At 39.6% G+C, this 115343-nt stretch carries 74 protein-coding genes, 3 tRNA genes, 2 pseudogenes and 1 riboswitch (2 of these 80 running past the window's edge); of the genes and pseudogenes, 28 read left to right on the top strand and 51 right to left on the bottom strand.

The features are described 5' to 3' along the window. Positions 1 to 725, bottom strand: the 5' portion of a protein-coding gene (eno, locus tag HXT57_RS02980; protein ID WP_004111411.1) for a phosphopyruvate hydratase. It extends 571 nt beyond the left edge of the window; 725 of the gene's 1296 nt are visible here — the first part of the coding sequence; it begins with the start codon at positions 723 to 725; its stop codon lies off the left edge, out of view. 210 nt (positions 726 to 935) lie between these two features. Continuing rightward, a riboswitch (TPP riboswitch) is annotated at positions 936 to 1060 on the top strand. On the opposite strand from eno, the gene HXT57_RS02975 reads away from it, so the two are divergent. The 3 genes from HXT57_RS02975 to HXT57_RS02965 all read left to right on the top strand — a co-directional run bounded on the left by HXT57_RS02975 (position 1050) and on the right by HXT57_RS02965 (position 3931). Then, on the top strand, positions 1050 to 1865 hold the full coding sequence (locus tag HXT57_RS02975) for an ABC transporter permease (protein ID WP_004111408.1): 816 nt from the start codon (positions 1050 to 1052) through the stop codon (positions 1863 to 1865). (Overlaps the previous riboswitch by 11 nt.) 179 nt (positions 1866 to 2044) lie before the next feature. Then, positions 2045 to 3043: an ABC transporter substrate-binding protein gene (locus HXT57_RS02970; protein WP_076002796.1), complete on the top strand. Its 999-nt coding sequence runs from the start codon at positions 2045 to 2047 to the stop codon at positions 3041 to 3043. 150 nt (positions 3044 to 3193) lie between these two features. After that, positions 3194 to 3931, top strand: coding sequence for an ABC transporter ATP-binding protein (locus HXT57_RS02965; protein WP_076002795.1), 738 nt, complete (start codon positions 3194 to 3196; stop codon positions 3929 to 3931). Positions 3932 to 3968: 37 nt separating this feature from the next. Here the strand turns inward: HXT57_RS02965 and mfd are convergent, their stop codons facing one another. From mfd to HXT57_RS02950, 3 genes are all read right to left on the bottom strand, one after another. Then, the gene (gene mfd, locus HXT57_RS02960) at positions 3969 to 7577 is read right to left on the bottom strand and encodes a transcription-repair coupling factor (RefSeq protein WP_076002794.1); all 3609 of its coding nucleotides are present in this window, start codon (positions 7575 to 7577) and stop codon (positions 3969 to 3971) included. Beyond that, positions 7567 to 8166: an aminoacyl-tRNA hydrolase gene (gene pth, locus HXT57_RS02955; protein ID WP_004111397.1), complete on the bottom strand. Its 600-nt coding sequence runs from the start codon at positions 8164 to 8166 to the stop codon at positions 7567 to 7569. The genes mfd and pth overlap by 11 nt, the downstream gene beginning before the upstream one ends. 139 nt (positions 8167 to 8305) lie before the next feature. Then, a complete protein-coding gene (locus tag HXT57_RS02950) occupies positions 8306 to 9358 on the bottom strand; it encodes an ABC transporter substrate-binding protein (RefSeq protein ID WP_004111395.1) in 1053 nt (350 codons plus the stop codon). 311 nt (positions 9359 to 9669) lie between these two features. Between HXT57_RS02950 and HXT57_RS02945 the strand changes: the two genes are divergently transcribed. Next, complete coding sequence (locus tag HXT57_RS02945) at positions 9670 to 10461, top strand: ABC transporter permease (protein ID WP_076002793.1); 792 nt, start codon at positions 9670 to 9672, stop codon at positions 10459 to 10461. 100 nt (positions 10462 to 10561) lie between these two features. On the opposite strand, the gene HXT57_RS02940 is transcribed toward HXT57_RS02945, so the two are convergent. The 3 genes from HXT57_RS02940 to HXT57_RS02930 form a co-directional block, all read right to left on the bottom strand. Next, positions 10562 to 13612 carry a UPF0182 family protein gene (locus tag HXT57_RS02940; protein WP_421783707.1) on the bottom strand — a complete coding sequence of 1017 codons (3051 nt, stop codon included), beginning with the start codon at positions 13610 to 13612 and terminating at the stop codon, positions 10562 to 10564. Positions 13613 to 13933: 321 nt separating this feature from the next. Next, a complete protein-coding gene (locus HXT57_RS02935) occupies positions 13934 to 15223 on the bottom strand; it encodes a uracil-xanthine permease family protein (protein WP_004119362.1) in 1290 nt (429 codons plus the stop codon). Between the two features lie 338 nt (positions 15224 to 15561). After that, positions 15562 to 15927 carry a DUF488 domain-containing protein gene (locus HXT57_RS02930; RefSeq protein ID WP_116431753.1) on the bottom strand — a complete coding sequence of 122 codons (366 nt, stop codon included), beginning with the start codon at positions 15925 to 15927 and terminating at the stop codon, positions 15562 to 15564. A 221-nt stretch (positions 15928 to 16148) separates the two neighbouring features. Here HXT57_RS02930 and HXT57_RS02925 point away from each other — a divergent pair, with 221 nt between their 5' ends. Further along, the gene (locus HXT57_RS02925; protein WP_421783705.1) at positions 16149 to 17210 is read left to right on the top strand and encodes a YeiH family protein; all 1062 of its coding nucleotides are present in this window, start codon (positions 16149 to 16151) and stop codon (positions 17208 to 17210) included. A 102-nt stretch (positions 17211 to 17312) separates the two neighbouring features. Here HXT57_RS02925 and HXT57_RS02920 read toward each other — a convergent pair whose 3' ends face one another. The 4 genes from HXT57_RS02920 to HXT57_RS02905 all read right to left on the bottom strand — a co-directional run bounded on the left by HXT57_RS02920 (position 17313) and on the right by HXT57_RS02905 (position 21700). Beyond that, positions 17313 to 18098, bottom strand: coding sequence for a L,D-transpeptidase (locus HXT57_RS02920; protein ID WP_012914084.1), 786 nt, complete (start codon positions 18096 to 18098; stop codon positions 17313 to 17315). Between the two features lie 146 nt (positions 18099 to 18244). Then, positions 18245 to 19333, bottom strand: coding sequence for a redox-regulated ATPase YchF (ychF, locus tag HXT57_RS02915; protein ID WP_012914083.1), 1089 nt, complete (start codon positions 19331 to 19333; stop codon positions 18245 to 18247). 54 nt (positions 19334 to 19387) lie between these two features. Next, a complete protein-coding gene (gene proC, locus HXT57_RS02910) occupies positions 19388 to 20191 on the bottom strand; it encodes a pyrroline-5-carboxylate reductase (protein WP_421783703.1) in 804 nt (267 codons plus the stop codon). Positions 20192 to 20317: 126 nt separating this feature from the next. Beyond that, positions 20318 to 21700: an alpha/beta fold hydrolase gene (locus HXT57_RS02905; protein ID WP_421783701.1), complete on the bottom strand. Its 1383-nt coding sequence runs from the start codon at positions 21698 to 21700 to the stop codon at positions 20318 to 20320. Between the two features lie 117 nt (positions 21701 to 21817). Here HXT57_RS02905 and HXT57_RS02900 point away from each other — a divergent pair, with 117 nt between their 5' ends. Next, a complete protein-coding gene (locus tag HXT57_RS02900) occupies positions 21818 to 24370 on the top strand; it encodes a sensor histidine kinase (RefSeq protein ID WP_421783700.1) in 2553 nt (850 codons plus the stop codon). Between the two features lie 9 nt (positions 24371 to 24379). Continuing rightward, positions 24380 to 25153, top strand: coding sequence for a response regulator (locus HXT57_RS02895; RefSeq protein WP_410310459.1), 774 nt, complete (start codon positions 24380 to 24382; stop codon positions 25151 to 25153). A gap of 83 nt (positions 25154 to 25236) precedes the next feature. Here the strand turns inward: HXT57_RS02895 and HXT57_RS02890 are convergent, their stop codons facing one another. From HXT57_RS02890 to HXT57_RS02875, 4 genes are all read right to left on the bottom strand, one after another. Continuing rightward, on the bottom strand, positions 25237 to 27189 hold the full coding sequence (locus HXT57_RS02890; protein WP_421783698.1) for a chromosome partitioning protein ParA: 1953 nt from the start codon (positions 27187 to 27189) through the stop codon (positions 25237 to 25239). A 381-nt stretch (positions 27190 to 27570) separates the two neighbouring features. After that, positions 27571 to 30264 carry an ABC transporter permease gene (locus HXT57_RS02885; protein ID WP_415697784.1) on the bottom strand — a complete coding sequence of 898 codons (2694 nt, stop codon included), beginning with the start codon at positions 30262 to 30264 and terminating at the stop codon, positions 27571 to 27573. Positions 30265 to 30281: 17 nt separating this feature from the next. Then, positions 30282 to 31121, bottom strand: coding sequence for an ABC transporter ATP-binding protein (locus HXT57_RS02880; RefSeq protein WP_082915503.1), 840 nt, complete (start codon positions 31119 to 31121; stop codon positions 30282 to 30284). Positions 31122 to 31391: 270 nt separating this feature from the next. Continuing rightward, positions 31392 to 32714, bottom strand: a complete 1323-nt coding sequence (locus tag HXT57_RS02875) for an O-acetylhomoserine aminocarboxypropyltransferase/cysteine synthase family protein (protein ID WP_421783695.1) — start codon at positions 32712 to 32714, stop codon at positions 31392 to 31394. 320 nt (positions 32715 to 33034) lie between these two features. Between HXT57_RS02875 and HXT57_RS02870 the strand changes: the two genes are divergently transcribed. From HXT57_RS02870 to HXT57_RS02850, 5 genes are all read left to right on the top strand, one after another. Beyond that, positions 33035 to 33583: a YraN family protein gene (locus tag HXT57_RS02870; protein ID WP_116431760.1), complete on the top strand. Its 549-nt coding sequence runs from the start codon at positions 33035 to 33037 to the stop codon at positions 33581 to 33583. Further along, complete coding sequence (locus tag HXT57_RS02865) at positions 33583 to 35226, top strand: YifB family Mg chelatase-like AAA ATPase (RefSeq protein WP_064621976.1); 1644 nt, start codon at positions 33583 to 33585, stop codon at positions 35224 to 35226. The genes HXT57_RS02870 and HXT57_RS02865 overlap by 1 nt, the downstream gene beginning before the upstream one ends. After that, the gene (dprA, locus tag HXT57_RS02860) at positions 35223 to 36767 is read left to right on the top strand and encodes a DNA-processing protein DprA (protein ID WP_076002789.1); all 1545 of its coding nucleotides are present in this window, start codon (positions 35223 to 35225) and stop codon (positions 36765 to 36767) included. The genes HXT57_RS02865 and dprA overlap by 4 nt, the downstream gene beginning before the upstream one ends. 40 nt (positions 36768 to 36807) lie before the next feature. Then, a complete protein-coding gene (locus HXT57_RS02855) occupies positions 36808 to 38757 on the top strand; it encodes an FAD-binding protein (protein ID WP_102704493.1) in 1950 nt (649 codons plus the stop codon). Between the two features lie 114 nt (positions 38758 to 38871). Then, positions 38872 to 38959 (top strand) — tRNA-Leu (locus HXT57_RS02850). Positions 38960 to 39053: 94 nt separating this feature from the next. On the opposite strand, the gene HXT57_RS02845 is transcribed toward HXT57_RS02850, so the two are convergent. The 3 genes from HXT57_RS02845 to guaA form a co-directional block, all read right to left on the bottom strand. Next, positions 39054 to 39785 (bottom strand): GntR family transcriptional regulator, encoded by a 732-nt coding sequence (locus HXT57_RS02845; protein ID WP_004111363.1) that lies wholly within the window; start codon positions 39783 to 39785, stop codon positions 39054 to 39056. Between the two features lie 215 nt (positions 39786 to 40000). After that, complete coding sequence (locus tag HXT57_RS02840; protein WP_102704494.1) at positions 40001 to 41389, bottom strand: PTS ascorbate transporter subunit IIC; 1389 nt, start codon at positions 41387 to 41389, stop codon at positions 40001 to 40003. Between the two features lie 519 nt (positions 41390 to 41908). Beyond that, a complete protein-coding gene (gene guaA, locus HXT57_RS02835; RefSeq protein ID WP_004111344.1) occupies positions 41909 to 43471 on the bottom strand; it encodes a glutamine-hydrolyzing GMP synthase in 1563 nt (520 codons plus the stop codon). A gap of 401 nt (positions 43472 to 43872) precedes the next feature. On the opposite strand from guaA, the gene HXT57_RS02830 reads away from it, so the two are divergent. The 3 genes from HXT57_RS02830 (at position 43873) to HXT57_RS02820 (ending at position 49700) form a co-directional block, all read left to right on the top strand. After that, on the top strand, positions 43873 to 46350 hold the full coding sequence (locus HXT57_RS02830) for a phosphoketolase (protein ID WP_004111342.1): 2478 nt from the start codon (positions 43873 to 43875) through the stop codon (positions 46348 to 46350). Positions 46351 to 46613: 263 nt separating this feature from the next. Then, positions 46614 to 48320 (top strand): phosphate acetyltransferase, encoded by a 1707-nt coding sequence (gene pta, locus HXT57_RS02825; protein ID WP_102703028.1) that lies wholly within the window; start codon positions 46614 to 46616, stop codon positions 48318 to 48320. 150 nt (positions 48321 to 48470) lie between these two features. Beyond that, positions 48471 to 49700, top strand: a complete 1230-nt coding sequence (locus tag HXT57_RS02820) for an acetate/propionate family kinase (RefSeq protein ID WP_285089452.1) — start codon at positions 48471 to 48473, stop codon at positions 49698 to 49700. A 77-nt stretch (positions 49701 to 49777) separates the two neighbouring features. On the opposite strand, the gene aroA is transcribed toward HXT57_RS02820, so the two are convergent. After that, on the bottom strand, positions 49778 to 51139 hold the full coding sequence (aroA, locus tag HXT57_RS02815) for a 3-phosphoshikimate 1-carboxyvinyltransferase (RefSeq protein ID WP_033888764.1): 1362 nt from the start codon (positions 51137 to 51139) through the stop codon (positions 49778 to 49780). Between the two features lie 81 nt (positions 51140 to 51220). Then, a tRNA-Pro gene (locus tag HXT57_RS02810) sits at positions 51221 to 51294 on the bottom strand. 184 nt (positions 51295 to 51478) lie between these two features. On the opposite strand from HXT57_RS02810, the gene HXT57_RS02805 reads away from it, so the two are divergent. Next, on the top strand, positions 51479 to 52582 hold the full coding sequence (locus HXT57_RS02805; protein WP_004111335.1) for a hypothetical protein: 1104 nt from the start codon (positions 51479 to 51481) through the stop codon (positions 52580 to 52582). A 107-nt stretch (positions 52583 to 52689) separates the two neighbouring features. Here HXT57_RS02805 and glgX read toward each other — a convergent pair whose 3' ends face one another. The 20 genes and pseudogenes from glgX to HXT57_RS02705 form a co-directional block, all read right to left on the bottom strand. Further along, the gene (gene glgX, locus HXT57_RS02800; RefSeq protein ID WP_012914065.1) at positions 52690 to 54819 is read right to left on the bottom strand and encodes a glycogen debranching protein GlgX; all 2130 of its coding nucleotides are present in this window, start codon (positions 54817 to 54819) and stop codon (positions 52690 to 52692) included. 81 nt (positions 54820 to 54900) lie between these two features. Further along, positions 54901 to 55785, bottom strand: a complete 885-nt coding sequence (locus tag HXT57_RS02795) for a Nif3-like dinuclear metal center hexameric protein (RefSeq protein ID WP_004111331.1) — start codon at positions 55783 to 55785, stop codon at positions 54901 to 54903. 21 nt (positions 55786 to 55806) lie between these two features. After that, on the bottom strand, positions 55807 to 58854 hold the full coding sequence (polA, locus tag HXT57_RS02790) for a DNA polymerase I (protein ID WP_004111328.1): 3048 nt from the start codon (positions 58852 to 58854) through the stop codon (positions 55807 to 55809). A 79-nt stretch (positions 58855 to 58933) separates the two neighbouring features. Continuing rightward, positions 58934 to 59722, bottom strand: coding sequence for an ANTAR domain-containing response regulator (locus tag HXT57_RS02785; RefSeq protein ID WP_421783690.1), 789 nt, complete (start codon positions 59720 to 59722; stop codon positions 58934 to 58936). Between the two features lie 232 nt (positions 59723 to 59954). After that, positions 59955 to 61040 (bottom strand): 1,4-dihydroxy-2-naphthoate octaprenyltransferase, encoded by a 1086-nt coding sequence (menA, locus tag HXT57_RS02780; protein ID WP_033888750.1) that lies wholly within the window; start codon positions 61038 to 61040, stop codon positions 59955 to 59957. A 54-nt stretch (positions 61041 to 61094) separates the two neighbouring features. Further along, complete coding sequence (locus HXT57_RS02775; RefSeq protein ID WP_012914060.1) at positions 61095 to 61868, bottom strand: energy-coupling factor transporter transmembrane component T family protein; 774 nt, start codon at positions 61866 to 61868, stop codon at positions 61095 to 61097. A gap of 59 nt (positions 61869 to 61927) precedes the next feature. Continuing rightward, positions 61928 to 63811, bottom strand: a complete 1884-nt coding sequence (locus HXT57_RS02770) for an ABC transporter ATP-binding protein (protein WP_421783688.1) — start codon at positions 63809 to 63811, stop codon at positions 61928 to 61930. Between the two features lie 202 nt (positions 63812 to 64013). After that, positions 64014 to 64595 (bottom strand): tryptophan transporter, encoded by a 582-nt coding sequence (locus tag HXT57_RS02765; protein ID WP_012914058.1) that lies wholly within the window; start codon positions 64593 to 64595, stop codon positions 64014 to 64016. Positions 64596 to 64738: 143 nt separating this feature from the next. Then, positions 64739 to 65365, bottom strand: a complete 627-nt coding sequence (locus HXT57_RS02760; RefSeq protein ID WP_004111317.1) for a hypothetical protein — start codon at positions 65363 to 65365, stop codon at positions 64739 to 64741. 669 nt (positions 65366 to 66034) lie between these two features. Next, entirely contained in the window at positions 66035 to 71719 is a 5685-nt protein-coding gene (pulA, locus tag HXT57_RS02755) for a type I pullulanase (protein WP_421783741.1), read from the bottom strand. 229 nt (positions 71720 to 71948) lie between these two features. After that, on the bottom strand, positions 71949 to 73526 hold the full coding sequence (locus HXT57_RS02750) for an alpha-amylase (protein WP_415691623.1): 1578 nt from the start codon (positions 73524 to 73526) through the stop codon (positions 71949 to 71951). Between the two features lie 224 nt (positions 73527 to 73750). Beyond that, positions 73751 to 73824, bottom strand: a tRNA-Leu gene (locus tag HXT57_RS02745). A 232-nt stretch (positions 73825 to 74056) separates the two neighbouring features. After that, positions 74057 to 75496: a pyruvate kinase gene (pyk, locus tag HXT57_RS02740; protein WP_116431777.1), complete on the bottom strand. Its 1440-nt coding sequence runs from the start codon at positions 75494 to 75496 to the stop codon at positions 74057 to 74059. 235 nt (positions 75497 to 75731) lie between these two features. Next, positions 75732 to 77846, bottom strand: coding sequence for an excinuclease ABC subunit UvrB (uvrB, locus tag HXT57_RS02735; RefSeq protein WP_116431778.1), 2115 nt, complete (start codon positions 77844 to 77846; stop codon positions 75732 to 75734). Positions 77847 to 77866: 20 nt separating this feature from the next. After that, positions 77867 to 78571 carry a dephospho-CoA kinase gene (gene coaE / locus HXT57_RS02730; RefSeq protein WP_116431779.1) on the bottom strand — a complete coding sequence of 235 codons (705 nt, stop codon included), beginning with the start codon at positions 78569 to 78571 and terminating at the stop codon, positions 77867 to 77869. 69 nt (positions 78572 to 78640) lie between these two features. Beyond that, positions 78641 to 79216 carry a TM2 domain-containing protein gene (locus HXT57_RS02725; RefSeq protein ID WP_162863124.1) on the bottom strand — a complete coding sequence of 192 codons (576 nt, stop codon included), beginning with the start codon at positions 79214 to 79216 and terminating at the stop codon, positions 78641 to 78643. Positions 79217 to 79440: 224 nt separating this feature from the next. Then, a pseudogene (locus HXT57_RS02720) lies at positions 79441 to 79557 on the bottom strand (dephospho-CoA kinase); the annotation flags it as partial. Between the two features lie 70 nt (positions 79558 to 79627). Beyond that, a pseudogene (locus HXT57_RS02715) lies at positions 79628 to 79879 on the bottom strand (TM2 domain-containing protein); the annotation flags it as partial. A gap of 328 nt (positions 79880 to 80207) precedes the next feature. Continuing rightward, positions 80208 to 81710: a 30S ribosomal protein S1 gene (gene rpsA, locus HXT57_RS02710; RefSeq protein WP_012914051.1), complete on the bottom strand. Its 1503-nt coding sequence runs from the start codon at positions 81708 to 81710 to the stop codon at positions 80208 to 80210. A 146-nt stretch (positions 81711 to 81856) separates the two neighbouring features. Continuing rightward, on the bottom strand, positions 81857 to 82741 hold the full coding sequence (locus HXT57_RS02705; RefSeq protein WP_012914050.1) for a bifunctional methylenetetrahydrofolate dehydrogenase/methenyltetrahydrofolate cyclohydrolase: 885 nt from the start codon (positions 82739 to 82741) through the stop codon (positions 81857 to 81859). 121 nt (positions 82742 to 82862) lie between these two features. Between HXT57_RS02705 and HXT57_RS02700 the strand changes: the two genes are divergently transcribed. After that, positions 82863 to 83915, top strand: coding sequence for a metal ABC transporter solute-binding protein, Zn/Mn family (locus tag HXT57_RS02700; RefSeq protein ID WP_116431780.1), 1053 nt, complete (start codon positions 82863 to 82865; stop codon positions 83913 to 83915). Positions 83916 to 84136: 221 nt separating this feature from the next. Here the strand turns inward: HXT57_RS02700 and HXT57_RS02695 are convergent, their stop codons facing one another. Further along, positions 84137 to 84733, bottom strand: a complete 597-nt coding sequence (locus HXT57_RS02695) for a CarD family transcriptional regulator (RefSeq protein WP_012914048.1) — start codon at positions 84731 to 84733, stop codon at positions 84137 to 84139. A gap of 134 nt (positions 84734 to 84867) precedes the next feature. Here HXT57_RS02695 and glgB point away from each other — a divergent pair, with 134 nt between their 5' ends. The 3 genes from glgB (at position 84868) to HXT57_RS02680 (ending at position 89147) form a co-directional block, all read left to right on the top strand. Further along, positions 84868 to 87141 (top strand): 1,4-alpha-glucan branching protein GlgB, encoded by a 2274-nt coding sequence (gene glgB / locus HXT57_RS02690; protein ID WP_162863125.1) that lies wholly within the window; start codon positions 84868 to 84870, stop codon positions 87139 to 87141. A 16-nt stretch (positions 87142 to 87157) separates the two neighbouring features. Beyond that, positions 87158 to 87910: a response regulator transcription factor gene (locus HXT57_RS02685; protein WP_004110759.1), complete on the top strand. Its 753-nt coding sequence runs from the start codon at positions 87158 to 87160 to the stop codon at positions 87908 to 87910. Positions 87911 to 87971: 61 nt separating this feature from the next. Continuing rightward, positions 87972 to 89147, top strand: coding sequence for a sensor histidine kinase (locus HXT57_RS02680; protein ID WP_004110763.1), 1176 nt, complete (start codon positions 87972 to 87974; stop codon positions 89145 to 89147). On the opposite strand, the gene HXT57_RS02675 is transcribed toward HXT57_RS02680, so the two are convergent. Next, positions 89144 to 90037 carry a ComF family protein gene (locus HXT57_RS02675; RefSeq protein WP_004110765.1) on the bottom strand — a complete coding sequence of 298 codons (894 nt, stop codon included), beginning with the start codon at positions 90035 to 90037 and terminating at the stop codon, positions 89144 to 89146. The two genes, HXT57_RS02680 and HXT57_RS02675, sit on opposite strands and share 4 nt — an antisense overlap. Before the next feature lie 91 nt (positions 90038 to 90128). Next, positions 90129 to 90950 carry an HAD-IIB family hydrolase gene (locus HXT57_RS02670; protein WP_012914045.1) on the bottom strand — a complete coding sequence of 274 codons (822 nt, stop codon included), beginning with the start codon at positions 90948 to 90950 and terminating at the stop codon, positions 90129 to 90131. A 119-nt stretch (positions 90951 to 91069) separates the two neighbouring features. Between HXT57_RS02670 and HXT57_RS02665 the strand changes: the two genes are divergently transcribed. Continuing rightward, positions 91070 to 91498, top strand: a complete 429-nt coding sequence (locus HXT57_RS02665; protein WP_116431782.1) for a metallopeptidase family protein — start codon at positions 91070 to 91072, stop codon at positions 91496 to 91498. A 76-nt stretch (positions 91499 to 91574) separates the two neighbouring features. Here HXT57_RS02665 and HXT57_RS02660 read toward each other — a convergent pair whose 3' ends face one another. Both HXT57_RS02660 and HXT57_RS02655 read right to left on the bottom strand, forming a co-directional pair. After that, positions 91575 to 93161, bottom strand: a complete 1587-nt coding sequence (locus tag HXT57_RS02660; protein WP_012914043.1) for a DUF5719 family protein — start codon at positions 93159 to 93161, stop codon at positions 91575 to 91577. Next, complete coding sequence (locus tag HXT57_RS02655; RefSeq protein ID WP_421783685.1) at positions 93148 to 96549, bottom strand: glycosyltransferase family 2 protein; 3402 nt, start codon at positions 96547 to 96549, stop codon at positions 93148 to 93150. The genes HXT57_RS02660 and HXT57_RS02655 overlap by 14 nt, the downstream gene beginning before the upstream one ends. Positions 96550 to 96871: 322 nt before the next feature. Between HXT57_RS02655 and HXT57_RS02650 the strand changes: the two genes are divergently transcribed. From HXT57_RS02650 to HXT57_RS02640, 3 genes are all read left to right on the top strand, one after another. Further along, the gene (locus tag HXT57_RS02650) at positions 96872 to 98305 is read left to right on the top strand and encodes an LCP family protein (RefSeq protein WP_033888681.1); all 1434 of its coding nucleotides are present in this window, start codon (positions 96872 to 96874) and stop codon (positions 98303 to 98305) included. Between the two features lie 104 nt (positions 98306 to 98409). Beyond that, positions 98410 to 99708, top strand: a complete 1299-nt coding sequence (locus HXT57_RS02645) for an LCP family protein (RefSeq protein ID WP_012914040.1) — start codon at positions 98410 to 98412, stop codon at positions 99706 to 99708. 187 nt (positions 99709 to 99895) lie between these two features. After that, on the top strand, positions 99896 to 101767 hold the full coding sequence (locus HXT57_RS02640) for an FtsK/SpoIIIE domain-containing protein (RefSeq protein WP_421783738.1): 1872 nt from the start codon (positions 99896 to 99898) through the stop codon (positions 101765 to 101767). A 6-nt stretch (positions 101768 to 101773) separates the two neighbouring features. Here HXT57_RS02640 and HXT57_RS02635 read toward each other — a convergent pair whose 3' ends face one another. The 4 genes from HXT57_RS02635 to hflX all read right to left on the bottom strand — a co-directional run bounded on the left by HXT57_RS02635 (position 101774) and on the right by hflX (position 106403). Continuing rightward, positions 101774 to 102046: a WhiB family transcriptional regulator gene (locus tag HXT57_RS02635; RefSeq protein ID WP_004110789.1), complete on the bottom strand. Its 273-nt coding sequence runs from the start codon at positions 102044 to 102046 to the stop codon at positions 101774 to 101776. A gap of 186 nt (positions 102047 to 102232) precedes the next feature. Then, positions 102233 to 103717, bottom strand: a complete 1485-nt coding sequence (locus HXT57_RS02630; protein WP_004110792.1) for a sensor histidine kinase — start codon at positions 103715 to 103717, stop codon at positions 102233 to 102235. 125 nt (positions 103718 to 103842) lie between these two features. Continuing rightward, complete coding sequence (locus tag HXT57_RS02625; RefSeq protein WP_004107125.1) at positions 103843 to 104805, bottom strand: L-lactate dehydrogenase; 963 nt, start codon at positions 104803 to 104805, stop codon at positions 103843 to 103845. A 143-nt stretch (positions 104806 to 104948) separates the two neighbouring features. After that, positions 104949 to 106403 carry a GTPase HflX gene (gene hflX, locus HXT57_RS02620; RefSeq protein WP_119504550.1) on the bottom strand — a complete coding sequence of 485 codons (1455 nt, stop codon included), beginning with the start codon at positions 106401 to 106403 and terminating at the stop codon, positions 104949 to 104951. 264 nt (positions 106404 to 106667) lie between these two features. Between hflX and HXT57_RS02615 the strand changes: the two genes are divergently transcribed. Together HXT57_RS02615 and hrpA are read left to right on the top strand one after the other, a co-directional pair. Next, entirely contained in the window at positions 106668 to 107366 is a 699-nt protein-coding gene (locus HXT57_RS02615) for a class I SAM-dependent methyltransferase (RefSeq protein ID WP_116994811.1), read from the top strand. 62 nt (positions 107367 to 107428) lie between these two features. Then, positions 107429 to 111514 carry an ATP-dependent RNA helicase HrpA gene (hrpA, locus tag HXT57_RS02610; protein WP_421779736.1) on the top strand — a complete coding sequence of 1362 codons (4086 nt, stop codon included), beginning with the start codon at positions 107429 to 107431 and terminating at the stop codon, positions 111512 to 111514. A gap of 154 nt (positions 111515 to 111668) precedes the next feature. Here hrpA and HXT57_RS02605 read toward each other — a convergent pair whose 3' ends face one another. Further along, positions 111669 to 113111 carry an MFS transporter gene (locus tag HXT57_RS02605; RefSeq protein ID WP_041160485.1) on the bottom strand — a complete coding sequence of 481 codons (1443 nt, stop codon included), beginning with the start codon at positions 113109 to 113111 and terminating at the stop codon, positions 111669 to 111671. Between the two features lie 254 nt (positions 113112 to 113365). Here HXT57_RS02605 and HXT57_RS02600 point away from each other — a divergent pair, with 254 nt between their 5' ends. Together HXT57_RS02600 and HXT57_RS02595 are read left to right on the top strand one after the other, a co-directional pair. Further along, the gene (locus tag HXT57_RS02600) at positions 113366 to 114292 is read left to right on the top strand and encodes a hypothetical protein (protein WP_012914035.1); all 927 of its coding nucleotides are present in this window, start codon (positions 113366 to 113368) and stop codon (positions 114290 to 114292) included. 70 nt (positions 114293 to 114362) lie between these two features. Then, entirely contained in the window at positions 114363 to 114542 is a 180-nt protein-coding gene (locus tag HXT57_RS02595) for a hypothetical protein (protein WP_041160484.1), read from the top strand. A gap of 171 nt (positions 114543 to 114713) precedes the next feature. Here HXT57_RS02595 and HXT57_RS02590 read toward each other — a convergent pair whose 3' ends face one another. Further along, positions 114714 to 115343, bottom strand: the 3' portion of a protein-coding gene (locus HXT57_RS02590) for an MFS transporter (protein ID WP_012914034.1). 774 nt of this gene lie beyond the right edge of the window; 630 of the gene's 1404 nt are visible here — the last part of the coding sequence; the start codon falls outside the window, past its right edge — the gene reads right to left on this strand; the stop codon is at positions 114714 to 114716.

Below are 115343 nucleotides of genomic sequence, written 5' to 3'. Positions count from 1 at the left end.
TCAAGAGAAATACCAATCTGCTTGCCTGGCTCGTAGCCAGCGGCTGCGATTGCATCCATGATGTACTTCAAGGAATCCTCATTGGACTTCATCTTTGGAGCGAAGCCACCTTCGTCGCCAAGACCAGTAGCCAAGCCTTCCTTCTTCAAAACATTCTTCAAGGTGTGATAAACCTCAACACCAGCGCGCAAAGCATCGCTGTAGGTTGCGAAACCGTAAGGAGAAATCATGTACTCCTGAATATCGGTTGCGAAATCAGCGTGAGCACCACCGTTCATGATGTTCATGTTTGGAACTGGAAGAATGTGACCATTGGTGCCGCCAATGTAGCGGTACAACGGAAGCTGAGCAGACTCAGCAGCAGCGTAGAGAGCAGCGAGAGAAACGCCGAGAATTGCGTTAGCACCAAGCTTGCCCTTGTTTGGCGTGCCATCAAGCTCAATCATTGTTTCATCAAGAGCGCGCTGATCGGTGGCATCCATGCCAATAACCTTAGGTGCGATTACCTCGTTGACAGCCTTAACAGCTTCCAACGTGCCCTTGCCTTGATAACGGGACTTGTCGCCATCGCGACGTTCCCAAGCTTCAGCCTCACCAGTAGAAGCACCAGAAGGCACTAAACCAATACCCTGAGCGCCATCTTCGGTCTCCAAATAAACCTGAACAGTAGGATTTCCACGAGAATCCAAAATTTCGCGTGCATATACGCTTTCAATAGCTGCCACAACTACTCCTTTATACCTATGGGTTGTGATGACTCTTTTAAGATTAGTGCATTTTATGGACGTTATATTGAGTACCAGCGTATTTATGCCGTGAACGTTCACAATATTTTGATTTAACTCGAGTCATATGAGCCAATTGTATATTTTTAAGTAATATCGTTTATAAATATCGATTTAAAATATACTTGTCCATACCCTTAAGTGATAATGACCTCAGACACGGGGTGCGCAACTACATCGTGCCAAACAACAATACATATAGTGTTGCGCTGAGAATACACTCGTTGAACCTGATATAGCTAAAACTATCGAAGGGATTGTCGCATGACTTACAGTTCGCCTAATAAAGCGAAGAACATATTGAAGATTGCATTTAAAGCGGTATCTTCATGTAAAGTGTGGATTTCAACTATCCTCATTTTGGTTTTGTGGTTTTTCACAACTCTTTCTCCAACCGAAGACCGTTCTTTGCCATCCCCATATGAAGTAATACAAGCTTTTATTGATTTAAACAACGAAGGCATATTATTAAAATCCTTAGGAATAAGTATTTTACGAGTTCTTTTAGGACTTTTGTTAGGAATTATTTTTGCTGTTCCAGCAGGAATACTTGCAGGAGGCAGTAAGCTTGGCAATATTGTAGTTGATAAACCAAGCCACATGTTGAGGTCAATCCCATTCCCGGCTTTAGCTCCAATATTAATAATTTTCCTCGGAATAGATGAAACGATGAAAATAGCACTTATAGCTGTCGGTGTTTTTGGACCTATGTACGTTAATATTCGCGACGGAGTTCGTAATATTGATTCAAAACTTCTTGAATTAGCGCAGGTTTATCACGTTAAAAAATCTACTATTTTTATATCTATTTTGCTTCGCGGCACACTTCCAAGTTTTATGACAGGTTTGCGATTTGCAATATCTGTAGCATGGGTTGCATTAGTGACTTGCGAAACAGTTAATTCTTCTATTGGAATTGGATACATTCTTTCAAGAGCACAAGAATTCTTTAGACCAGATCAAATGATGGCATGCGTTATTATGTACGCAATTGCAGGTCTTGGATCTGAGCTTACTGCAAACATATTAGAGTATCTTCTTATACCTGAACGCAGATTAAATAAAAAATCACGCCAATAATCTAGTAATATCAACATTTTTCTAAAGTTAACTACTTTTTAAAATGCATTAAATTGCTTTTTAAGAATTAGTCAATATTTAGATTCAACAACCAAATAACAACAACCAAACAAACAACAGATAAACAAAACAACAAACAAAACAACAAACAAAACAACAAACAAAAGGAGCTGTATATCATGGCCAATTTAAAAATGCGATTTTCTAAAAAGAGCATTATTGCATTAATCTGCGCTGCTTGTGCAACTGTATCTCTTGCAGCTTGCGGAAGCTCACAAAAATCATCAAACGCTTCTTCAAAAGAAGATGCTGGAACTATGAGAGTTGCTTATCTTTCTACAGCAAATTATCTAACTACTTTGAAAAATGAGAAATTCCTTCAAGAAGAATTTGGAAAATCTAAAGTAACTTACACTGGTCCTTACACTCCAGTTGACGGTCTTACTGCCGTGATGAGCGGAAATGCAGATGCTACAACTACTGGAACTGGACGCTTCATTGATTTGATTGCTGAAGGACAGCCATGGGTAGCTTTTGCGCTCGAATATTACAATGGTGATTCTCAAGGAATCGTTGCATCCGCAAAAAGCGGAGTGAAAACACTAAAAGACTTATATGGTAAGAAAGTTGCTATTATTCACAACGGTGACACTGGCGATTACATGCTTCACCGCGCATTTGATAAAAGCGGTTTAGACGTTTCTAAAGTTAACAAAGTTGAGATGAACCCTAAGAACTTCCAGGCAGCATTTACTTCTGGACAGATTGACGCAATTTCCTCATTCGATCAGAATCTTGCTGCAGCAATGACAACTCCAGGCGCAAAATTGCTTGTAAATGCTAAAAAGTACGGCAATATGAACGTTACTATTCACATTGTTTCTAAGAGCTTTGCCAAAAAGCATCCAGATCTTGTTAAGAAGATGTACAAGGCTCTTGTTCGCGAAGCAGAAAAGTCTCATAAAGAAAACAATGTTATTGGAAACGCTTACAAGCAGCTCGGAGCAAGCGAAACTATTATTAAGCAAATTGAAAAGTTTGACAATCCAACTATTCGTCCAATCGATGAAAAAGGTTTGAAAATGATGGAAACTCAGGCTAAAGAATACGTGAAATATGGTTTAATTAAGCAAGCTCCAAAGAATTTGAAAGATTCTGTAATGGATTGCACAAAGTAAATTAATTCATTTATCCATAAAACACATATTCATAAAAAACAAAATAAAATATCAAAATAAAATAATATATAACTGATTAATCAAAATTAAAACAAAGTTATATAACAAGATTATATAAACATGATTTAAAGCAACGCAGTAGGAGTAAATATGAACACTCAAATAGAAGAAAACTATGAGACTAAAGATAACTCTTACTGCGTTACTCTAGAACATATTGGCGTGACTTTTAAAAATAACGCTAAAATATTACGAGATATAAATCTAAATATTAAAAAAGGCGAATTCGTATCTCTAATAGGACGCTCAGGATGCGGAAAAACCACTCTTCTTAAAGTTATTTCAGGATTAATCAAACCTGATTCTGGAACAATAAACGTCACACAACATCAAGCAATAGGTTTCCAAGATGCAAGATTAATACCATGGCTAACAGTAAGTAAGAACGTAGTTTTCGGCATGCAAGGAAACAAATCAGAACTAAAATCTATTGCAGAAAAAGCTCTTAACGATATGCAACTTAATAATTATGGTTCGAAATGGCCATCAGAACTTTCAGGTGGTCAAGCCCAACGAGTCTCATTAGCTAGAGCTTTAGTTCATAATCCTGAATTACTACTTTTAGACGAGCCTTTCGGAGCATTAGACGCTTTAACTCGTTTAGACATGCAAGATTTGCTTGATAATCTAAGGCAAAAACATGGCTGGACCACGATAATGGTCACGCACGATATTTCCGAAGCAGTAAGACTTTCTGACAGAATTCTTATGATTAAAAACGGAATCATCGAGAAAAACTGGAATATTGATCGAAGCCAACTTGATGCACAAAAGCGTCCAAATAATCACGTTGAAATAGAAGACGAACTACGCATGGCATTGCAATAAATATTTTTAACACTTATATTGCAACAGATATTACAAATCACCACGCTGAGTCTTCAAGTAATTGCTTAGACCACTTAAGAATATCTGATTCACTCATTGAACTAGCACCGAGTGAAGATTCAAAAGGAGCTGGAACAATAAGCATATGAGTAAGAGGACGATACTGCAATCCTCTATAAATACGCTTCAAACGCATCATCACAGACTCTTTTGGATCGACGCCAACAACTCGCACTGATTTTCCTTGAGAGCTGATTTGCGTAATACCAATCTCGCGTGCTTTAAAACGCAAACGAGCAACATCACACAAAGACTCAAACTCTTCAGGCGGATTACCAAAGCGATCAAGAAGCTCATCGTGAAGTTCTTGCAAATCACTATTATCCTTAGCAGCAGCAAGCTTCCTGTACACCTCCAAACGAAGCTTGTCAGAAGCAATATAATCAACTGGAAGAGAAGCCTCAACAGGAAGATCAATAGTTACACAAACAGGCTCAACTCTTTCAGGTTCCTTATATTTTTCAACAGCTTCAGAAACCATACGAACATACAAATCAAATCCGACACCCTCAATGTGTCCACTTTGCTCATCTCCAAGCAAATTTCCAGTTCCGCGCAATTCCAAATCTTTCATCGCAACATCAAAACCAGAACCAAGCGCAGTATGCTGAGCAATTGTTGAGAGCCTATCGTGAGATTGTTGTGTCATAGGCTTAGACGGATCATACAAAAAGTAAGCGTAAGCACGCTCATGACCTCTACCTACTCGACCACGAAGCTGATGCAACTGGCTCAAACCGAATCTATCTGCGTGATCGACAATAAGTGTATTTGCATTAGAAATATCAAGACCTGTTTCAATAATCGTTGTACAAACAAGCACATCAATATCTCTATGCCAAAAATCACGAATAACAGCATCGAGCTGCTTCTCGCCCATTTTTCCATGAGCAATAGCAACACGAACATCTGGCACAAGCTCCTGAATCTTACTTGCAACAGAACTAATATCTTCAACGCGATTATGGACGTAAAAAACCTGACCGCCACGCAACAATTCACGTTTAATGCACGCAGCAACTTGAGAATTATCATACGCACCAACGTATGTAAGCACTGGAAGCCTATCTTCTGGAGGAGTTGCAAGAGTAGACATTTCACGAATACCAGTTACAGCCATTTCAAGAGTTCTAGGAATTGGCGTTGCCGAAAGACTTAATACGTCAACGTTTGTGCGCAAAGCTTTAAGCGTTTCCTTATGTTCCACACCAAAACGCTGCTCTTCGTCAATAATAACCAAACCTAAATCTTTGAACTTTATACTAGGATTCAAAAGCTTATGCGTTCCAATAACAACGTCAATGCTTCCATCTTGCAATCCAGCTAAAGTTTCTTCAATCTCTTTAGAAGTTTGGAATCTACTCATTGCAGCAACTTTTACAGGGAATCCTTCAAAACGATTTGTAAAAGTCTCGTAATGCTGTTGAACAAGCAAGGTCGTTGGAACTAAAACAACAACTTGCTTAGAATCTTGCACAGCTTTGAAAGCTGCACGTAACGCAATTTCAGTTTTACCAAAACCAACATCTCCACAAATTAAGCGATCCATTGGGATTGGGTTTTCCATATCTGCTTTTACTTCATCAATAGTTGTAAGCTGATCAGCAGTTTCTTGATAAGGAAATGCGTCTTCCAACTCTTTTTGCCAAGGAGTATCTTTACTAAATGCAAATCCGCGAGATTGCTGCCTTGCTGAATAAAGTTTAATAAGATTTTCAGCAATTTCATGAACATGCTTTTTAGCTTTTGCTTTAGTTTGAGCCCAGTCAGAACCTCCGAGCTTGTTAAGCTTTGGTATTTCTGCACCTATATATTTACTCACTAAATCAAGCTGATCAGTTGGAATAAAAAGCTTATCGTTAGGAGCGTTACGTTTGCTAGGAGCATATTCAATGACTAAATATTCGCGAGTTGCACTACCACCCGAAACAGCAATATTACGTTGCTTCATGCCGACAAAACGTCCAATACCATGCTGCTCGTGCACAACGAAATCACCAGGCTTTAGTTCCATTAGGTCGATTGCTTTGCGCCTGCGTTTTGGAGTTTTTAGTTGAGCTGATGCAGAAGATTTACCTGTCAGATCACGCTCTGTAAGAATCGCAATACGCGCAGCATTGTCAATGAAGCCATCCGAAATACTTGAGCGCACTGTAGTAAATTCATGTACACCAGTCGCATATATAGCGCGTCTCAAGCGTGCAAGAGTACCAGAAGCCGCTGCAGTAATAGTTACAGCAAAACCATTGTCGACAAGAGAAGTGATACCACCAGAAACTTTCGATTCATCTCCTCGAAACTCTTGTGGCGCCGATGCTGGCAAAGCAATATTTCCATAAATTTGATTGTCAACACCAAAAGATGTTAATTTCCATACATCATGATTAGACAATTCTAACGATGAAATCGTTTCATCAAAATCCAAGAAATTAGCTTGATCGAATGTTATTGGAGCTCCAGAACCGTGTCCAGAAGCAGCAACATGCCAACTAGCTGCTAAGAATTCGTTAGCTGTAGCAGTTACGTCATCTGCAGCTCTACGGCATTTTTCGGGATCAGATAGAATAATAACAGATTCCTTCGGAAGCATATTTTGCACTGATTCCATGCGATCCACTAGTGCAGGCAACAAGGACTCCATACCTTCTACAGGTATAGAATTTGCGATTGATTCAAGCATATCGTCAGCATTTGGAATTGCGCCAATAAGAGAACGCGCGCGCTTGCAAATTTTTTCTGTAATCTGAAGCTCACGGCAAGGCGTAGCCCAAATGCTTGAAATATTATTGCCATAAGTACGCTGATCAGAAGCATGAAATTGCTTTATAGTATCAATTTCATCACCAAAAAATTCAATTCTCACAGGATGTGTCATCGTTGGCGCAAAAACGTCAATAATTCCACCACGAACAGCAAACTCTCCACGTTCCATCACCAAATCAACACGAGTATATGCGTTTTCTACCAAACGTTTCACAGCATATTCAAGAGTTAATTCTTTTCCGCACTCAAATAACAGAGGATCTATATCACCAATGCCTTCAACTACAGGCTGAATAAGCGATCGCACAGGCATAACCAACACGCGAATCGGACCAAAAAGTGATGTGTTATTTTCAGGATGACAAAGCCTACGAAACACTGCAATCCTGCTAGCAACAGTATCTGCCCTAGGCGAAAGCCTTTCATGAGGTAACGTTTCCCACGCTTCTAATTTAGCAACGTCTTGAGCATCACCATCGTACCAATCACGCACAGACGCAATAAAATCTTCAGCATCTCTACTCGATGGAACAATAACAACAACTGGCTTTTTCTTAGCTAATGCAGCAACAATAGCAGAACGAATTCCAATAGGAGAAGAAATTGTTAAATCTTCACTTATTGAATCTAAATCTTTACGATTTTTATTTGCACTTTCGCAACAATAATCAGATATCGCATCAAGATCATATTCAGATAAAGCTTTAAAAAGTGAATCCTTAGTTGATAAATCATTAAGAATATCTCTCAAGCTTATTACTGAAATATCATCAGTATTATCATTCTTGTTGTTTCTGGTATTAGACCTGCTATCAGCGGCCATTAAACTTCTCCTGCGTTGCTGCTAATCCATGGAAAATAATACTTTCTGCAGCATCAGCACCATCTGCTAAAAAGTTTGGAAGATCGGATTTTTGAGCTGCAGCAAAACCTCCAAGAACCCAATTGACGGTATTATCGTGCGCGTGAGCACCACGCTGCGCATGACCAACACCCATTCTCACTCGAGAATATTGAGGAGTACCAAGAGAGCGATCGATAGAACGAATACCGTTATGTCCTCCAGCAGAGCCTCCTGCTTTTACTTTAATGCGCCCAAAATCTAAATCCATATCATCGTGAATTATCACAATATGATCCGGTTCTATTTGATAATAGGAGCTTATAGAAGATACTGCAGCACCAGAATCGTTCATAAAAGTCAACGGTTTAGCAAGGAAAAACTTTGCTACGCGACCATCAAGATTCATAACACCTTTGCCAAGTTTAGCTAAACCTTTGTGATCCGAAAGAGATACTGACCAACGTTGTGCCAAAACGTCTGCAACCATAAAACCCATGTTGTGTCTAGTACCCTCATATTTTGTACCAGGATTTCCCAAGCCAGCAATAAGCCAAAAATCCGATGCCATGGCAGACCACTCCCCATTCAAATATTTAGCAAAACAACAAAACGGGCGCATCGATTGTAGCTGAACGTAAAATTACAACTACTCGATACGCCCTTATATACTTCAGCCTATTCTATCAAGACTCAAGTCATTATGTTATTTATTTCAAAAATTCGTCAGTAGACAATTCTTTTGCTTGCGGAGTTTTATGAGTTACTTTGCCTTTAGAATCAGTGTAAGCACCTTCCTTACTTAAGAAGTTAAAGTAAGCTTGAGCGCCTTTAACATCAGTGGTTCCGAACACAAATTTTCCGCTCTTAATATCCGCGCGATTGCCCCAATATTGACCGTCAACAATCATCTTCATGCTACGCTGAACAAACTTTATGTCGAGATTAGCATCTTTTGCTTCTTTCACAAGAATTTCAGAAGCCTCATCAGGATGTTCATAAGCATACTCATATCCGCGCTTTGCAGCTTTAACAAATGCTCGAACAAGCTTAGGGTCTTTAGCTACAGTACGCTTATTTGCGATTATTCCAATAGTATCTGGCTGACCTGGTACACCGTAGTCGCCCTCCATGAAGCAGCGAAGCTTTGGTCCAAACATTTCAGACTGTACACCTTCCCAAGTGCCGTAAAAACCACCAAAATCAGCTTTGCCAGATTCAAGAGTTCTAAAAGTTGAAGTTCCAACAGTCACTTTGTCGAACTTACCTTGACCACCATCGTGTTGAATCATCCTACGAATTACAGCATCACCTTCAGCTGAACCAAAAGTTGCAAAAGTACGACCATCAAAATCTTTTGGAGAATGAATTTTATTGTTCGAAGCAAGTGAACACCAAATAGCACTTGGCTTTTGCTGAACTTGCATAACTTGCTCAAGATTTGCTCCCTTTGTTGAAAAATCAGCAGCATTTGTCAAAGTACTAAGAGCAAAATCAGCAACACCACTATCAACTGCGTGTTCCGAACCAGTCTGAGCAACAGCAAGTATATTGACATCTAATCCAGCATCTTTAAACCATCCTTTATGCTTAGCAACATAAATACCAATATGATTAGTATCCGGTGCCCAAAATAGCATAAACGACACTTTACGAAGATTTGCATTCTTACTACTACTTGCAGATCCACATGCCGAGAAAGAAAATACGCAGCACGCAGAAAGAACAAACGCAAGAGTACGCTTTACAATACGCATATTCATGAGTTCCCTACTTTGTTTCTTGTACCGTTCTTCTGGGAAAGTGACACGAACTCGGCAGAAAACGGTAACAAAGGACCTAGCCCGCGCCGTTCAATGCCCCTGCGCAGATTCAACCTGCTACAGTTTGCCACACATTGACTCACGAAACATTTAGATTATGCATGATTAAATAGACAAATAAAAAAAATCTCGTACACTATTAAACTCACAGAAGTTGTGCGTTTCTAATAGAATGTACATGCTATTTGTAGTTTTAAATAATTCGATTGGGGCAGCAATCGAAGTCGTTTAAAGAAAGGAATCGAGTTTTCATGACGCAATCGCGTTTTAAACGTATGCTAATTAAATACCTGCCAACTGTATTTTCTGTAATAGTTTTACTTGTTTTTTGGCAGTATGCATGCGACTATTATAAAATTTCGGAAAATTTGATTCCAACACCATCTTCAATTGCTCAATCAACAGCTGACTCTTTGCCAACTCTATTACCTGCAGCATTAATTACAACACAAGAAACAGTTATCGGTTTTTCTATTGCAATAGTAGTTGGAATTCTTTTAGGTGTTATTTTCCATGTTTGTAAGCTTGTTAAATCTGCTTTATTCCCGCTTTTATGCGCAGCGCAAACTATGCCATTAATTTCTATTGCGCCAATTTTTTTGATTTGGTTTGGTTTTGAAATATCTGGAAAAATTGTAATAGTAATGGTTTTCAGCATGTTCCCTATTGCTGTGCAAACTATACGAGGTCTTGACGCTGTTCCAAGTTTTTATACAGATGTTGCTTTAACTTGTGGAGCAAGTAGAACTTGGACTTTGTGGCATGTTAAATTAAGGGTTGCAGCTCGCCAAATTTTTGGTGGCATACGCATTAGTGCAGCTTATGTTTTTGGAACTGCTTCAACTGCAGAATATTTGGGAGCCAAAGATGGGCTAGGAATTTGGCTTCAATTCGCTTATAACTCATTTAGAACACCACTTATTTTTTCTGCAACAATAGTAATAATAATTCTTACTGCGCTTCTTATGTGCATTGTTAATGCTTGTGAAAGAATTCTGCTTGGCTCAGCAGACGAAGATGAGGATCCAGATAACCAATTGTGAAATGAATTAAAATAGCCCATGTGAGCTACAAAAGTAACGAAAATAACGTAACATTCGCTACTTTTGTAACTCACAAACTGATATATTAACGAAAACCTACTTACTTACCTGATTCTTCTTTCATTGCTTCATTAATAGCATCGCTCAACTCTTTTTGTGCCTTTCCGTAAGCTTCCCAGTTTCCGGATCGCATAGCAGAATCAGAATCTTTTAATGCTTGAGCCGCACGTTTAAGTGCTTCTTTAGCTTTTTGGCTCATAGAATGAGATTTTTCTGAATTCGTAGACTCATTTTCCTTAGAAGTACCTTCTTTAGAATCAGCATCCTTAGATTCATTATTTTCAGCAGCATTGTTTGAAGAAGAATTATTAGAAGCATCTCCAGCCAAAGCGCCCGAGTTTCCGCCAAATACTTGATTAAGTGCTTCATCTAACGTATCTGCAAATCCAACTTGATCTCCAAACGCAACTAACACCTTCTTAAGCAAAGGATAGCTAGTAGAACCGCTAGATTGCACATAAACAGGCTCTACATAAACCAGCCCACCGCCAAGAGGCAATGTAATCAAATTGCCGCGCTTAACTTTAGTAGAACCGGATTCAAGCAAATTCAATTCTTTAGAAACATTTGCATTAGCGTTGAAATTATTCTGAGCTTGACCAGGTCCTGGAACATTAGATATCTTAGGTAATTCTTGCAAACGAATCTTACCGTAATTTGGACCAATCTTTCCAGGAGTATCCCCCGCATCTGAATCAACAGACAAGAAACCAGTTAATATTTCGCGAGTACTTTTACCTGCCGGAATATAAGTAGAAACAAGCGAAAATACTGGTTTCTTTGCGTCTCCAGTTTGCAAAGTCAAATAGTATGGAGGTTGCAAAATATCTTCTTTTTGTGCTTTTTGAGATTCAGTTGGATCAACAGGAATCTGCCAGAAGTCTTCTCCAGAGAAGAATTGGCTTGCTGTATCGACGTGATACTTTGCTAATAAGTGACGTTGAACTTTAAACAAGCTTTCTGGGTAACGCAAATGCTTCATCAAATCGCCAGAAATCTTAGAAATGTCATGATAATGACCTGGGAAAATTGAACGCCATGCTTTAATCACAGGGTCTTTCGTATCCCACACATACAAATCAACAGATCCATCATAAGCATCAACTGTAGCTTTCACAGAATTACGAATGTAGTTTGCGCGCTGATTTGTCAACCCTTTAATAGAATGAGAAGTTGTTGTTGTGGAATCTTGAGTTACCTTACCAAAATCAGTCATTTGAGAATAAGGGTAAGAATCAGAAGTAGTATAGCCATCAACAATCCACTTAACGCGACCATCTACTACTGCAGGATAAACTCGACCATCCAAAGTTAAGTAAGGAGCAACCTTAGACACGCGTGTCTTAGGATCACGATCATACAAAATTTGAGATTCAGAAGTCACACGGTCAGAAAAAAGAATCTGATCAGACTCAAATCTAATTGCATGCAAAAGTTTAGAGAAGAAGTTTCCTAAACTTGGACCACCATTGCCTTTGAAAGTAGTTAAAGCACCTTGAGAGCCAGTCGGATAATCAAATTCCCATGGAGATGTCCCTTTTGGAGAACCAACGATAGAATACTCAGGAGCATTTGGTGAGAAGTAAATACGCGGTTCATACTTTTGTGACTTAGTAAGTTTGCCTTGAGCAGGAATACCATACTCCATAAATTGTGGCTGTCCATCTGTTGTTACTTTATTTCCGTAAGCTGCAACAATTCCATAGCCATGCGTATAAACTGTATGATCATTAACCCAGTTTCGATTATCGTTGCCAGCTAAATCAAGCTCGCGCGCAGCAATAACCGTATCTTGACTTACACCGTCAATATCGTATTTATCAACTGAAAGCGTATCTGCGAAAGTGTAATATTGCTTCGATTGCTGCAATTGACGGAACGTTGGAGACGTAACTTGTGGATCTAACAAACGAATTTGCGCAGTTGACTCTGCTTCTTTTGATAATGCACCTGATTTACCTTTAGAAGTAGCGTTATACGATTCTTTCTTTACGTTATTTAGCCCGTAAGCAAACTTTGTTGCATCGATATTACGCTGAATATAAGTAGCTTCCAATTCCTGAGCATTAGGAGCAACTTTAAATCGCTGCACAAGTGCCGGCCAAGCGAAAGATATAACAATTGAGCAAACAATCATAAAAGCTAAAGCAATAATTGGTGTTTTCCATGCCTTAATTGCTGTTTTAAAACGCACTGAAATTGGTGCTTCTACAGATAAAGCATGAGATTTCATAAACCAAAATGCAATAACAGAACCAACTAACACTGTTATCACTGCCATTGCTATGCTTCCAGGAACACCAGCATTCATGTCAGTGTATGAGCCGCCTGTAATTCGAGATCCATCAAGAGTTACTAAAGCGAACATGTCTAAAATCTGTTGAAGTGCCCATGTCAAAATCACAAGCATAAACCATACAGAAATTTGTCTACGTGCTCGTTTTGTAATAATTAATATGCCTTTACCATCGATAGGCATACTAAAACGAATTGCTCCCATAAGAATGTGCGTAATAATAGAGAAAACAAGAGATATTACCAATAAAAGCACAAATGCGCTTATAAATAACCTTAATCCTGGAAGCACAAATACATAGAAGCCATTGTCAATTCCAAATTGCGGATCTTTAATGCCAAAAGGTTGGGCGTTAAACATTAACAAAATTTGCGCCCAATGATTGTAGAATTTAAATCCAAATACTGCGCCTACAATCAATGAAAAAATTCCTGCAACATGCAAAGCAAGCTTTGAACTAATTCCCTGCTTTAAATCAATAACATTGCCTTTAATTCGAATATAAGTTCCATCTGCATTGCTTGGACGCGCTTTTATTGCCAAAGCTGCAGACAAGTATCCAAAAGCAGACATTAATATTGCATAAAGCACCCAAACGCCCACTTTTGCTGCAAGCTGAATCCAAATAACACTTTCAAATCCAAGCTGCGAATACCACATGCAATCAGTTATGAACCTTGCGAGAGCAAATATTGCAGCTACAGCAAACGCGACAATTAACACTACTATCGCAAGAATCCACCTCCACTTTTTTGCAGTATAAGTAAATTTTGCAAAATTCAGATTAACTTTCATAGAACAATTTCTTTCATTCTTAAGCTTATTGTTGTTATCTTTCTCATCATCATTGAGAATATAGTCTGTACATTTTTGTTACTTTTATTGCTCGCACTGCTCTTACTATTTTTATTATTTTTAGCCATATATGCACCAGCAACAACCCACATAATGCCAATAATTACTTCTATGATGAGCTTCAACATAAGGTTAATGATACTATACTAATTATTCCCAATCTATATATTATGTAATCAAAATTAATTACAAAAAGCGCACCCGCAAGTTAATGCGAACGCGCTTAAAGCGATTAAATTAAATCAAATTGGAGTATTTAAGCTAGGCAACATCAGGATCATCTTTAGCAATCGTACCAGTAAGCTTTCCAATAGCCTTCAGTAAGTGGTATACAACCAACACCACAACGGTTCCGATTGCAATACCGTTGAACTGAATTCCAGAAATAGCAAACTGGAAGTTAGCAATACCAATAATCATAACGATTGCAGCAATCATAATATTCACTGGCTTATCGAAGTTAACTTTGTTTTCTACCCAGATTCTTACGCCAATCATGCCAATCATGCCGTAAAGCAAAGTGGTCACGCCACCAAGAACACCAGCTGGGATTGAATTTACAACAGCGCCAAACTTTGGGCAAAGGCTCAATATAAAAGCAAAAGCTGCAGCACACCAATAAGCTGCAGTAGAATAAACCTTTGTTGCAGCCATAACACCGATATTTTCACCGTATGTGGTGGTACCACAGCCGCCAAATAAACCAGCAATAGCTGTACCAAAACCATCTGCGAATAATGCAGTTCCAATCTTAGAGTCATAGTCGCGACCAGTCATTTGAGCTACAGACTTTACGTGACCAACATTTTCTGCAATGAGAACAAGTACTACCGGCAAGAACATAAGTAGAACAGAGAAATCAACTTGTGGCGTGTGGAATTTAGGAAAACCAATCCAAGAAGCTTCTTCAATCTTTTTAAAATCGACTTGACCTTGGAAGCATGCATAAGCGTAACCAACGAGAACACCTAAAAGAATATTTAAACGACCAAGAAGACCGCGAAATACTACAGCAATAAGCATTACAGCAACTAATGTCACAAGAGCTGTATCTGGAGCTTTCTGGAAGTTAGTCCAAACTGCAGGTCCTAAATTAAAACCAATAATTGCAACGATTGCACCGTTTACAACAGGTGGCATAATAATGTCAATCCACTTAGCTCCTGCAAAATGTACAAGCACACCTATAAGAGCAAGAAGCAAACCTGTGCACATAATGCCAAAGCTTGCAACTGCAATACCTTTATGAGCTGTTGTTACAGCCATAACAGGTGCTATAAGACCAAAAGAGCTTCCCAGATAACTAGGAAGCTTATTTGCGTTAATAAGTAAGAACAGTGCTGTAGAAATAGCAGTGAACATCAATGTTGTTGATGGATCAAAGCCCGTAAGAATAGGCACCAAGAACGTAGCACCAAACATTGCAATAACATGCTGAGCACCAATTCCAGCAGTACGAGTCCAAGTCAAACGCTCGTCTGGCTCTACAACTTCACCAGGCTTTAACGTTTTGCCATTACCGTGAAGCTGCCACGTGAATAATGAATTCATTTCTTCTCCTTGCAAAAACAAGCTATGCAAAATGTTGTGTAAAACAAGTGTCGCTAAAAAACAAGCACTCATTGAGCGCTGGGATGGCAGCTTCTGGGAGGTCCATTGCACCACCGACCCATATGCCAAAGGGACATTCTAATGTCGCAAAACGAAAGTGTCGAGCATAAGAAAAAAATTACAGTTTTGTTTTTTATTTTTGTTGGAATATCAAGCAAGGTCGGCGTGTTGAAAAGAATGCAATGAACACCAACTAAAGTTGATACTTACTAACTTATGTTTATAAAATAATTAAAGTTAGGCAAAGTTAAATAATCGCAAAATTAGTAAACACATACTCAAGCAAGTAATTTTTGTAAATATTCTTGCAAAACTAATGCGTGATTTACTTTTGGATTTTTTGCAGCATACAACAAAGTTATAGTTTGATACTTATTAAACAAATCCATAATCACACCAACAGCTTCATGATTTGAATCAAGTTCTTCAACATAACGATGTGAAAATTCTTCAAAATGCTCCGGGTCATGATTAAACCACTTGCGTAACTGCGAAGTAGGAGCAATATCTTTAAGCCATTTATCAATATGAGCATATTCTTTGCTTATACCACGCGGCCAAAGTCTATCAACCAAGACTCTCACACCATCATCTTTACTAATCGTTTCATACACACGCTTAATCTTCACAGTGCACTTGTTCATAAAATCTCCTTTATACGTTTACCATAATCGCAGCTTTATTTATTTTTTCAAGGAATTATTTACTAGCAAAAGATATCTGCGATATAAATTGAGTTATTATGTTCGATTATGTGATTTTATGTCGGCGTGTCGCGTTTATTTGCAGCAAAATTATATAAAATTTGCTTAATTTTTTTAATTTATGTTCGTTTTTGTCCGATTATGGGAGAATACTTGGCTAAATGGTTAATTTCTTTGATACATGGAAAAAGAAAATCTGCACCATCGATATGGCTCTTATTGCTGTATTGACACTTCTAGCTTCCTTTATTGGCAGCTGGCTTAAGCAGTACCCAGGTTTCCAATTACTTGGTGCTCTTATTATTGCGTTGCTTGTTGGCATGGCTCTGCAGCTGCCATTGCACGTGTACAAAATGAATAATGATTCAAGGCGAGCAGGCGTTAAAAGCGCTGCTGGTTTGATTGCAAACAAACTTCTTCGCCTAGGTATTATTCTCCTCGGATTTAAGCTGAATTTGCATGATTTGTTTACCAAGGGCATTAAATGCTTGCCTATTGCAGCTGTGTTAGTTGCAATAATGGTTTGCGTAACTTATAACATTGCTAAACTCTTGAAAGTAAATCCTCAGCTTGCAATGCTTACAGCAGGAGGCACAAGTATTTGTGGAGCTGCTGCAGTTATGGGTCTTTCTGGCTCAATGCCAGTTCTTCCAGAAGAGGAAGATGAGAAAGAACAGAACGAAGTTATGGCTGTTGCAACAGTTGCAATTATGGGCACTATTTACGCTCTTGCTGAAATCTTCATCCTGCCTAACTTTGGCATGACTAAGCAGCAGCTTGCCATTACAGCAGGTGCATCACTTCACGAAATTGCACATGCTGTTGCAGCTGGCGGAGCGTTCAATAGTATCGATGTTGCAACAATCATGAAGCTCTCGCGAGTTCTTATGCTCGTTCCAGCCTCCATCTTTATTGCAATTTGGTGGAATGCTCGTCATAGCAAAGTTGAAAATGGCGGAAAGCATAAGATTAGCTTCCCATGGTTTATGCTTGGCTTTATTGCAGCATCTGTTATTGGAACTTACGTTCCTTTCGTAGCGGCACACGCATCAACTCTTGTAGAAGCAGGATACGTTTTCCTTGGCATGGCTATGGCTGCACTTGGAATTAACGTAAACTTCCGAGCTATTTTCAAGCAAGGTCGCGCAGCATTTGCAGCAAGCTTCCTAGCTTCTATTGTTTTAGTTGCTTTGGCTTATGCAGCTGCAGTACTGTTCTTCTAAATAAAACATTACAGAATAGTTTTGCTTAACAAATGAGGGTCTTCGTTTGAAGATCCTCATTTTATATTCTCGATAATTTATTTTCGCGTATTCTTGAAAAATCTATCTAATATGCACAGCCGTTCCATCAGGAATATTTTTATAAAACCATTTGGCATCCGCAACACTTAAACGCACACAACCATGCGAAGCAGGCTTACCAAGTTTCATGCCCTCCGACGGAATATATTCACCAAAGTTGTAGCGCGTTGGAACCGAATGGAATAAGTATTCTCCACCAATAAAACCAACCCAATAATCAGCACCAACTTTTTCCTCATGATTAAAGAAATGTTTTCCGCGCATATTAATGTGATAATCACCATGAGGAGTGGAATCATCCATTCCAGAACTCATAATCATTGTATATACAGTTTTACCATTGGCAAGAATATGCACTCGTTGCTTTTTTAAGTCCACATTAACTTTTAAGTCAGAAACTTTAGCCCCTGAAAGATTTGGATATTCACCACCAGTAGGATGTTTCCAAAAAACATGATTAACCGTTGATTTATCTAACTTTTGTTTGCAATATTTATCGAAATATTTTTCAAACGACTTATTATCAGCAACCTCATTGTTTTTATTACCAAGATTGTTACTATAAGCATTTTTTTCGCGCTGAATTAATACAGAATTCTGCAATTTTGCGCTGTATCTAGACGAGTAAGAAACCATATTAACAGTTTCGAAAATAATAAAGCACAACCATGCAATCAGCAAAGAAGCTAATAAAACAGAAGACGTAATACGAGCAGCTTTAGAGCTTCTCCTCCACCAGTTGCGCATTTTCGCAGCAATGCGAATGCACTTTTTAATGTCATTCATTATGTTACGAATAAACTGCATTATGTCTCCTATATAAATGCAAAAGCGTTGCATCCAATAGTTTAGCAGGAAATTATTAGATGCAACGCGCAAAAAGCAATATTTTTCACTTATTAATTCAGCAATATTAAATATGAATCATACTGCTTTTATTTTCGCAAACAATCTCATACGTTGAACTTAAATTCAACAATATCGCCGTCTTGCATCACATAGTCGCGACCTTCAAGACGAAGCTTTCCTTCTTCCTTAATTTTTGCCATAGAACCGTCAGCAGCAACAAAATCATCATATGACACAATTTCTGCCTTAATAAATCCACGCTCAAAATCAGTGTGAATCACACCAGCAGCTTGTGGAGCAGTCCAGCCTTTATGAATCTGCCAGGCGTGAACTTCCTTAACACCGGCAGTTAAATAGGTTTGAAGACCTAAAATATCGAATCCTACGCGAGCAAGTTGATCCAAACCAGATTCCTTCAAACCAGCATCTTCAAGCATTTCACGAGCATCTGCTTCGTCGAGCTCAGTAAGTTCGGACTCAAATTGAGCATTAAGGAATATTGCTTTTGCAGGAGCGACAGATGCAGAAAGTTTAGACTTTAAATCTTCATCAGCCAACTCCGAATCATCCACGTTAAACACGTAAATAAATGGCTTAGCAGTTAGCAAGTGCAAATCATACACGTCGTTTTTATCAATAAGCTTTTCGTTATGAGCCTGGTCAATAGTTTTGCCAGATTCAAGAATTTCCTTAGCTTTATTTACAGCGTCTACGTATTCTTGCGTAACTTTCTTACCGCGCAAATCTTTTTCAAGCTTTGGCAAAGCATTATCAATAGTTTGCATATCGGCAAGAATTAGCTCAGTATTAATCGTGTCAATATCGTCAGCAGGATCTACTTTTCCGTTAACATGCACAATATCGTCGTCATTAAACGCGCGAACAACTTCGCAAATAGCGTCTGCTTCGCGAATATTAGCAAGGAACTTATTGCCCAAGCCTTCACCCTCGGAGGCACCCTTAACAATTCCTGCAATATCAACGAAAGTAACTGTTGCTGGAACAATCTTTTCAGTATTAACTAATTTAGCTAAAACTGGAAGACGATGATCCGGAAGCGGAACAATACCAGTATTAGGCTCAATAGTTGCAAACGGATAATTCTCCGCCAAAACGTTGTTGCGGGTTAAAGCATTAAACATAGTGGACTTACCAACGTTTGGCAATCCAACAATTCCAATAGTTAAAGACATATTTACCTAGTTTAGACCAGCGCCGGGAAAGCCGACACAACTTGATTTTATTTACTATTTATTTTCAATAGCATCAACTGCAGCAATCACATCTCCCCTAAATCCGCGAGATTCTAGCTCAGCAACGCCACGAATAGTTGTTCCTCCAGGAGAGCACACTGCATCTTTCATAATCCCTGGATGAGTGCGCGAATCCATATATAACGCACCTACTCCTTCAATCATTTTTGCAGCCAAACGGTAAGCACAATCACGTTGCAAACCATATTTCACACCAGCATCGCCCAACGCTTCCATATACATTGCTGTAAAAGCTGGAGCACAGCTAGAAATACACATTGCAATATTCATATGATCACCATTCACTCGCTCTACCAAAGAAATTGGCTCAAATAAAGCACTAAACATTGAAAGTTGACTATCACTAAGCGTATGAGTAGTTTCAGCTAAAGTCACGCCTTGGCAGACCGCAATAGGAGTATTCGGAATAATGCACTGAACATGAGCATTCTTGCCAAGCAGTTCCATGTAACGCTCAAGCGTCCAACCGGCTGCAACGGAAATAACAGCAATACCTCGTTCATTAATAACTTCACAAATTGGCTTAAGCACTTCAGCAACCTGATACGGCTTTACAGCAATAATAATCACATCACTTGCTTCACACACTTCTTGAGCAGTACGCATAGCGCGAGCGCCAATTAGTGAAGTATTACGCTCGAGTTTTTCAAAATTATGCGCGCACGCAACAATATTTTCACCTTGCAATACTCCTGCATTCATCGCACCTTTAGCGATTGCTTGTGCCATATTGCCATAGCCTATAAAACCAACAGTTCCAGATACACAAGTACCCATACATGACCCCCTTTAGCGCATTGATAAAACAGTAGTGCACTCATTACTAAGCAAACAGATGTATAGCATAGCAAAGAGTGCACTATAATCATTGCGCATATTAAAATTATTACCTTTGTATACGGCTTATCTCTTGTAAATTCCCTCTAAATCGCCGCGATTCAACGCCTCATCAAACAAATGACGGAAAACAATGTTTCCATGTAAACCATCATGCTCAAACTCGTTCGTCGTCCAATAGTGAGAGTTGGCAATACGAGAAAGAGTGTCAAGCTGAAGACCAGAATCTACGTACATGTCATCAAAGTAAACTGCAGATTGCAATGGAACTTCGTTATTAGCAAGTTGATCTTGATCGTAAATTTTGCCAAACTGCTTATCTTTCATCAAGCAGTCAACAGCTGGAAGGAATGGTTGCAAAGCAAGCTCTTGATCATACATCCAAGGGAACATTGCTTCGCCAGTGAAAAGAAGCGGACGTGCAGAACCAGAAAACTCTGGCATAGTTTCTCGAACCTGCTGGGCAGCCCACAAAATTGGGTGTTCCAATTCACCGTCAGCATAAATAAATTCTTGCAGCGGCCAATAAAGTGGACTAGAAGCTGTAGAATCCATGACACCGTACACAAATTCGTCACTTAAGCTACCTGCAGAAGCTCCTCCGCCGTGCTTAAATGCTTTCAAGGAACCATCACCATCTGCAAACGCAGAATCAAGAAGCCAGTGCACTCGCTCAAAACTTGGTTTCATACCAAAGGAAGAGCCCAACATTTGGAATCGTTCAACCGTAAGCTTCTCGCCATTCGGAAGCGCAACATCACCTTGCGCAATACGATCTGCAATAGCAGCAGCACGAGCAACATCCTGCGGATAACGCTCATAGAATTGCTCCGTTTTTCGAGCCATGCGTGGGAAAGTATGCTCGTATACTTCACGCGCATTTGCTGGAACATGAGGAATACCACCAGTTGTAAAGCTTGCAATCAAGCCTTGTGGGAAAAGCGACAAATAAGTAAGCGTTAAGAATCCGCCATAACTTTGCCCTAAAGAAACCCACGGCTTAGCATCAAACTCAGTAAGTCGCAAATGCTCAAAATCGCGAATAATAGAGTCAGCCAAGAAACGCTTTAAATACCATGCTTGTCGCTCAACGCTTACACCGTCATCTGCCATGCGCTTCATAGTTGAAGCGTCCACTCTTGAAGAACGCCCAACACCACGCTGATCCGGCAAGACTACGCGAAAATGTTTAATAGCTTCTTGAATCCAACCATCACTAGAAGGCGAAAGTGGTCGCGGACACTGCCCACCAGGACCTCCTTGCAAAAATACTAACAAAGGCAAATTATCATGTACATGCTCAGGAGCACAAACTACTCTACAAAACAATCGAATTGTTTCACCTTTAATAGCACCACCAGGAGTGTTTCCTTCCCAATCAAGCGGCACGTCAATTGCGCGTTCTTCGATATGCAATCCCGGAACATAATAGCTTGTAAGTAATGCCATATTAATACTGCCTTTCTGTACTCGCGTGCTACATTGCAACTACAAATTACACACTCTTATATAAATCATACTCAAGTTCGATTGTTCTATAAAGTGCTATGCACTAGCCTAGTAATTATGAAAGTACCTAATATGTTTCAAAGTGTTATACAGTGCTTACGAAAAGAGCTCTCATTAAACGACATATTATGGGGTATCATTCCATTTATTCTTTTTATACTTTCAAGCGATAGATATAGTATAAGCTATGTTGACGGTTTTTTGACACAAAGTTCTCTGATTACAGTAACGCTTATAAATATTGTTGTTGCACTACTACTTTCAGTACGAAAACTATGGCCTGAACAAACGGCTACTATTTTTATTGTTATTTGCATTGTGCAAGTAATCTTTGGTCCTACTCAACTTTTTGCTGATTTCTTTGGTTTCGTACTGCTTGTTAACGCTATTGCGCGAGGAAATCCAGAACATTCAAAAGCTTTTGTTATTGCATCTTACGTAACAACCGTATTATCTTGCGCATTAATATCGTGGAATGTTGTAATGGGACCAATATATGGCAATAATCATTCGAAATCTAGTTATACTTGCAGTGTACGAAATATAGATAGCAGCAATATAAAAAATTGCGTTTCAAATATACTTAATTTTGCAATTCCTTCAATAATTTTTGCGATTATTACTACCACTATTACGGTTATTATTGGCTACTGGCAGCGCACTCACGTGCATACTATTCAACTTTTACAAGATCACAATAATTCTATTCGCGCATACCGCAAAAAAGCTCAGCATATTGCTGTTACTGCAGAACGCGCAAGAATTGCCAGAGATATGCACGATATTGTTGCTCACACGCTTTCTATTATTATTGTGCAAGCAGATGGTGGTCGTTATGCAGCAACCAAAGATATTTCGCTTGCTAAAAAAACAATGCATATTATTAAAAACGAAGCCGAGCGAGCCGTTCACGATATGCGCCGACTTCTAGAAGCTTTAACAGACGCTCCATCGGGTCAATTGGACTTCAATCACGTGCCTTCTCTTATTGAGCAAGCAAAAATTGCATCTCCTAAAAATATTTTTTGGCACACTGTTGATGGCATAAATTCTCAAAATAGGCTTAACGCGGACGCACAAACCGTTGCATACCGCGTTGTTCAGGAGTCTCTTACTAATATTCGAAAGCATGCAGGAGATGGCATTAAAATAAACATTCACGAACAGTGGAAGAACCAAGGCTTAACACTAAAAATTACAAATGAAATAAACAAGCTAGAAGCTAATCAAGAGCAAAATAGCGGTGCGTCACATAAAAACGGTTATGGTTTGATTGGCATGAAAGAGCGAATTGAAAATCTTCACGGAACGCTTGATTATGGAAAAATGAATGATGGAACGTTTAGTATTGTTGCTTTTATTCCATATTCCTACAGCGCAGACCAGTCAAACAGTACTGCTTCTGTATTAAATAGTATTCATAACGTTACTCATAAGAATGCAAAAGTTAATAATCAAGCAGAAGCACAAACAAAACCGGAAAATGCAAACGTTTCAACATCATCGGAAGTTTCGACAAACGTTTTGCCATACGTTTTACCAGAAGCAAATACTTCAAAAAATAGGATTGAGAAAGTATCACAATGGTTTGAACAACATTGGCTTATTGGAGACATTATTTATGCATCACCTTGGGTTGTTATGATGCTCTTTCTGCCAACCTACGATTTTATTGTTGGAGTTGGAATGTCTTCACAATATTCCAACTCGCTTTCATTACAAATACTTTATAAAGTATTTACTCTTACAACCATGGTGCCATTCATGTTTCGCAGAAAAGCTCCAACCGCATGCGCAATTGTTGCAGCAGTATTTTCTGCAATACAGCTTATACTCTTGCCGAATATTTTATTCGCTAATTTTTTCATACCAAATATTATTTACGCTGCTGTGCTCTACGGTAAAAAACGCGCATGGCAATGGGTTAGCGCAGTAGTGCTTGCCGAATCTGCTATTTTCGCCGTAAAAATTGGTATTTCATCAAAAAATATTCCACAAACTGAAACTCCAATACGATTCTTTACATCAAATATTGCCACAACCAATTTTTATGACTTTATGCAATTTGCGTCCGTTGGATTAGTTTTTGGTTTTATAGTTGCGTTAATTTGTTTTGCGGCCATTGCATTTGCTTATTCCCGCAGAAACGATGACAATAATTTGCTGATTCTAAAAGCGCGCAGAACAGAATTAGAGCAAGAGCAAAAACAGCTAGAAGTACTTGCAGCTAACGCAGAAAGGCAACGACTTAGCTCAAATATTCAGCAAAAAGTTGCTATTACATTGCATAAAGTAATCGATGCCGCAAATAGCGGAATTGATATGCTAAATAAATACGAAAAAACAAATAGCAATGCAGAAAATCGAAAGTTATCAGAACCAAAGCAATCACAGGAACAAAGTGAAGAAATTAGTAAAGCCTTTAAAAATATTGGAGATGAAGGTCGTTCGGCACTGAAATATATGCGAAAATTGCTTGGAGTTTTGCGAGAAACAGGTTCAAGCGTTCATTCAGCAAATAATGCTGCAAATGTAACTGAGATTGCTATTCGCCCTGCTGCCCCACTTGATGAGCAAATTCAACACAACGCATTAAATAAGCAAGAGTAAGTTGATACTATGGAAAATATGGAAAACAATGAAGTAATTCGCGTTGCAATAGCAGACGATCAGGAGCTTGTGCGAGCAGGATTTGCGATGGTAATAAATTCGCAGCAAGATATGCACGTTGTATCTCAGGCTTCTAATGGATCACAAATTGTGGAGCTTTCTAAAAGCCAAAATCCAGACATTATTCTTATGGACGTTCGCATGCCTGTAATGGACGGATTGGAAGCAACTCGCAAAATTCTGCAGCAAAAAACTAACGAAAATACTAAAATTATTATTCTAACAACTTTTGATTTAGACGAATATGTTATGGCTGCAATTCATGCTGGTGCTTCCGGGTTCCTTTTGAAAGATACTGAACCTGAAACTTTGCTTAATTCAATACGAACAGTGTATCAAGGAAACGCAATTATTGCTCCGACTGCTACGAAGCGTTTGATTGAAAATATGATTCAGCAAGGCAAAGTAGCAACAAATACTACAGAAAACAGTGCTGCGAATTACACTGCACAAGTAAGTTACGACGTACAAGCAAATCCGGCTGCGCAAGAAACACAAAGTTGCGCGTACACAAATTCAGCTATTACAGAACTTACTGATAGAGAACGCGAAGTTCTTGTTGAAATTGCTCACGGACTTTCAAATCAGGAAATTGCTGACAAACTATTTATTAGCTTACCAACAGTTAAAACTCATGTTGCGCATATTTTAGGAAAAATCGGTGCTCGAGACCGCGTGCAGGCTGTAGTTTTCGCTTACGAAAATGGCTTAGTTAAGTCGTAAGCATATAAAAATGCGGCTATTTATGCATAGACACAAATAGCCGCAAATTCAGATTATCAACGTACCGAGTAGTTTTTTATAATTTATGCTCTCGGAAGGCGACGGTGACGCATAACAGTAACGCCGGCAGCAGCAGCTCCAGAAATGGTTAGCACACCCAAAACACCCAGCATTATAGTGCTAAGCATATTGCCAGAAGACTTGTTCTCGGCTGTAGCACTAGCTTGAGCTTGTGGCTTATTGCTTTCAACAGGAGTCTTTTCTTCAACTTCCTCAGTTTCACCATTATTATCTTCAGGCTTCTTCGAGTTTTCTTCTGAAACTTGAGATTCAGTTGACTTATCTGCTTGCGAAGTATTGTTCGACGGAGCCACAGCAGCTGAAGTACTAGCAGCAGCTGGAGCATGAGATGCAACTGCGGAAGAAACACTTTTAACCAATTCAGCAGCTGGAGTTACTGCCTTCTGAGTATTTGCAACAGTAGGATTTTCTGCAGGTGCTACAGGAACTACAGGTGCAGAAGGCGTTGCAGGAGCTGAATTATCTTCAACCTGAACTGCTGGCACTACTGGGGTAGCAGGAACAACAGAAGCAGGTGGCATAGCTGGAGCTTTAATAGACGGAGCTGGAATCTTAGATTCAGGCACTGTAGGAACTGGAGCAGTTACTTTCGGAGCAGATGCTTCAGGAGGTACAGGTACTGGAGCAACATGCTCTTTAGATTCAGAATCAGAAGGTACTGGAGCAACAGGATTAGTCTGTTTTTCAGATTCTTTGGCATTATTATTACCATCAGAGCTGCTACCACTTTGCTGATTCTTTTGAACTTTTTCCTGTTCCAATTGAGCTTTGAGGGCAGCAACTTTAACTCTAGCTTCCTCAAGATTCTTTTCTGCGTCCTTTAAAGAATCCTCAGCTTTCTTCTTTAAATCACTTTTCTCAGTTTTCTGCTGAATCTGATTGTTTTTAAATGTTTTAGCGCCTTCAAAGCCATTTCTTAATGATTTAATTTTTTCATCTAGTTTCTTTTTGTCGTCAACTAACTTATAGTTCTCAATAATATAATTAAGAAGCTTTGTTTCAGACTCTGCTTTCTTTACTTCAGAATCTTTACTGTTAGAAGCTTCAAGCTTACTAGCTACATTTTTCTTAGACTCATCAATTTGATCTTTAATCTTTTTAAGTTCTTCATCTGCTTTTTCAAATTCTTGTTTTGCTGTTGTGAAAAGAGTCTCTAATTCGTTCAAAGCTCTTTCTTTATCAGCAACAAGTTTCTTATTTTCTTCAACTTTTTTGCTAAGCGAAACTTGATCATTAGAGACTTTTCTAAACTGGTCCGCTAGAGAATAAATATTACCGGCATCGTTTTGATCAACTTTTTCTAACGCAGTTTCTAATTCACTGATTTTTGTATCATACTCTTTAATTTGAGCAGAATCGCTTGCAATAGATTCCTTAAGATTATCTACTTCTTTGTGAAGATTTGAAATCTGTGATTCATATTGTTTTATGTTAGCTGCAGCTCTTTCTTTTGTTTGACTTTTTTCTTCTTCGTCACTTTGCAAAGCATCAAGAGCTAATTTTGCATTATCATATTGCTCTTTTAAAAGTTCATATGCGGCTTTTAATCCAATAAGTTCGTTATCCTTTTCTTCTTTGGATTTTTCAAATTCTGCAATTTTTACTTTTGCAGCTTCGGAATCCATTTTCAATGCATTTTCAGCTTCTAAAAGTTCCTTTTCCTTATCTTTCTCAACGTTTTCAAATCTTTTTTCAGTTTCAGAGATTTTATTTAAAAGATCGTCAAATTCTGCAACTTTTTTCTTATACTCTTCAATTTGAGCTTCTAATTGCTGAACCTGCTCTTCAGCTTTTTCAATTGCTTCTTCAGTAGATGCTTTTGCAGTCACCTCTGTTTGAGCTTGCGTATTTTGTACAACCTCAGCAGCTTCTTGCGCCCATGCTGGCATTGGACCTTGCAGGAACAAAACAAATCCTGCGATTGCTGCGGCAGATTTTTTCTTGACCGTTACCATATTTGTTACTCCTTGCTCGTAGCGGCCTTCATGTCTAACTTATGTCAGCAGTCATTTTGAGCATAACAAAGAAATAAATACATTTTCAATGCCATTTATTCGGAATATTTCCGATAAAACTTGTCATGATGAATAATAATCGTATTATTTTTGAATATTACTAATAAAAAATGCTCTTTTTTTACATAATATTATGCTAGTCGCATAATTATACGCACGTTTTAATAAAAAAATAATAACAATATTACAAATTTTTTCAGAGTGTCGAAAAAGCCTAAGAAAAAGATAATGCCGGCACGTAAAATTTACACACCGGCATTATCTTTATTTTCTGCAACTTAACTTCTACAGACTATCTTTCACATATAGTTTTTGTGAAATTTAGTCCTCCGCGAGCGCAACTACTGGCGAAGACTTCACTGCTCTACGAGCTGGAAGCACGCTAGAAAGAAGAGCTGCAAGTAAAGCGATTAGAGCAAGAACCGCGTAAATAGTCCAATCAATTACAAACGGAACTTTGCCAATTGCGCTAAACACCATGTAGGATCCAATCCACCCAAACGCTGTTCCAACAATCAAGCCAGAAACAGTGCTTGTTAGGGAAATCAACGTTGCTTCCAACGCAAGAGATCTTCTAACCTGTCCTCTTGTCATGCCGATTGCGCGCAAAGTTGCAGATTCTTTGGTTCGCTCAATAACAGACAAGCTTAATGTGTTTGCAACGCCTATTAAAGCAATCACAACAGCTACTGCTATTAAGCCAACAAGCAACATCATCATTATGTCGATAGCACTCTCCCACTGCGCTCGTTGGAACACGCTTCCACCAGCCATAACCTCCGCATAGCTAGATGTAATATTTCTAATATTCTTAACAATATCTACAAGATTAGCTTTGCTAGAGTCTACCGAAATAAGCAAAATATGCGTTGTAGGCTTAAGGTAGTTATTGAAGTAAGATTTGCTAACAAAAGCAGTATTCCTTGAATATATATTAACATTTCTATACTTCTTAAACTGAACTTGCTTTACAGTAATGCTCTTATCGTTATTACTAGAGTCTGTGTTCATGCCAGTAAATGGCGTAATACTATCTACACTATCTTCACTAGAATCGTACTTTTCTACATAAGCTTGCAGACTAAGGTTTCCTTTTTTAAGCTCAAAAGGTTCTCCACCTTCATTATTAAACTTAGGCAAAAGTATAGAATCTTTGTTTATGTTAACGCCATCAAGGTCAGTGTGCATTACATTTTTAAGTTGATCTGTATTATCAACTCCAGCTGCCATAGCGTACTCAGTTTTACCCTTAGCATTCTTAAAAGTCATAGGAACTGCAGGAAGCAACTCAGTATGCTTTATTCCACTAATCTTTGAAATATCAGCAGCTAGAGATTCATCAACATTCTTGCCTTGAATAATAATGTCAACACTGTAACGATCATCAACAACACCTTTAAGAGTTGCTTTACCGCACATTGCGCCCGTTACTACTGTTGAAACAAGCGTTACGCCAATAAGCAAAGCCGTTCCAGTTGCTGCAACTCTTCTAGGATTCCTTTGCACGTTTGCGTTAGCAACCTTAGATGCAGGCCCACAAAGCGCCATGATTGCTCCAGTGGCCTTCATAGCAAACGGCATCCAGAATGTTGCTGTAATAATAATGCCAATAAAAACAAGCGCACAACCAAACATTGCTCCAAGCAAAGTCATCCAAGAGTCAGAACCAGCAGTAGGAGACTTCCTCGCAATCATGCTTGCTAAAGAAGTAGCACTTAAAGCCGCAGCTAAAATACCTACAACAATAAACACAACGCCAAAAACAGCGCGAATAATGCTTGCACGCTTATCTTTAATCAAATCCATTGGTCGTAGCGCTTCCATAGGCGTTACTTTTGTAGCAGATCGAGCAGCACTCATAGATGCAAGAACTGTTACAATCGTGCCAATTGCTATTGGCCACACAACCGCTGGAAGCGAGACAATCAAAGGAATCTTAGATAACGGTCCAGAATTAATATTCACGTTACTAATTGCGCCCATAAATCCGATTGCACAAAGCACGCCAACAGCCGCAGAAATAACTCCAAGTATTGCAGCTTCAAGCAAAACTGCTGCATAAAGCTGGTGCGATTGTGCACCAATTACGCGCAAAAGTGCAAGAGTGCGTCTGCGTTGAGCAACCAAAACTTGGAATGTGTTTGCTATAACAAGCGAAGAAATAAGCAACGCTAGAATACCAAAAGATAGCAAGAACATGGTTACAAAATTAGTGCCGTTGGACACACTTCGAACAGCTCTTACGCCAACTTCATGCCTAGACATAAGAGAGAATCTCGAAGGAAGCAAAGAGTTAATCGTAGGAGATAAATCGTTTATTTTAGATTCATCAATACTCATGTATACTTTGCTTTGCACAACTTCATTGTCAAAATTCTTAAGATTGTTGAGTTTTGCACAAAAATCATTCGTTACGCCACCAAGATATGTGCCGCGATTTGAAAATGGTATTTGAGAATGCTCTCCATCGTCTACAAGACCAACCACACGAACATCGTACGATTTTTCTTTATCTCCGCCAGTGTCATCTACTTTAACCAAAGTTATAGTATCGCCAATATTTGCATGTATTGATTTAGCAATACTTTTAATAAGAGTTATTTCACCTATTTTTTGCGGTTCTCTACCTTCTGTTGATTTATACACAGGAAGATTTCCATACAAACCATTAGACCAAGCAATACTCGTAACTGATTTATCACCTTTTTCCACTCTTACAAGAGCAGTCGCATCATCACTACGAATGCCATTAACACCAGGCATCTTCGATATTTCGTCTAAATGAAGGTCTTTATAATGAATTTTACTACTCGGAGAACTGTTAGGATTCCTAAATGAGATTGCATAATTTGCGCTACCGAATTCATTTGTTGCGTTTCGAACCATCAAGTCGTCAACACTGTTTACAAAAAGCAAAGTAGCGCTCATAAACATGCTGCCTATAAGAATTGCAATTCCAGAGGCGATTAGCATGCGCACGCTTTTACGCATAAGTTTTAGCGCGATTTTCCACATTCTAACTTCACCACCTTTTATTGCAATTGAGCAGACTGATTACTAATACCAGCCTCGCTGCGTTCCATAAGCATCTTGCTCATGCCTTCCGCAGTAGGATTTTGCACATCTTCAACGATTTGGCCATCTGCAAACACGATTGCTCGATCCGCGTAAGAGGCTGCAACAGCGTCGTGAGTAACCATAATCACAGTTTGACCAAGCTCCGTTACGGACTTCTTCAAGAAATGCAAAACTTCTGAGCTGGAAGCAGAGTCAAGATTTCCGGTAGGCTCGTCCGCAAAAACTACGGAAGGCTTAGAGATTAAAGCTCGAGCGATTGCAACACGTTGGCGCTGGCCACCAGAAAGCTCAGCAGGCCTATGCTTTAAGCGATTTTGCAAGCCAAGAGTATTAACCAAAGTATTAAACCATTGCTTATCTGGCTTTTTGCCCGCCAAAGTAAGAGGCATGAGAATATTTTGCTCAGCGCTAAACATTGGAAGAAGATTAAAACTTTGGAAAATAAATCCGACCATTTCGCGTCGCATAAGCGTAAGCTGCTTATCGCTCATGCCTGTAATATCTAAGCCATCAACCAAAACTTTTCCAGAATTAACGCTGTCAAGACCAGCCAAGGAATGCATTAAAGTTGACTTACCTGAGCCAGAAGGACCCATAATCGCCGTAAACTTGCCGCGTTCAAAACTTACGCTTACATCTCGCAAAGCGTGAACAATGCCTGCACCCTTGCCAAAATCTTTAACAACATGCAAAGCTGCAACTGCTGTTTCACCAATCAAGTTTTGGTTAAAATCTGCTCTAAAATCTAAAGCATTTTCTTGCTCGTATGAGCTTGTTTCGTACGGACTGTTCATAACTGCTCCTTTTCTTAAAAAGTAGTAATCGCATAGTTATCTACTGCTAATACTTAAATTTACGGAAAAATACAGCTGATTACCATCGTGCGTAAGGCGGAAATTATTGAGAAAAAATTAGCGTCTCATCCTAAAGTATGATGCACAAATTTACAGAATGTATAAAAAATCGGAGCGCATACAAATACAATATGCGCTCCGAATAAAACGGTAATGGATCTTCAGGAATATTTTTAATTAATAATTTTTGCTTTGCTTTCTCTTTTCTATTTAAGCAAGTCCTGCTTTACGAACTGCATCAAACCCGCGCTGCAAATCGGCAAGAATATCGTCAATATGCTCAGTTCCAATAGACAAGCGAATAGTTCCCTCATAAATGCCCTGATCTTCCAATTCTTCAGGAGTTTCCTGAGAGTGCGTAGTAGATGCAGGATGAATAACCAATGATTTTACGTCCGCAACATTTGCAAGCAATGAGAAAAGCTGTAAATTGTCAATAAATACGCGAGCTGCATCCCTTCCACCTTTAATATCAAACGTAAAAATAGAGCCTCCACCATTCGGGAAGTAACGCTTATAAAGCTCGTGATCAGAACGACCTTCAATAGAAGGATGACTTACAGATTCAACCTCTGGCACAGTTTGCAAATATTGAACAACCTTCAACGCATTCTCAACGTGACGCTCAACACGCAAGCTCAAGGTTTCCGTGCCTTGCAAAAGCAAGAATGCTGCAAATGGGCTAATGCAAGCACCAGTATCGCGCAAAATAATCGCACGAATACGCGTCACAAAAGCCACAGGTCCTAAAGCTTCATAGAAGTTCAAACCGTGGTAACTTGGGTCAGCTTCTGTAAGAGTTGGGAATTTTCCAGGGACTTTAGACCAATCAAAATTGCCGCCTTCAACAATAATGCCACCAAGAGTTGTACCATGACCGCCAATAAATTTCGTAGCAGATTCGACTACAATATCTGCACCATGCTCAAGCGGACGGAAAAGATATGGAGTTGCGAAAGTATTGTCAACAAAAACAGGAAGATTGTGGCGATGAGCAATCTCGGAAATAGTCTCAAAATCAGGCAAATCTGCGTTAGGATTACCGAAAGTTTCAAAGTATACAAGCTTTGTATTTGGTTGAATAGCATCCTCGAAGTTTTGAGGATTCTTAGGATCGACAAAAGTAGTTGTTACACCATCTCGAGGAAGAGTGTGACGAAGCAGGTTATAAGTTCCACCATACACATTCTTTGAAGACACGATGTGATCGCCCTGCTGCGTAATGTTACGAATAGCATAGTCGACAGCGGCCGCGCCAGAAGCAACAGCCAAAGCTGCAGTACCACTTTCAAGAGCTGCAATTCTGCGCTCAAAAACATCTTGAGTAGAATTCGTTAAACGACCATAAATGTTTCCAGCGTCACGCAAATCAAAACGAGCTGCAGCATGGTCAAAATCATGGAATACGTAGCTTGTTGTTTGATAAATAGGAACTGCACGAGAATCAGTTGCCGGATCCGCCTGCTCTTGACCTACATGCAATTGCAAGGTCTCAAAATGATACTTTCCTTGCGTTTCTTCAATATCGCTCATAATACCCCTCCAGTTTTGCGACTTTTTAAACAGTAGATTAGTTTGCTTCAGCTTACTTTGCGCATCCGCTTACTTTTCCGTTTTCTGTTTACATATTTATTTAAGTGATAACGACAATATGCCACTATGGTTCATTCGTACATACCTGCGGTTATCAAAATTAGCTATAACGAATTAACAGTTTGCAAAAAATAGCGAAATTTGTTTTAGAAAAATACGGAAAATATACTGAATTTCTAATACAACACGCCGTATGCAGCTTTTATCCACAATGCTTAAAAAATCTGGATTACTGCTCAATAAGCACAGAAAATAGCAGCATGATTACACAAAAACACATTATTGACGATGAAATTATCTCGCTTGACGAGATTGACGACGCTGAAACTGCTCAAGTATTTTTGCAAGAAAAACTTGAACAAGTGTCCAACGAGCTTCAAGATGATTCTCTTGAAAGTAAAGAGTTGGGAAAACTGGGAGAAACATACGCCGCTTTGCGACTTATGCAAAAAGGGTGGCACGTTATTGACAGAAACTGGCATTGCCGCAATGGAGAGCTAGATTTGGTAATGATTACTCCAGAACAAAAATTGGTATTCGTAGAAGTAAAAACTCGAAGAAGCGTACGTTGTGGCACTCCACTTGAAGCAATTACTCAAGAAAAATGTAGCAAATTACGTACAACTGGTATGAAATGGCTGGAAGAATGCGGAAGCGACATACCTCATTACCGTATTCGATTTGATGCTGTATCAATTCTCGTTATTAACAAATACACTTATCCAGATTCTGCATATGAATTGCAATCCTTGGAAGAAATTGAAGATAATTCATCAATCCAATTCAAGCATGTTCAAGGAGCATTCTAATGCATATTGGAAACGCAACATCAATAGGACTTATTGGTCTTAAAGCTTTTACTATTCAGCTGCAAGCTTTTATATCTGGAAATATGCCAAACTTTTCTATTATCGGCTTACCTGACACTTCATTAAGCGAAGCAAGAGAGCGCGTTAAATCAGCTCATTTTGCGTTGCATTGCAAATGGCCTGAAGGAAGGATAACAGTAAACTTATCACCTGCTTCAATGCCAAAAAGCGGAGCATCATACGATTTAGCTATCGCAGCAAGCATACTAAGCGCAGAAAAGTATATTCCACTTACAGAATTAGAAAATACAGTTATTCTAGGAGAACTAAATCTTGACGGGACAGTATTACCTATTCAAGGCATTCTTCCTATTGCACTTTACGCAAAAAAGATGCATTTTAAACGAATGATTATTCCACAAGAAAATCTTGCCGAAGCACAACTTGTAGATGGAATTGAATCTATTGGAATACACCATATTTTAGATTTAGTGACGCAATTGCATGGCAGTTTGAGCGAGGAATCACTAAAGCTTATTGAAGAAGACCCTGCGTATAAACATATGCAAGTTCTTGAGCGAAATGGAAATTATAACAATGGAGAAGAAGATTATAATCCGTCAATTCACGAAGAAAGCACTTCCCCACTACAAATTGAACCAAAATATGAAATTGGAGATATGTCTGAAGTAATAGGGCAAGAACATACAAAATGGGCTCTACAAGTTGCTGCAGCTGGAGGACATCACGTGATGATGATTGGACCTCCAGGATCTGGAAAAACCATGCTAGCTTCACGAATACCAAGCATTATGTGTCCACTTAACGAACAAGAACAGCTTGAGGTTGCTTCAATTCGTTCACTTTGTGGCACACTTCCCTACTACGGAATTAGCAATATTCCACCATTTGAAGCACCTCATCATACTGCTTCAGCAGCTTCTCTTATTGGAGGAGGAACAGGAGTTGCAAAACCTGGGATTATTACTAGAGCACATTGCGGAGTGCTGTTTATGGATGAGGCTCCAGAGTTTTCTCCTAGAGTATTGCAAACCCTAAGAGAACCATTGGAATCAGGGCATATTGCTATTTCTCGTTCAAAAGGTACAACTCTTTATCCAGCTAAATTCCAGCTTGTTATTGCTGCAAATCCTTGTCCTTGCGGCTACGCATACGGAAATGGAGAAAGATGCACTTGCAAAGAGCGCGAAAGAGCACGATATTTTTCACGCCTTTCAGGTCCAATTCTTGACCGTATTGATATTCAAATGGATGTACCTCCAGTAGAACGAATTATTATTTCAAACCATCATCAAGACAATGCACAAAACTCAGTTAAAAACACGTATCTGAATAGCAAAACAATGCGAGGTAACGTAATAGAAGCTCGTAAAATTGCTCGCGATCGTTTTATAAAACAAGGTTGGGATTGCAACGCACAAGCATCTGGAACGTGGCTTAGAAAATACACTTCACAGCAAGCTGTAGGACTTATTAACCGTGCATTAGAAAAGCATCAATTGAGTTTGCGCGGAGCAGATAGAGCATTGCGACTCGCGTGGACACTTGCTGATCTTTCTGGACACACTTCACCAGACATGACAGACATGGCACAAGCTATCAGTTTAAGGACACGAATATGAACACTAAGAGCATAAACAACACGGATAACACTAAAGAAACCATTAGTGCATCTAGCGATTTTTCTTCACCAGACGAAGAAACAATATCTCGTGCAATACTTACATTCTGCCTTGAAGGAGTGGATGCAATTATGTACACACTACTATTGGGATCTAAAAGCGCTAAAGAAATTGTTTCACTATTAAAAACAATTGTGAAAAATTATACGAAACAACAATCAACAGACTCAGCTCAACAAATGCAACTTCCAATTATTAGTGAAGTAGCAGATCAAGAAAACGATGCCAATTCTAAAACTTTTAGCTCAAGAAAACGTAACAAAAATCAAGAATTAGTATCTACAATGTTAAGTTTCATAAAAAAACATAAAGAGCTTGCTCTCTTAGAAAATTATTTCAAGAAGGGCTTAACAGCGTGGGGTTATCACAACAATAATGCGCCTAAATCTTTAGAAGTGCTACACAATTCTATTTCAAAATGGTGCGTTCGATTATTGCATTTGCCGACATGGAATAATGAATCACTATGTCAATGGTTCACTTGTGGCGGAAAGCAATGGATTATTGCACCACACAGCAAATATTGGCCGAAACAATTACAAGATTTGGCTTTTCAGAGTCATTTCTCACCACCTTTATGCTTGTGGGGCGTAGGGAATCCACAAACATTAACACAATGTCATAATCCACTTGCTATTGTTGGTTCACGCTCTTGCACAGACTACGGAAGAGAACTCGCATATCAATTTGCTTATGATTGCGCTTCGAAAGGTCATACTGTTATTTCTGGTGGAGCGTACGGAATTGATGCAGCAGCACATTGGGGCGCATTAGATGCACAAGATATAGATGAAAATAAGCCTACAGGAAAAACCATTGCTGTATTTGCAGGAGGATTAAATCATATGGGCCCCAGATGCAATTATCAGCTTTTTGAACAAATTATTGCAAAAGGCGGAGTGTGTATTAGCGAACTATGCCCAGATACAACACCAGTAGGCCACAGATTTTTATTGCGAAATAGAATTATTGCAGCTCTAGCATCAAAAATTATAGTTGCTCAAGCAAGATTACAATCCGGAGCACTAAATACTGCAACATGGGCAACGAATTTAAATCGCGAACTATACGCTATACCAGGAGATATCAATCAGCCTAATAATGCGGGATGCAATAAGCTAATACACGATTCACAAGCTATAATATTGTGTTCAACTCAAGATATAGATATTCTGTTTCCTCAATCTCATCACTACTTTGCTTATTCTCAACCTAAACCAGAAAAATTAAGTATAGACTATAAAAATTATGACAATACACAAAAACTAATTATCGACGCAATTACAACGTGCAAACGCGAACGCGAACTTGCAAATGTTGACAGAATATACGAAATAATAAAAACTTCTTACAAAGAAAAACAATTAGATTACATACCATCTATTGCTGAAATTTCTGGAAAAATTGCATTGCTAGAATTGGAAGGAATTATTGTACAAAATAAAGAAAATTTAACATTATCACAGCAAAAAGTAGCGTAAAATAACGCGCTCAATACAAGATATGTGAGAAAATAAAAGTATGCAATCAAGCGAATACTACGATGTTATTATTGTTGGCGCTGGAGCTGCAGGATTATCTGCAGCACTAGGATTAATTAAATCCGAAGAATACGCATGCATGAAAAAAGAAGGAAAAACACCATCAATTTTAGTGATTTCTAAAGTGCCAGCATTGCGTTCACACACGGGTTCTGCTGAAGGAGGTATAGCAGCAAGCCTTGGGAATGTAGAGCACGACAAATGGCAATGGCATTATTATGACACAGTTCATGGCGGAGATTGGCTAAGCGATCAAGATGCAGCAAAGCTACTTGCAAAAGAAGCACCAAAAACAGTTATTCAGCTTGAACATGATGGCGTAGCATTTTCTCGAACACAAAATGGATATATTAACCAACGCCGTTTTGGTGGACATACTGCTAATTTTGGAAAGAATCCAATTGAACGTGCAGCTTTTGCTGCAGATCGTATTGGTCACCAAATTTTACATAGCTTATGGCAACAATGTGTTTCCGAGAATATTGTATTTGCTGAAGATTGTTACGTAACAGATGTTGCTATAAACGATCAAACTATGAGCGTTGAAGGAATTGTTGCATTTGATTTATCTGCAGGAAACTTGCGAGCAATAAAGTCTAGATTCCTACTTTTAGCTACAGGCGGATCGGGAAGATTATTTGCAACAACATCTAATTCGTGGGATTTAACAGGCGATGGCATGGCTTTAGCTTTAAAAGCAGGATTACAACTTGAAGACTGCGAGTTCATTCAATTCCACCCTACTGGACTAGCTCATACTGGTATTCTGCTTTCAGAAGCAGCAAGAGCTGAAGGCGGCGTGCTTAGGAACTCAAATGGCGAAGCTTTTATGAAAAAATACGATGAAGTACATGCAGATTTAGCTCCAAGAGATGTTGTTTCTCGTGCAATTGCCCAAGAAATTCGCGAAGGCAGAGGTGTAAACGATTCAACAACTACGCAACAAAGCAATTCACATAATGATTGCGTTTGGCTAGATATGACACATATCAGCCGGGAAAATATGTTAGAATACTTGCCACAAGTCACAGAAACTATTGAAAAATATGCTCATCTTGACCCAACTTGCGATTTAGTCCCAATTCGTCCTACAGCTCACTACACAATGGGCGGAATACCGATAACTTTGGATGGAAAAGTATATAGATGGCAAAATAACAACCAAACTATTGTTTATGGTTTATACGCTGCCGGAGAATGCTCATGCGTAGGAGTGCACGGAGCTAATCGATTAGGAGGAAACTCCTTGCTTGACGCATGCCTTTTTGGAAATCGCGCGGGAGCAACAATAGCAAAAGAATTGAAAAACTTAAACAAGGATGACGAAACTAACAGTAACAAAACCAACGAAACCAACGAAACCAATAAAACTTTCTCAAATAATACTGCGCTACAAGTCTTATATAAACAAAGAAATAATGAGCTTAATCAGCTTATGAAAACAAGTGCGAATCAAGCTACAGATTTTACAGACAACAGCTATAACGACGAATTCTCACAAATAGAAGAAGAATATAATCCTTATAAATTATTTGCAGATTTAGGAAAAATCATGGAAAACGCTGTTGCAATATCATGTGACGAGCAATCAATTAAGGAAGCACTTAATGAAATACAAGAATTTATAGATCCTAAAATTCAGTCATTACACATCCATAGCAATAATTTAGTTTTTAACCAAGAAATTACTGCAATATGGGAAATAAAGAACATGTCACTACTTGCAAAAGCAGCATTGCAATCTTCACTTGCTAGACATGAATCTAGAGGTGCTTTCTTTAGAAGAGACTATCCAAAACATGATATTTCTTCATTGCCACAACACTCGTTCATTGACTTTGATGGAAACTTGGCAAAAAAGTCAGTGAATATTATTGATTTTAAACAAGATAGTAAAGGAGATTTTTATACTGAAAATAGCATAATTTAAAACTATTATTACTATTTTCATATATAAATATTTTGAAAATTCGTAATTTTTTCAACACGCCGAAGCGAAGAAGAAAAAAAGATGTTATAGTCTTATCTGTTGTCTAAAACACCTGTCCGGGTGGCGGAATGGTAGACGCGCTAGCTTGAGGTGCTAGTGCCTATTTGTTACAGGCGTGCGGGTTCAACTCCCGCTCCGGACACGAAAAAACCTTGCTGGAAAACCAGCAAGGTTTTATTGTTTTTTAACACAAAAATGGGCTAGCTAAGACATTCTTAGTTAGCCCTAAAGTTTAATTAAGCAGCATTTGAATGCAGGTGGAAACGAATCTCACCAGAATTTGGCGCATAAACAGATGCACCAAAAGCAATAATCGTACCAAACTTATCTTTTACAGTAGAATAAGCTGTAATTGCAGGAGTTCCAACTTCAAGGTTAAGTACTGCTGCAAGCCTGTCACATAGATTTTCTATATGCACAGACACTTCATTTTCTACAAGTTGAACAGCGTACGCTTTAAGCAAAAAATCAGATAACGACTCATCTGAAAAATCATGCGTCAAAATTTTAGGAAAACGAGAAGCAGGCAAATAGAGCACACTATAACGCGATAGAACATCGTCAACATAACGCAAGCGTTTCAAACATATCAATTCATCTACTGGATCAAGGCCTAAACGAGCAGCAGCATCTTCATCATGAATAACATCGTTTTCAATAACTTTTATTCTAATTTTTGCATCATTAGAATAAGTCTGCTCGTAAAATCCTTGCGCACGATCAGAAATTACTTCTTGACTATAACTAGGAATAATTGAAGAAGCTCGAAATATTCCTCTACCCTGCTCACGAACAAGTAATCCTTCAGTAATAAGGTTATCGACTGCATGCCTCAAAGTAATACGGCTCACATTGTATTGTTTGCACAATTCAATTTCAGGAGGTAATTGTTCGTTCGCTTCCATAGAATCAATGCGAGCGCGTAGATTATCTCGCACAGCAATGTATTTAGGCACACCTTCGACCATTATCACTCTCCCCTAGCTAAACGCTAATATGAAAAAGCCGTTGATACTAGTTTGTGTAAAACACAGCATAGTAACAACGGCTCATGCAAAACTAATAACTCTGTTATCCTACCAGTCATACAATAAAATGTACAAATAAATAAGAAAATGAGTAAAAAAATTTTTAATTTTTATATGTATATACAATTATTTAATTGTATTTTTATTTTCTTTACTTATTTTATTTCTTCAACCTTTTCAAAATTATTAGAATCGCGTTTATTCATCAATATCGAAACAGAATAGAACAATATTAGTGCAATAAGTATTACAGAAATTAAAACAGTACGACCACCGACAATATTTGCGTAACCAAGTATTACACCAAATACGCCATAATCCGCATCAGAATATGTAGAATTTGCGCTTCCCAAATCGCCAAGCACTGGCAAAAGGAACAACGGAAGGAAAGTAATAAAAAGACCATTAATAAATGATGCAGTCAAGCAACCACGTATTCCACCTTGACCATTACCGAATACTCCTGCAGCACCACCAGCCATGAAATGCGCAACAATTCCAGGAATAATAATTGTCGTTCCCAAAATCGCCATAAGCGTCATTCCAAGCAAACCACCAAAGAAACTAGCTAAGAAACCAATAAGAACAGCATTAGGAGCAAAGCCAAAAGTCATTGGTGCATCTAAAGCAGGACGAGCATTTTTAACAAGCTTTTCCGATATTCCCTTAAAAGCTGGAACAATTTCGTCAAGAACAATCTGCACGCCTGCAAGAATAATATAAACACCTGCAGCAAAAGTTGCAGCCTTCAACATAACGAAAACAATGAAGTTTTGACCATTAGATAAATGTGTTTCGACATACGAAGATCCAGCAAAAAGTGCCACTACTATATAAATAACAGCCATAGAAAGTGTGATAAGAACTGTTGTATCACGCAAGAATCCCAATGTTGCTGGGAATTTAATATCCTCAGTTGACTTAGAAGGACGCTTTTTTGAAGCAGTAAGCTTTGCAATTAACGCACCCAAAGCAACACCAGTACCAGCAGGATGTCCTAAAGCAACATCATCTTTGCCTGAAGCTTTCTTCATAAACGGCTGCACCAGTGCTGGAGAAATTGTCGTAAACAATCCTTGAGCAATTGAACCCCATAAAAGAACTTCCCACATGCTAAATCCTGCAACATTAAATATAACTGCAAGCATACTTGCCATATAGAAAGCTACGTGACCCGTTAAATAGATAAATTTAAAACGAGAAGTAATAGAAAGAATAATATTAACAATCATTCCAAAGAAGAAAATAAGCGCAGATTCAGAGCCATACTTCAATAAAACAGTTCCAATAATTGCTTCATTATTCGGCACTACGCCTTGCACATGAAATGCGTATTGAAACATTTTGCCAAAGGGGTTCAACGCTTCAGTAATAACTCCAGAACCAGCTGCTAAAACAAGAAAACCAACAAGAGTACGGATTGATCCTTGCAAAATATCCGAGAATTTCTTTCTTTGCACTGCAAGCCCAATAAAAGAAATAAGCGCAACTATAACAGATGGCTGTCTGAAAATATCGAGCAGTACTGACAGAATTCCGTCCACGTAACTCTCCTTACCATATTAATCGATATAGTTTGAGCGGCTTACGCAATTATTGGCGGCAAAAATATCTTACAAACTTCGCAAACGATACCGTAGGCGAAACTATTCGAAATACACGATTAGTTTCGTAGCACAGTAAAACTACACATACAAAATTCACGGTTCCGCAATGAAGCAAAGTAGTAAGAGCTACTACGAGCAGTAGTTTTTATACCCAGCCAACAACTACTGTTACAGCTCATACTGTTGTTTCATGTCAAATTCATTATATCGTTTAAACATTATAAACAATTAAAATAACACTATTTATAACTAAAATATTTATTAAATATCAATAAAATTCGAAATTTTTACCTGTTTTTAGAAAATTCGACACACCAATATACAGAAAAAAGCACTCCATTTTCACGAAGTGCTTTATAAAATCAGTAATTATTACAGTTTTTAATGAAAATAAACATATGTTTTACCGCATAAACATATGTTTATATTTCGGTCAATAATTCTCATCAAAAACTGTCACTCCCACTCAATCGTGGCAGGCGGCTTAGACGTTACATCAAGCACTACACGATTAATTTGACGGCATTCATTCGTGATTCGAGTAGAAATATTTGCCAATACATCGTAAGGCACACGAGACCAATCAGCTGTCATGGCATCCTCAGAGCTCACAGGACGCAAAACAATTGGAGAACCATATGTGCGCTCATCACCTTGAACACCAACAGAATGAACATCAGCAAGCAAAACGACTGGGCATTGCCAAATGTCGCGATCCAATCCAGCTTTAGAGAGCTCTTCGCGCGCAATAGCATCTGCTTCACGAAGAACAGCTAAGCGTTCGCGTGTAATCTCACCCACAATACGAATACCTAAACCAGGACCCGGGAATGGCTGACGCCAAACAATTTCATCTGGAAGTCCAAGCTCAGTTCCAATAGCACGAACTTCATCCTTAAACAAAGTACGCAAAGGTTCAATAAGCTTAAACTTCAAATCTTTTGGCAAACCTCCAACATTGTGATGAGATTTGATATTTGCAGCACCATCACCACCACCGGACTCAACTACATCCGGGTAAAGTGTGCCTTGCACAAGGAACTTAACTTCAGCTCCAGTTTTACCAGCTTCTTCAATAACTTGACGCTGAGCTTTTTCAAAAGTGCGTATAAACTTTTCGCCAATAATCTTGCGCTTGCGCTCCGGCTCACTCACGCCTTTAAGTGCGTTCAAAAAGTCATCTTCTGCATCAACTGCAATAAGTTTAATGCCTGTTGCTTCAACAAAATCATGCTTAACCTGCTCAACTTCGCCTTTACGAAGCAAACCGTGGTCAACAAAAACGCAAGTAAGCTGATTGCCAATTGCTTTATGCACCAATGCTGCAGCAACAGCAGAATCTACGCCACCAGAAAGACCACAAATAACTTGTGCATTCCCAACTTCTGCGCGAATCTTAGCAACTTGATCCTCAATAATGTTAGAAGGATTCCAATTATTATTCAGTCCTGCACACTTATGTAAGAATGTAGATATAAGTTCCTGACCCAATGGAGTGTGTTTAACTTCTGGATGCCATTGCACACCGTAAAGTTTGCGACTTTCGTCTTGCATTGCTGCAACTGGAGCACCTTCTGTGTGAGCCAAGACCGTAAAACCTTCTGGAGCACGCTTAACAGCAACACCGTGACTCATCCAAGTATTCTGCGCAGATGGAGATCCGGAAAGTAAACCTTCAGAATCATCAATAGTTGCAGCAGTCTTGCCATACTCACCAAGTGCAGCTTTATCGACATCGCCACCAAGCTCATGAGCCATTACCTGGAAGCCATAGCAAATACCAAGAACCGGTACACCTGCTTCAAAAATCTTTGGATCAATGTCAGGAGCACCTGGTTCATAAACAGAAGCAGGACCGCCTGAAAGAATAATAGCTTGAGGATCCTTAGCAAGCATCTCGTCAACTGGCATAGAGTGAGGAACAAGTTCTGAATACACATTTGCTTCGCGCACTCGACGAGCAATAAGCTGAGCATATTGAGCGCCAAAATCAACGACAAGCACTGGTCCTTTTGCCATGATTCTCCTTATATACATGTTCTAACACGATTCAACTTATAATAGTGAAACTTTGCGACGTTACGTAATTACAAAACGCCGAAAATTAAACACAAAAGTTACACGTACAGTCTAACACTGCAAATAACGTTGGCAGATTTTTGTGCGAAACGCTTAACTATAAAGTATAAAATGAACATTAAATATAACATAATCTATACAAATGGCTCATTTTTTACGCACATAATCACACATTTTTTCAACACAAATGCACGAAGAAGTAACCAAACGAACAAAAGTCAGACGTTGGCACTATACTGAAACGGATGGAAAAAGAGCTGTAATACATTTGTTTTCCAGTCTCTATAACCAAATGGTAATGATCAAATTGCACTGAAAAGTGCTTGAGTACAGGAGTACACATGACGAGTCCTGTTATTGGCACACCTTGGAAGAAGCTCAACGCTCCAGTTTCCGAGGCAGCTATCGAAGGCGTAGACAAGTACTGGCGCGTTGCCAACTATCTTGCAATTGGCCAAATTTATCTTCGCAGCAACCCTCTAATGAAGGAGCCGTTCACTCGCGAAGACGTTAAGCATCGTCTGGTGGGCCACTGGGGCACCACTCCAGGTCTTAACTTCCTTATCGGCCACATCAATCGTTTTATCGCTGATCACCAGCAGAACACCGTGATTATCATGGGTCCGGGTCACGGCGGCCCAGCTGGTACTGCTCAGTCTTACCTCGACGGTACTTACACTGAGTACTATCCAAAGATTACAAAGGACGAAGCTGGTTTGCAGAAGTTCTTCCGCCAGTTCTCTTACCCGGGCGGTATTCCTTCTCACTTCGCTCCTGAAACCCCAGGCTCCATCCACGAAGGTGGCGAGCTTGGTTATGCACTCTCCCACGCTTACGGCGCTGTTATGAACAACCCAAGCTTGTTCGTTCCAGCAATCGTTGGCGATGGTGAAGCTGAGACCGGTCCTTTGGCTACCGGTTGGCAGTCCAACAAGCTTGTGAACCCACGTACCGATGGTATCGTGCTTCCAATCTTGCACTTGAATGGCTATAAGATCGCTAACCCAACAATTCTTTCCCGTATTTCCGATGAAGAGCTTCATGAGTTCTTCCATGGCATGGGTTACGAACCATACGAGTTCGTTGCTGGCTTCGACGATGAGGATCATATGTCCATCCACCGTCGCTTCGCTGACATGTTCGAAACTATCTTCGATGAAATTTGCGATATTAAGGCTGAGGCTCAAACTAACGATGTAACTCGTCCTTACTACCCAATGATTATCTTCCGCACTCCAAAGGGTTGGACTTGCCCGAAGTTCATCGATGGCAAGAAGACCGAAGGTTCTTGGCGTGCACACCAGGTGCCACTGGCATCTGCTCGCGATACCGAAGCTCACTTCGAGGTTTTGAAGAACTGGATGAAGTCCTACAAGCCTGAAGAGCTCTTCGATGAAAAGGGTGCTGTTAAGGAAGACGTTCTTTCCTTCATGCCAAAGGGCGAACTCCGTATTGGCGAAAATCCAAACGCCAATGGTGGTCGTATTCGTGAAGACTTGAAGCTTCCAAAGCTTGAAGATTACGAAGTCAAGGAAGTTAAGGAATTCGGTCACGGCTGGGGTCAGCTCGAAGCTACCCGTCGTCTTGGTGTTTACACTCGTGACATCATCAAGAACAACCCAGATTCCTTCCGTATCTTCGGACCAGATGAGACTGCTTCCAACCGTTTGCAGGCTGCTTACGAAGTAACCAACAAGCAGTGGGATGCTGGCTATCTCTCCGGCTTAGTCGATGAGCACATGGCTGTTACCGGTCAGGTCACCGAGCAGCTTTCCGAGCATCAGATGGAAGGCTTCCTCGAAGGTTACTTGCTCACCGGTCGTCACGGCATCTGGAGCTCCTACGAGTCCTTCGTACACGTTATCGACTCCATGTTGAACCAGCACGCAAAGTGGCTTGAGGCTACCGTTCGTGAGATCCCATGGCGTAAGCCAATCTCCTCTGTGAACTTGTTGGTGTCCTCTCACGTATGGCGTCAGGATCACAACGGCTTCTCGCACCAGGATCCAGGCGTAACCTCCGTGCTCTTGAACAAGACCTTCAACAACGATCACGTAATCGGCATTTACTTCCCAGTAGATTCCAACATGTTGCTTGCTGTTGCTGAAAAGGCTTACAAGTCCACCAACATGATTAATGCTATCTTCGCTGGTAAGCAGCCAGCTGCTACTTGGTTGACTCTCGACGAAGCTCGCGAAGAGCTCGAGAAGGGTGCTGCTGAGTGGAAGTGGGCTTCCAACGCTAAGAACAATGACGAAGTTCAGGTTGTTCTCGCTGGTGTTGGCGATGTTCCACAGCAGGAATTGATGGCAGCTGCCGACAAGTTGAACAAGCTTGGCGTTAAGTTCAAGGTTGTTAACGTTGTTGACTTGCTCAAGTTGCAGTCCGCTAAGGAAAACAACGAAGCTTTGACTGACGAAGAGTTCACTGAGCTCTTCACTGCTGACAAGCCAGTCCTCTTCGCTTATCACTCCTATGCACATGACGTTCGCGGCTTGATTTATGATCGTCCAAACCACGATAACTTCAACGTTCATGGCTACAAGGAGCAGGGCTCCACCACAACGCCATACGATATGGTTCGTGTGAACGACATGGATCGTTACGAGCTTACCGCTGAAGCATTGCGCATGGTTGACGCCGCTAAGTATGCCGACGAAATCAAGAAGCTCGAGGACTTCCGCCTCGAAGCCTTCCAGTATGCAGTCGACAAGGGTCTTGATCACCCAGACTACACCGATTGGGTATGGCCAGGCGTTAAGACCGACAAGCCAGGCGCTGTCACCGCTACCGCTGCAACCGCAGGCGATAACGAGTAGTTTTAAGCTGATAAAGTTAAAACTGGTTAGCTAAAACATTTCGGGAGTCAATCGAAAGATTGGCTCCCGTTTTGTGTATTAAAACAAACAATGCAATAAAACTAGTTATACGCAAAATAAATTACATTTATAATTACTATTTTGTGCGTGTACAACATAGATAAGCCGTACAATAGAAAAAGTTTGTTTATATTGCAAAATGCAAAACTTACATTAACAATATAAACCTAGCAGTAACACGAAGTATCAAAGGAGAACGCATCGTGTCGCATATTAATGTAACAATTATCGGCAACGAAGATATGTACGGCAGAAATGCTGTTGCATTCGGAATAACACATATTCTGTCTAATAACTACAGCACTACTGTTTTTCGTCCATGCGCTCAACCAAACGACACTTTTACTAAGCAACTTTTGGGTATCACAAATACTTCAACGAAATTAGAGCAAGTTATTGCAACAACTCCAGAAATAGTTAGAACAAATAAAGACACAGTGCGAGGAGATATCGTTGCGCGCTATAACGAATTGTTGCAATCCACCTCTGCTCAAGCTTCTATTATTGTTTCTAGTGACGCAAACCCAGCATATGATCCAGAACTGTTTTCTTTCGACGCAACTGTTGCAGCTGACTTGGCATCACCTGTTTTTCTCACAGTTTCAGCTCAAGGCAGAAACTCACAACAAATTTTACAAACTATAGATTCTGCAAATGCTTGTGTTCTTAAATCATGCACACAAGTTTTAGGAGTATTTGTTACAAACTGCGATCCAGAACTTGGAGCTGAGTTAATGCGTGACTATAGCTCTAGGAATTATGCAAACTCAAACGACGAAGCATCCCGAGTAAGCCAAACTCCATTATGGGTTTTGCCATCAATAGATGAAGAAACTAAAAATTCTTCATTAGAAACATTCGTAAATTGCGTTCGAGAAAATGATGTTCTTAATGCTCTCCACCAACCATTTAAAGTTCCAACTACACCTTATGCTTTCCAATACAGTTTATTAGGGAAAGCAAAAGAAAATAAGAAAACTATAGTTCTTCCGGAAGGAGAAGAAGATCGTATTCTTAAAGCAGCAAACTATTTGCTAGAACGTGATATTGTAAATCTAATTATCATTGGAGAACGCGAATCTATTCTTGCTCGAGCAGAAGAACTAAATCTCAATTCTCTTTGCAAAGCTAGTTTCCAATCTATGCACGATGAAGCAATGCTAAGCCATATGATTACAAAACTTTGCGAATTAAGAGCAAAGAAAGGAATGACAGAAAAGCAAGCGCGTGAACAATTAACAGATGCAAGCTACTTCGGCACCATGCTAGTAGTACTAGGTCAAGCAGACGGTCTTGTTTCTGGTTCAGTTAATTCAACCGCTAACACTGTACGTCCTGCTCTTCAAGTTATCAAAACTAAGCCTGGTTCTAAGCTGGTTTCTGGAGCATTTCTTATGTGCTTCAAAGATCACGTATCTGTATTTGCAGATTGTGCAATCAACCCAAATCCTAGTGCAGAACAGCTTGCTGATATTGCTATTCAGTCTGCACACACTGCTGAGACTTTCGGACTCAACCCTAAAGTTGGAATGCTATCCTATTCAACGCTTGGTTCAGGAAAAGGGCCAGATGTTGATACTGTAGAGGAAGCAACACGCATTGCGAAAGAAAAAGCACCTGATTTAGCAATTGTTGGATCTATACAGTTTGATGCAGCATGGTCTCCTACAGTTGCTGCAGCAAAAGCAAAAAATAATAGTATTGCTGGTCATGTGAATGTATTTGTATTCCCTGATTTATGCGCAGGAAATATCGCTTATAAAGCCGTGCAACGCTCTAGCGGAGCACTGGCTGTTGGTCCAATTTTGCAAGGATTAAATAAGCCTGTAAATGATTTGTCTAGAGGAGCTTTAGTACAAGATATTATTAATACCGTTGCTTTAACCGCGTTAGAAGCACAATCAGAATAAACATAATAAAGCTCCTAAAACAGCACCACAGTGCATACACGATTTTTAGGTATTGCATTGCACTCAATATCTTTAAGTTTGTAGGAACTTAACGCTAAACTAGAGCGTGGCAATTTATAAGCCTTATCAATACTTATGGAGGATGCCCACATGGCAAAAACCGTTCTTGTTATCAATTCTGGTTCCAGTTCGATTAAGTATCAGCTCGTTGACTTGGAAAGCGGTGAAGGTATCGCTTCCGGCATCGTTGAGAAGATTGGCGAGCCAGTTGACGGACACTACAAGCACGTATTCAATGGCGAAAAGCATGAGTTCGATGAGCCAGTTCACGACCACGAGCAGGGCTTGAAGCGCGTACTTGGATTCTTCGAAGAATATGGTCCAAAGCTTTCAGAGTCTGGCATTGTTGCTGTCGGTCACCGCGTTGTTCAGGGTGGCTTAACATTCCCTAAGCCTGCATTAGTCAATGAAAAGACAATCAATAAGGTTAAGGATTTGGCAGTTTTGGCTCCACTTCACAACGGCCCAGAAGCTGTTGGCGCTGAAGTCATGACTGAACTTTTGCCAGATGTTCCACAAATTATGGTATTCGATTCTTCCTTCTTCCATGCTTTGCCACAGGTTGCAGCAACTTATGCTTTGAATAAGGAAATTGCAGACCGCTATCATATTCGTCGTTACGGTGCTCACGGCACTTCTCACGAATACATTGGCTCTGTTGTTCCAAGCGTTGTAGGTAAGCCTGCAGAAGGTTTGAAGCAGATTGTTTTGCACATTGGTAACGGTGCTTCTGCTTCTGCTCAGATTTCTGGTAAGCCAGTTGAAACTTCTATGGGCTTAACCCCACTCGAAGGCTTAATGATGGGCGGTCGCACTGGCGATATTGACCCAGCTGTAGTCTTCCACCTTATTCGCAACGCTCACATGAACGTGGACGAACTTGATACTCTCTTCAACAAGCGTTCAGGCATGATGGGTATGACTGGTCATGGCGATTTGCGTGATATTCACAAGCTCATCGCAGAAGGCGATGAAAACGCTAAGCTCGCTCTCGGCGTATACGTGCACCGCATTGTTGGTTATATTGGCAACTATACTGCTCAAATGGGCGGCGTTGATGTCATTACCTTCACAGCTGGTGTCGGCGAAAACGACGAAATTGTACGCGCTCGCGTATGCGAAAAGCTTGAGCCATTCGGCGTTAAGCTCGATAAGGAAAAGAATTTGGTTCGTTCTAAGGAGCCACGCGTTATTTCCACTCCAGACAGCTCTGTGATTATTGCTGTGATTCCAACGAACGAAGAGTTGGCTATTGCGCGCAAGGCTGCAGCTATTGCTGAAGCTGGTGAAGATAGCTACGGCAACAAGTTTGAGCACTAAATTGTTTGCGCTTAACTGCGTAGAACAAAATAAATAAATATGAATAATCCCGGGTCAAAAAGGCTCGGGATTATTTGTTATTCAAGCATTTTATGCCACATGCCTGGAAAATCAGGAATCGTTTTGCGAGTAGTAGAAATATTTTTGATTCTTATATTTTCTATGCGCAATCCAAGCATTGCAGCAAAAGTTGCCATTCTGTGATCCGCATAAGTTTCCATTACTTCCCCATGCATATGGTTACTTGGCTCAATACGAATTCCATCTTCGAGCTCTTTAGCGCCAATCCCAACTCGATTCAATTCATTAACTAACGCTTGCAAACGATTCGTTTCATGCCCTCTCAAATGCGCGATACCATGAAGTTCACTTGGACCGTCCGCAAAAGCAAGAATAGCTGCAATACTAGGAGCAATCTCCCCTGCTGCACTCAAATCAAGATATGGAATTGCTTTAATCGCACTATCGCTTTCCACATGCATTATTCCAGCATCATCACCTGTTTTTTCAAAATTAACTTTTGCACACATTTTTTCTAATATTCCAGGAAGCAATCCTCCAGGTTGAGTTGAAGAAAACGGCCAATTAGGTATACTGACACTTCCTCCAGCAATCAATGATGCTCCTAAAAATGGCGCAGCATTAGAAAGATCAGGCTCTATAGTAACAACGTTAGCTAGATTTATTTTACTCTCTTTAACATGCCACATTGCGTTGCTAGTCATATTTACAGACCCACCCGCTTTGCAAATATCGTCCATAGTCATGCGAATATGTGGCATACTTGGCAATGTGTCACCAATATGTTTAAGCTCTAATCCACCAGGAATACGTGAACCAATCAGAAGCAGCGCAGAAATAAATTGTGATGATGAAGAAGAATCAATTTGCACGATTTTTTCAGAAAAATTATTTATTTTAAATTCGACTGAAGGTGGCGTAATAGTAAAAGGTAAAAAACCCTCTTCTTCGTGATATTTTACGCGAGCACCAAGCTGCTCTAAACCGTCAAGAACTGGCTTCATAGGACGAGCATAAGCTTGCTTATCGCCATCAAATCGCACAGCTTTATTTGCAAATAAAGCTAAAGCTGCAACGAAACGCATTACAGTTCCAGCTAAACCGCAATACACTTCAGCATTATCTGGAACTCTAAAAACTCCGTCTTCTGGAGGAATTACACGAAGCTTAGTTCCATCTTCATTTAATGACTCACATCTAACGCCAAATGTAGATAAAGCGTTAATCATAAGATCCGTGTCGCGCGAGCGCAATAATCCTTGTAAAACTACTGATTTTGTGCCCAAAGCTGCCAAAATTAAATAACGATTCGACAAAGATTTACTGCCAGGAACCTCAATATAAGCTTTTAATTGATGATTAGCATACGGTGCTTTCCAAGGAGTAGTGCAATCTGCAATATCGTTAATATCACTCATACTATGAATACTATCGATTAACATGTACTGCTAAATAAGAATAAAAAGCAAAAATACGCATATTTCATTAGATATAAAAAGTCGGGGTGACAGGATTCGAACCTGCGACATCCTGCTCCCAAAGCAGGCGCGCTACCAAACTGCGCTACACCCCGAGACTTTTGAACTGATTACCAGTTCCAAGCACAATCAATTACAATAGCGCACTTTGCAGACAAATGCAAATTACGACACACGTATTATGAAAATTTTTTCTTCATTACAAAATTCAACTAGCAAAACTCATTACTAGCTACCAAACGATACAATAGAATTAGTTTGAAGAAAAAGGGGCTAAGTATGGGACGCTTCCAGCGAACAGAGGCAATGGGCTTAATATCATTCATAGTTTGCGCAGCTTGTGGAATGATTATTATGAGAATGTATATGGTAACAATGCCAGCGTTTTGGCAAATTAGTCAGCGACTATTCCTTACAGCTTCAACTATTGTGTCTTTGTGCAGCGTAGGCGCTTTTATTGTTGGATACTTGCGTACAAATAAAAAAGTTATCAGCCATCACTTAATTCGAGTAGCTAAGCATGCGTTTGAAATAACAGCACTTTCTACGATTTACGGCGCGACAATGTTTCTTATGTCTTTTGCTTTGCTATCTATTATTAATAGTATTATTGGCAGAGCAGCAATGAACAGTTATTTACCAGTATTATGCTCAGCATTATCTGGAATTGTTGGATACGCAACTCTTATTCAGGCTGAACTTCTCGAAGCTAAAACAGTGGCTTCTCTCCTGCCATTATTCGTTATTTCTGGAGCTGCAACTGCAGGTCTTACGACAGATGATCCGTACTGGTATAACAATAATTTCTCTCAACTTGGAGACCGCACAACATTTGCAGCTAGTATGTTTAATGCAACACTTGTTTTGTCAGGAATTTGCATTATCATAACGAGCTACTTTGCTATTACTGAATTCGTTGCAACGCAGCATGAAATGCTGCAACACAATAGCCAAAAACTAATTAAACACTTCAAGATGCGCACAACTGTTATGGCAGCTTTGCTGATTCTTGGAGGAATATCGTTTATTGGAATAGGAACTTTTAGATACACACCACATCCTTTCTTACATGATTTGTGTGCTCGAGGAGTAACAGGATTAATTTGCACAATGCTTGTATGTCTTCCATGGCTTGCGCCTAAGCTTTCTCGCACATTCTATATTGCTTCCGATTTAGCGGTTATTCTTACTGCGTGGGCAGGAAATCAGTGGATACATGGAAATAATACTCTTACAAATGTTGAAGCATTATCGTGTCTGCTATTTCTTGGATGGATTATTGTATTTTCACGACAAGTTGCGGCTATGCAAAGCGATCGTCTTCAATCAAAAATAAATCAAGCTTTAGTATTAAATAGAAGCTCAAAAGCACAAATAGAATAAGAACAAAAAGATAAATTAAACTAACAAAAGCAGCGTAGAAACTTAAATTTCTGCGCTGCTTTTAGTTTTTACAAGTCACGAAATTCTTTACAAATAAAGCATAATATTTAATGTTCTGGTTTATGCTCACTCATAAGAAGCAAGAAACTACGAGATTGTGCAACAATATTAAATCCTGCCTCATATAACAATTCTGGACCCTTTGGATTATATGTGTCCACAATCAACTTCCACTTCTCACCATAACGTTTATCTGGCAAAGTAAAAGTAATAGGTTCATAATGCGCATTAAAAATAAGAATAAAGTCATTATCAACCATTCTCGTTCCATACCAGTCAGTTTCTGGAATATCCGAACCATTCAAATAAATCATCACAGATAAAGCATGAGTATTTGACCAGTCCTCCATATCCATAACAGTACCGTTATGATCAAGCCATTCAACTTGTGGAATATCGCTTACATCATCTCCAGCAGAACGACCCGTAAAGAAACGACGACGATGCAACACAGGGTGCTTTAATCGCAAGTGAATAAGCTTGGAAACGAAATCGAACATATCTCGTTGAGTTTCGTTATAATCCCAGCTTATCCACGAAATAGCGTTATCTTGACAATAAGCATTGTTATTGCCCTTCTGCGTACGCATGACTTCATCACCAGCGCATATCATAGGAATACCCTGGCTCATCAAAAGAGTTGAGAACAAATTACGTATTTGACGTTCACGCAATTCATTAACATCGTGAATATTAGTAGGTCCTTCAACACCGCAATTCCACGAACGATTGTCGTTCGCACCATCGCAATTGCCTTCCTTATTAGCTTCATTATGCTTTTCGTTATAGCTAACTAAATCGTTCATAGTGAAGCCATCGTGAGCTGTAATAAAGTTCACGGAAGCTACAGGCTTTCGTCCATTTTGCTCATATAAATCTGAGCTACCCATAAGTCTACTGGCAAATTCAGGTAATGTAGATGGTTGTGAACGCCAAAAGTCGCGGACACAATCGCGATATCTTCCATTCCATTCGGACCAACTTGGAGGGAATCCACCAACTTGATATCCACCAACACCAATATCCCAAGGCTCAGCGATAAGTTTTACACTTGAAATAATAGGATCCTGCTCAATAATGTCAAAGAATGCAGAAAGTTTATCTACTTCTTGGAACTGACGCGCAAGAGTTGCTGCTAAATCGAAACGGAAGCCATCAACATGCATTTCAGTTACCCAATAACGCAAACTATCTGTGATTAACCGCAATGCTTTTGGAGAACGCATAAGTAAGGAATTACCAGTACCGGTAGTATCAAAATAATGACGCTGATCATTATCTACAAGGCGATAATATGCGCGATTATCGATACCACGGAAACTCAAAGTAGGACCACGATCATTGCCTTCAGCAGTGTGATTGTAAACCACGTCTAGAATAACTTCCATACCTGCAGCATGATATGCCTTAACCATTGATTTAAATTCGTTAACTTGCTCTCCGCGCTGACCAGAACTGGAGTAAGAATTTTGAGGAGCGAAGAAACCAATAGTGTTGTATCCCCAGTAGTTACTTAATCCTTTATTTTGCAAGAAAGAATCGTTTACAAACTGATGAATAGGCATCAATTCTATTGCAGTAACACCAAGCTTCCTTAAATAAGAAATAACGCTTGGATGTGCAAGTCCAGCATAAGTGCCTCTAATATCTGGAGGAACACGTTTATCAAGATTAGTCATTCCACGAACATGAGCTTCGTAAATAACAGAATCATGATACGGAATCATAGGATGCTGATCATTACCCCAGTCAAAATACGGGTTAATAACTGCAGCCTTCATCGTATGGTCTGCAGAATCTAAAGTATTCATTGCTGAAATATCATCTGGATTATCAAACCAATACGAGAAAAGACTCTCATCACCGTCTATATTTCCTTCAATCGCCTTGGCATATGGGTCAAGCAACAACTTATGAGGATTACACCATAAACCATGAGAAGGATCATAAGGTCCGTGAACACGATAACCATAACGCTGACCAGGCTGTATGCCTGAAACATAGTTATGCCACACGTATGAGTTCTGCTCAGTCATATCAATACGTGTTTCGTTATCATGCTCATCAAATAAACATAATTCAACGCGCTTTGCAACTTCGGAAAACAGCGCAAAATTCACGCCAGCGCCATCATAGTTTGCGCCAAGCGGATACATGGAACCTGGTCGTATATGCATAATATAAGTATCTCATATATTCGAGTAGTTTTCACGTCATGTTGACGTTATTTAAAAAAAGATTGAATTTAAATGAAAGCCTCAATTAATAACGTAATTCCATGGATCGCAAGCTTCACCTAACCAAGCAACTTCTGGACGCTCTCCATACATTTCTTCTATGCAATCAGCAATATCATTAATCGCATAAGTAAACCACAATGATTCAATAGCACTATGAGAAGTGTTAATAATCATAGGATATGTGTGTTGAATGTAATCTTCACCAGAAGAAAGACGCAGTTTCGATTCATATTTAGCTCGCTCAATTGCATCAAGTGCAGGATGATGACGCAAATCGCTTGTAACATATACGTCAACTTTTTCCTTGCGAACTTCATCTAACAAGCTTTCCCCAGAACCAGGCAAAACAGCTACTGTACTAACTTTCGCATCAAGATTTCCAGCAACTTGAACACCAACTTTTGTATGAGGAAGAACGTTAAAAACATTTTGCGCAAAATCACGCAATGATATTGGCACATCCAAAACACCAATTCTGCCTAAGCCAATGTTACGTCCAGCAGAATCAATCTGTTTAGAAACAACAATTGGACGCAAATTATGAAGACCAAAATACTCTGCCGCAGCATGAGCAACTCCGCGCCACGCGACATCCGCATTAGTGTGACCAACCCATAGCGCACAATTATTACTAATTAAGCGCTGCACAATTTCACCACGAACAGTTTCGTTTGAAACTCCATGCACAGCTTTGAAAAATAGCGGATGATGAGTCACTAATAGGTTTGCATCCATTGATAACGCTCGATCAACTGCGCTAATCGTAGGATCACTAACACATACGATTCGCTGAATTTGGGAATTCAAGTCTCCAACAATAAGACCAGGCTCATCCCACTCTTCAGCAAAGCTTAATGGGTACAATGTTTCTATAGCTTCAATTACTTTGCTTAATCTAATCATTTCTTCTACCTTTAAGCAGTGCTAATGCGCTGCTAGTTGCCAATCTACACCAACTCCAGTAGAAACATTAAGAGGAACGTCTAAATGCACAGCATTTTCCATAGCTTTACGCACAATATTTTCTACCTGCGCTTGCTCACCATGTGAAATTTCCAGAATCAATTCATCATGTATTTGCAATATTACGCGGCTGCGCACTTTTGCTTCACGCAATCCCAAATCAACACGAAGCATAGCAAGTTTCATAATATCTGCGGCAGTACCTTGTATTGGAGCATTAAGAGCTCCGCGCTCAGCAGCTTCACGAGATGCACGATTATTGGAAGAAAGTTGCGGGAAATACCTACGTCGACCAAACATAGTTTCTGTGTACCCAAGTTCTTTTGCCTTCGACACAAGAGATTCCAAATAGTCATGAACATTGCCAAAAGTATCAAAATACTTATTTTTTAACATTTCAGCTTCAGCCGGACTAATAGAAAGCTGTTTTGCCAGCCCATAAGTACTCAATCCATATGCCAATCCATAGCTCATAGCTTTTACGTGAGAACGTTGATCCGGACTTACTTGTTCAACAGGAATCTTATAAACTAAGCTAGCAACATATTTATGAAAATCTACGCCGGAACGGAATGCTTCAATAAGAGTTTTATCATGAGATGCATGGGCCATAATACGAAGCTCAACTTGTGAATAATCACAACTCATTAAATATTCAAATTCTTCTCCTGGAATAAAAGCAGCACGAATTTCACGACCAGCAGCATTCCTATTAGGAATATTTTGAAGATTAGGATCAGCAGAACTTAAACGACCAGTTGCTGCAATAGTCTGCTCAAAAGTTGTATGGATGCGCCTATCGTCATAATGAGCTGCATCAATTAAACTTTGCACAATCTGTTTCAATTTATTAGTTTCGCGATGTTTAAGTAAAGCACCCAAGAATTGACTTGCAGGTTCTTCGGGATCGAGTTTAACGTACATAGCTTGCAAAGCTTCGGCATTAGTCGTGTACGAGCCATTCTTTGTGCGACGAGTAGGTTTAAGACCAAAATGCTCAAAAAGTATTTGTTGCAACTGCTTAGGGCTTTGTAAATTAACAGAACTACCTGCAACTTTCCAAGCCATATTTTGCGCAAACTCAGCATCTGCAGAAAATTGCTTAAGCATACTACTTAAACGTTGCATATCAACTGCAGCACCGACGTCTTCCATGCCACGCAAAACTCGCGAAATAGGCATTTCCAAATCAGTCATCAAACCAGTTTGTTTTCTATCATCAAGTGTTGAAGCAAAATGAAGAGCCAAAAGACGAATAAGAAGCGTAGTTCTTAAGAATTTAGCTTCACACGCTTGAGTTTGCTTTTCATTAGTTTCTTCTTCACTAGCTGGCATTCCATCGTCAATAAGAAGATCAAGCTCACCCTGCTTAGCTTCATTTTCACCCAAATTATCTTCATCTGACTGAATATCTAAATAATGTTCAGCCATATTTTCTAACGTTTCAGCTCGAAAATCAGGCTCCAATAAATATGATGCCAATCGAGTATCAAGAAGTGGAGTGCCAAATGAATTATTCGAATCGAATAATTTTAGCGATTTTAGCAATCCCAAATGCTTTTTATAATCATGCAATACTGTTATTGAGGAATTTTTTTGCAAAAACTTTCGTAACATCTCAAGCAAAGCTTGATCTGACGATTGCAAATCAGTCGTATATAATATTGCAGCTTTATTAGCAATAAGAATTATTAAACAATCTGCAATCAACTCAAAATGATGTTTTGAATTCTTATTGCACTCATGAGCGTATATTACAACTTCTTGATTTTTCAGTATAGGTTCGGCACATTTACGAGAATTATTTATAATTTTTTCGGAATTTAATTCTTCAAAAGTATCTTCAGTATTTTTTGAATCTTTCTTTATTTTTGTATAAAGCAAAGAAGAAACTGAATTCTCCCAATCAATAAAGTCCTCTACAGTTTTAACATGATGTAAGTCAATGCCTGCTAGCATTTCTTGAAAATTTTCTGCGTCAATATTTGATTGAGCACTTTGAGCTAGCTTATCGTTATTAGCGTCACCTTCATACGTAGACGAAAACATTATACGCATATTATTTTCGATAGATTGTTGCATACCGTTGCTAAAAGTTTTGAGAATCTTTCTCTTTTTTAATTCGCCAAATTCAAGTTGAGACAGCAAGATTCCTAATTTTACAGCATCAACATCACCAAAGCACAAATCATCTACAGTTACGCCTAGATCCAAATCGCAAACTAAAGCATTAACTTTACGGTTTAAACGAACTTGATCAATATTTTCTCTTAAAGCTTCTCCCTTTTTACCGCTAATCTCATTCGAATGTTCAATAATATTTTCTAGGCTGCCGAATTGATTAATCCATTTAGCAGCGTACCCATCTCCAACACCTGGAACTCCTGGAATATTATCTGCAGTTTCTCCTCTTAACGCTGCTAGATCAGGATATTGCTTAGGCGTAACATGATATTTTTCATAAACAGCATTCTTATCCATTTTTTTTAAGTCTTTAAAATGCTGTCCTGGATATAAAACAGTAATATTGTCATCTATAAGTTGGAATGCATCACGATCGCCAGAAAGTACTAAAGTTCTATAACCGGCATTCGAACCCATTACTGCAAGAGTGCCAATAACATCATCACCTTCATAACCGGGTTTCTCAATATAAGTGACACCAAGAGCTTTAAGCATCTGTTGAATGATAGGAAGCTGCGAAAGAAGCTCCTGTGGAGCAGCATCACGAGTACCTTTATATTGAGGCAGCATAGTATTTCTAAAAGTTCCACCTTTAACGTCAAAAGCAATAGCTAAGCGGTCAGGCTTCTCTTTTTTTACAACCTGTGAAAGCATAGTAATAAATCCCCAAATGGAATTTGTTGCTTGCCCAGAGCGAGTAGAAAAATTATCTGCAGATATTGCAAAAAAAGCACGGAACGCAAGAGAATGGCCATCGACAACCAACAACGTTCCTTTCTCATTCTTAAGTTCCGAAGAATGTTCTTCAACGATGTCGGTATTCACTGTTGACTACTCACCCACGTTCCGTAAATTACTAATAAATAACTATGCACTTATATAAAAATGAATAAATATAACCCTACTAATTTTCAGATGAAGATTCTACTTTATCATCGCTATACTTTGCAATAATAGCCATTGCAAGACGCTTCTTAGGGATACGCTGATCCATAGAAGTTTTTTGAATCCAGCGGAAAGCACCCTGCTCAGAGAATCCAGCCTTATCCATAAGAAGACCTTTAGCACGGTCTACAAGCTTACGTTCTTCTAAAGTATCTTCAGCTTTCTTCAACTTTTCTTCTGTTTTCTTCAACTGATCTTCAGCATCGTGTAACTTGTTTTCTGCACGCTCAACACTATCTAATAAATCGTTGATTTCACTAAAGCGACCCATAGCAACTTCCAAAGCAGGAAGAAGTTTAGATTCTTCATATGGCTTAGTAACGTACGCCATCGCTCCAGCACCAGTTGCTTGTTTTACTAAATCTGGCTGTGAAAAAGCAGTGAGCATTACTACAGGAGCAATATTCTCATCACAGATTGTTGCAGCGGCAGTAATGCCATCCATAACAGGCATCTTAACATCCATGCATACAACATCTGGATGATTTTCACGAGTCAACTCAATAGCTTCTTGACCGTTAGCAGCCTGACCTATAACTTGATATCCGTTATCTTCAAGCATTGCAACTAAATCCATACGATTAACTGATTCATCTTCTGCAACTACTACAGTACGAATATGATTGGCCTTTTTTTCTTTAGCTTCTCGCTGAACAGCTTCATCATCTGCAGCTTTGCGCAGCTCATCATCAGTAAGTACCTCAGGCATTGCTGGCTCTGTCCCTTCATTTTCATCCATACCTGGCATATCCAAAACCTCACTTCATTGCCACACATTCACAGGGCAACATCGCCATGCATCTTTAACATGGCGTTCGCGCAACGGCACACTCACAAACACTAGCGAAAATTGCGCATCATAACACAATCTGCAAGTCATTAAAATACCGCATGCGCACCATGTTCGTGTCAATTAATAATATCATAAGAATTGCAAGACGCGCGAACAAGCACATACAATTAGCACTATTTTGCTTATTTTATATAATCGCAGATAATAATACAGCCAACGCACCAAGTATTGCCTGAGCAACGCACATAGGAAAAGCATCCTTATAGTCACCCATAAGCACACATTTAGTAAATTTATAGGCTTTAATAATAATAACTAACAATAAAATCCACTGAAAAGTAGCAAAAAATAAATGCCACGAAGAATTGCATACAATTGCACTAAAACTGAGGAAAATTTCAACACTATAAAAGCGCCATATTGACGGCACTGCTGAAGGTAACGCAATAATCAAAACAGAATATGCAATCAAAAGAACAGCAGAAACAATGCTCATAGCAGCACATAAACGTCTGCCATTGCGCTCGCCAATTTTAACCATAGCAGTTATTTTTCCATGTTCTTTATCGCTTTTAATATCTCGAAGATTGTTTACCATCATTAAGCAAGCCGAATAAGCACCAGGAATGCAAGATATTAGCACACAAGCCAAAATCCTTTGCCTGTTATTGATAAATATGCTAGTTTCTGGAATACCAATTCCATATGTAATTGCGCATAACGAACCAATAAAAGGAACAGGGCCGAAAAATACAAACGCACTTACTTCTCCCCAACCCTTATAACCGTAAGGATGTTTACCTCCTGCATAAAACCATGCTGCAGCAAAGCACGCAATTCCAAGTAAAATAAACCAATATATTCCAGTTCGCAAAACAATAATCAAACCAAAAATACAAGAAATAAAAGCAGAAATTATTACGGCTTTAAGCACAGATTTCGCGGAAATTCCAGCATTTGCAAGGCGCCAAGATACATCGCACAAAGGTTTTGAATTATTGCTACTTAAAGCACGCAAACTACGATTCTCATCCAAGCCATTCAATCCGTCACAATAATCATTGGCATAATTGACGGCGATTTGTATAAACGCAGCAACCATGCAGCACAAGAAAAATTGTATAAAACATTGCTCTAGATGCATAACTGGTTCTTCAAAATACGAAAATCGTATCATTCTAAATGAAACCGCAAACGCCATAACAACAGGAACTAAGCCTATTGGAAGCGTGTAAATTCTTGCACCCTTAAGCCAAATTTTTACACTTTTCATCAAAAGCCTCATAAATTATTTATGATTTATTTATTTATGATTTACACAAATATTTTATACTAAATTTGGCAAAAAGATTGAAGTGCATATTGGTAAAGCAATAATAAGTGCAGAAATAACTAGAGACAAGAATCCACGCCATCCGAATGGGTATTTGTAATACGAAGACTTGCGTGTGCGCAAATAAAAACCGCGCTCTTCCGCTGCTAGTGCAGAACTATCTGCTTTACGCACTGAAGAAACCAAAAGAGGCACAATAAGAGGCATCATAAGTTTTAATTTTTTAAATGGATTTTTACTATCGTATTCAACTCCGCGAGCCATTTGAGCTTCTGTGATTTGAGACATTTCTTGCGCAAAAATAGGCACAAAACGAACCGCAGTAGTTACAGTAAAAGCGTAACAATATGGAATATGCAAATATTGGACTACAGCATTTGCAAGATCGTTTAATTTAGTTACTGTTAGTACGGTAACAAGAGGAAAAGCAAAACAGAACAATCTCAAAGCAGCTTTTGCACCAATATCAATGCCGTGCAATGTGAACCACAAGAAAATATAGTTGCCGCTTTGAGCAATAACAGTCTGTAGCAAAAACATTACGCAAGAAATTATTAGCATAGCTTTAATAAGACCAGATAATGTTTTAACAACACGAGTAAAAGCCATACCAATAAAAATAATAGCTGCAAGCGCAATAAGCGCGGAATACTGTTTAGCAATAAACACGCTTATTACAACACTCGTAGCAAGAATTAGTTTTGCAATAGGATTAGTGCGATGAAGAAAAGTGTTACCTGGTTGGTAAGTTAATAATCTCGTTTTCATAAATATCAGACGCCTTTACTTCTACTTTTATTTGCTACTTTTATTTGCTATTGCTTCTGTTAATTCTGCTGATTCTGTACAGTCTGTTTTGTGATTTTTTCGCCGAGCAACGCTTCTACTAATTCTTCGCGCACATACAAGCCATTGCACTTATTAAATCCATGCGCAACCAAGCCTTGAGAAACGGAACACAATAATGGTGGATACAATGCTGCAGCAGAGCACACTTCCGGTTTTTCAAACACATCGTACGCTGAACCATCAATAATAAGCTTTCCATCATTAATTGTTATAAGTCGAGTTGCATAATCAAGCACAACTTCCATATCGTGACAAACCATAATCACGCAGCAACCGTTTTTTCTTAAACGCTCTACAACTTGCATAATTATCATGCACTCCTTGTAATCAAGACCGCAAGTTGGCTCGTCAAGAAGAAGAATCTTAGGATTTGTTACAACTGTTGCAGCTAAAGCAACCATTTGACGCTGGCCACGAGAGAGCATAAACGGGCTAGCTTCAGGATCCAGCTCCAACTCATCAATAATTTCCATTGCGTGAGCTTTAGCTTCGTCCTCATTCTGACCAATCAAAATACAGCTTAAAGTAACTTCTTCGAGTACCGTTTCTTTGCATAATTGTCGGTCAGGATTTTGGAATAAGGTAGATACATATTTTGCTATTTGACTAATACGAAGAGACTTAGTGTCAACGCCATCAATTGTTACGTTGCCTTCTGTTGGTTTTAATAAACCATTAATAATTTTGGTAATAGTTGTTTTGCCAGCACCATTTCTACCAACAAGAGTTACGAGCTCTCCAGCGTAAGCTTCAAAAGACACGTTTTTTAGCGCACTAACGCCACTTTGATACAAAAAACTGACGTTTTTAAGCGAAAGACATGGTGAATCGTTTTTCGATTTATTTTGTGCGTAAGATTGTGTAGAGACTTGCGATTCGTGTGAAAAGTCGCAAGCAAGCGCCGATTTATTTGAATCGCATTCACGATTATCAAATTCACTATGTGAATCAACATGTGAAGTCAAAGATTTTTCACTATTAATCGTATTAACAATAGTATTTACTGTATCTTCTACAGACACAGGCAAATCGCTTTTAGAGCAAATATTCTCACGCTGTAAATCATTAACCAAATGCGTAGTACGCGGATAATTTATTCCAATAGAATAAAGCAAATCCATATTTTTCAACGCTTGGCTAACAGGCAAATCTAGTGATAAAGTGCCATTCGAAAGCACAACTAAACGCTTGCAATACTCGCTTAAAAGCGCAACTTTTTGCTCAATTACAACAACCGTTATTCCAAAATTCTTATTCAAATCTTTAAGAATCGAAAAAATCATTTTAGAAGAAACAGGATCTAAAGCGCACGTCGGCTCATCTAACACCATAACTTTAGGCTTTAGCGCAAGAATAGCAGCAATTGCAACCTTCTGCTTTTGACCTCCAGACAAAGTGTCTAAATCACGGTTACGCAAATCACTAATGCCAACAATTTGCAAAGCTTCATCTATTCGACTTGGTATTTCGCTATGCGCAACGCCAAAATTTTCTAAGCCAAAAAGAATCTCATCTTCAACATTTGCGGCAACCATTTGCGCATCAATATCTTGAATAACAGATCCAACCAAGCAAGCAATGTTAGTTAAAGCAAGATTGTTAGTGTCTTGACCCGCAATCTTAACGCTTCCTAAAAGTTCGCCAGAATAATGATGCGGAATCGCGCCAGAAAAAAGCGAAGCAAGAGTTGTTTTTCCAGAGCCAGAAGGACCAATAATTCCCACAAATTCGCCAGATTCTACGCTAAGACTTACATCTTTTAGTGCAAAAGTGGAATCTTGTGCCTCTGAAGAGTCTAAAGAATCATCTTTATTCCGATTCACATACTTAAAAGACACATCTTTTAGCTCAAGCAAAGGCACAATAATTCCTAACTCTTAGAAACCTAACAATTACAATTACTAATGATATCTTACGATTATATTTATTCTGCGATTATATTCTTTGATGATTATATGACTTGCTGCATATTATCCAGCACAAACTATTCAACAAAATCATCAAATACATATTATCCAAAATACATATCATCTAAAATAAATCATCCAAAACAAATTCAAACACTTACTTATGCAGAACGAGTCGAATTGGGGTGTAAAGCACTTCAACAACAACAGCATTAAACACAGCAGTTCCAAAAATGATTGGAAGCATAACAAAAATCGTCTTAGGAGAATGAAGAACAAAGAAAGATGCAGTAGAAGCAAATATTAAACCAGAAACAACTGTAGTTATAAAAGTTGCTATAAGTGGGAAAATACTGAACTTTCTAGCAGCATCCTTAGGGAAAACGCGAACATAAGCCATAATCATCAAAGTCATAACAATCGCTGCCGGAATATCGCAAACATAATTAAGACCAGGAATAGATGCGTTAAATTGCATCAAAGTTGCAGCCAAAGCACCAATAATCGCGCCCTGAATAACATTTGGACGAACAAGCAAGATTGCAAGACAGAATGATGCGATTAAAAAGTTTGGTTTAATGTTTCCAATTGAAAGTGCTTTTGCAGCAGTAAAGTCAAGAATACATCCTGCTGCAAAAAGAACTGCAACCAACACTAAAGACGTAATATCTAAAGCATGCTTTTTAATGCTTACAGCATTAATCATGCTATCTGCATGTTCGCTAATTTCCTGATTCATAATCTTCTCCTTCATAATGCGATAATCAAATTTTAATTATCGACTTTTGATATTTATTTATGCTTACTTACATTCATTTATGTTTGTTTATATTTGTTTGCGTTTATTCAAGTTAATTTATTTACTTATTCTTCAATGTTGTTTTACTTGTGCAAAACAAGTCGAATTGGAGCGTAAAGCACTTCAACAACAACTGCATTAAATACTGCAGTTCCCAAAATAATTGGCAACATAACCATTACCATATTTGGAGAGTGAAGAATAAAGAAAGCTGCAATAAGAGCAAAAATGCAACCGGAAATTACTGTAGTAATGAAAGTAGCAATAAATGGGAATACGCTTACTTTACGAGCTGCATCCTTTGGGAACACGCGAATATAACCAATTAATATTGCAGTCATAATGATTGCAGCTGGAATATCACAAGCATACTCAAGGAACGGAATCGAAGTATTAAATTGAATTAACGTTGCAGCCAAAGCACCAATAATAGCACCCTGGTAAATCTTCGGTCTAACAAGCAAAATCGACAAGCAGAATGAAGCAATAACGAACTCAGGCTGAATATTTCCAATAGAAAGAGACTTTGCAACAGTAAAGTCAAGAATGCATCCTGCAGCAAAAAGCACTGCAACTAACACCAGTGAAGTAATATCTAATGCGTGATTCTTAACTTTCACATTTTGCATCATTGCAGCTGCAGCATCTGTAGTTGCGTTTGCACCATTGTTGTAAGCTTCCTTAACGGTTTCGTTAATTTCTTGAGCCATGATTTCTCTCCTTGTTTAAGCTTCATATTATTTGAATACAAAGCTATCGAATATTTTGTTGTTATTTGTGATTTGTGATTTGGTTATTTTTTAAAATTTAAGCTTATACACAAAAAGACCTCCGGGCTTACCCCGGAGGTCTTTTATAAGCTTTTATACGCAGCTTCTAAAACTTCAGAGTAAACTCACACCAAAGAGAAGACTGCCACCACCACATACGAGCAGCGTTAAGAGCATTGTGAGATTCAGCATTCATGTTCATGTTACGCATGATAACTGCCTCCTTAAGCTCATTAGCTGACTGTGGCTCACACACAAACCTCAACCGAAGTATTCGATATTTATTTGTGTTGGAAATGATGCTAACACTGCAAAAGTACAAATGCAAATATTGATTCGTAAAATATAATCATATTTTCAAAAATATAAGCAAAACATTACTTTTTAAAAATCTCCTATAAACCATTCTTACATAAGGAAAACAGCTACTATAATTTTAAAAAACGCCCGAAATTATTCAAAGCAAAAAATTTCTAAAAATAAGCGCAACACGCAAGCAAAAATAAAAAATGAGGGTAATAGCTTAGCAATTGCTACTACCCTCATTTTTTATTAAAACCTCAGTACTTAATCACAAAACACAAAATTATGCGAAAAGCACTTTGGATTTTAATAATTGCAAGACAGATGCTTAGAACGCCTTACTTTAATCAAGAAAGCACCTGCAACAGGCAACAATATTGCAATAATAAATGCGATTTGCGCTACACTACTGCCTGTTGAACTTAACGCATGAACATTCTTCTTAACAGCATTATTTACTACTGTTATTTCAGTCCAAGCAACTTGATTACCTTTTTCGTCAACCAAAACAACCGTATGCTTTCCGGTATATCCAGCTGGGAACTGAGCATCAAATTGAGGCTTGCCATTAACCATGCGAACAGTCACAAACTTTGAACCATCAGCACCCTTAAGCAAGCGTGGAGATGAATAGATATACGCGTAAGCATAAACTACTCCATCACGCTGCAAACGCTCGGTGAACTCTTTGTTTACAACATTAATTCTCACACTGTTAACAACACCTGCAGTTGCAACGTTATTGTTACCAACGCTAAGAGTTCCCTTTAATTCTGGATTAAGCTGCTGAACTGTTTTCGGAGCAACAGGTACAGGAGTAGATTCTGCTGGCTTAGCTGGAGCTGGTTTAGCAGAATCAGCTGGAGCCGGCTTTTCTGTTTTTTCCGACGGAACTGGCTTTTCCGACGGAACAGAAGGCTTAGACGGCTTTGATTGTTCACTGGACTCAGACGGAGTCGGCTTCGGAGCAGGAGCAGGAACTTGCTGATGCTCACCAGGTTTTGGAGCTGGAGCTGGCTTTGTGCCAGGCTGATCAGGTTTTGGCTTCTCAGGCTTCTTACTAGGATCCTCACCAGGCTTTGGCTTTTCACCAGGCTCAGACGGATTCTCAGGCTGTTTGCCAGGCTCATCACCAGGCTTTGCATCCGGAGGAATTGGCTTAGATTCCTTATCTTTACTAAGCAATACTGCTGTAGAAACAGGAGCAATCTTGTATGTGCCATCATCAGCAACAGTTGCATCTTGAGCAGTATCATTCACTTTGCCATTAGCAACAAGTGCAGAATACTTTCCTGCTGGAATCTTTACTTGAGTTTCAGCATTATTAGCATTGAACACTACAACATATTGCTTATCTGCATCGTTAAGTGTGTAAGCAATTACACCATCAGGAGTGCCATCAATCATCTTCATGTTCTTGTTAATTATTGCATAATCAAAATCACGAAGAGATTTAATGCTCTTACGTAGCTTCAACAATCCCTTGAAATAGTTCACGGAATCAGACTTGTCAGCAGCACGATTCCAATCAAGAGCATTGTCTTTATCGCCAGCATTGTAACTATTATCGTTACCATTCTTAGTTCGCAAGAATTCCTGACCAAGCTGAATAAACGGCATGCCGCGAGAAAGCAAAATCATTGAATTTGCAAGCTTTACTCGTCTCAATCGTACGTCTTCAGTGTCGTTAGGAGCAGAGACCTTTAGCTTATCATACAACGACAAGTTATCGTGAGCTTCAACATACTGAACAATTTGACCTGCATCAGCAAAGTGCGTTTCAGCATTACCATTCCAGCACTTAACAGTACTACTCGTGCCAAATTGGCAACCAAGCAAATTATGCTCAAGCAAAGCCTTAACACCTTTATCTGTATTGCCATTGACAAAACCAGTACCCTTAGCAGCAAACACAGAACCTTTTACAGAATCGCGGAATGAATCGTTAAAGAACGCTACTCCTGGAATCTTATAAGCATTTGGTTGAATAGTAGACTCGCTCTTAGGAAGCAGTTCATTCATATCCCAGCCTTCACCAAGCACAATAATTGAAGGATCAATCTTATTAAGCTCAGCACGCACTTCTTGCATAGTCTTCAGGTCAATTAAGCCCATCAAATCAAATCGGAAGCCGTCGAGGTTGTAATGCGTAGCCCAATACTTCACAGAATCCAAAATATACTTGCGCATCATTTGACGTTCAGACGCAGTATCGTTACCGCATCCAGAATTACCATTCAGAGCACCATCCTTATAGCGGAAGTAGTATCCAGGAACTGTCTTGTTAAACGAATGATTTTGTGCGTCGTAAACATGGTTGTAAACAACATCCATAATCACGCGCAAACCAGCCTTATGAAGGCCAGCAATCATTTGCTTAGCTTCCTGAACTCGCGTTGTTGGATTGGCAGGATTTGTAGAGTAAGATCCTTCAGGAACATTGTAGTTTTGCGGATCATAACCCCAGTTTTGAGCGCCTTGCTTTCCATAGCTCAAGTCACCAGTTTCATTCACAGAACCAAAATCATACATTGGCATGATTTGTACGTGAGTGACACCAAGCGACTTCAAATAATCAAAGCCAGAAACATTCTGCTTATCTTTAGTCTTAGTGCCTTCTTCTACTACGCCAAGATACTTGCCACGATGAGCATCGCTAATACCAGAGTTTGGATTGATCGAAAAGTCACGAACATCCATTTCTGCAATTGTTGCGTCACTTGGATTCGTAAACTTTGGCATACGATTTCCAGCACTGCCTGCGTCTTTATCTGCTAATACAACAGAACGCTCACCGTTTACTACTGCAGCTTTCGCATAAGGATCAGCAGAAACATTCACTGTGCCATCAGCAAAATGAACTTCATATGCGTAAGCTGTATTAGCTTTGTCACCTTCAAGCTTTACAGACCATACGCCACGATCTTCTGCTTTCATAGCTGTTTCTTTGTCTTTTTCAGCTTTTTCAGCAGTCGACTTATAAGTAATCAGCTTTACTTCAGTTGCTGTTGGAGCCCAAAGCTTGAAAGTAGTTGAAGAAGCAGAATACACAGCACCTAAATCATCACCATTGTACGCGTATTTCTTATCGAACTCATCGGTACGAATTACGCTAGCACCAGTTTTTGAGGAAGCAGAAAGCTTAATACCTGTAGCTAATCCTTTAATACTCAACTCATACTTATGCTTAATATTAAGGTCATTCTTGGTTTCGATAGTAATCTCTGAACCATTAGCTTTAGCAGAAGCAATTTCAACTTTCTTGCTAGGATTTTCACTAGTATCCAAAAGTGTTACGTCAGAATCTTTTACAGAAGACACGTCACCAGACACTTTTACAACTAACTTCTTTAAGCCAGCAATATCAGCAGACATCACGTGAGCTGTAAGTTGTGGCATAGTAGCGTTTAAGTACACTGTCATGTCATCTTGCATTAACCAGACTTCAGCACTACCCTTGTTTGGATTATTTGCATCTAGCTTAATCGCATTGTTTGGAATACTGCGATTGCTAGGATCTTGTTGATCCCAAGCGTTAATTGGCGTAGATTTTCTAACTTTGAAGCCAACACTGTCAATACCAGCATCATTCTTAGCAGTAAAGGTTGCAACTTTGCCATAATCGTCATGCGAAGTGAAGTAACGAGCAGTACCACCGGTTCCGTCATTCCAAGTCCACATGTTCCAGCCTTCATAATCGCCAGCATTCCTGCGATAATGAACTGTTACCTTTAGCTCTTTTGGCTTCTTCTTAAGGTTGTCTGGAGCAGCAAACTGCGTAGTATCCGATCCGCCTGTTACCCAAGCTTCAGCAAGACCACTTGCGCAGTTTTCAATAGCACGATCGCCACCGTCTTTATTCCAATCTTTTGTAGTAGTAATAAAGGAAAGTGACTTGTTTTCAAAAGAACCATCAACCGTAGTTTCAAAAACTTTTCCGAATTTATCAGTGCCATTAAATTTATGCCAAGCTCCAGGTAAATCTTTACCATCCTTGTCTTTGCCCCACAAATAAACGCCAATATCGCGAGTATCACCAGCTTTTGGCTTGTAGTGGATACGAACAGTAGTCTTTGGATTATATGCTACTGGGCAAGGATTTACTCCAACGCTACCCTTGTGATCTTGAGCTACATACGAATCAGTGTGAGCTGGAATCTTAAAGTTATTATTATCTCCTTCGTGATACCAGTAACCTTTGCCATCGTTAAACACTGCTTCATAAACTTTGCCATTGGTTCTAATTGTCTTCTTATACCAACTATCGCAAGCCTTTTGCATCTCATCGCCAGGAGCTTGAGTCCAGCTTGAGCCTATACCGTAGTGAACATATACTTTTTTACCGTTAAACTTTTCATCTGGCTTAAAGTAAATGGTCGTTGTAGGATCTTCTGGCATACCTGCATCAGGCTTTTCTTCACCATATTGAGGATCAGATGTGTCTGCGGCAGAGCCTGCCGGAGGATTAGCCTTTGTGGCATTAACATGTAAAGCTACTGCTTCGCGAGCGCCAATCTTGGTTCTAACTTCACCTTTTTCAACTTTAACAGTCTTAGAGCAGTCTCCTGCAGCATACACATTGCAGTACTCACCATCAGGCAAATCAGTCTTATAAGAAACTTCTTTTTCGTCAAGAGAATTGTTGATCGCTAAGAAGCCCTTCTTTTCGCGGCTAAAAGCAATGTTGTTATCGCCATCATCCTGCCAATTTGTGACTTTCGCACCTTGAACAGCATTGTAGAATCCAATCATTCCACGAATCGAAGTCCAACGCTGAGTGCACTGCCACTTTGAATTAGCACCACAAGTTACTTCCGGAACAGACGTTTCAGTTGCACCAGGAGCACCATCATCATTCTTATCGAACTTGTATCCGGAATACACGTTTGGAGTGCCGTATGGCCACGCGAGCATGAAAGCGTTTGCTAAAGCGTAACGACGACCGTCCTTATACGTAAGCACGCTGTTACCGCGCTCTGTATCCCAATTCGTAACGAAAATAGCAGCTTTATCGCTCTTAACCATTCCGTCTTGAACTTTGTTCAAAGGCTTACTTGCCTTCATCAGCGAGCCTTTGAAACTTTGCATAAGCTGGTAAGAGTAGCCAAACTCGTTAACTTCGCCTTCATTCAAATGCGCAGCTGGCTGAATTTGTTGAGCTTCTGAAGGATTGCCAATAGTTTCCTGCATCCACCAGATGTCATGAATCTTTTTGCTATCTTCAACACTTTCGTTGTATTGCCTTATAGCAGAAGCTTTAATGCCCCTCATATCTTCTGGCGAAATATGCTTTACAGCATCAACACGGAAACCAGCAACACCAAGCTTCAACAAATCTGCAAAATACTTACCTAAAACTTGCTGAACATGCGGCTTAGAAGTATCCAAATCAAGCAAACCAACAAGTCTGTGAGTCCAAACTTCTTCAGCATTCGTGTAATCTTTAATATTTTCAGTGCTCTTATGGAAATCATCCTTAGTGTATCCAGCGTCTTCAAAAGTCTGCGAAGCAGCATCATACTTACTACCACCAACGCCAACAGTATCCTTATTATCAACGCCAGCCATGTGATTAATTACAGCATCTGCAATAATTCCAACCTTTGCTGCTTTGCAAGTTTTAATCATATCTTTAAACTCAGCTTCAGTGCCAAGTTTAGAATCAAGCTTATAGCTCACAGGCTGGTAAGAAGTCCACCAAGCTTTACCTTTAATATGATCCTGAGAAGGCGAAATTTGCACATACTTCACACCTTCAGGGCCATAAGTTTTAGTGCACTCTTGAGCAATACTCTTCCAATTCTGCTGGAATGCAGTAACAATAACACCTTTACCTTTAAGAGTTACATTCGAAGAAGTTTCTTTGCTATTGCTAGACTCCCCGCTAGTCACAGCGTTTGCGCTAATTGTAACAGCAAAACCAGTTACAAGCATTGCAACAGACGCAACAATAGCAACCATCTTCGATGCAAAGTGTCGACGATGACTCATCAGTATCCTTTCCTCCATTGGTATTAACGCGCTCCTTCCTTGGACGCATTAATAGCTCTAATACACAAGCGATGGCTAGCACAACTATGATGCTAACCATCGCCTAATAATATGTACAATCAGCGGAGAAAATTATACCATCTACATACTGACAATATTGCAATAACTATACAAAAACTGTAATAATATCAATATAAATTTATTTCCAAATCGTCTTTTACTTCACATCCTACTTATTAGAACCTGCCTTATTTTTGCGCAAAATCAAAGCTAGTTCAATCAATAGCACAGCGAAAACAATTACAATCATCGTAACAGTACTAAACGTGGAAGTACTTCCAAAATGCTCTACAGCCTTAACATGCAAAGCAATAGCAGAATAAGCTGGAATAGTTGTCTCTACTTTCCCACCATTTACAGTAACTGTGCTAAAGCATTTACGTGAAGCATATACGTTGCAATACTCACCATCAGGCAAATCAGTTTTATAACTCACATTTTTAGGCTTGTCAGTATTGTTAATCGCCAAGAATCCCTTGTTTTCGCGACTAAAAGCAATGTTATTATCGTTGTCATCTTGCCATTGAGTCACTTTCGTGCCCTTAACAGCATTATAGAATCCAATCATTCCACGAATCGAAGTCCAACGCTGAGCGCATTGCCACTTTGAATTCTTGCCGCACTTTACATCTGGAATGTGCGTATCAGTTGCACCAGGAGCACCATCATCGCGCTGCGTGAACTTATATCCAGAATAAATATTTGGTGTTCCATAAGGATAAGCAAGCATAAAAGCATTAGCTAACTCGTACTTTGCTCCATCCTTATAAGTGAGAACTCGAGTCGAATTGTCACGCTCAGTATCCCAGTTAGTCACAAAAATAGCGGCTTTCTTATTAGGAATAAGCTGATCTGTAATATGAGACAAATTCTCAATTGAACCATAGAAATAATTACGCAAGCGATACGAGTATTCAAACTCATCTACTTCGCCTGTACCAACATATTGATCCGGCTGAATTTTAGGATCTTGTTCAGGGAAACCAATTGTTTCTTGCATCCACCATATGTTTTCAGGCTTCGTTCCAGCAGCTTTAGCAGCAGCTTCTTTTATGCCTTTCACATCCTCAGGACACATATGTTTTGCGGCATCAACTCTAAAGCCTGCAACACCCATTTTTAGCAATTTTGCAAAATAGTTACCAAGAATTTTTTGCACATGCGGCTTAGAAGTATCCAAATCAAGCAAACCAACTAAACGATAATTCCAAACGACTTGCGCATCTTTATATGTGTAAATATCTTTATCTATTTGGTGAAAATCATCTTTTGTGTAACCAGCATCCGGATAGCTTTGATTTGCCGCATCATACTTACTACCGCCAACACCTACAGTATCTTTATTACCATCGCCGGTTGTGTGATTAATTACAGCATCAACAACAATTCCAACACCAGCAGCCTTGCAAGTAGTAATCATATTTTTAAACTCGTCTTCAGTGCCAAGCTTTGAATTTAGATTGTAACTAACTGGCTGGTAAGAAGTCCACCACGCTGTACCTTTAATATGATCCTGCGGCGGCGAAACCTGTACATAACTCACACCCTCAGGACCATAAGTTTGCTTACACTCTTTTGCAATACTTTTCCAATTTTGCTGAAAAGCAGTAACAATCACACCTTTTGGCGGAAGACCGTCTGTTGATTTAGTTGAAGCAAATGCCGAAGAGTTTGGGACAATAGCAAAAATACACATTAATACTGTTGCTACAGCAGCAATTGCAGCAATTGCAGTAAAAGAGCACATTACATTGCGCTTGTAATTATCGATTAATTCGCAAGCATAATTACTTTTTTTACGCTCACTTACTTGCAATTGTGCACTGTGGATCATCGTTGTTCCTTTCACATACGTACAGCACTTTTCATTGTGCGAGAATACTTTTATTATTATACGCTTATTGTTTATGTACGAGACATTAAAATACAAAATAAAAACGTCGCCTAGCAAGCTAAGCGACGTCGTGCACGTGCCCCCGGTGAGACTCGAACTCACACTGCACAGATTTTGAGGCTGTTTCCTCTACCAATTGGGATACAGGGGCATTTTTAATTTTCCGCATTTTTTTGCGACTTGTCGACTATAGCACACTTTAAGCCACATGCAAATAGTTAAAGCATTTTGCGCGTGTCGCAAATCAACAATATTGATCATACATAACATAATGCGCGCAAACTGCAAAACAGCTAGCGCGCATTATGCAAACTATACTACTGCGCAAATGCACTTAAACTAGAAGAACTAGCGTATTAGTACAAGAACGCAGAATCAAATAATTAGTCGCAAGCACCAACGGTGTGAACGTAGATGGAGTCAGTACGACCAGCCTGGCGTTCACCCTGAGCAGTGCTCAAGATAACAATCTGATCACCATCGGAAACCTTACCGGCTTCGCGAAGAACCTTGTCGGTGAAGATCATCAAATCGTGACGATTCATGTCATGGTAATCTTCATCAATCAAGAAGCCTTCAGTGCCCCAGCTCAAAGCCAACCAACGATAAGTGTGCTCATTGTTAGTCAAGCCAAAGATTGGAGCGGTTGGACGTTCACGAGAAATACGATGAACTGTGCGACCAGTCTGAGTGTAAGCAACAATAGCCTTAGCATTAAGCTTATCTGCCAAATCAACAGCTGCAGAAGAAACAGCACCGGTGCTAGACATATCAAGCTCAACAGCAGGAATGCGATCATAGCCGTGCTCAGTTGCGTACTGAGAAATACGGGACATGGTCTTTACGGTAACATCTGGGTACTTACCAACAGCAGTTTCGTTAGAAGTCATTGTTGCGTCAGCACCGTCGAGAACAGCGTTAGCGCAGTCAGAAGCTTCTGCACGAGTTGGAACTGGAGAGTTAACCATTGTGCCAAGAACTTCAGTAGCAACGATAACTGGCTTTGCATAGCGACGAGAAAGCTCGATGCAACGCTTGGTGACCAGTGGAACCTCTTCGAGAGGCATTTCAACAGCCATATCACCACGAGCAACCATAATGCCATCGAAGGTCTTAACAATCTCTTCCAAGTTTTCAACAGCCTGTGGCTTTTCAATCTTGGCGACGATTGGAATACGACGACCTTCTTCGTCCATGATTTCGTGAGCGCGATCAATATCGGTAGCGAAACGCACGAAGGACATAGCAATAATGTCAGCGCCGGTGCGAATAGCCCAACGAAGATCAGCCTCATCCTTTTCAGTCAAAGCTGGAAGAGAAACTGCAACACCTGGGAGGTTAATGCCCTTGTGGCTGGAAACTGGACCAGCAACAATAACCTTAGTGTGAACGTCGTTGCCTTCTACCTTGGTTACCTCAAGACGAACCTTACCGTCATCGATAAGGATTGGGTCGCCTGCGTGGCAATCTCCTGGCAAGCCCTTAAAAGTTGTAGAAGTGCGGTGCTCGTCACCTTCAACATCATCAGTAGTGATGATGAACTCCTGACCTTCTTCCAAATAAACCTTATCTTCGTCTTCAGCGTTCTTCTTGAACCAACCGCAGCGAATCTTTGGACCTTGCAAATCAACAAGAGCAGCAACATTGCGGCCAGTGGACTTGGAAGCTGCACGAACGTTGTTGTAAACGCGCAAATGATCTTCAGGAGTGCCGTGAGAACGGTTCAAACGAGCAACATCCATACCGGCTTCAACAAGCTTGGTAATACCTTCCAAGGATTCGGTAGCTGGACCAATAGTATCAACGATTTTGGCTTTACGCATAATGCCTACCTATTTTCTATTTCTGTTTATTTTTTATGAGCGATTTAATGATAGAAACCATAAAACGCCCAATTCCGCTTTCCAGTGTATCAACGTATTGTGACCGCTTATTGTATTTATTCGGCGTTTTGTGAACGCTCACAGAAAATAACATAAAATCGCAGATAATACTTGAATAACGCTCAGATAATGCTTGAACAATAGTTGAATAATAATTGAGAATAATAGTTATTTTCTAACTTTGAGCATCGCTTATTTGGCGCAACTCTTTCTTTAGATCGCGTATCTCGTCGCGCAAACGCGCTGCAAGCTCGAATTGCAACTGCTCTGCAGCAACATGCATCTGCTCACTCAAATTTTTAATCAGCGACATAATATCGTCTTGCGGAAGCTCAGAAACATTCGCCATACGCTTTTCTTTGCTTTGCTGCCCAAGATTCGGCTCTTTTGGCACGCCATAATGCGAGTTCCCAGCCTTATTAGCATTCCTGTAACCGCCTGCTAGCAAAGTTTGCGTATCAACATCCTCTTTAGCGAGCATATCGTTCACATCGCTAATCTTCTTTCGCAAAGGCTTAGGATCAATTCCATGAGCCTTGTTATACGCGATTTGCTTTTCGCGACGGCGCTCTGTCTCGCTAATCGCCTTGCTCATAGCATCAGTAACAGTATCCGCATACATAAGAACAGTTCCAGAAACGTTACGAGCAGCACGGCCAATCGTTTGAATAAGCGAACGGTAGGATCTTAAGAAACCTTCCTTATCTGCATCCAAAATCGCAACAAGCGAGACTTCCGGCAAATCCAAACCCTCACGAAGCAAATTGATGCCAACAATCACATCAATTTTGCCTTCGCGAAGCTCACGCAAAAGCTCCACTCTGCGCAAAGTATCAACATCTGAATGCAAGTACTCAACTTTAATACCAAGCTCAAGGAAGTAATCAGTTAAGTCTTCCGCCATTTTCTTTGTAAGCGTAGTAACAAGCACGCGCTCATCTTTTGCTACTCGCTCCTTGATTTCCGCAAGCAAATCGTCAACCTGACCTTCTACAGGGCGAACCTCAATCTTAGGGTCAAGCAAGCCGGTAGGGCGAATAATTTGCTCAACTACACCATCTGAAAGCCCAAGCTCGTAATCTCCAGGCGTTGCAGAAAGATACACAGTTTGACCAACGTGCTCCAAAAATTCTTTCCACTTTAACGGTCGATTATCCATTGCCGATGGCAGTCTAAAGCCATGTTCTACAAGCGTTCTTTTGCGCGAAGCATCGCCTTCATACATAGCTCCAATTTGCGGCACTGTTACATGCGACTCGTCTAAAACTAGCAAAAAGTCATCCGGGAAAAAGTCAAGCAGAGTATGCGGAGGCGTGCCTGCATCGCGTCCGTCAAAATGCCTAGAATAATTCTCCACTCCTGGGCATACACCAACTTGGCGAAGCATCTCCAAATCGTACGTAGTTCGCATTTCCAAACGCTGAGCTTCCAGCAATTTGTTCTGCTTTTTAAGCTGAGCTACTCTCTCGTCGCGCTCTTTTTCAATCGCCTCTAACGCGCGCTCCATGCGCTCCGGTCCTGCAATGTAGTGAGATGCTGGGAAAATATGAACGCTACTCTCCTGGCGAATTACTTCTCCTGTAAGAGGATGTAACATAGTAATTCTGTCGATTTCGTCACCGAAGAACTCAATTCGCACAGCTAATTCTTCGTACACTGGAATAATCTCAACCGTGTCACCGCGCACTCTAAAAGTTCCGCGCGTAAACGCAATGTCATTGCGCTTGTATTGCATGCTAACAAATTGACGTAATAAATCGTCTCGCTCAAGCTGCTCCCCAACACTCAGCATAAGCATTCGCTCGGCATACTCCTCTGGGGTACCGAGTCCATAAATGCACGAAACAGTAGCTACAACAACGCAATCCCTGCGCGTAAGCAAATTCGCTGTAGCAGCGTGACGAAGACGCTCAACATCGTCGTTAATATTCGAGTCTTTTTCAATATACGTGTCTGTTTGCGGAATGTACGCTTCTGGCTGATAGTAGTCGTAGTAAGACACAAAATAGCTCACAGCATTATCTGGCATAAGCTCGCGAAACTCCGCGCAAAGCTGAGCTGCCAAAGTTTTATTCGGCTCAATAATAAGTGTAGGCCGCTGCAAACGCTCAATCAGCCAAGCGGTTGTAGCAGTTTTACCGGTGCCAGTTGCGCCCATTAAAACAACGTCGTTTTCGCCGTTTTCAATGCGATTTGCTAACTCTTCGATTGCTTGCGGCTGGTCGCCCGAAGGCTTGTATGGCGCTTTTACTACAAAAGGCTTGTTTGTGCGCTGAATTTTATTCGACATGTATTTACTTCCCCAGTTTTTTACTTCCCCAGTTTCGTCATTTCAGCGCTTTTATTGTTTGCGTCACACAACCATGATTTTAGCGTATTGTCAACACTGTTAAGCATCGATTCCATTGGTTTAGTGGAATCAACTACAAAATCTGCGATATTTTTTCGCATTTTACTAGGAAGCTGACTATTTATGCGCGCCAAAGCCTGATCCTCAGTCATATTTCGCTCGCTTATCATTCGTTTAACGCGAATTTCTTGAGGCGCTTCAACAGTAATAATATGGTCAAAACTAAATGGAATGCTGTCGATTACTTGCGCAAAGAGCGGAATATCGTGCACAATAACTGAATTTATACTGTCCAACACGTTGCGATTTTCCTTAGAAATTTTACTAATATACTCGCTTTCATACTTGCTTTCTAAGAGCTTTGCGCAATCATAAATAGCAGGATGAATAAGCGACTCAAGCTTCTTACGATTTGCACAACTCTCATCGGAGTACCCAAAAACATGCTTTGCAATAAACTCGCGATTTAAAGAGCCATCATTCAAAACGACATTCTCCCCAAAAATGCTTACGATTTGCTGAAATACGTAACCTCCTGGCTTCACAACCTCGCGCGATAAAACATCGTAATCTATAACAAAAGCGCCAAGCGAACGCAAATGGTTTACTACAGTAGATTTTCCAGCTGCAATTCCGCCCGTTACAGCAATCCGCATCATTGTCATATATAAATTATAAATAATGCCCCGGCAAATAATTACCAGGGCATTATACGCTAAATAATAATTGTAAAATTAGTCTTGAAGTTCAGCTCCATCGGCATCCTTATGCCACTTAGAACCAGGCTGAGAGCAAAGAATGCAAATTCCTTCAATAAATGCCCAAATTCCAGAAACAAAAGCCAGCAAGCCGAAAGAAAGAATAGAAATAAGCAGCTGAGCAACAGCCTTGCCTTTAAAACCAAGATAGAAATTGTGCACACCCAAAGCACCCAAAAAAATGGCTAACAGGCCTGCAGCAATCTTGTTACGAGAGCTTCTGTATGTGTTTGATGAATAATTAGACCCATAGTTAGAGTATGAAGATGCTTGATTGTACTGAGGAGTAGACTGAGAGTACTGACCATATTGCGGCTGAGCATTGTATTGCGGCTGAGCATTGTATTGCGGCTGAGCATATGAATTCTGATCATACTGTGGCTGAGCATTGTACTGAGTATGAGCACCATACTGGGATTGGTTGTTATATTGTGGCTGAGCCTGGTTATACTGCTGGGACTGATCATTGTACTGTGGTTGTCCGTACTGAGTCTGTCCGTCAGAGCCGGAGTAATCTCCAGTTTGATTATCTAAATCACTCACAATAATCACACTTTCTCTCGTAAGAAATTTATTTTCTTAAAAACTGTATAATAAAAAATTAATAAATCAAAGCGTTATTACTAAAGATATTAAAAGATGCCCCGATGATTACTCACCGAGGGCATCTTATTTATAAGCTTTTAGTAGAAAAATACTTCTTTTCGCTCAAAAGCTGTTCACACAAAGCTGCGAGCTGATCGGAATCAGCTAAAGCACCTTCGATAGAAGTTTCATTCACGCGCTAAAACATCGTAATCTATAGCAAACGCGCCAAGCGAACGCAAATGATTTACTACTGTAGATTTTCCAGCTGCAATTCCGCCCTTTACCGCAATCCGCATCATTGTCATATATGAATTATAAATAATGCCCCAGCAAATAATTACCAGGGCATTGTTTATTAACAATAATTATAAAACACTAATCCTTTAACTCGGCACCATCAGCATCTTTGTGCCACTTACTTCCAGGCTTTGAGCAAAGAATCAAAATACCCTCAACCAATGCCTATATTCCCGTAATAATCGACAGGAACCCAAAGGAAAGAACAGAAATAAGCAGCTGTGCAATCGCCTTTCCTTTAAAACCAAGGTAAAAATTGTGAATACCCAATGTGCCTAAGAAAATCGCTAGCAAACCTGCAACAATTTTCTTGCGCGAGCTTACTAAAGTTGCTTTAGTGTTCTCCTCACTATTTCCATCGTACGAAGGGAACTGAGCATTTTGCTGGTTGTTTTCCAAAGTGTTCATATTTTAACCATCCTTTTAGTAAATACGATTAGTAAATACGATTGACGTTTTACATCATATAATCACGATTATTAAAAGAAAATTGATTGTACCTATATTTAATTACAAAACTTGAGTTATAAAATACTTGTCAAATATACTCAAGATACTCGTAAAACATTATGAACAACAATACGCAAGATGCCCCCGATGATTAGTCACCGAGGGCATCTTACTGTTTTATTTACAAGCTTCTAGTAGAAAGTAGAAACTACTTCTTTTCGTTCAAAAGCTGTTCACGCAAAGCTGCGAGCTGATCGGAATCAGCTAAAGCACCTTCACTAGTTGCTTCAGAAGAATAGTTGGAAGCAACTTCTTCCTTCTTTTCTTCCTTAGCTGGCTTCTTTTCAGCTTCTTCGCTCTGACCGTCAGCAGCAGCAGATTCAGCTGCAGCCGCAAGTTCCTTAGCAGCGAATGCCTTGTGCTCTTCCCAAAGCTGGTGTGCTGCAGCATACTGAGCTTCCCACTCTTCGCGCTGCTGCTCGTAACCGACCATCCATTCGTTAGTGTTTGGATCGAAGCCTTCTGGGTACTTGTAGTTGCCTTCAGCATCATATTCAGCTGGCATACCGTAGAGAGCTGGATCAAAATCTTCAGAATTTGGATCTACAGCTTCAGTAGCTTGCTTCAAGGAGAGGGAAATGCGACGACGATCGAGATCAACGTCGATAACCTTCACGAATACTTCTTCGCCACCCTTAACAACAGTTTCTGGGTTCTCTACGTGACGGTTCGCAAGCTCAGAAATGTGAACCAAGCCCTCAATGCCATCTTCAACGGAGATGAACACACCGAACTGAACAATCTTTGTGACCTTGCCCTTAACGACCTGTCCAGGAACATGAGTGCGAGCGAAGCGCTGCCATGGATCTTCCTGAGTTGCCTTAAGGGAAAGGGAAATACGTTCGCGATCGAGATCAACGTCGAGAACTTCAACGGTAACCTTATCGCCAACCTTAACAACCTCAGATGGATGATCAATGTGCTTCCAGGAAAGCTCAGAAACGTGAATGAGACCGTCAACTCCGCCGAGATCAACAAACGCACCGAAGTTTACGATAGAAGACACAACGCCTTCGCGAATCTGACCCTTCTTAAGCTGCGAGAGGAAGGTTTCGCGAACTTCGGACTGGGTTTCCTCAAGGAACTGGCGACGAGAAAGCACAACATTGTTGCGGTTCTTATCGAGCTCGAGAATCTTAGCCTTAATCTTCTGGCCAATGTATGGAGAAAGATCGCGCACGCGACGCATCTCAACCAAGGAAGCTGGCAAGAAGCCGCGAAGACCGATATCAACAATCAAGCCGCCCTTAACAGCTTCAATAACGGTACCTTCAACGATGCCGTCTGCATCCTTAATCTTCTCGATGTCACCCCAAGCACGCTCATACTGTGCACGCTTCTTGGAGAGAATAAGACGTCCTTCCTTGTCTTCCTTAGTTACAACAAGGGCTTCAATGGTGTCGCCAACCTCGACAACATCATCTGGATCAACGTCTTTTTTGATGGAAAGTTCACGGGAAGGAATTACACCTTCAGTTTTGTAGCCGATGTCCAGCAATACTTCGTCGTGATCAATCTTTACGACTGTACCTTCAACTAAATCACCATCATCAAAATTCTTGATGGTTGAATCGACTGCCTTGATGAAGTCTTCTTCGGTGCCAATATCATTAATCGCAACCTTGGCGACTTCGTTATTATTCTCTGCCATTAGTTATTAGTGGTTTCTTCTTGGGGTGGATATTACTCGATATTTAATTATGTATTTACGTTACGTGTGCATACTATGCACACGCTTTGTCGATTTTATATACAGGTATAGCCAAAATTTACGTTTTACTTCGGGCGTGTCGCATTTTATTTGCAATTAGCTGCTCGCTCAGCCATATCTACAACATTCGCCAGCAACATAGCTCGAGTCATCGGACCTACTCCACCAGGATTCGGAGAATACGCTCCAGCAATTTCTCGACAAGCTGAATCAACATCACCTTTTACACGGTATCTGCCAGCCTCTTCATCAAAAACACGAGATACACCAACATCAACAAGAACAACGCCAGGTTTAATATCTTCAGGCTTAACAAAACCAGCACAACCCATTGCTGCAATTATTACATCAGAACGGCGCATAATCTCCTGAACATTCCGAGTATGCGTATGGCACAACGTAACAGTTGCATCTACTCCCCTGCGTGTTAACAGAAGACCAATAGTACGCCCAACCGTAATGCCACGACCAAGCACACAAACTTCCTTACCAGAAAGTTCAATACCGTACTCATCAAGCAAAGCTAAAATTCCACGCGGCGTGCACGGCAAAGGTGTTGTAATATTACCGGAAATATGCGTAACAAGTTCACCCAAATTATATGGATGCATTCCATCACAATCTTTTGCAGGATCAATAGAAGAAATAACTTTTTGAGCATCAATACCTTTTGGCAATGGCAGTTGCACAATAAATCCAGTACAAAGAGGGTCATTATTTAATTTCTGTAAAGCAGCAAGAATCTCATCTTCAGTAGCATCTTCTGGTAAATCGCAACGAATAGAATTAATCCCCACTTCTTCGCAATCACGATGCTTACCAGCAACATATTTCAACGAACCAGGATCACTACCTACAAGCAACGTACCCAAACCTGGATTAATGCCTTTTTTATGTAAAATAGCAACGCGCGCTGCCAAATCTTTTTTAATTTTACTAGCTAAAGCCTTACCATCTAACACAATAGTCATAAAAAATTCCTCCCAACTCGCACAATTCGTAAGGATAGGCTATCGTGAAGTATAGAAGATATGGGTCGACTAACAATTTTACGTGCGCCGACGCACCATTATCACGGGAGGAGTCACAGTGATGCGTACCGTTCTTTGTGCAGTAAAGAAGTTTGGAAAAACTGCCATAACATGCCTTATTGCTTCTGCAGTAATACTTGGATTTGCAGCTTGTGGAAAAACTGAGGAAAAACCAAAAGAAAAACCAAAAGCTGCAACAAATATTTCTGTTGTATCCACTGTTGACACCTGGGGTAGCTTAGCTCAAGAGATCGGTGGCTCTGACGTCAAAGTTGAATCAGTTATGACTGGCTCAGATACAGACATATCGTCGTTTAAACCTAGCTCAAAAGATTTAAAAAATATGCAGAATGCACAAGTATTAGTTACAAATGGTGCAGGCTACGATGATTGGGCAAACAAAGTACACCCAGCTAAAGCTGAAGTGCTTAGTGCAGCAGGTACTGTAGGAGCACTTAACGGAGACAATCCATATCTTTGGTTTTCTCACGATGCTAGGGATGCTATGGCATCTGCCATGGCTGACACCTTCTCCAAAGTTTTGCCATCAAAAAAGCAAGCTTTTTCTAAGCGACTAGCACAATGGCAGGAAAAGGAAAAGAAATTAACCACCTACTTAAGTGATTTCTCTAAAGAAAATGGTAACGCAAAGTATGCTTCTACATCTCCTATTCTTTTCTGGCTAATGTCTGATGCCAATTTGAAAGATAGCTCACCTAAAGAATATGTTGACGCAGTAAATAACAATAATGAACCAGAACATTCAAGCGTTGAGGAGTTTCAGAAGCTTATTGAAGGTCGCAAAATTGATGTGTTGATTAGCGATAGCCAGCAAGGAAACGATGTTCTGAACTTGCTAAGCGGAATCGCAGGACGCAGCTACACGTCTACAGTACGAGTAAGCGAACTTATGCCAAAATACGCAGATCAGCTTGATAAATGGATTATGAAGATTTGTGACGACCTACATAATGCTGTAAAAGCGACAAAGGATATGCGTAAAGACATTGATGATAAAGAGTCTCAAAAAAAGCCAATCACTGAGAAGCCACATGTAGCAAAGAATACTAATCCTAAAAATTCTAACCAAGGTCAGCAAGATCCAGGTAAGTAAATTTAGGTGAATCTATAAACATAAAAATCCTTGCATTTTACAAATGCAAGGATTTTTTATTATCTGTTTTAAGCAAGAACAAAAGCAAAACATACAATAAATACGTAAGCAAATATATAAGCAAAAGCCCTTCTAACTCGCCGATATACCGACATTTAGAAGGGCTTAAAATAATATGAACAATTAATATTTATTTATTTATTTATTTTGCATATCGCAAATCATTTTTTCTTAGATTTCTTGCTACGCTCTTCTAACAGCGCTAAAGTTCGCGATGCAGGCTCTTCTGGAGCTACAGTATGGTGATTTTCATCGCCTTCTTGAGGCTCCTTGTATCCAAGATTCACATCTAAAAGTCGCTCCGCCTCAATCTCATCAATCTTTTCAGACAAAGCAATTTCGGAAATTAAAATACTGCGAGCGCGAGCAAGCATTCGCTTTTCTCCTGCAGATAAACCATGTTCATCAACATCTCGCTGAGATAAATCACGAACTACTTCAGCAATATTGTTAACATCGCCAGTAGCAATCTTCTCTACATTAAGCTTGTAGCGTCTAGACCAATTCATCTCTTTTTCAACTATTGGAGTACGCAAAATCTCAAAAACTTTTGCAACTTCTTGCGCTCCAACAATGTCTCGCACGCCAACTTTTTTAACATTATCGACAGGTACGTTAATTTCTAAACCATCAGATGATAACACTACCAATCGTAAATATTGACGAGTTACACCTTTTACGGTGCGCTCACTAATTTCTTCAACACGAGCCGCACCATGACGAGGATAGACGACCATATCGCCGACTTGATATTCCACAGAACCCTCCGTATGCACAGAAAAACTCATAACAGTTTCCCATAAGGTCACGACTTGAAAAAATTTTCATATTTTTTTCACAATAGCGCGAAACACACGCGACTTACAGCAATAAAGCATGTATGATAGTCAGCATGAGTACAGTTACTAACATCAATGAAGATGCAGTCGCAGTTCCAGTCCGACAGGATGTATTAGCTGCGGTGAGCAATGCAGAATATTACAATCCACATGAGGTTCTTGGAGGTCACCTTGGAACTGGCAAAGGTGCCGACACTGTAACCGTCCGCGTATTGCGCCCTATGGCAAAGAAAGTTGTTATTCTTACTAAGAACGGTGAATACGAAGCTAAACACGAATATAACGGCATCTTTACAGCTGTTATTCCTGCAGTAAAGCATACAAAAACAAAGTCTTGGTCTGTTCCTAGTTATCGCGTTTACACTGTGGAAATAGACGGTTCTGAGTCCACAGATGATGATCCTTACCGTTATTTGCCTCAAGTTGGCGAACTTGACATGTACTTATTTGGAGAAGGTCGTCATGAGCGTCTTTGGGAAGCATTAGGCGCACACGTCAAAACGATAACAGATTCATGGGGACTTATATCTCCTGAAACTGGAAAGATGGTAAAGAAAGTTACTGGTACTGCTTTCTCAGTGTGGGCACCAAATGCTCGTGCAGTACGCGTAGTTGGTAACTTTAATTACTGGAATGGTCGTCGCCACGCTATGCGCTCACTCGGCTCTTCTGGCATTTGGGAACTTTTTATTCCAGGAGTTACAGCAGGAGAAGTATATAAGTACGAAATTCTTACACAATCTGGCAATTGGATTATGAAAGCCGATCCAATGGAGCGCTCTCATGAAGTTCCACCAAACACAGGATCTGTTGTTGTTGATTCTGAGTTTAAGTGGCACGATACTGATTGGATGGATGAGCGCGCAAAAACAGATGCCCACAATGGTCCAATAAGCATTTACGAAGTACAAGCTAACAGCTGGAATCGCGATTTGGGTAATTATCGCGAACTTGCTGATCATTTAGTTGATTATGTGCAAAGAGAAGGCTTTACTCACGTCGAGTTTATGCCGTTGACACAATATCCATTCTCTGGATCTTGGGGATATCAAGTAACGGGTTATTATGCAGTAGATTCTCGCCTTGGCTCCCCTGATGACTTTAAGTACTTGGTAGATAAACTCCACAAAGCAGGCATTGGTGTCATTATGGATTGGGTTCCAGCTCACTTCCCTAAGGATGACTTTGCACTCGGTCGTTTTGATGGCACAGCATTATATGAAGATCCTGATCCTATGCGAGGCGAGCATCCTGATTGGGGTACTTACATCTTCAACTTTGGTCGTCATGAAGTTCGTAACTTCTTGGTTGCTAATGCTTGCTTCTGGCTTGATGAATACCATGTTGACGCGTTGCGCGTTGATGCAGTATCCTCAATGCTTTACTTGGATTACAGCCGTGAAGCAGGACAGTGGAGACCAAATATCTACGGCGGACGCGAAAATCTTGAAGCAATTGACTTCATTAAGGAAGCAAACGCAACTGCATACAAGAATAATCCTGGCATCATGATGATTGCTGAGGAATCCACTGCTTATCAAGGCGTAACTGCACCAACCGATATGGGCGGCTTAGGATTCGGCTTGAAGTGGAATATGGGCTGGATGCACGACACTTTGCAATACCTTAAAGAGGAGCCAATTAATCGTCGTTGGCATCATAACGAAATTACATTCTCAATGGTTTATGCATACTCTGAGCATTATGTGTTGCCATTAAGCCACGATGAAGTTGTGTACGGTAAGGGTTCGTTACTTGGAAAGATGCCAGGAGACGAATGGCAACAGTTCGCAGGATTACGCGCATTGCTTGCATACCAGTGGTCTCATCCAGGCAAGAACCTTCTGTTCATGGGTGGAGAAATTGGACAGTCCAGCGAATGGAACTTCAATACTTCTCTTAACTGGAATGAGCTGCAATGGCCGTTCCATCAAGGTGTGCAAAAGCTTGTTGCAGATTTGAATACTCTGTATAAGAGCTCTCGCGCATTCTGGAGTCAAGACTTTACTCCTGATGGTTTCCAGTGGCTTACAAGCGACGATTCCGATCACAATACTTTAAGCTACATGCGTATTGGCGACGACGGAGAAGAAATCGTTGTAGTAGTAAACTTCTCAGGTCAAGCTTGGCAAGACTATCAGGTTGCGTTACCAAAAGGCGGACAGTGGGAAGAGATACTCACAACTGATGATGCAAAGTATTGCGGATCTAATATTCACAACGGCACATTCACTGCTACTGCTGCAGAGTATCATTCTCGACCATACTCTGCAAGAATCACTGTTCCAGCGTTAGGCGCGGTATTCTTGAAGCCAGTACAACACTGAAAGGTCTTTTTAAAATATGCTAAACGCTCCATCAGCTAGCGTAAATGCTCGTACAATTCTCGTTGTTGAGGATGAGCCAGATCTTGCTACAGCAATTGCACAACGCATTACTGCACAAGGCTGGAGAGCAAGAGTCGCTACAGATGGAGCGTCTGCTGTTAGAGCTGCCGAACAACTAAAACCTGATCTCATAATTATGGATATTATGCTTCCTATTATGGATGGGATTGAAGCAACTCGACGAATTATCTCCAAAATGCCTGTTCCTATCCTCATGTTAACAGCACGCGACGCAGAAGCCGATAAAATTGTTGGCTTAAGCGCAGGCGCAGATGATTACATGACTAAACCATTTTCGCCACGTGAGTTAATTGCTCGTTGCGCAGCATTGCTGAGACGCGTAGAACGCGCATCGCAAATAGCAAAGACAATGGAACATGAACGCACAATTAATTTTGGGTCACTTATTATTAGACCTCGTCAAAGACTTGTAACTTTAAACGACAAAGAGGTACATTTTACACCAACTGAGTTTGACTTGCTCGCTACTCTAGCTCGTCATCCTCATACTGTATTTAAGCGTGAAAAGTTACTTGAAGAGGTGTGGGATTGGCCGGATGCTTCTGGAACTCGCACAGTAGATTCACACATTAAGTCTTTGAGACATAAAATTGGATCGGAATGGATTCGTACTGTACACGGAATAGGATACGCATTCGAGCCACCTATTAGTGATTACGACAAAGTTCTGCAATCACAAGTTTCATAAATAATTATTACTTTCATAAATAGTAAATAATTACAACACTTTAGCTTCGGAAAATTCGTAAATGGTATTAGAAAATAAAATAGATAATGCTAATTCTGAGCAATATAAAAATACTAAACAACGTAATTTATTAAATAAAAACTCAAATGCTCAACTTAAAAATAAGTCAAAAATGCGATTTACGAATTCTTCTGTAAAGCATAATTATCCAAATCGACCTGTCGGATTTTTTTCATCTCTAAAAATTGAACTTTCGGCAATTATTGTTTTTGCAACAGCAATTGCTTTCGTAATGGCATGGTTTTTACTTAAAACTGGTCTAAATGGCTGGATTGCAATGCCATTAACACTTATTGTTGCTCTGGGAATTACATACATTTTTTCTAGAGGACTTACAGCACCACTTCGTCAAATGAAAAATGCTGCAGAAGCTATGGCTGACGGCGACTATTCTGTGCGAGTTGCTGTAGAAAATCGTCGTGACGAAGTAGGTAAATTAACTCTTGCATTTAATGAAATGGCAGAAGAACTTGAACATGCAGATCAAATGCGTAGAGAGCTTATAGCAAACGTAAGTCACGAACTGCGCACTCCTGTTTCTGCTTTACAAGCGATGCTTGAAAATCTTGCAGATGGAGTTGTTGATCCTACTCCATCTAATATGGAAGCTATATTAAACCAAACTCATAGACTTGCTGATCTTATTACTTTCCTTCTTGATTTATCTAGAGTTGAAGCAGGCGCGGAAAGCCTTAATATAACTTCATTTAATTTCACAGACTTTATTGACGAAATTATCGAACCACTAGAAATAGCTGATTCAGGTCATAATCATAATATTGAAGTTCAAATTAATGATGAGATTGAATTAACAGGAGATCAAGCTCGCCTTTCGCAACTTTTTACTAATATTATTTCTAACGCTCTAAAACATTCAGATGATGGAACTCGTGTTCTTATAAGTGCTCATATTAATCACAGCCAAAACTCTGTAATATGCAATGTTGTGAATTTTGGAGAACAAATTCCTCAAGAAGATCGCGCCGATATTTTCAGAAGATTTGTTAAAGGAAATCAGCGAATTGGCACAGAATCAGGAGGAACAGGATTAGGATTATCAATTGCTCGTTGGGCTGCACAATTGCACCATGGAACTGTAAAAGTAGTAGACGATAAACGCGGTCCGAACTTTGAAATTGCGCTTCCACTAAACTATAGCAATACAATAGCAAACTAACATTCGTAATCTGCTGTACGATCATCCTTATTGCATACACATGCTAAAGAAAAGCATGCCAAAACAGTAATTCCACTACTCTGTAAAGTTGAAACGCAGCTATTCATAGTTGAGCCAGTAGTTACAATATCATCCAATACAATAGCTTTGTACTCGCGTTGATTTTCAAACTTTTGCTTTCTCAATTCTTTAAAATCGATGCTAAACGCCTTAGAAATTCTGTTAGACCTTCCGCGAAAACCGGAAGTTTGCACTGATTTCGCAGTAATTCTAGCATCCATACTTACAATATCTAAAACGTATGCTCTAATGCCACTATTACACAATCGTTTAGCAACACAATTTGCAACAGGCAACATATGCTTACGTCCACGATGCCTTGATGAATGCTTAGACGACGGGACTGGTATAACAAATATAGGTTTTTCACTTATATAACAAGAATGCGAGCGCAAAAATTTAGATATAACTTCTACTACTAAATCGCCAATAAGTTCACCAAATATTTTGTCACATGCAATATCGAAATGATCCTTCCACAATAATATTGAGCGGCGAACAACCGTAGAATACGAACCACACGCGTAGCGATATCCACATACTGTTCTGGCAAATGGTGCACGTTTCCAGCATTGCAACGCTTTCTTGCAGTTTTCACACAATATATAATCTGGAGTATCACAGCCTGCACATGCGCGAGGCAAAAATAAATTAAATAAAGCAATCGCTACATTCTTCCAACTAGCAAAACGCCAATTTATAAAATCAACATCCTTGTTTTCACATACACCACAAGGTACAGATGCGTGACATGCTAATCCCCCATGAGATGTCACGCTTCTATACTTCTTTTTGTTTTGGTGGTTTATAACCTTGCGTCTCCCAACCATAATGACAGCATATGCGATAGCTTATTGGCTATGCAAATAAAAAATGTTATTGTGGATAAAAGGTATCTTAAAATGAAAAATTAATAAAATTCTATATTTCTAAAATATTAAGTACCTTATTACAAAGCTCTAAAGTATCCGAAGGATTACTTACTTTAATAATTAAAGCTCCTGTAAAGGCAGTAGGATAATCGTTTCCTCCAGGATACATACGATCGCCAATAAAAGTAATTTTTTCAATATTAACATCACAATATTGAGACAGCATTCGCAAAGCTTGAGCTTTATCGTCACCGCGCCTGTATATATCGATGCTAGTATCTCCTCCAGCGCGTACAGCAAAATTAGGTAAAGCTTGAGAAATGCTTTGTGCAAGTTGAGCTTTCAAACAACCGCTAGGATCCCAAGTTTTTTTATATTCAATAGGAGCTAGTTGTCCTAGTGCCGAAAAAGTAATTTGACTACCGCGGTTCTCTATCTGTTCTCCCCACAGCATTGGATCGCCGGGTTCTTTCCAAACGCCTATATTTTTTGCACACTTGTGTATTGCATCAATAACGCATTGCGCTTGCTTAAAATCGATAGTATGTTCATAAACAGATTGCAATGACATGTCATTATTCACACGATAATAACTAGTTCCATTAGTGGGCATTATGTGAATATTTTTAAGATTAGTGCCAATAGTTAGCATATTTAAAATTTGCTTCTTAACTAACTCTAAGCAGCCACCTGTTATTACAGCAACAGGAATTATATCAATCAGCTTACTTAATGATTCAGCCATCGATTTAAGCATAGGTTTTTTAGAACATGCCAGTGTGTTATCTAAATCAAAAGCAATAAGAGACGATTTAGCAATGCTCAAGTCAAGATTAAACTCATTCCAATCATGCACTATTGGTTTGAGCATTACAAATCCTCCTGACTTTTAAAACCATATATACAGTATTCTATAGTGTGAGCGTATTTCACACACCGCATATTAATTATTTACATATTATTGCCCTAGCCTTCTCGTAAAGTGGAAGCATGACAGGTCTAATTTGGGAAGAACGTCACTATAGAAATAGGCATGGTAGAGGTCTTAGGGCACCAATATTTGGTACTCGACTTCCACAATATAGAACTGCTAGCGGAATGTTTGATGCCATGGTAGCAGCTCAAATTAGACGCCTTAACAGTGCTTGGCAAGCATTAACTAAAGACGTTCAATTCGCGGTAGAAGATGTGCCGCCTTCGCAACCACTGTTATGGGAGCAAAACCGCAGAATACTTTCGCAAGCTTTTCCAGCTAGCCGTGGTATGCAATCTAGAATTGTATTGTATAGGCTTCCGCTATGCACTCATGTAAGCAGCAGAAGTGAACTTCAATATGTTATCAGAGATGAGCTTGTGCAATGCTTAGCAGAACTATACGGTCGCAGACCAGAAGAAATTGATCCAGATTGGGGTTTGTAAACAATTTTTAAATTAATTAAAATTATTAAGTATTTTAATTAATTTATAGTCGCTTATAGCAATATTTTTATTCGTATTATTGCACAATATGATTGTCAGTTTTAACGTATACCTTCATTTCTTGCGGTTCCAAAGATTGCGCAGAAAGCCAAGAAATACCTGCTATACCAGCCTTATCGATTTCATCTTTATGAATACGGGCAGACAAAGCAACTTTGCTATGCGATTTCGCAATAAACATAACTGCATCGTGCGAAATTTCTGAAACAGGAATTCTTAAAGATGCATTCGCAGGAATCGTTACGTTTTTTGTAGCAGCTAATACACCATTTAAATCAAATCCTTGCAAACGCACAGCAGTATCTTTATCACTTGAAGAAGAAAGGTATAGAGCTGTTTCATTAGCAGAAACAGGCGATACAATTGCGCCACTACCTTGTACGTTAGATGGTGTAATAAAAGCTACATCTGATTGATTATCTTTGCCATCTTTAGTAATGGACATCATTACTTGAGTAGGAACATCTCCACTTACGCTCAAAGCATTAGCATGCTCCGGAACTTTTCCAAGATCGACAACTTGCAAATGGTGTGCTTTTAACGTCAAATTCTTTACTTCTTTAGAACCTGTATCATTCATCCATGAAAGCGTTACATTACCATCTTTATTTGGCCATACATATAACTTAGATTGATCGCCTTCACTAATACCTGAAAGAATATTTGTATTAGATTGAGTGCTTAATTCATGAACAATATCTACACCTTTTACAGATAAGCCACTCATATGAACGACTTTTACAAATGATGCTATAGGTGTCTGCTCGCTTTCAACTTGCACGTATAATCCAGAAGTCTTAGGAGAGGCAGCAGCAAGATCAAAATATGCATGAGAACGAGCAGGAACAGTAGAAGCACTTCCTGTAGAAAGATTTAACTGATTGCTGCCATGCTCAGCAGACCAAGCTCTAACACGAACAACAGTGGATTTTGAAGCAGCATTAAACGCTTCTAAACGAATAGAAATTCCATCAGCAGATTCTGGAACTAGGAATGTCTGTTTCATAGACGGCATTGAACAGGTAGTTGCAGATAAACCTTTTACGTCACCTTTAGTAGCCCATGAAACCATGGAAGCAGATATTCCAGTGCCAGATCCAACTCGTGACAAATGTCCTTCTAGAACTTGAGCGTCATGATTTACATTATTGTTAGCAATAAAAGCTGACGTATCATCATCAGTTGATTTTGAATTCAACGTAATAGATTGATCATTGTTATCTCGTATGTTACGCAAGCTAGAACTATACACATCTCCAAAAGCACCATAACGAGCAGAAGATTGTAAATCGCCTTCTGATTCGTTATATTCGCTATCACCATATTGAGTCAAATCTGGAAGAGACAATCGAATAGGACAAATAGTTTGCAAACGAGTAGAACCAACACTACTTATAACGCCACTAGATGGAGTATTAGGATTGTCTACAAAGTGAGACATTGGTAAGCATAATGCAACAACACATGCAGAAGCAATAAGTATTATTGCACTAAAAATAGCAAGTGAGACAATACTGACTATTTTGTTCTTGCGATTAATATCTACATCCGCATTTACTTCACCATGCTTAGAGCCCTCATGAGGATTTTTATGCCAGTTCATCTAATTCCTCCTCATGCCTGTCATCTGAACGTTCTATCATTGCATGTCTGCCAAATCGAGGCACGGCAACAATACAGTACAGCAGTAATACCATAGAAGAAACAATAATCCAAGGAACTCTCCACGCAAGAGGCCTAGATCGATAATACGGAGATGTAGAAGACAACGACTTAGAATCAGGCACACCATCAAATCTGCAATAAGTTCCTTGCGGTGATGAAACAACCAATTGTGTACCGTCAGAAGCGTTAACGTGTGCAATTAATTGTTCAGTAGCTTCTTTGTTAACATTACTCACTGTTTGCACAGAAGGATGTAACAATTGTTGTATTGACATAGAAGTTTTATGGGAAACCTGCTTATTTTCTGAACTATTAACAATATAAATACCGCCAATTCCAAGTTGCTTTAACGTTGAAATTGCGCCATTATCTGCATGAGATAACAATTGTGCTGAGGCACGATATATTGCTTTATTGCTTGATGATTCACCAAACATTACTTGTCTAACACGAAGTGCTGGAGATTCGTCTATTGCATCTCCCTTAGATGTTCGCATAATAGAGATTGACAAATCATGGCTACTTTGAGCTCTTAAAGCAAGTATTCGCCGAGTATCGTCTTTTCGCAAATAATCAGAAACAACCATAGGGAGCTCATTGTTATTTGCGCAAATAGATGTAGCAGGTCCGCTCAATACAGCAAAAAGACCCAAAAGAACCGCCATAGTCAACATGCTACTTGCAAGAACAGCGCGTGCTATGCGAATTATGCGCTGCAACAATTGTGCCGCAGAACGACGCATTGCAGCACGTCTACTTGCACGAGTTTTATAGTTATCAAAAATTTGAGACTCAGATTCCTTCGAAGTACGTAGTGGCTCAAAGCGTCGAACAGCTTGACCGGCAACCATGCACATACAAGATAAAATGCCGACAGTAGATAATGCGACTCCAGGCAAAACGCTTGCAGCAACAGGTCCTGAAATATCGGATGCAACTACAACACGAGCGGCAATAAGAGATAACAGCATTCCGGAAATAATCACAACCCACATCATTCGAGAAACTCGCAAAGCAAAAGGCAAAGTTAATGACGTAACAGCCATAACAACAGCTAGAATTGCAAAAATTACCATTATTATTGTTCTTAAGCTCATCAATGGCATATTAATTTCAACATTAGGAGAAGCCATATTAAAAGCGTGCAACAAAACATCAGCGTAATCGCTTACGCGTGGAGCACCTTGCACACTTCTCAATGGCAAAGCCATACTAGAGAACAATTGACGCCACATTCCAGATTCGCCATATCTAATAGCACTTCCTATTGTAGGAAGCAAAACAATTATCGATGGTATAGGCATAAGCGCGAACATAATACGATGAGAGCGCACCATAATAAACGACGCAATAAAAATAACAATAAGAGGCAAAACAAGCTGCGGTTCTGCAGCTACTGGAACCATAAAGCATAATGCTGCGCATGCTGCACATTGAGTGGATTTAACAGGACGCACAGGATCTTCTGTTACGTACATTCCAACAGCATGGAACGCAAAAGCAAATGCTGCAGGCAAAAATGCCATAGTCATTAACATTGGCAAATCACCGCGTGCAAACAAACCAAAAGCAATAGCAATCATAGTCCAGCAAATACCAGCGCATACACGCACAGTATCCGAGCGCGTAAATACGCCAGCAAGAGCCCAAAAACTTAAACACATAGCTGGAGCAGCTAAGAAGAACATTAATGTGACAGCCAATAACGGGTTAGCACCAACCACAATTGATGCGATTGCCCAAATACTTAGCCATGGTGCTGGAGGAATTGCAGGTCCAAAACCATCATCAGGAACCCATGCACCAATAGCAGAATTCCATAGTTGATTGAAATCTGCACCCGTTGGTAACCATTGCTGTGCATTCCAAGAAGCGCCACTTAAAATTTCACGCCATGGAGAGCCATATAAATTCAATATGACTGCAAAAAGAAGAAGAGACGCAAGAATAACAGCACTCCACCTACGCAACACTCGAATATGCAAATGCCGCTTCGCTAGAGGACTCAACAGCACGAAATGCTGTTGAGCTTGGAAAGCAGAACTACGATCACGCCAACGTGCAACTTGATGACGATCTGCGATAAGAGGAACAAGTCGTTTTAATGGAACACGAGTATTCCTTGCAACCCTTCTGCGAGCAAAAACTGCTCTAGGTAATTGCATAATAGCAAGCCATGGCAAAAGCAGACGAATCCACGCTATATAAGGATGTTTAGCAAACAGCGAATGCAAAGCGCCAACGAAACAAGCAGGCAAACTAAGAATCCATATAAGAGGCCACAAAAAAATACTAATATCAGTGTATTTGTAACGCTGCTTAGCTACGAGAGAAGCTGCTACACCATACTTAGATCCTGAATTATTATGATTTCTAGCATCACCGTTACGAGTACGGATACCTTCTAACCTTGCACGCCTGTGTGCGATACGAGCTGAAGGAACTACAACAACACGACCTCCAGATAGACATACTCTACGACAAAAATCTCTTGATTCGCCAAAAGTTGTCATCCATTGTTGCGTACCGCGTAAAGTCTGCCATGCAGTTAATGTGACTAAAGCACCTGCTAGCGATACTGCATACACATCTCCACGCCCATCATACTGTTCTTGATCTGGCTCGCCGTCAACAGTAAGAGTATGAACACCGTGACGCCAAGCATACATTCCAACGTTGTGCAAGATATTTCCTTGCCAATCAACTTGTTTAGCTCCCAATACTGATGCAGTCGGAGTATTGCGCCAAGTTTCACGCAAATATTCTAAGCAATGGAAGTCTGCAGGACGAGAATCATCATGCAAAAGCCATAATGCAGAAACTCCTGCACAAGGCAAAATCTTGCGCAAAGATTTTTCTATTGCATCTCCAAAAGAATGAGCATAAGAAATGGGAATAATAATTATGTGTACAGATTTATTTTCACTATTGTTTACGCGAGTATTATTTACGCGATTAGTATTTGGTCTATATTTTGAATCGCTATCAATTGCATTATTGGAATCGATATTATTAGCATTCTGCAATAATGATTTCCTAGTATTAATTGCTCCCGCAAGCTTAGATGAATTAATTTTTATTTGTAAATTCGTTTGCATAGTCTGCTTTACTCGACTAGCACAATCGACTATTACTAAAGTTCCAGGAAGAATTGATTGACTTAGTACTGCATGTAACGTATCAGCATAAAAACGAGTATCTCGCTCCACACACATCATTGCCATAATGGACGAATCCACATCATGAGGATGCGCATCTTTCGCAGATGACAGCACCTGTAAAACTTCGTCTTCAAATGTAAGATTATGAGCGGTTATCGAATCCATACTTACCAGTTTACGCAGGGGGTATGTATCCGCCAAAACACAAGTCGTAATTCTAAATAAATTTATACATATTTTATTAATTATTTTTGCTCATATTAACCAGTATGCTTCATATAAATTTAATTAGAATATTTGCGTAAACTTATTAAAATTTTCTTTAAAATATCAAATAATATTCAACACAACCAGATGTCATAAATCTCACTGCAGCATGCTATAATTACACGCTATATGTGTCCATTGAATATTGATTTATTTGATGACAAAAGAAATGATATTGCCACAACCTAAAAGGTTACTCATTATTGAGAAAGAAGGTACGATGACAACTTCACGGTATCCTGAAGGCATGCGGTACCAACCAGGCGAAGATTGGAACTCAACTCCTCATCATAGTCTTGGTTATAGAATGATTAACCGCACGCGCAAGATACTGTGCATGTTTGTTATTTCAGTACTTACATTCTTTTCAACAATCATAGCTGCAGTGTGGTTAGATTTTTCTTCTGCTGTAAGTAACAGAGTCATAAACGTTATATCTAAAGATCCAGAAGCTAATCAAACACTTGATATTAACGCAGGCAAACCAGTAACTTTTCTTGTTTTAGGTCAAGATTCTCGAGATGGGAATAATCAGAGCTTTACACATGACGGCGAAACTGGTGATCATCAGTCAGATACTACTATGGTAGTTCAAATTAGCGCAGATAGATCATACATGAATATCGTTTCTATTCCACGAGATTCTATGGTAAACGCACCAGCATGCGACACTACAAAAGGACATATTCCTGCAAGAAAACATGTGATGTTTAATTCAATTTTCGCCTTAGGATATGCGCAAGGTGGAGATTTAGCTTCAGCAGCATCATGCTCGTTAAAAGCTGTTAATTCACTTACTGGTTTAAATATTCATCATTTTATAGTCGCTGATTTCAGTGGATTAAGCAATATGATTGATGCAGTTGGTGGAGTATCTGTGTGCATCCCAACAGCAACTCGCGATGCCTATACGGGCGTGAATTTCAAACAAGGAATGCAGCATCTTAATGGTCGACTTGCTACTCAATACGCTAGAATGCGTCACGATACAGCAAGCGATGGCTCTGACATAATGCGAACAACAAGACAGCAATACTTGATTAAACAGCTTTTACATCAAGCACTGTCTAAAAACTTATTTACTCAGACAAGTGAGCTTTACCAGCTTGCAAAAGCATCGTTGGGAGCATTGAATATAAGTGAAGGCTTGGCAAATCCTACCACTTTGGTCGGTTTGGCATTAAGCATGCGTAAATTAGATTCTTCACATATTTATGCTCGTACTACTCCTGTTATTCCAGATCCTTATGATCCAAATCGTGTTGTGTGGTCTGATGAAGCAAACAATATTTGGGATTTGATGCGTGAAAATAAACCGCTATCGCTAAATCATAAAACTAACGGCACTAACAAAAAGAATGCAAATAATTCGTCTAAGAATACGAATAATCAAGACAATGAAGATACGGATGACGATAGCAATATAAACGAAAACGACAAGCTTAATAAAACTACAGATCCAAAGAAGATGGGACGTGTTGATCCAAAAACAGGATTAATAAAAAATTCTCAAGGACAACTTATTGATCCAAATACTGGAGGAATTGTAAATCCTGAAAATGGAACTATTCACAATCCACAAACAGGACAATACGTTGGCTTTGCAGACAAGTATGCAAACAATGTACTTTGCGCTGTGCCTAGAAAAAAATAAACACTTAAGCAAGATGTAATCTATGAATATATAATGTACGAACATAAAATTTATATATTATGTATTCATAGTCATTGAAGATACATGCTTATTTTGGAGGATGAATGAATTCGAGATTGTATGAGGACCCTTCTGAAGATAATATAAACCCACCTATCTTCACTCCTTCTCATAATAACGATTCATCTAACTCAAACGTGCCTCCTAGTTTCACTCCAAAACGCGTAAAAAGAGGCAAAATAGAGTCTAATGCGCTTCCATCACAAGCGCCTTCTTTTGCGCCTACAACTCAAAGAACAAGAATCTTAAAAAGTCCAGAACAATGTTCTTCTAGACCTGTTTCTTACACATCGCAATTGCAACCAAGACCAGCACCGCGCACAAGTTCTATTTCACAAATGCGTATTCCAACAACTATAAATAAAGCAGTTGGAAGTACAGCAAAAATACTACCGCACAAACCGCACAGAATTTTACATGCATTTATTGCATTTTTTGTTGTTCTGGCAATAGGTGTAACTGGTTTTGGGGTATATTCATGGAACTGGGTTGACTCAAGAATTAACCGCACTACTTGGCTTACTAGTACTCCTAGCACTCAAGGCAAAGCATGGCTTATTCTTGGCTCTGATCAACGAGAAGGCGAAGAAGCTAAAGAGATAACAGGATTTAGAACAGATACTATTCTTGTATTGACAAAGCCGAGCAATGGTCACAGCTCTCTAATTTCTATTCCTCGAGATTCTCTTGTTTCTTTAAATGGCGAACAAGTAAAAATTAATAGCGTTGCGCAAGCAGCTGGGAATAAAGCATTAACAGCAGCAATAGAAAAAATTACAGGTCATCGCATTGACCATGTTGCAGAAATACGTTTTGGCGGTCTTACTAATGTTGTTAACGCTATAGATGGCATTGATTTATGCTACAACCGTACAGTAAGCGATAAGTTTAGCGGGTTAAATTGGACTTCTGGATGCCATCACGTTGATGGGAATACAGCGTTAGCATTTTCGCGAATGCGATACGCAGATCCAGAATCTGATTTTGGACGAGCTGCACGCCAACGAATGGTTATTGCAGCTATTATGAAAAAAGCTTTAGATCACAATACCTTATTGAATTTTGGAAAAGTAAAAAAGCTTGCTGAAACGGGACTTGCTTCAGTTATTTTTGATGAGAAAACCAATCCAGGAACATTATGGGAAATGGCTCAAGCATTCAAAGAAGCAACTGGACCGTCAGGCATATCTGGAACAGTATATTGGACGAATCCTGACTATCAAGTTCCAGGAGTTGGTTCATCTGTGCTTCTCGATGATGCTAAAAACTTAGATTTATTCAACCAACTTGCATCAGGAACTCATAAACCTGGATCAGTTGGAACTCTTGCAGAGCAACAATAATTTCGAAGTATTGTTGTGTAAACAACACTTCAATTAGATACCACAACTTAGAAAGCACTAAACTCGTATCTTTTAACCACAATCTTGCATAAGTATTGCACAAAAATCAAAAATATTGTCTCATACATTTATGGGCAACAAATCTAATACAGGAATGTCTACAACTAAAGTACTTATGCATGTACAGATGACAGCGAGTATAGTTCCCATATTCGCTCACGTAGCATTGGCTATAATGGCATGGATGCAAGATAATTGGATGATGCTAACCATGATTATTCCAAGCATTATGATGTACATAGCAAGTCTTATTCCACAAATTTTTCAATACATATCTGAGAAAAATTCTGTTCAAAATGTTCAACAAAATCAGCAAATTCAATTATTAAACACTACGCAATCGTCAAATAACGTAACTTATAATCAACAAACTGTAGAAAGTTTGCCAGATACTATTACACCAGTAAGTTTAGAAACATTACTTATGAGAAGAAATGCAATTTCTAATACGCAACATCACTGGAAAGAAGTATTGCAAACATGGTTAAAAAATGCAGGAACATACGACATAAAAAACAAATCCAATAGTATGAAGGAAAATCTAAATACAAATATTTATAACTACTTGCCTAATTCAAAAACTAAACACCTTATAGCTCCACTTGGAATAAGTAATAATGGCTACTGCTATTTAGATTTAATTAACAATGGGCCACATGCTTTAGTTGCTGGAACAACTGGTTCTGGTAAATCAGTACTTCTTACGACTTGGTGTTTAGCTTTGGCTTTTCAATACGGTCCGCAGCAGCTACGGTTTGTTTTTATGGATTTTAAAGGAGGAGCAACTTTTGACATACTATCTAAACTCCCACATACTATGGGAAACGTAGGAGATCTAAATCTTAAACACGCAATACGCGCTCTAAAAGGTCTCGAACTAGAACTAAATAGACGAGAAAGACTAGTAGCTCATCATGGATGTAATAATATTGCACAAGTAACCCCAGCTGAACCTTCATTGCTTATTGTTATTGACGAATTTCATGCTCTAAAAGATCAACTTCCCGACTACATGCCTCGTCTTATACGAATTGCATCAGTAGGCAGATCTTTGGGAATGCATATTATTGCTGGAACTCAAAATCCACTCGCACAAGTAAGCGCAGATATGAAAGCTAATATTTCTATTAATATTTGCTTGAGAGTTAGAGACGGAATGCAATCGCAAGAATTATTAGGAACAGCGCATGCAGCTAGAATAAGCCCAAATACGCCAGGAGCCGCATATTACAATATTGGAGAAGGAGTAGAAGCTTTGCGATGTGCTCAAAGCAGCAATCCTGCACATTTAGTACGAGCAATACAGTTAGCTGGTAGATTCTGCCATCATGATCATTCTCCAGAATTATTTAGCAAACCATTGCCGTCGATTCTTTCAGCAAAACAACTTGCAGAGTATTCAAATAATTACAAATATAAAAATTCGGAGCAAAAAATATCTCAAAGTTTACGTACTCAAGAATTTTATACGAAGCATATTATTATTGGGTTGCAAGACGATACCATACACTTATATCCTGCTCTATTACCAATTCACCTTGGGAATATAGCTGTTATTGGTAGTAGGAAACAAGGCAAAACAACAATATTAAAAATAATTTCTAAAACTTTAAACCTACCAATATATTCAGGAAAATCATTATGCGAACAAAACATTAATAACATTTACAACGAAAATACGCCAATCATTATTGACGATGCAGATGAATTGCTTGATCCGCTAAATACTAAACAAACTGCTATTGCTTTTCAAAAAAGATTAAATAGTAAACAATGCCCAGTTATTATGAGCACTAGCACTTCTCGCTACTTACGTTTACCTGAGCAAGCACCAGTAAGGATAATATTTCCAACAGGAGATGTGGGCACAGATACAATGCTTGGAATACCTTCTGCTTTATCTAAAAGTTTTGATATTGAAGACTATCAACTTCCAGGACGATGCGTTTTAATCACTCCAGGATCAGCAAGTTTAACTCAAATAGTGCACCTAGAATAAAATTATCTATAGTGACGCATCTTGATTTTTACGTGCGCGCATTGCTCGACGCTTTAGAGTTCTACGCTCATCCTCGCTTAATCCTCCCCACACACCGTAATCTTGGTTAGTTTCTAATGCGCATTTTAAACACTCTGTTGCAACATCACATGAGCGACATACTGCTTTTGCTTCTTCAAGCTGTTGAACTGCTGTACCAGCACTTCCAAGAGGAAAGAACAGTTCAGGATCTTTGTCACTACATGCTGCTGTTGTGCGCCAATCAAACGAGTTGCTCATGAATTATTATCCTCATTTCTTACCTACAACGGTGAGCTTTAGAAGTTCCCCTGAATGTAAGGAAATCATGAAAAGAAAGTTTTTTCAAGGTATTTTGCATCTTTATTAGCAATTTTAATTGTTCCTGTACTTTTTACACTAAATGTATAACATTTAATGCACGTTGGAAAACAATTTTTACTAAAGCTACTCAATACCAGATACGCGCAATTTAATGTCTAACACTACCCTAGTTCCGCCCTCTCTTCGAGGAGACCAACGAACTGTACCACCAAAATCGTTAGTGACAAATGTGTTTATAATCTGCGTTCCAAGGCCAGAGCCAGATGGTTTAGCCATTCCATGAGAAGACTCGCTATCTATACCATCTCCATCATCTTCAACGACAATATTAAGATTGTCTCCGCCCCTACCAACTGCAATACGAATATGACCTTTTTCACGACCTTCAAAACCATGTTCAACTGCATTCGTCACTAGCTCAGTTAAAACAAGAGATAATGGTGTAGCATCCTGAGCTGCTAATCTGCCAAATTTTCCAACAAAATCAATATCGATATTTTGATTCTGAGATGCCAACTCAATTGACATCTTCAACAAACTCGAAATAACTTTGTCAAAATCAACAATTTCGTCAGCAGTTTGACTCAAGCCTTCATGAACTAGTGCTATAGTTTGCACACGACGTTGAGCTTCCTCAAGTTCTTTTCTAACTTCAATAGATTTTGTTTTACGAGCTTGCAAACGCAAAAGAGCAGAAACAGCCTGTAAATTGTTTTTTACGCGATGATGTATTTCAGAAATAGTGGCATTCTTAGTACGCAATTCTTGTTCGCGCCGCAAAACTTCAGTAACATCACGGCATAACACTACAGCTCCAACACGATTATTTGGACCCCACAGAGGCAAGGAGCGCATGGAAACTATAGAATGGTTCGCTTCAAGTTCACAATCTACATCAGCTTTTCCAGTTAATACAAGAGGTAAACTTTCGGGAACATTATCGTTCGTATGCAACAACCTAGTGCCAAATTCGCTTAAATATTCACCTTGCATAGTGTTTAATCCGCCAAGTCTGCGGAAACAACTAATGGCATTAGGGGAAGCATAACGAACTATTCCATCGTCTTCTAGCACAATAAAACCATCGGATACTCGAGCATTATGTCGTTGATTTAATACAGATTCACGATATGGGAATTGTTCACGAGGAATCATGTCAAATAAAGTCTTACCAGCATTAATACTTTCAGTTTCATAACGACCATTAGATTCACGCGTTGCCAAATTAGTTTCGCGCATAACCAATCCAAGAGTTTTACCCCTATGACGAACTGGAGCATAAACGTAGCATACAGTAGCTCTACCAATAGAACGTAAGGTCGAAGAGTGGAAACTTGTCTCAGATTTCATCGCCTCATTAAGCTCAGGCACTAAAGAATCATCTAATTTTTTACCTAACAAATCATCAGTACGCAAAGTAATAGCTGTTGAAGGACGACATTGTTCAGCAACAACATAATCACCGTCACCATTTTGAATAATCAGCAGCAAATCTGCGAAACTCAAATCTGCAATAACCTGCCAATCGACCACCAAATGGTGAAGCCACTCACGATCACTGTCATTAAAATCAGGACGAGTAGCAAGAATGTTAGAAAAATCAGCCATAATGTAATAATATATCGAACTCACAGAAAATTCTGTGAGGTATGTTGTTGTTTTAAATAAGAAAAGCCGCTCCTCCTCAATTAAAAGAAGAAGCGGTTTAATAATTTATAAATTACTCTTTAAAACTAGAAACCAAACTTAGCAGCAGTTTCGCGCAAAGTTTCAGCAGAACGCTTCAAAGCAGCCAACTCACGATCAGAAACTGGAGTGTTTAGACGAGAGTTTACACCATTGCGATTAAGCAATGTTGGCACAGACATGCACACATCAGAAATGCCGTGGAAGTCATCGAGCAAAGAAGACACTGGAAGAATGCGGTTAGTATCGCGAAGAACAGCCTCAACAATATCTACACCAGACATAGCAATAGCATAGTTTGTTGCACCCTTACCGTTGATAATCTTGTAAGCAGCGTTAACAACTTCCTGATGGATTTCTTCGCGCTTAGCAGCATCAAGTGGCTCATGACCTGGAAGAGCGTTCCAATCGCACATTGGAACACCACCAATGGTTGCAGAAGCCCACAGTGGAACTTCAGAGTCACCGTGTTCGCCAGCAATGTATGCGTGAACGTTCTTAACATTAACGCCAGTGTGCTGAGCAATCAAGAAACGAAGACGAGCGGAATCAAGGTTGGTACCAGAACCAAACATTTGGTTTGCTGGAAGACCAGAAAGCTTCATAGAAACGTGCGTAACAACATCAACAGGATTAGTAATCAACATGTAAATTGCGTTAGGAGCAACCTTCACAACGTTCGGAATGATTGACTTCATGATGTTGATAGTGGCACCTGCAAGCTCCAAACGAGTCTGACCTGGCTTCTGGCGAGCACCAGCAGTAATCACGACCATGTCAGCATCACGGCAAATTTCCACATCGTCAGAACCGGCAATAGAAACTGCAGGATAGAAGCTAGAACCATGCTGCATATCCAAAACTTCAGCTTCAACACGTTCCTTAGCAATATCTTCAAGCACAATCTCACGCGCAACACCACGCTGAGCAGCAGCGAAAGCGAGAGTAGATCCGACCGCGCCGGCACCAATAATTGCAAGCTTAGTTGGCTTAACCTGCGAACTCACCATGAGCAAAAACCTCTTTTCAACAACCTATCACACCCTTATAAGCACACAAAATACCACGATTTATGCATTACTAAGGGCTGCTCTCACATTAAGAGCTTTTGGTATGAACACCTTTACTCTAATCGCACCACCGGAATTTATTATTACAACGCTACTTTCATAAGTTTTGCAGCTAACGATGGTCCAACCCAAGCAATAAGTTCAACCCCCGAATCTACATATTCTGCTTTTTCAACTACACCATTTTCACGAACTTTTGATAATAATCCACCAAACTCGTACGGCAAAGTTACATCTACACGAACACGAGGAGACGGTAACAATTCTTCTAAACGATTGCGCAATATTTGCAAATTTTCGCCACTAAATGCAGAAACAATAACGGCATCAGAATAAAGAGAAGAAAAACGTTCTCGCGCAGCATCACTCATCATGTCTGATTTATTCAATGCCATAATTTGAGGTATATCTTCTACACCAGAAATATTAGCGAGAACTTCGTTTACTGCATTAATTTGCGAAATAGGATCTGGATGCGAACCGTCAACTACATGTAAAATAACATCTGCTTGTCCAACTTCTTCCAAAGTGGATTTAAATGCTTCAACTAGTTGAGTTGGAAGTCTGCGAACAAAACCAACAGTATCTACCAAAGTATAGCTTCTACCATCTTGAGTTTGAGAACGACGTACTGCAGTATCAAGAGTTGCAAACAGTGCATTTTCTACTAATTCTTGTGATCCAGTAAGGCGATTTATAATAGACGACTTGCCAGCATTCGTATATCCAACAACAGCTACAGTTGGAATATCTTGTCGTCTACGAGAACCACGTTTTACATCGCGCGCAGGTGCCATATTCGCAATATCGTGACGAAGTTTAGAAATACGATTGCGAATAGCTCGACGATCCATTTCGATTTTAGTTTCGCCAGGACCTCTAGAACCAATACCAGCATCTCCTGCAGCTCTACCACCAGCCTGCCTAGAAAGAGCAGCACCCCAGCCTCTTAACCTAGGTAGCATATATTGCAATTGAGCAAGCTCAACTTGAGCTTTACCTTCACGGCTTGTAGCGTGCTGAGCAAAAATATCCAAAATAACAGCAGTGCGATCGACAACCTTAACTTTAGTCGCATCTTCTAAAGCTCTACGCTGGCTAGGAGGTAAATCATCGTCAACAATAATCGTATCCGCATCATGCTGAGCAACTACTGCTGCAAGCTCACGCGCTTTACCTGAACCAACATAAGTTGCAGCATCCGGCCTATATCTTTGTTGCAACATGCCATCGCAAACAACAGCACCAGCAGTCTGTGCCAACGCTGCAAGCTCACGCAACGATTCTTCAGCTTGAGCAAGAGTTCCTTTTGCGCTAGACCACACTCCTACTAGCACAACGCGCTCAAGACGAAGCTTTCTATACTCAACTTCGGTAACATCTTGTAATTCGCCAAGACCAGCTACTCGCTTTAAAGCATTACGAGATTCACGCTCCTGCCAAACTTCATCATGCTTTTCACTGTCAGAAGTAGTGTCTAGAAGCACATCCGAATGAGCATAAAGCACTGCATTATTGGTGAGATTATGCTCATTCATATTATTAGAATCATTTTCGAGGGAGGAAAAATCGTTTGAATTAAGCACATCATCTCGCCCGGATGCCACATTACTATCCGCCAACTGTCCCTCCTCTATTTCATTGTAAATAGCGTTTTACAACGTTTGTCTTATTATGGTAACTTGAGACGACAATATATGAACACAACATATATGTATGATATGTAAATAAAGATACAATAGAAAAAAGTATATTAATAAATCTAAATTTATAGGCGAAATACGGTATTTTTGAGCGAAATCATGGACAGTCATCAACAATTTAAACAATACGATAAAACCAAATCACCAAAATCAGAAAAAACGCAAAAAATCAGTGGCGAACAATACTTTTCTGCAACACCATCATCTTGCGATGAGCGAAGAACGTTACATGTAACTTTGAGAAATCATGAAACTGTTGTACAAGTTTCAAACGGAGTATTTAGTGCTTCTAAGCTTGATCTAGGCACGTCTGTGCTACTAAAACATGCTCCAAAACCACCGGAAAATGGCAAATTCCTTGATATTGGATGCGGATGGGGGCCTATCAGCATTGCAATGGGCTTAGAATCTCCAGAAGCTGAGATTGTAGCTGTAGATGTAAATGAGCGCGCGCTAGAGCTTACTGAGCTAAACGCAAAAAACGCTGGCTTAAAGCATATTCGCACTTCTTTAGTAGATGACGCTTTAAAAGAAAATAATACTTTGGAATTTAATAATTTTGATCTCATATGGTCCAATCCCCCAATTCGCGTTGGAAAAGAAATGTTGCACGACATTTTGATGACTTGGATTCCGCGTTTAAAAGTAGGAGGAGCAGCTTACTTAGTTGTGCAAAAAAATCTTGGCTCAGACTCACTTATTCCTTGGCTTGCTGCAAATCTTGGCGAAAACTACAACGTTGAAAAATATGCAAGTTCTAAAGGATACCGAATTATAGAAGTAATAAAAACGAAATAATAAAACGTACTAATACTAAAGAAGTACTAAAAAGCAAAAATCTACGAAAAGAAATATACACTATGAAATTCGACTACCCTGCTGAGCTTCCTATTTGCGCAGCACACGACGAAATAATAGAAGCAATTAAGTCTTCACAAGTCGTGATTGTTTCCGGACAGACTGGCTCCGGTAAAACTACGCAAATCCCAAAAATGGTGCTTGAGCTTGGAAGAGGCGGAAGAGGTAAGCAAATCGTGCACACTCAGCCTCGCCGTTTAGCTGCACGCACTGTTGCTGAGCGAATCGCAAACGAAATGGAAGTAAAACTAGGCGAAGAAATCGGCTATCAAGTGCGATTTACCGACGAAAGTTCACCTAAAACAAAGCTTCGAATTGTTACTGACGGTATTTTACTTGCGCAAATTCAGCGAGATCCTCTTCTTACTAAATACGACACGATTATTATTGACGAAGCTCACGAACGCAGTCTTAACATTGACTTTTTGCTAGGATATTTAACGACTTTACTTCCGCAAAGACGCGATTTGAAGCTGATTATTACTTCAGCAACAATAGATTCTGCAAAATTCCGTGAACATTTTGAGCAAGCTTTACACATAAAAGTTCCTGTTATTGAAGTTTCTGGACGCACTTACCCTGTGCGAGTTCTTTATGAGCCGCTTGGATCCGCGCCTTCACTTATGCAACACGTCCCCGGCTTTGCAGACATAACAATGGATGAGGAAACTGTTGCAGAAAGCCAATCTAACGAAAATAATCGAGACGATATTACAGATGAAGATATGACATCTGCAGTAGCTCGCGCATGTGCTCAATTAGTGATTCATTCAAACCACGAGCAAGGCGCGCGCGACATTATGGTTTTCGCTTCTGGCGAGCGCGATATTCGAGAGTTTGAAGCAGGATTACGCTCATATTTTGGCACTCGAGCAAGTGATATGAAGCGAGCTGATGCTATTGAAATAGTGCCGCTTTTTGCGCGTCTTTCTGCAAAAGATCAGCATCGAGTATTTGAACATCACTCTCATCAACGCATTGTTATTGCTACGAACGTTGCTGAAACTTCGCTTACTGTTCCTGGGATTCGATACGTTGTCGATCCTGGTTTTGCGAGAATTAGCAGATATTCTAAGTCTGCAAAAGTGCAAAGACTTCCTATAGAGCCAATTTCTCAAGCGAGCGCAGATCAGCGTTCTGGGCGATGCGGACGAATCGCGGACGGAATTGCTATTAGACTTTACTCGCGCGAAGATTACGAAACTCGCCCTCGTTTTACCGATCCTGAGATTCTTCGCACTTCGCTTGGAGCAGTAGTATTGCACATGCTTTCAGTAGGCGTTGCTAAAACTGGCGAAGATATTACAAATTTCGGTTTTATTGACCCTCCTGATATGAAAGCAGTAAGCGACGGCTTTAATGAGCTTAACGAGCTTGGCGCAATAAGTAGAAAATCAGGTTTCATCACTTTAACTCATATTGGCCGCGAGCTCTCTAAATTGCCGATTGACATTCGTTTAGGACGCATGATTATTGAAGCGGCGCATAAAACAACTCCGAATACTCTTGCAGCTGTGCTGGTAATTGTTGCGTTTTTGAGTTTGCAAGATCCTCGCGAGCGCCCCGAAGAACAGCGTGAAGAAGCGGATAGACTTCATAATCGTTATGCGGATGAAACAAGCGATTTCTTAACTGCTTTAAATATTTGGGATTATATTTTCCAAGCAGACGGAAATATGAGCAATAATGCTCTTCGCAAACTTTGTAAAGCGGAATTCTTCCACTTTTTGCGTTTAAAACAGTGGAAAGATTTAGTTAATCAACTTCAAGACTTGTGTAAAGAGTTGCATTATAAAGTTGGCGAGCCTATTCCATCTAAAAGAGTATCTTTGGAAATTCGTCAGCTTCCTAATAATCAACAGGCTGCTCACAGCTTGTGCTGCTCTTGGGATTCGCAAGGAATACACTCGTCGATGCTTGCAGGATTGCTTTCTATGTTGGGAATGCAAGTAGTGCGTGAACCAAAAGCTTCAGATTTTGCTAATTTGCATGGATCAGCAAAAATTCGAGCTATGAAACGCGCTCAAAAAATGGCTAAAAACGACTATCAAGGCGCACGCGGAGGAAGATTCGCAATATTCCCAGCTTCATCTGTTTCGAAAACAACTCCTTCATGGGTTATGTGTACGCAATTAGTTGAAACATCTAGACTTTGGGCAAGATATTGCGCACAAGTCGATCCTGCTTGGGCCGAGCCTCTTGCTAAAAATCTTACTAGAATCACGTATTCTGACGCTCATTGGAGTGCTTCTAAAGGTGCTGCTGTAGCAAAATCTAAAGTATTACTATACGGATTGCCTATTGTTCAAGATCGCACAGTTCAATGGACTAGAATTAATCCTTACGAAGCTCGAACGATTATGATTCGTCAAGGCTTAGTTGAAGCAGATGTGCAACAGCGTTTTGCACACGATGAGTTTATTGTAAATAATCACAATGTGCTTGAAGATGCAGATAATCAAGCAAATCGCACTCGTCAAATAAGCGAAACTGTAAACGACGAAGATTTATTTACTTTTTACGACACTCGCATTCCTCAAGAAGCAACTACTATTGCAGCTCTTGCAAAATGGTGGAAAGATAACCGCGAAGAAAATCCACACAAGTTAGACTTTAATCCCGATGAAGTTGAACGTTTACAAACTACGCAAAGTACTGATTTAGCTGACTATCCTGACCATTGGGATACAGTTGGTACAGATGGTCAGATTATAAGGTTGCGTTTAAGTTATGTGTATGATCCGGCTAATCCTTTGGACGGCGTAACTGTGCATGTGCCGCTTTACGTACTTTCGCGCTTAACTCCTGAAGAATTTACTTGGAATGTTCCAGGTTTATTAGATGAGCTTATTATTGGCATGATTAAATCTTTGCCTAAAGCTCTACGAGTACAGTTTGTTCCAGCTCCTGATACTGCTCAAAAAATTCGCTCTTGGATTGACGAACATTACGACGAGCTTCCTGGGACTGGAGAAACAGAAAGCAATATAAAAAGCGAATGGCAAGATTTTAGAGAAGTTTTCACTAAAGCTGCAATTTGTGTAGTTGGAGCGCAAATACATCCTGAAGTTTTCGACGACGAGCAAATAAGCAAACTCTCACCATACTTGCGCATGACGTTTAGTGTTGAAGAGAGAAAAGCTAACGAAAATCGCAATAAACCTGCAGGTCGTAACAAGTACTCTAATCGCGTAAAACCTACTATTCTTGGAACCGACAAATCATTAATTGCATTGCAACAGCGTTTTGCAAAAGAAGCACAAGAATCTGCACGAGAAGTTGTAAATTTCAAAGCAAATAAAGCTGCACAAGCCGGAAATGTAATTGAACGAGCAGATTTATTACACAAATCTGGTGCTACAAATCTTTCGCGCGCACAAATGGTTTGGCAAAGTGCATTGAATATGCTGCATTTAGACAATAAGCGTATTACTTCTCGCTGGCTTGGCGCTGAATCTTTAATGCTCGCAGCTGCACCTTATTCAACTTCTAACGCTTTAGCAGAAGACTTGCAAATGGCTGCAGTAAAACGACTAATTGCGGACACAGATAATATTACTGACGACAATTTATTACGCGAAACTGTTGCAAACGTATCTGAAATATACGAGGACACAGTATACGATATAGCGCACGATGTAATCGCAATATTGAAGCGTCAAGCAGAATCAAGTAAAGCTGTTTCTGGCAAGGCTGATTTGCCGTTGCTTTCAGTGTTGCAATCAATCCGCGAACACACTGCAAGTCTTGTATACGGAGGGTTTATTGCCAAAACTCCATCTGATTCTCTGCCTCGTATTGAACGCTACTTGCATGCAGACGTGATTCGTCTTACTAAAGCTAAGGCAGACAAAAACCGTGACGTACGTTGGGCTTGGCAGGCAGATGAAGCACATAAGCTTGTAGTAAAAGCTCAAGAAGACGCTCAGAAAATCCCATCAGGACCAGCACATGACGAGTCACAAATAATCGCTGAGAAATTACGTTGGATGTGCGAAGAATTCTATGTATCTCTTTGGGCGCAAGAATTGGGAACTGCATATCCGATTAGCATACAACGCATGCGAAAGATGATTGGCGGAAGGTGAAAGCTGTTTCGCATATATGCATATATTTTTTCTTAGCGCTTGCAATGTTGTAAACAATATTGCTCATAACGTTGCAAACAAACTTTATTTGCACAGTTGCTAAGCTATTGCCAATTATAATTCTATTGCTTTTGCTTTTACTATTATTTTGGTCTTATTCTTGATCTTCGTTTACTTCAATTGCATTGCTTTCTTTAGTAATAAAGTTTCTGAATGTAAATACGATAATTCCTAATAATGCAACAGCAGCACACATAAGAGATATGTTTGCAAATCCAGACGAAATACCAGAAGCACCCGTTATAGAATTTCCACTCAGCATGTTTTTATCTAATATTCCGTCAAAAATTACTACACCAACAGACGCAGAAACACTAATAACTAAATCATTCATTCCGCACCCTCTGCCAGATTCTTCAACTGGAAGAGATGAAAGAATTGTTGAGGCCAGTGGAGAATACACCATTCCACAACCTGCATAATAAATGCATGCACACAAAGCTATAGCCAAGAATCCAGAATTTATTAATACTGCAATACCAATCCATCCGCAAAGTATAAACAATATTGCTAATAATAAACCTGTTTTTCTTCCTATACGACTAATTATTAAGCCTGAGCATGAACCGAATATTGCAGCAACAATAAAAGCCCAAACTAAATAAGAAGCTACTTGTGAAGTAGTCATGTTATACAAAGTTTTTCCAACTCTATTGAACAGTGGGCTTATGCAATAATTTGTGAAGTATATTATGCCCATCAAAATTATGCCAGAAAGCCAACGAATATTTTTAAAGAAAGCTGGTGTAACAAACGGCTCTTTAGCTTTACTAATGTAAATACCAAAAATTATAAACAATATAATTGCTGAAATAAGCATCAACAAGTTTCTGTATGAAATGAACAATGTAAGAGATGCAACAGCAAATCCAAAGACTGTAAAACCAACAACATCAATTTTTTTACCATTGCCGTTTTTTGTTGGTAAATAATGCAATAATGCCGGCAATATTAGAATAGTTAATGCTGGAATTAAGAATAAATATTGCCAAGCAATAGAGCTTAACAATCCCGCTGAAAACACTCCAATACATGCAGAAAGCTGGTACGATGCTGTAAATAATCCGAAGAAGATAACTTTCAAATCATTTCGCAAATATTTTGTTGCAATTACTAAGAATGATGAACCTGCTACTTGTTCACCAGTTGTTTGCATAATACGAGCAGCAATAACTGTCCACAAATTTGGCTCAAAACAAGAATTAGCTACAAATCCAAAAACTGAGCCTATAAACAAAGATGTTAATCCAATAGTTACTAGCTTTTTTAATGACACAAAGTCGCCTAAAGAACCGTAAATAAAGCATACAATTCCTAAAATAATGCCAGGTAAACCAGTTATAAGAGGCGCTTGATCAACAGCTTTCACATCTATACCAACTTGTTTATAAACAAGATTGAAACCTTGCAAGCACAAGGTGCTAATAACAAATGTAATAAGCAGTAGTATTAACGCACGAACAGCAACCTTATCGCGCTTTTCTGGGTCATCATAAGGATCCACAGAAGAACAATCAAATCGTTTAGTCCCAATCATCACCGTCTTACTCCCCTACAACAGCCTAATAATTCCAAATATTTATGCAGAAAACTACTGCAAATAAATCAATCTGCTCTAACAATCTAAAGTTAATCGCAACAAATTCTTCGCGCGTAGCTACTCAATCGGATAATTCTACAGTTTGATAGTTACAATCAACAATAAAAGTTAGGAACAATTTTAAAAAATAATCACAATAATAAAATGATTCGCATATCACTTATAATGTAACAAGCTAAGTAGGAGGAAACATGGTGCAGAGAAGAAAGAAACATGATTCTATTCATGTCAACCTAAATAGTGGACATAATAGTGGTGCTCATCACAATAAAAACAACAGTTCATTAAAGCATAAGTTTTACTCCAATAAAATTTTACGAAACATTATTATTGCTGTCATAGGCATTGCTATTATCATTCCTGTTGTTCAGTGGATACGTTGGGAACAGACTGTTTCTAATCTTCGCAACAAACAAGAACAACTTGTGTCACGCTTCGATTTTAATCCAGGCAATATTATTTCTGATTCTCAATTTTTTGACGATAACGCAATGAGTAAAGACGAAGTACGCAATTTTATACGCAAAAAAGGAGCAAAATGCACTGGTAAAAATTGCTTAAAAAATGCGTACTTTAATACTCACACTATTCCTGCCGATTCACTATGCTCAAAGTATCAAAGTGTAAGCAAAGAATCTTCTGCAGACATAATATACAAATCAGCAAAAGCATGTCATATCAGTCAACGAGTATTACTTACCATGCTGCAAAAAGAACAACATCTTGTAACAGACACTGATCCTAGCGATTTCCAATACAAATCAGCTATGGGATTAGATTGTCCAGATGATTCTCATTGCAACCCACGTTTTGCAGGATTCTTTAAACAAGTAATTGGTTCCGCAAGAAGATATAGATATTATCTTCTTCATAACGATCAATATAACTACCACCCTAACACGATTAACACAATTCAATATTCGCCAAATAAATCATGCGGATCTAGCAATGTTTATATCGAAAATAAGGCTACTGCATTACTTTATATCTATACTCCTTATCAGCCAAATATAGAATCGTTAAAAGCTGGATACGGCGAAGGAAATTCGTGCTCAGCATATGGAAATCGCAATTTTTCATTGATTTATTCTGCATGGTTCGGAGATCCTCGCAAATAATATTCGTTAGATCAATATAGGAATACAATCTCGGTGTATAAGCTTCGAGGTATACTTAAATGCCTAATTTTTGGCACAATTGGTTAAAGATTACAAATTAACTGCTTCTATATTTAACAAAAACAACAAAGACTCACTTATTACAGATTTAATTTTTAATGCGAAAGTTGATGATGATTTTGTTTTAGGCAGAGAATCATGGTGGAAAGAAGTATTAAAAAGTGAGGATTTTGGCTATAACGGTAATTAATTTAAATAATCATTAGAAATAAGCTTCACCAATACAATATCAAAAGATTAGTATTCAGCGTATGAAAAAGATTTGATAGCGTGCAAGCAAAGTAATACAAAAATGGCCACTAACCAATCAGCCCAACACGACTGCAAGCTAGTGGCCACTAACATATTGAGTAAATAATAATTACTCTTTAACCATAAGACTACGAGCAATGTAAACTACTAAGCCAATAAAGGCTACAATAGCGCCCATCATAAGCAAGTTAGAATAACCTGCACCTAAGCCTTGGATTCCAGCAAAAGAGAATCCTTTTAGCAAGTTTCCGCCAAAGAAACCGCTGAAAATGGAAATACCGATTGATGCTGTAACATTCATAACTAAATCATTCATACCGCATCCACGACCCGATTCTTCAACAGGCAATGCGCTAAGAACCGTTGAAACGATTGGCGAATACATAAGTCCGCAACCAGCGTAGTAAACGCATGCGCACAAAGTTAGAACAAGGAATCCGCAATTGATGAATACAGCAGCTCCAACCCATCCAAGAATCATAAGAACAGCAGCTATAATAATGCCAGCTTTACGTCCAATAAAACCGATAATTGTCCCAGAGCATGTTCCAAACACTGCTGCTACAACGAATGCCCATACAAGGTAGGAAGAAACTGCCTCAGTGCTCATATGATACAAAGCACCGCCAATCACATTGTAAATTGGAGGCATGCAATAGTTAGTAAAGTAGAAGATGAATATTAAGACAATGCCCGAAAGCCAACGCTTATTCTTAAAGAATGCAGGAGTTACAAACGG

This window comes from Gardnerella sp. KA00771, assembly GCF_049244045.1.
Taxonomy (GTDB): Bacteria; Actinomycetota; Actinomycetes; order Actinomycetales; family Bifidobacteriaceae; genus Bifidobacterium; species Bifidobacterium swidsinskii.
Note: the sequence above shows the minus strand (reverse complement) of the source record. Positions and strands in the feature narration are given on the sequence as shown.

Excerpts from the sequence above, each read along its gene's own strand:
- HXT57_RS02975 (WP_004111408.1), top strand. The coding sequence starts at position 1,050 with ATGACTTACAGTTCGCCTAATAAAGCGAAGAACATATTGAAGATTGCA.
- HXT57_RS02970 (WP_076002796.1), top strand. The coding sequence starts at position 2,045 with ATGGCCAATTTAAAAATGCGATTTTCTAAAAAGAGCATTATTGCATTA.
- HXT57_RS02965 (WP_076002795.1), top strand. The coding sequence starts at position 3,194 with ATGAACACTCAAATAGAAGAAAACTATGAGACTAAAGATAACTCTTAC.
- mfd (WP_076002794.1), bottom strand. The coding sequence starts at position 7,577 with ATGGCCGCTGATAGCAGGTCTAATACCAGAAACAACAAGAATGATAAT.
- pth (WP_004111397.1), bottom strand. The coding sequence starts at position 8,166 with ATGGCATCGGATTTTTGGCTTATTGCTGGCTTGGGAAATCCTGGTACA.
- HXT57_RS02950 (WP_004111395.1), bottom strand. The coding sequence starts at position 9,358 with ATGAATATGCGTATTGTAAAGCGTACTCTTGCGTTTGTTCTTTCTGCG.
- HXT57_RS02945 (WP_076002793.1), top strand. The coding sequence starts at position 9,670 with ATGACGCAATCGCGTTTTAAACGTATGCTAATTAAATACCTGCCAACT.
- HXT57_RS02940 (WP_421783707.1), bottom strand. The coding sequence starts at position 13,612 with ATGAAAGTTAATCTGAATTTTGCAAAATTTACTTATACTGCAAAAAAG.
- HXT57_RS02935 (WP_004119362.1), bottom strand. The coding sequence starts at position 15,223 with ATGAATTCATTATTCACGTGGCAGCTTCACGGTAATGGCAAAACGTTA.
- HXT57_RS02930 (WP_116431753.1), bottom strand. The coding sequence starts at position 15,927 with ATGAACAAGTGCACTGTGAAGATTAAGCGTGTGTATGAAACGATTAGT.
- HXT57_RS02925 (WP_421783705.1), top strand. The coding sequence starts at position 16,149 with ATGGTTAATTTCTTTGATACATGGAAAAAGAAAATCTGCACCATCGAT.
- HXT57_RS02920 (WP_012914084.1), bottom strand. The coding sequence starts at position 18,098 with ATGCAGTTTATTCGTAACATAATGAATGACATTAAAAAGTGCATTCGC.
- ychF (WP_012914083.1), bottom strand. The coding sequence starts at position 19,333 with ATGTCTTTAACTATTGGAATTGTTGGATTGCCAAACGTTGGTAAGTCC.
- proC (WP_421783703.1), bottom strand. The coding sequence starts at position 20,191 with ATGGGTACTTGTGTATCTGGAACTGTTGGTTTTATAGGCTATGGCAAT.
- HXT57_RS02905 (WP_421783701.1), bottom strand. The coding sequence starts at position 21,700 with ATGGCATTACTTACAAGCTATTATGTTCCGGGATTGCATATCGAAGAA.
- HXT57_RS02900 (WP_421783700.1), top strand. The coding sequence starts at position 21,818 with ATGAAAGTACCTAATATGTTTCAAAGTGTTATACAGTGCTTACGAAAA.
- HXT57_RS02895 (WP_410310459.1), top strand. The coding sequence starts at position 24,380 with ATGGAAAATATGGAAAACAATGAAGTAATTCGCGTTGCAATAGCAGAC.
- HXT57_RS02890 (WP_421783698.1), bottom strand. The coding sequence starts at position 27,189 with ATGGTAACGGTCAAGAAAAAATCTGCCGCAGCAATCGCAGGATTTGTT.
- HXT57_RS02885 (WP_415697784.1), bottom strand. The coding sequence starts at position 30,264 with ATGTGGAAAATCGCGCTAAAACTTATGCGTAAAAGCGTGCGCATGCTA.
- HXT57_RS02880 (WP_082915503.1), bottom strand. The coding sequence starts at position 31,121 with ATGAACAGTCCGTACGAAACAAGCTCATACGAGCAAGAAAATGCTTTA.
- HXT57_RS02875 (WP_421783695.1), bottom strand. The coding sequence starts at position 32,714 with ATGAGCGATATTGAAGAAACGCAAGGAAAGTATCATTTTGAGACCTTG.
- HXT57_RS02870 (WP_116431760.1), top strand. The coding sequence starts at position 33,035 with ATGATTACACAAAAACACATTATTGACGATGAAATTATCTCGCTTGAC.
- HXT57_RS02865 (WP_064621976.1), top strand. The coding sequence starts at position 33,583 with ATGCATATTGGAAACGCAACATCAATAGGACTTATTGGTCTTAAAGCT.
- dprA (WP_076002789.1), top strand. The coding sequence starts at position 35,223 with ATGAACACTAAGAGCATAAACAACACGGATAACACTAAAGAAACCATT.
- HXT57_RS02855 (WP_102704493.1), top strand. The coding sequence starts at position 36,808 with ATGCAATCAAGCGAATACTACGATGTTATTATTGTTGGCGCTGGAGCT.
- HXT57_RS02845 (WP_004111363.1), bottom strand. The coding sequence starts at position 39,785 with ATGGTCGAAGGTGTGCCTAAATACATTGCTGTGCGAGATAATCTACGC.
- guaA (WP_004111344.1), bottom strand. The coding sequence starts at position 43,471 with ATGGCAAAAGGACCAGTGCTTGTCGTTGATTTTGGCGCTCAATATGCT.
- HXT57_RS02830 (WP_004111342.1), top strand. The coding sequence starts at position 43,873 with ATGACGAGTCCTGTTATTGGCACACCTTGGAAGAAGCTCAACGCTCCA.
- HXT57_RS02820 (WP_285089452.1), top strand. The coding sequence starts at position 48,471 with ATGGCAAAAACCGTTCTTGTTATCAATTCTGGTTCCAGTTCGATTAAG.
- aroA (WP_033888764.1), bottom strand. The coding sequence starts at position 51,139 with ATGAGTGATATTAACGATATTGCAGATTGCACTACTCCTTGGAAAGCA.
- HXT57_RS02805 (WP_004111335.1), top strand. The coding sequence starts at position 51,479 with ATGGGACGCTTCCAGCGAACAGAGGCAATGGGCTTAATATCATTCATA.
- glgX (WP_012914065.1), bottom strand. The coding sequence starts at position 54,819 with ATGCATATACGACCAGGTTCCATGTATCCGCTTGGCGCAAACTATGAT.
- HXT57_RS02795 (WP_004111331.1), bottom strand. The coding sequence starts at position 55,785 with ATGATTAGATTAAGCAAAGTAATTGAAGCTATAGAAACATTGTACCCA.
- HXT57_RS02785 (WP_421783690.1), bottom strand. The coding sequence starts at position 59,722 with ATGCCAGGTATGGATGAAAATGAAGGGACAGAGCCAGCAATGCCTGAG.
- menA (WP_033888750.1), bottom strand. The coding sequence starts at position 61,040 with ATGAAAAGTGTAAAAATTTGGCTTAAGGGTGCAAGAATTTACACGCTT.
- HXT57_RS02775 (WP_012914060.1), bottom strand. The coding sequence starts at position 61,868 with ATGAAAACGAGATTATTAACTTACCAACCAGGTAACACTTTTCTTCAT.
- HXT57_RS02765 (WP_012914058.1), bottom strand. The coding sequence starts at position 64,595 with ATGAATCAGGAAATTAGCGAACATGCAGATAGCATGATTAATGCTGTA.
- HXT57_RS02760 (WP_004111317.1), bottom strand. The coding sequence starts at position 65,365 with ATGGCTCAAGAAATTAACGAAACCGTTAAGGAAGCTTACAACAATGGT.
- pulA (WP_421783741.1), bottom strand. The coding sequence starts at position 71,719 with ATGAGTCATCGTCGACACTTTGCATCGAAGATGGTTGCTATTGTTGCG.
- HXT57_RS02750 (WP_415691623.1), bottom strand. The coding sequence starts at position 73,526 with ATGTGCTCTTTTACTGCAATTGCTGCAATTGCTGCTGTAGCAACAGTA.
- pyk (WP_116431777.1), bottom strand. The coding sequence starts at position 75,496 with ATGCGTAAAGCCAAAATCGTTGATACTATTGGTCCAGCTACCGAATCC.
- uvrB (WP_116431778.1), bottom strand. The coding sequence starts at position 77,846 with ATGTCGAATAAAATTCAGCGCACAAACAAGCCTTTTGTAGTAAAAGCG.
- coaE (WP_116431779.1), bottom strand. The coding sequence starts at position 78,571 with ATGACAATGATGCGGATTGCTGTAACGGGCGGAATTGCAGCTGGAAAA.
- rpsA (WP_012914051.1), bottom strand. The coding sequence starts at position 81,710 with ATGGCAGAGAATAATAACGAAGTCGCCAAGGTTGCGATTAATGATATT.
- HXT57_RS02705 (WP_012914050.1), bottom strand. The coding sequence starts at position 82,741 with ATGACTATTGTGTTAGATGGTAAGGCTTTAGCTAGTAAAATTAAAAAA.
- HXT57_RS02700 (WP_116431780.1), top strand. The coding sequence starts at position 82,863 with ATGCGTACCGTTCTTTGTGCAGTAAAGAAGTTTGGAAAAACTGCCATA.
- glgB (WP_162863125.1), top strand. The coding sequence starts at position 84,868 with ATGAGTACAGTTACTAACATCAATGAAGATGCAGTCGCAGTTCCAGTC.
- HXT57_RS02685 (WP_004110759.1), top strand. The coding sequence starts at position 87,158 with ATGCTAAACGCTCCATCAGCTAGCGTAAATGCTCGTACAATTCTCGTT.
- HXT57_RS02680 (WP_004110763.1), top strand. The coding sequence starts at position 87,972 with ATGGTATTAGAAAATAAAATAGATAATGCTAATTCTGAGCAATATAAA.
- HXT57_RS02675 (WP_004110765.1), bottom strand. The coding sequence starts at position 90,037 with ATGGTTGGGAGACGCAAGGTTATAAACCACCAAAACAAAAAGAAGTAT.
- HXT57_RS02670 (WP_012914045.1), bottom strand. The coding sequence starts at position 90,950 with ATGCTCAAACCAATAGTGCATGATTGGAATGAGTTTAATCTTGACTTG.
- HXT57_RS02665 (WP_116431782.1), top strand. The coding sequence starts at position 91,070 with ATGACAGGTCTAATTTGGGAAGAACGTCACTATAGAAATAGGCATGGT.
- HXT57_RS02660 (WP_012914043.1), bottom strand. The coding sequence starts at position 93,161 with ATGAACTGGCATAAAAATCCTCATGAGGGCTCTAAGCATGGTGAAGTA.
- HXT57_RS02655 (WP_421783685.1), bottom strand. The coding sequence starts at position 96,549 with ATGGATTCGATAACCGCTCATAATCTTACATTTGAAGACGAAGTTTTA.
- HXT57_RS02650 (WP_033888681.1), top strand. The coding sequence starts at position 96,872 with ATGACAACTTCACGGTATCCTGAAGGCATGCGGTACCAACCAGGCGAA.
- HXT57_RS02645 (WP_012914040.1), top strand. The coding sequence starts at position 98,410 with ATGAATTCGAGATTGTATGAGGACCCTTCTGAAGATAATATAAACCCA.
- HXT57_RS02640 (WP_421783738.1), top strand. The coding sequence starts at position 99,896 with ATGACAGCGAGTATAGTTCCCATATTCGCTCACGTAGCATTGGCTATA.
- HXT57_RS02635 (WP_004110789.1), bottom strand. The coding sequence starts at position 102,046 with ATGAGCAACTCGTTTGATTGGCGCACAACAGCAGCATGTAGTGACAAA.
- HXT57_RS02630 (WP_004110792.1), bottom strand. The coding sequence starts at position 103,717 with ATGGCTGATTTTTCTAACATTCTTGCTACTCGTCCTGATTTTAATGAC.
- HXT57_RS02625 (WP_004107125.1), bottom strand. The coding sequence starts at position 104,805 with ATGGTGAGTTCGCAGGTTAAGCCAACTAAGCTTGCAATTATTGGTGCC.
- hflX (WP_119504550.1), bottom strand. The coding sequence starts at position 106,403 with ATGAATGAGCATAATCTCACCAATAATGCAGTGCTTTATGCTCATTCG.
- HXT57_RS02615 (WP_116994811.1), top strand. The coding sequence starts at position 106,668 with ATGGACAGTCATCAACAATTTAAACAATACGATAAAACCAAATCACCA.
- hrpA (WP_421779736.1), top strand. The coding sequence starts at position 107,429 with ATGAAATTCGACTACCCTGCTGAGCTTCCTATTTGCGCAGCACACGAC.
- HXT57_RS02605 (WP_041160485.1), bottom strand. The coding sequence starts at position 113,111 with ATGATTGGGACTAAACGATTTGATTGTTCTTCTGTGGATCCTTATGAT.
- HXT57_RS02600 (WP_012914035.1), top strand. The coding sequence starts at position 113,366 with ATGGTGCAGAGAAGAAAGAAACATGATTCTATTCATGTCAACCTAAAT.